109 protein-coding genes, 4 tRNA genes, 1 other RNA gene and 2 pseudogenes (2 of these 116 only partly in view) are annotated in these 115,343 nt (G+C 52.8%); 85 read left to right on the forward strand and 31 right to left on the reverse strand.

Annotated elements, in window-relative coordinates; translation table 11 throughout:
* From wzzE to ACQKDS_RS06820, 24 genes and pseudogenes are all read left to right on the forward strand, one after another.
* A protein-coding gene (gene wzzE, locus ACQKDS_RS06705; protein ID WP_399667654.1) for an ECA polysaccharide chain length modulation protein crosses the window boundary here: on the forward strand, positions 1-874 show its 3' portion. The gene continues 164 nt to the left of window position 1, outside the view; 874 of the gene's 1,038 nt are visible here — the last part of the coding sequence; the start codon falls outside the window, past its left edge; it ends in the stop codon at positions 872-874.
* 84 nt (positions 875-958) lie between these two features.
* Positions 959-2,089: a non-hydrolyzing UDP-N-acetylglucosamine 2-epimerase gene (gene wecB, locus ACQKDS_RS06710; RefSeq protein ID WP_399667657.1), complete on the forward strand. Its 1,131-nt coding sequence runs from the start codon at positions 959-961 to the stop codon at positions 2,087-2,089.
* A complete protein-coding gene (gene wecC, locus ACQKDS_RS06715; protein WP_399667660.1) occupies positions 2,086-3,348 on the forward strand; it encodes a UDP-N-acetyl-D-mannosamine dehydrogenase in 1,263 nt (420 codons plus the stop codon). The genes wecB and wecC overlap by 4 nt, the downstream gene beginning before the upstream one ends.
* Complete coding sequence (gene rffG / locus ACQKDS_RS06720) at positions 3,345-4,412, forward strand: dTDP-glucose 4,6-dehydratase (RefSeq protein ID WP_399667663.1); 1,068 nt, start codon at positions 3,345-3,347, stop codon at positions 4,410-4,412. Before wecC ends, rffG begins: the two co-directional genes overlap by 4 nt.
* 61 nt (positions 4,413-4,473) lie before the next feature.
* The gene (gene rfbA, locus ACQKDS_RS06725; protein ID WP_399667666.1) at positions 4,474-5,355 is read left to right on the forward strand and encodes a glucose-1-phosphate thymidylyltransferase RfbA; all 882 of its coding nucleotides are present in this window, start codon (positions 4,474-4,476) and stop codon (positions 5,353-5,355) included.
* On the forward strand, positions 5,333-6,055 hold the full coding sequence (rffC, locus tag ACQKDS_RS06730; protein ID WP_399667669.1) for a dTDP-4-amino-4,6-dideoxy-D-galactose acyltransferase: 723 nt from the start codon (positions 5,333-5,335) through the stop codon (positions 6,053-6,055). Before rfbA ends, rffC begins: the two co-directional genes overlap by 23 nt.
* Positions 6,042-7,172: a dTDP-4-amino-4,6-dideoxygalactose transaminase gene (gene rffA / locus ACQKDS_RS06735; RefSeq protein WP_399667672.1), complete on the forward strand. Its 1,131-nt coding sequence runs from the start codon at positions 6,042-6,044 to the stop codon at positions 7,170-7,172. The genes rffC and rffA overlap by 14 nt, the downstream gene beginning before the upstream one ends.
* A gap of 1 nt (position 7,173) precedes the next feature.
* Complete coding sequence (gene wzxE, locus ACQKDS_RS06740) at positions 7,174-8,424, forward strand: lipid III flippase WzxE (RefSeq protein WP_399667675.1); 1,251 nt, start codon at positions 7,174-7,176, stop codon at positions 8,422-8,424.
* Positions 8,421-9,503: a TDP-N-acetylfucosamine:lipid II N-acetylfucosaminyltransferase gene (locus ACQKDS_RS06745; RefSeq protein ID WP_399667678.1), complete on the forward strand. Its 1,083-nt coding sequence runs from the start codon at positions 8,421-8,423 to the stop codon at positions 9,501-9,503. The genes wzxE and ACQKDS_RS06745 overlap by 4 nt, the downstream gene beginning before the upstream one ends.
* A complete protein-coding gene (gene wzyE, locus ACQKDS_RS06750; protein ID WP_399667680.1) occupies positions 9,500-10,864 on the forward strand; it encodes an ECA oligosaccharide polymerase in 1,365 nt (454 codons plus the stop codon). Before ACQKDS_RS06745 ends, wzyE begins: the two co-directional genes overlap by 4 nt.
* A gap of 14 nt (positions 10,865-10,878) precedes the next feature.
* A complete protein-coding gene (wecG, locus tag ACQKDS_RS06755; RefSeq protein ID WP_399667682.1) occupies positions 10,879-11,619 on the forward strand; it encodes a lipopolysaccharide N-acetylmannosaminouronosyltransferase in 741 nt (246 codons plus the stop codon).
* 280 nt (positions 11,620-11,899) lie between these two features.
* Positions 11,900-13,303, forward strand: a complete 1,404-nt coding sequence (gene thrP, locus ACQKDS_RS06760; RefSeq protein WP_399667685.1) for a bifunctional threonine/serine APC transporter ThrP — start codon at positions 11,900-11,902, stop codon at positions 13,301-13,303.
* A 135-nt stretch (positions 13,304-13,438) separates the two neighbouring features.
* Positions 13,439-13,515, forward strand: a tRNA-Arg gene (locus tag ACQKDS_RS06765).
* Between the two features lie 61 nt (positions 13,516-13,576).
* Positions 13,577-13,652: transfer RNA gene (locus ACQKDS_RS06770), tRNA-His, on the forward strand.
* Between the two features lie 48 nt (positions 13,653-13,700).
* Positions 13,701-13,787, forward strand: a tRNA-Leu gene (locus ACQKDS_RS06775).
* 74 nt (positions 13,788-13,861) lie between these two features.
* Positions 13,862-13,938, forward strand: a tRNA-Pro gene (locus ACQKDS_RS06780).
* Between the two features lie 34 nt (positions 13,939-13,972).
* Positions 13,973-14,101, forward strand: a non-coding RNA gene (locus ACQKDS_RS06785) — RtT sRNA.
* Between the two features lie 544 nt (positions 14,102-14,645).
* Entirely contained in the window at positions 14,646-14,873 is a 228-nt protein-coding gene (locus tag ACQKDS_RS06790) for a hypothetical protein (protein WP_399667687.1), read from the forward strand.
* A gap of 790 nt (positions 14,874-15,663) precedes the next feature.
* Positions 15,664-15,765, forward strand: a pseudogene (locus ACQKDS_RS06795) (MbeD/MobD family mobilization/exclusion protein); the annotation flags it as partial.
* 103 nt (positions 15,766-15,868) lie between these two features.
* The gene (locus ACQKDS_RS06800; protein ID WP_399667689.1) at positions 15,869-17,161 is read left to right on the forward strand and encodes a PAAR domain-containing protein; all 1,293 of its coding nucleotides are present in this window, start codon (positions 15,869-15,871) and stop codon (positions 17,159-17,161) included.
* A complete protein-coding gene (locus ACQKDS_RS06805) occupies positions 17,154-17,546 on the forward strand; it encodes a DUF943 family protein (RefSeq protein WP_399667692.1) in 393 nt (130 codons plus the stop codon). The genes ACQKDS_RS06800 and ACQKDS_RS06805 overlap by 8 nt, the downstream gene beginning before the upstream one ends.
* Positions 17,547-17,645: 99 nt before the next feature.
* A complete protein-coding gene (locus tag ACQKDS_RS06810; protein ID WP_399667695.1) occupies positions 17,646-17,861 on the forward strand; it encodes a DUF3289 family protein in 216 nt (71 codons plus the stop codon).
* Entirely contained in the window at positions 17,854-18,279 is a 426-nt protein-coding gene (locus ACQKDS_RS06815; protein ID WP_399667698.1) for a DUF943 family protein, read from the forward strand. The genes ACQKDS_RS06810 and ACQKDS_RS06815 overlap by 8 nt, the downstream gene beginning before the upstream one ends.
* 113 nt (positions 18,280-18,392) lie before the next feature.
* Positions 18,393-18,575: pseudogene (locus tag ACQKDS_RS06820) on the forward strand (DUF3289 family protein); the annotation flags it as partial.
* 1,019 nt (positions 18,576-19,594) lie between these two features.
* On the opposite strand, the gene hemY reads toward ACQKDS_RS06820, so the two are convergent.
* The 4 genes from hemY to hemC are packed head-to-tail and all read right to left on the reverse strand — an operon-like array spanning position 19,595 to position 23,624.
* Positions 19,595-20,788 carry a protoheme IX biogenesis protein HemY gene (gene hemY, locus ACQKDS_RS06825; RefSeq protein WP_399667700.1) on the reverse strand — a complete coding sequence of 398 codons (1,194 nt, stop codon included), beginning with the start codon at positions 20,786-20,788 and terminating at the stop codon, positions 19,595-19,597.
* Positions 20,789-20,791: 3 nt separating this feature from the next.
* Positions 20,792-21,922, reverse strand: a complete 1,131-nt coding sequence (gene hemX / locus ACQKDS_RS06830; RefSeq protein ID WP_399667703.1) for a uroporphyrinogen-III C-methyltransferase — start codon at positions 21,920-21,922, stop codon at positions 20,792-20,794.
* Between the two features lie 23 nt (positions 21,923-21,945).
* Positions 21,946-22,686, reverse strand: a complete 741-nt coding sequence (hemD, locus tag ACQKDS_RS06835) for a uroporphyrinogen-III synthase (RefSeq protein ID WP_399667706.1) — start codon at positions 22,684-22,686, stop codon at positions 21,946-21,948.
* On the reverse strand, positions 22,683-23,624 hold the full coding sequence (gene hemC, locus ACQKDS_RS06840; protein ID WP_399667709.1) for a hydroxymethylbilane synthase: 942 nt from the start codon (positions 23,622-23,624) through the stop codon (positions 22,683-22,685). The genes hemD and hemC overlap by 4 nt, the downstream gene beginning before the upstream one ends.
* Positions 23,625-23,939: 315 nt before the next feature.
* Here hemC and ACQKDS_RS06845 point away from each other — a divergent pair, with 315 nt between their 5' ends.
* Complete coding sequence (locus tag ACQKDS_RS06845; protein WP_399667712.1) at positions 23,940-26,495, forward strand: class I adenylate cyclase; 2,556 nt, start codon at positions 23,940-23,942, stop codon at positions 26,493-26,495.
* A 59-nt stretch (positions 26,496-26,554) separates the two neighbouring features.
* Here ACQKDS_RS06845 and cyaY read toward each other — a convergent pair whose 3' ends face one another.
* Entirely contained in the window at positions 26,555-26,878 is a 324-nt protein-coding gene (cyaY, locus tag ACQKDS_RS06850) for an iron donor protein CyaY (protein WP_399667715.1), read from the reverse strand.
* Between the two features lie 79 nt (positions 26,879-26,957).
* Here cyaY and lptM point away from each other — a divergent pair, with 79 nt between their 5' ends.
* The 6 genes from lptM to uvrD all read left to right on the forward strand — a co-directional run bounded on the left by lptM (position 26,958) and on the right by uvrD (position 32,695).
* Positions 26,958-27,164 carry an LPS translocon maturation chaperone LptM gene (lptM, locus tag ACQKDS_RS06855; protein WP_399667718.1) on the forward strand — a complete coding sequence of 69 codons (207 nt, stop codon included), beginning with the start codon at positions 26,958-26,960 and terminating at the stop codon, positions 27,162-27,164.
* A gap of 139 nt (positions 27,165-27,303) precedes the next feature.
* Positions 27,304-28,128, forward strand: a complete 825-nt coding sequence (gene dapF, locus ACQKDS_RS06860) for a diaminopimelate epimerase (protein ID WP_399667721.1) — start codon at positions 27,304-27,306, stop codon at positions 28,126-28,128.
* Positions 28,125-28,829: a DUF484 domain-containing protein gene (locus ACQKDS_RS06865; RefSeq protein ID WP_399667724.1), complete on the forward strand. Its 705-nt coding sequence runs from the start codon at positions 28,125-28,127 to the stop codon at positions 28,827-28,829. The genes dapF and ACQKDS_RS06865 overlap by 4 nt, the downstream gene beginning before the upstream one ends.
* Entirely contained in the window at positions 28,826-29,737 is a 912-nt protein-coding gene (xerC, locus tag ACQKDS_RS06870; RefSeq protein WP_399667727.1) for a tyrosine recombinase XerC, read from the forward strand. The genes ACQKDS_RS06865 and xerC overlap by 4 nt, the downstream gene beginning before the upstream one ends.
* On the forward strand, positions 29,737-30,453 hold the full coding sequence (yigB, locus tag ACQKDS_RS06875; protein WP_399667730.1) for a 5-amino-6-(5-phospho-D-ribitylamino)uracil phosphatase YigB: 717 nt from the start codon (positions 29,737-29,739) through the stop codon (positions 30,451-30,453). The genes xerC and yigB overlap by 1 nt, the downstream gene beginning before the upstream one ends.
* 79 nt (positions 30,454-30,532) lie before the next feature.
* Positions 30,533-32,695 carry a DNA helicase II gene (gene uvrD, locus ACQKDS_RS06880; protein ID WP_399667733.1) on the forward strand — a complete coding sequence of 721 codons (2,163 nt, stop codon included), beginning with the start codon at positions 30,533-30,535 and terminating at the stop codon, positions 32,693-32,695.
* Between the two features lie 85 nt (positions 32,696-32,780).
* Here uvrD and ACQKDS_RS06885 read toward each other — a convergent pair whose 3' ends face one another.
* Positions 32,781-33,254, reverse strand: coding sequence for a WbuC family cupin fold metalloprotein (locus ACQKDS_RS06885; protein ID WP_399667736.1), 474 nt, complete (start codon positions 33,252-33,254; stop codon positions 32,781-32,783).
* Positions 33,255-33,700: 446 nt separating this feature from the next.
* On the opposite strand from ACQKDS_RS06885, the gene corA reads away from it, so the two are divergent.
* Complete coding sequence (gene corA, locus ACQKDS_RS06890; protein ID WP_399667739.1) at positions 33,701-34,651, forward strand: magnesium/cobalt transporter CorA; 951 nt, start codon at positions 33,701-33,703, stop codon at positions 34,649-34,651.
* A gap of 107 nt (positions 34,652-34,758) precedes the next feature.
* On the opposite strand, the gene ACQKDS_RS06895 is transcribed toward corA, so the two are convergent.
* Positions 34,759-35,235 (reverse strand): hypothetical protein, encoded by a 477-nt coding sequence (locus ACQKDS_RS06895; RefSeq protein WP_399667741.1) that lies wholly within the window; start codon positions 35,233-35,235, stop codon positions 34,759-34,761.
* Positions 35,228-36,025, reverse strand: a complete 798-nt coding sequence (locus ACQKDS_RS06900) for a transcriptional regulator (protein ID WP_399667744.1) — start codon at positions 36,023-36,025, stop codon at positions 35,228-35,230. The genes ACQKDS_RS06895 and ACQKDS_RS06900 overlap by 8 nt, the downstream gene beginning before the upstream one ends.
* Before the next feature lie 579 nt (positions 36,026-36,604).
* Here ACQKDS_RS06900 and ACQKDS_RS06905 point away from each other — a divergent pair.
* From ACQKDS_RS06905 to ACQKDS_RS06950, 10 genes are all read left to right on the forward strand, one after another.
* On the forward strand, positions 36,605-37,147 hold the full coding sequence (locus ACQKDS_RS06905; protein WP_399667747.1) for a fimbrial protein: 543 nt from the start codon (positions 36,605-36,607) through the stop codon (positions 37,145-37,147).
* A 212-nt stretch (positions 37,148-37,359) separates the two neighbouring features.
* A complete protein-coding gene (locus tag ACQKDS_RS06910; protein WP_399667750.1) occupies positions 37,360-37,791 on the forward strand; it encodes a fimbrial protein in 432 nt (143 codons plus the stop codon).
* A 51-nt stretch (positions 37,792-37,842) separates the two neighbouring features.
* Positions 37,843-40,359: an outer membrane usher protein gene (locus tag ACQKDS_RS06915; RefSeq protein WP_399667753.1), complete on the forward strand. Its 2,517-nt coding sequence runs from the start codon at positions 37,843-37,845 to the stop codon at positions 40,357-40,359.
* Positions 40,360-40,488: 129 nt separating this feature from the next.
* On the forward strand, positions 40,489-41,226 hold the full coding sequence (locus tag ACQKDS_RS06920) for a fimbria/pilus periplasmic chaperone (protein WP_399667968.1): 738 nt from the start codon (positions 40,489-40,491) through the stop codon (positions 41,224-41,226).
* A 105-nt stretch (positions 41,227-41,331) separates the two neighbouring features.
* Positions 41,332-41,937, forward strand: coding sequence for a fimbrial protein (locus tag ACQKDS_RS06925; protein ID WP_399667971.1), 606 nt, complete (start codon positions 41,332-41,334; stop codon positions 41,935-41,937).
* A gap of 20 nt (positions 41,938-41,957) precedes the next feature.
* Positions 41,958-42,446: a fimbrial protein gene (locus ACQKDS_RS06930; protein ID WP_399667756.1), complete on the forward strand. Its 489-nt coding sequence runs from the start codon at positions 41,958-41,960 to the stop codon at positions 42,444-42,446.
* A gap of 12 nt (positions 42,447-42,458) precedes the next feature.
* Complete coding sequence (locus tag ACQKDS_RS06935; RefSeq protein WP_399667759.1) at positions 42,459-42,959, forward strand: fimbrial protein; 501 nt, start codon at positions 42,459-42,461, stop codon at positions 42,957-42,959.
* Between the two features lie 34 nt (positions 42,960-42,993).
* Entirely contained in the window at positions 42,994-43,533 is a 540-nt protein-coding gene (locus ACQKDS_RS06940) for a fimbrial protein (RefSeq protein ID WP_399667974.1), read from the forward strand.
* Positions 43,534-43,896: 363 nt separating this feature from the next.
* Positions 43,897-44,730: a hypothetical protein gene (locus ACQKDS_RS06945; RefSeq protein ID WP_399667762.1), complete on the forward strand. Its 834-nt coding sequence runs from the start codon at positions 43,897-43,899 to the stop codon at positions 44,728-44,730.
* 249 nt (positions 44,731-44,979) lie between these two features.
* Positions 44,980-45,810: a hypothetical protein gene (locus ACQKDS_RS06950; RefSeq protein WP_399667765.1), complete on the forward strand. Its 831-nt coding sequence runs from the start codon at positions 44,980-44,982 to the stop codon at positions 45,808-45,810.
* A 168-nt stretch (positions 45,811-45,978) separates the two neighbouring features.
* Here ACQKDS_RS06950 and rarD read toward each other — a convergent pair whose 3' ends face one another.
* Positions 45,979-46,866 (reverse strand): EamA family transporter RarD, encoded by an 888-nt coding sequence (rarD, locus tag ACQKDS_RS06955; RefSeq protein WP_399667768.1) that lies wholly within the window; start codon positions 46,864-46,866, stop codon positions 45,979-45,981.
* Positions 46,867-46,930: 64 nt separating this feature from the next.
* Positions 46,931-47,401, reverse strand: coding sequence for a thioesterase family protein (locus ACQKDS_RS06960; RefSeq protein WP_399667770.1), 471 nt, complete (start codon positions 47,399-47,401; stop codon positions 46,931-46,933).
* A 203-nt stretch (positions 47,402-47,604) separates the two neighbouring features.
* Here ACQKDS_RS06960 and pldA point away from each other — a divergent pair, with 203 nt between their 5' ends.
* From pldA to yigL, 4 genes are all read left to right on the forward strand, one after another.
* Positions 47,605-48,483, forward strand: coding sequence for a phospholipase A (gene pldA, locus ACQKDS_RS06965; protein ID WP_399667773.1), 879 nt, complete (start codon positions 47,605-47,607; stop codon positions 48,481-48,483).
* A 57-nt stretch (positions 48,484-48,540) separates the two neighbouring features.
* On the forward strand, positions 48,541-50,373 hold the full coding sequence (recQ, locus tag ACQKDS_RS06970; RefSeq protein ID WP_399667776.1) for an ATP-dependent DNA helicase RecQ: 1,833 nt from the start codon (positions 48,541-48,543) through the stop codon (positions 50,371-50,373).
* Between the two features lie 135 nt (positions 50,374-50,508).
* Positions 50,509-51,546 carry a lysophospholipase L2 gene (gene pldB, locus ACQKDS_RS06975; protein WP_399667779.1) on the forward strand — a complete coding sequence of 346 codons (1,038 nt, stop codon included), beginning with the start codon at positions 50,509-50,511 and terminating at the stop codon, positions 51,544-51,546.
* A gap of 11 nt (positions 51,547-51,557) precedes the next feature.
* On the forward strand, positions 51,558-52,358 hold the full coding sequence (gene yigL / locus ACQKDS_RS06980; protein ID WP_399667781.1) for a sugar/pyridoxal phosphate phosphatase YigL: 801 nt from the start codon (positions 51,558-51,560) through the stop codon (positions 52,356-52,358).
* Between the two features lie 48 nt (positions 52,359-52,406).
* On the opposite strand, the gene glpQ is transcribed toward yigL, so the two are convergent.
* Positions 52,407-53,486 carry a glycerophosphodiester phosphodiesterase gene (gene glpQ, locus ACQKDS_RS06985; protein ID WP_399667784.1) on the reverse strand — a complete coding sequence of 360 codons (1,080 nt, stop codon included), beginning with the start codon at positions 53,484-53,486 and terminating at the stop codon, positions 52,407-52,409.
* A gap of 216 nt (positions 53,487-53,702) precedes the next feature.
* Positions 53,703-55,055: a glycerol-3-phosphate transporter gene (glpT, locus tag ACQKDS_RS06990; protein WP_399667787.1), complete on the reverse strand. Its 1,353-nt coding sequence runs from the start codon at positions 55,053-55,055 to the stop codon at positions 53,703-53,705.
* 357 nt (positions 55,056-55,412) lie between these two features.
* Between glpT and glpA the strand changes: the two genes are divergently transcribed.
* From glpA to glpC, 3 genes are read left to right on the forward strand one after another with little or no spacing between them, the layout of a single operon-like run.
* Complete coding sequence (gene glpA / locus ACQKDS_RS06995) at positions 55,413-57,062, forward strand: anaerobic glycerol-3-phosphate dehydrogenase subunit A (RefSeq protein ID WP_399667790.1); 1,650 nt, start codon at positions 55,413-55,415, stop codon at positions 57,060-57,062.
* Positions 57,052-58,320 carry a glycerol-3-phosphate dehydrogenase subunit GlpB gene (gene glpB / locus ACQKDS_RS07000; RefSeq protein WP_399667793.1) on the forward strand — a complete coding sequence of 423 codons (1,269 nt, stop codon included), beginning with the start codon at positions 57,052-57,054 and terminating at the stop codon, positions 58,318-58,320. Before glpA ends, glpB begins: the two co-directional genes overlap by 11 nt.
* Positions 58,317-59,516, forward strand: a complete 1,200-nt coding sequence (gene glpC, locus ACQKDS_RS07005; protein WP_399667795.1) for an anaerobic glycerol-3-phosphate dehydrogenase subunit GlpC — start codon at positions 58,317-58,319, stop codon at positions 59,514-59,516. Before glpB ends, glpC begins: the two co-directional genes overlap by 4 nt.
* A gap of 103 nt (positions 59,517-59,619) precedes the next feature.
* Here the strand turns inward: glpC and ACQKDS_RS07010 are convergent, their stop codons facing one another.
* From ACQKDS_RS07010 to ACQKDS_RS07020, 3 genes are all read right to left on the reverse strand, one after another.
* A complete protein-coding gene (locus tag ACQKDS_RS07010) occupies positions 59,620-60,183 on the reverse strand; it encodes a DcrB family lipoprotein (RefSeq protein WP_399667797.1) in 564 nt (187 codons plus the stop codon).
* A gap of 79 nt (positions 60,184-60,262) precedes the next feature.
* Positions 60,263-60,697 carry a GNAT family N-acetyltransferase gene (locus tag ACQKDS_RS07015; RefSeq protein WP_399667800.1) on the reverse strand — a complete coding sequence of 145 codons (435 nt, stop codon included), beginning with the start codon at positions 60,695-60,697 and terminating at the stop codon, positions 60,263-60,265.
* A gap of 47 nt (positions 60,698-60,744) precedes the next feature.
* Entirely contained in the window at positions 60,745-61,410 is a 666-nt protein-coding gene (locus ACQKDS_RS07020) for a 7-cyano-7-deazaguanine/7-aminomethyl-7-deazaguanine transporter (protein WP_399667803.1), read from the reverse strand.
* 250 nt (positions 61,411-61,660) lie between these two features.
* Here ACQKDS_RS07020 and tusA point away from each other — a divergent pair, with 250 nt between their 5' ends.
* Positions 61,661-61,915, forward strand: a complete 255-nt coding sequence (tusA, locus tag ACQKDS_RS07025; protein ID WP_399667806.1) for a sulfurtransferase TusA — start codon at positions 61,661-61,663, stop codon at positions 61,913-61,915.
* 19 nt (positions 61,916-61,934) lie between these two features.
* Here tusA and ACQKDS_RS07030 read toward each other — a convergent pair whose 3' ends face one another.
* The 4 genes from ACQKDS_RS07030 to ACQKDS_RS07045 form a co-directional block, all read right to left on the reverse strand.
* Positions 61,935-63,059, reverse strand: a complete 1,125-nt coding sequence (locus ACQKDS_RS07030) for a DUF4056 domain-containing protein (RefSeq protein WP_399667809.1) — start codon at positions 63,057-63,059, stop codon at positions 61,935-61,937.
* Entirely contained in the window at positions 63,059-64,192 is a 1,134-nt protein-coding gene (locus tag ACQKDS_RS07035) for a BamA/TamA family outer membrane protein (protein ID WP_399667811.1), read from the reverse strand. Before ACQKDS_RS07035 ends, ACQKDS_RS07030 begins: the two co-directional genes overlap by 1 nt.
* Complete coding sequence (locus ACQKDS_RS07040; protein WP_399667815.1) at positions 64,192-65,262, reverse strand: hypothetical protein; 1,071 nt, start codon at positions 65,260-65,262, stop codon at positions 64,192-64,194. Before ACQKDS_RS07040 ends, ACQKDS_RS07035 begins: the two co-directional genes overlap by 1 nt.
* Positions 65,263-65,410: 148 nt before the next feature.
* Entirely contained in the window at positions 65,411-67,720 is a 2,310-nt protein-coding gene (locus ACQKDS_RS07045; protein ID WP_399667817.1) for a zinc/cadmium/mercury/lead-transporting ATPase, read from the reverse strand.
* A gap of 683 nt (positions 67,721-68,403) precedes the next feature.
* Here ACQKDS_RS07045 and ACQKDS_RS07050 point away from each other — a divergent pair.
* Both ACQKDS_RS07050 and ACQKDS_RS07055 read left to right on the forward strand, forming a co-directional pair.
* Positions 68,404-69,855, forward strand: a complete 1,452-nt coding sequence (locus ACQKDS_RS07050; RefSeq protein ID WP_399667976.1) for a serralysin family metalloprotease — start codon at positions 68,404-68,406, stop codon at positions 69,853-69,855.
* A 65-nt stretch (positions 69,856-69,920) separates the two neighbouring features.
* Entirely contained in the window at positions 69,921-70,298 is a 378-nt protein-coding gene (locus ACQKDS_RS07055; RefSeq protein WP_399667820.1) for a protease inhibitor Inh/omp19 family protein, read from the forward strand.
* A gap of 35 nt (positions 70,299-70,333) precedes the next feature.
* Here ACQKDS_RS07055 and ACQKDS_RS07060 read toward each other — a convergent pair whose 3' ends face one another.
* Entirely contained in the window at positions 70,334-70,960 is a 627-nt protein-coding gene (locus ACQKDS_RS07060) for a lysoplasmalogenase (protein WP_399667822.1), read from the reverse strand.
* A gap of 168 nt (positions 70,961-71,128) precedes the next feature.
* Between ACQKDS_RS07060 and ACQKDS_RS07065 the strand changes: the two genes are divergently transcribed.
* Positions 71,129-71,488, forward strand: coding sequence for a DUF2500 domain-containing protein (locus tag ACQKDS_RS07065; RefSeq protein WP_399667824.1), 360 nt, complete (start codon positions 71,129-71,131; stop codon positions 71,486-71,488).
* Positions 71,489-71,514: 26 nt separating this feature from the next.
* Here ACQKDS_RS07065 and ACQKDS_RS07070 read toward each other — a convergent pair whose 3' ends face one another.
* Positions 71,515-71,787 carry a DUF1145 family protein gene (locus tag ACQKDS_RS07070; protein ID WP_399667827.1) on the reverse strand — a complete coding sequence of 91 codons (273 nt, stop codon included), beginning with the start codon at positions 71,785-71,787 and terminating at the stop codon, positions 71,515-71,517.
* Positions 71,777-72,400 carry a 16S rRNA (guanine(966)-N(2))-methyltransferase gene (rsmD, locus tag ACQKDS_RS07075; protein WP_399667829.1) on the reverse strand — a complete coding sequence of 208 codons (624 nt, stop codon included), beginning with the start codon at positions 72,398-72,400 and terminating at the stop codon, positions 71,777-71,779. Before rsmD ends, ACQKDS_RS07070 begins: the two co-directional genes overlap by 11 nt.
* Positions 72,401-72,595: 195 nt before the next feature.
* On the opposite strand from rsmD, the gene ftsY reads away from it, so the two are divergent.
* From ftsY to rpoH, 4 genes are all read left to right on the forward strand, one after another.
* Positions 72,596-74,131 carry a signal recognition particle-docking protein FtsY gene (gene ftsY, locus ACQKDS_RS07080; protein WP_399667831.1) on the forward strand — a complete coding sequence of 512 codons (1,536 nt, stop codon included), beginning with the start codon at positions 72,596-72,598 and terminating at the stop codon, positions 74,129-74,131.
* A gap of 5 nt (positions 74,132-74,136) precedes the next feature.
* Positions 74,137-74,808, forward strand: a complete 672-nt coding sequence (gene ftsE / locus ACQKDS_RS07085) for a cell division ATP-binding protein FtsE (protein WP_399667834.1) — start codon at positions 74,137-74,139, stop codon at positions 74,806-74,808.
* On the forward strand, positions 74,798-75,751 hold the full coding sequence (gene ftsX, locus ACQKDS_RS07090; RefSeq protein WP_399667837.1) for a permease-like cell division protein FtsX: 954 nt from the start codon (positions 74,798-74,800) through the stop codon (positions 75,749-75,751). Before ftsE ends, ftsX begins: the two co-directional genes overlap by 11 nt.
* Positions 75,752-76,056: 305 nt before the next feature.
* Positions 76,057-76,914 (forward strand): RNA polymerase sigma factor RpoH, encoded by an 858-nt coding sequence (gene rpoH, locus ACQKDS_RS07095; protein ID WP_399667840.1) that lies wholly within the window; start codon positions 76,057-76,059, stop codon positions 76,912-76,914.
* A gap of 60 nt (positions 76,915-76,974) precedes the next feature.
* Here the strand turns inward: rpoH and ACQKDS_RS07100 are convergent, their stop codons facing one another.
* From ACQKDS_RS07100 to panM, 3 genes are read right to left on the reverse strand one after another with little or no spacing between them, the layout of a single operon-like run.
* On the reverse strand, positions 76,975-79,050 hold the full coding sequence (locus ACQKDS_RS07100; protein WP_399667843.1) for a hypothetical protein: 2,076 nt from the start codon (positions 79,048-79,050) through the stop codon (positions 76,975-76,977).
* Positions 79,037-80,254, reverse strand: a complete 1,218-nt coding sequence (locus tag ACQKDS_RS07105) for a DUF3142 domain-containing protein (protein ID WP_399667846.1) — start codon at positions 80,252-80,254, stop codon at positions 79,037-79,039. Before ACQKDS_RS07105 ends, ACQKDS_RS07100 begins: the two co-directional genes overlap by 14 nt.
* On the reverse strand, positions 80,251-80,643 hold the full coding sequence (panM, locus tag ACQKDS_RS07110; protein WP_399667849.1) for an aspartate 1-decarboxylase autocleavage activator PanM: 393 nt from the start codon (positions 80,641-80,643) through the stop codon (positions 80,251-80,253). Before panM ends, ACQKDS_RS07105 begins: the two co-directional genes overlap by 4 nt.
* A 405-nt stretch (positions 80,644-81,048) precedes the next feature.
* On the opposite strand from panM, the gene ACQKDS_RS07115 reads away from it, so the two are divergent.
* The 12 genes from ACQKDS_RS07115 (at position 81,049) to uraH (ending at position 93,094) form a co-directional block, all read left to right on the forward strand.
* Positions 81,049-82,164: a branched-chain amino acid ABC transporter substrate-binding protein gene (locus tag ACQKDS_RS07115; protein ID WP_399667852.1), complete on the forward strand. Its 1,116-nt coding sequence runs from the start codon at positions 81,049-81,051 to the stop codon at positions 82,162-82,164.
* 182 nt (positions 82,165-82,346) lie between these two features.
* A complete protein-coding gene (gene livH, locus ACQKDS_RS07120) occupies positions 82,347-83,273 on the forward strand; it encodes a high-affinity branched-chain amino acid ABC transporter permease LivH (protein ID WP_399667855.1) in 927 nt (308 codons plus the stop codon).
* Positions 83,270-84,553, forward strand: a complete 1,284-nt coding sequence (locus ACQKDS_RS07125; RefSeq protein ID WP_399667858.1) for a high-affinity branched-chain amino acid ABC transporter permease LivM — start codon at positions 83,270-83,272, stop codon at positions 84,551-84,553. Before livH ends, ACQKDS_RS07125 begins: the two co-directional genes overlap by 4 nt.
* Positions 84,550-85,320: a high-affinity branched-chain amino acid ABC transporter ATP-binding protein LivG gene (gene livG, locus ACQKDS_RS07130; RefSeq protein WP_399667860.1), complete on the forward strand. Its 771-nt coding sequence runs from the start codon at positions 84,550-84,552 to the stop codon at positions 85,318-85,320. The genes ACQKDS_RS07125 and livG overlap by 4 nt, the downstream gene beginning before the upstream one ends.
* Complete coding sequence (gene livF / locus ACQKDS_RS07135; RefSeq protein ID WP_399667863.1) at positions 85,320-86,021, forward strand: high-affinity branched-chain amino acid ABC transporter ATP-binding protein LivF; 702 nt, start codon at positions 85,320-85,322, stop codon at positions 86,019-86,021. Before livG ends, livF begins: the two co-directional genes overlap by 1 nt.
* 141 nt (positions 86,022-86,162) lie before the next feature.
* On the forward strand, positions 86,163-87,350 hold the full coding sequence (locus ACQKDS_RS07140; RefSeq protein ID WP_399667865.1) for a PLP-dependent aminotransferase family protein: 1,188 nt from the start codon (positions 86,163-86,165) through the stop codon (positions 87,348-87,350).
* 242 nt (positions 87,351-87,592) lie between these two features.
* Complete coding sequence (gene ugpB / locus ACQKDS_RS07145) at positions 87,593-88,906, forward strand: sn-glycerol-3-phosphate ABC transporter substrate-binding protein UgpB (RefSeq protein ID WP_399667868.1); 1,314 nt, start codon at positions 87,593-87,595, stop codon at positions 88,904-88,906.
* Between the two features lie 72 nt (positions 88,907-88,978).
* Positions 88,979-89,866, forward strand: a complete 888-nt coding sequence (gene ugpA / locus ACQKDS_RS07150; RefSeq protein WP_399667870.1) for a sn-glycerol-3-phosphate ABC transporter permease UgpA — start codon at positions 88,979-88,981, stop codon at positions 89,864-89,866.
* Complete coding sequence (gene ugpE, locus ACQKDS_RS07155) at positions 89,863-90,708, forward strand: sn-glycerol-3-phosphate ABC transporter permease UgpE (protein WP_399667873.1); 846 nt, start codon at positions 89,863-89,865, stop codon at positions 90,706-90,708. The genes ugpA and ugpE overlap by 4 nt, the downstream gene beginning before the upstream one ends.
* Positions 90,709-91,782, forward strand: a complete 1,074-nt coding sequence (locus ACQKDS_RS07160; RefSeq protein ID WP_399667876.1) for a sn-glycerol-3-phosphate import ATP-binding protein UgpC — start codon at positions 90,709-90,711, stop codon at positions 91,780-91,782.
* On the forward strand, positions 91,782-92,528 hold the full coding sequence (gene ugpQ, locus ACQKDS_RS07165; RefSeq protein WP_399667979.1) for a glycerophosphodiester phosphodiesterase: 747 nt from the start codon (positions 91,782-91,784) through the stop codon (positions 92,526-92,528). The genes ACQKDS_RS07160 and ugpQ overlap by 1 nt, the downstream gene beginning before the upstream one ends.
* A gap of 149 nt (positions 92,529-92,677) precedes the next feature.
* Positions 92,678-93,094: a hydroxyisourate hydrolase gene (uraH, locus tag ACQKDS_RS07170; RefSeq protein ID WP_399667879.1), complete on the forward strand. Its 417-nt coding sequence runs from the start codon at positions 92,678-92,680 to the stop codon at positions 93,092-93,094.
* Positions 93,095-93,126: 32 nt separating this feature from the next.
* On the opposite strand, the gene ACQKDS_RS07175 is transcribed toward uraH, so the two are convergent.
* Positions 93,127-93,429 carry a hypothetical protein gene (locus ACQKDS_RS07175; protein ID WP_399667982.1) on the reverse strand — a complete coding sequence of 101 codons (303 nt, stop codon included), beginning with the start codon at positions 93,427-93,429 and terminating at the stop codon, positions 93,127-93,129.
* A 139-nt stretch (positions 93,430-93,568) separates the two neighbouring features.
* Here ACQKDS_RS07175 and ACQKDS_RS07180 point away from each other — a divergent pair, with 139 nt between their 5' ends.
* Positions 93,569-94,429, forward strand: coding sequence for a carboxylate/amino acid/amine transporter (locus ACQKDS_RS07180; protein ID WP_399667882.1), 861 nt, complete (start codon positions 93,569-93,571; stop codon positions 94,427-94,429).
* Here the strand turns inward: ACQKDS_RS07180 and metR are convergent.
* On the reverse strand, positions 94,407-95,348 hold the full coding sequence (gene metR / locus ACQKDS_RS07185) for an HTH-type transcriptional regulator MetR (RefSeq protein ID WP_399667885.1): 942 nt from the start codon (positions 95,346-95,348) through the stop codon (positions 94,407-94,409). The genes ACQKDS_RS07180 and metR overlap by 23 nt on opposite strands.
* 105 nt (positions 95,349-95,453) lie before the next feature.
* Between metR and metE the strand changes: the two genes are divergently transcribed.
* The gene (gene metE / locus ACQKDS_RS07190) at positions 95,454-97,727 is read left to right on the forward strand and encodes a 5-methyltetrahydropteroyltriglutamate--homocysteine S-methyltransferase (protein WP_399667888.1); all 2,274 of its coding nucleotides are present in this window, start codon (positions 95,454-95,456) and stop codon (positions 97,725-97,727) included.
* A gap of 265 nt (positions 97,728-97,992) precedes the next feature.
* Here the strand turns inward: metE and ACQKDS_RS07195 are convergent, their stop codons facing one another.
* Positions 97,993-98,829: a dienelactone hydrolase family protein gene (locus ACQKDS_RS07195; RefSeq protein WP_399667891.1), complete on the reverse strand. Its 837-nt coding sequence runs from the start codon at positions 98,827-98,829 to the stop codon at positions 97,993-97,995.
* A 272-nt stretch (positions 98,830-99,101) separates the two neighbouring features.
* On the opposite strand from ACQKDS_RS07195, the gene udp reads away from it, so the two are divergent.
* The 11 genes from udp to tatD all read left to right on the forward strand — a co-directional run bounded on the left by udp (position 99,102) and on the right by tatD (position 108,893).
* Complete coding sequence (gene udp / locus ACQKDS_RS07200) at positions 99,102-99,863, forward strand: uridine phosphorylase (RefSeq protein WP_399667894.1); 762 nt, start codon at positions 99,102-99,104, stop codon at positions 99,861-99,863.
* 155 nt (positions 99,864-100,018) lie between these two features.
* Positions 100,019-100,801, forward strand: a complete 783-nt coding sequence (locus ACQKDS_RS07205; RefSeq protein WP_399667896.1) for a tyrosine-protein phosphatase — start codon at positions 100,019-100,021, stop codon at positions 100,799-100,801.
* A 232-nt stretch (positions 100,802-101,033) separates the two neighbouring features.
* Positions 101,034-101,564 carry a DedA family protein gene (locus tag ACQKDS_RS07210; protein ID WP_399667899.1) on the forward strand — a complete coding sequence of 177 codons (531 nt, stop codon included), beginning with the start codon at positions 101,034-101,036 and terminating at the stop codon, positions 101,562-101,564.
* Positions 101,565-101,703: 139 nt separating this feature from the next.
* Positions 101,704-103,254 carry a DNA recombination protein RmuC gene (gene rmuC / locus ACQKDS_RS07215; RefSeq protein WP_399667902.1) on the forward strand — a complete coding sequence of 517 codons (1,551 nt, stop codon included), beginning with the start codon at positions 101,704-101,706 and terminating at the stop codon, positions 103,252-103,254.
* 78 nt (positions 103,255-103,332) lie between these two features.
* Complete coding sequence (gene ubiE, locus ACQKDS_RS07220; protein ID WP_399667905.1) at positions 103,333-104,088, forward strand: bifunctional demethylmenaquinone methyltransferase/2-methoxy-6-polyprenyl-1,4-benzoquinol methylase UbiE; 756 nt, start codon at positions 103,333-103,335, stop codon at positions 104,086-104,088.
* Positions 104,089-104,101: 13 nt separating this feature from the next.
* Positions 104,102-104,710 carry a ubiquinone biosynthesis protein UbiJ gene (gene ubiJ, locus ACQKDS_RS07225; RefSeq protein WP_399667908.1) on the forward strand — a complete coding sequence of 203 codons (609 nt, stop codon included), beginning with the start codon at positions 104,102-104,104 and terminating at the stop codon, positions 104,708-104,710.
* Complete coding sequence (gene ubiB / locus ACQKDS_RS07230) at positions 104,707-106,338, forward strand: ubiquinone biosynthesis regulatory protein kinase UbiB (RefSeq protein WP_399667910.1); 1,632 nt, start codon at positions 104,707-104,709, stop codon at positions 106,336-106,338. Before ubiJ ends, ubiB begins: the two co-directional genes overlap by 4 nt.
* 135 nt (positions 106,339-106,473) lie before the next feature.
* Complete coding sequence (tatA, locus tag ACQKDS_RS07235) at positions 106,474-106,734, forward strand: Sec-independent protein translocase subunit TatA (RefSeq protein WP_399667912.1); 261 nt, start codon at positions 106,474-106,476, stop codon at positions 106,732-106,734.
* A gap of 3 nt (positions 106,735-106,737) precedes the next feature.
* Positions 106,738-107,283: a Sec-independent protein translocase protein TatB gene (gene tatB, locus ACQKDS_RS07240; RefSeq protein ID WP_399667915.1), complete on the forward strand. Its 546-nt coding sequence runs from the start codon at positions 106,738-106,740 to the stop codon at positions 107,281-107,283.
* A gap of 3 nt (positions 107,284-107,286) precedes the next feature.
* Positions 107,287-108,057 (forward strand): Sec-independent protein translocase subunit TatC, encoded by a 771-nt coding sequence (gene tatC, locus ACQKDS_RS07245; protein WP_399667918.1) that lies wholly within the window; start codon positions 107,287-107,289, stop codon positions 108,055-108,057.
* A 53-nt stretch (positions 108,058-108,110) separates the two neighbouring features.
* Positions 108,111-108,893, forward strand: coding sequence for a 3'-5' ssDNA/RNA exonuclease TatD (gene tatD, locus ACQKDS_RS07250; RefSeq protein ID WP_399667920.1), 783 nt, complete (start codon positions 108,111-108,113; stop codon positions 108,891-108,893).
* A gap of 51 nt (positions 108,894-108,944) precedes the next feature.
* On the opposite strand, the gene rfaH is transcribed toward tatD, so the two are convergent.
* Entirely contained in the window at positions 108,945-109,433 is a 489-nt protein-coding gene (gene rfaH / locus ACQKDS_RS07255; RefSeq protein ID WP_399667923.1) for a transcription/translation regulatory transformer protein RfaH, read from the reverse strand.
* 241 nt (positions 109,434-109,674) lie between these two features.
* Here rfaH and pepE point away from each other — a divergent pair, with 241 nt between their 5' ends.
* The 3 genes from pepE to fre all read left to right on the forward strand — a co-directional run bounded on the left by pepE (position 109,675) and on the right by fre (position 112,737).
* Positions 109,675-110,400, forward strand: a complete 726-nt coding sequence (gene pepE, locus ACQKDS_RS07260; protein WP_399667925.1) for a dipeptidase PepE — start codon at positions 109,675-109,677, stop codon at positions 110,398-110,400.
* An 88-nt stretch (positions 110,401-110,488) separates the two neighbouring features.
* Complete coding sequence (gene ubiD, locus ACQKDS_RS07265) at positions 110,489-111,985, forward strand: 4-hydroxy-3-polyprenylbenzoate decarboxylase (RefSeq protein ID WP_399667928.1); 1,497 nt, start codon at positions 110,489-110,491, stop codon at positions 111,983-111,985.
* A 50-nt stretch (positions 111,986-112,035) separates the two neighbouring features.
* Complete coding sequence (gene fre / locus ACQKDS_RS07270; RefSeq protein ID WP_399667931.1) at positions 112,036-112,737, forward strand: NAD(P)H-flavin reductase; 702 nt, start codon at positions 112,036-112,038, stop codon at positions 112,735-112,737.
* A 168-nt stretch (positions 112,738-112,905) separates the two neighbouring features.
* On the opposite strand, the gene fadA is transcribed toward fre, so the two are convergent.
* Both fadA and fadB read right to left on the reverse strand, forming a co-directional pair.
* Positions 112,906-114,069 carry an acetyl-CoA C-acyltransferase FadA gene (fadA, locus tag ACQKDS_RS07275; protein WP_399667934.1) on the reverse strand — a complete coding sequence of 388 codons (1,164 nt, stop codon included), beginning with the start codon at positions 114,067-114,069 and terminating at the stop codon, positions 112,906-112,908.
* A 10-nt stretch (positions 114,070-114,079) separates the two neighbouring features.
* On the reverse strand, positions 114,080-115,343 hold the 3' portion of the coding sequence (gene fadB / locus ACQKDS_RS07280) for a fatty acid oxidation complex subunit alpha FadB (protein ID WP_399667937.1). Its footprint extends 926 nt past the window's final position; 1,264 of the gene's 2,190 nt are visible here — the last part of the coding sequence; its start codon lies beyond the right edge, outside the window; the stop codon is at positions 114,080-114,082.

A 115,343-nucleotide genomic window follows, 5' to 3' on the forward strand; every position in this document is an offset into this window, starting at 1 on the left:
GATCACCGACAGTCCAACGGTTAACGCGCTGGGCGGGTATTACTCCCAGCAGCAGTTCCTGCGCAATCTGGATGTGCGTACGATGCCTGCGGTGTCGTCTGACCAACCGAGCATTGCCGATGCGGCTTATAAAGAGTTTGTCATGCAGCTGGCGGCGTATGATACCCGGCGAGACTTCTGGCTGCAGAGTGAGTATTACGCGCAGCGCCAGGAAGGTGAGGCGCGGGCGGATGCGGCACTGCTCGACGATCTGATTGCCAATATTCAGTTCACGGCGCGGGATGATAAAAAAGCGCCGAACGATGGTGTTAAGTTAACGGCAGAAACGGCGCCGGATGCTAACCGCTTGTTACGCGAGTATATCGCGTTCGCCAGCCATCGCGCTGCGTTACATTTGAATGCGGAGATTCAAGGCGCGTGGGCGGCGCGTACCTCCTCGATGAAGGCGCAGGTCAAGCGCCAGGAAGCGGTGGCGGAAGCGGTATACAAACGCCAATACAATACCGTACAACAGGCGTTGAAAATTGCTGATCGGCAGGGTATCAAGCGGTCGCAGACCGATACACCCGTTGAACAGTTGCCCGATTCCGATCTGTTCTTGCTAGGCAAGCCAATGTTGCAGGCTCGGTTGGAAGGTTTACAGGCTTCTGGCCCAAGCTACGATCTGGATTACTATCAAAACCGTGCCATGTTGGGCACGTTGAACGTTGGGCCAACGCTGGATAATAAATTCCAGACTTATCGTTATTTGCGCACCCCCGAAGAGCCGGTCAAGCGTGATAGCCCAAGGCGGGTTCTCTGGCTGATAGTGTGGGGCGCAATGGGGGCACTGGTAGGTGCCGGTGTTGCCTTGGCGCGTCGGTCACGTAATTAAAACCACGATAATAGATTGTTGATGGGCGCGAATGCGCCCACTTTGCAGGTACGCCTGCGATTAACCGACCAAAAGAGATTCGCTGTGAAAGTGTTGACTGTTTTCGGCACCAGGCCTGAAGCCATCAAAATGGCACCATTGGTTCATGCTTTGGCTAAGGATGACGCCTTTGAATCAAGAGTCTGCGTAACGGCACAGCATCGTGAGATGTTGGATCAAGTATTACGGTTATTTGACATCGTTCCAGATTACGATCTGAACATCATGAAGCCTGGTCAAGGGTTGAGTGAGATCACCTGCCGTATTCTGGAGGGTTTAAAGGGCGTACTTGAAGAGTTCAAACCGGATGTGGTGTTGGTGCATGGTGATACGACCACCACACTGGCGACCAGTCTGGCGGCATTTTATCAACGTATTCCGGTGGGGCATGTTGAGGCGGGTCTGCGCACCGGCGATCTCTACTCGCCGTGGCCGGAAGAAGCTAACCGCAAGTTAACCGGCCATTTGGCGATGTTCCATTTTGCGCCGACCGAAAATTCGCGCCAGAATTTGCTGCGTGAATCAGTGCCGGACAACCATATCTTTGTTACCGGGAATACGGTGATCGACGCTTTGTTCTGGGTACGCGACCGCGTAATGAACGACGTGCCATTGCGTGACAGCCTGGCGCAGCGCTATCCCTTCCTTGATGTCAGTAAAAAGCTGATTTTAGTGACGGGTCATCGGCGTGAAAGTTTTGGCGGCGGTTTTGAGCGTATTTGCAGTGCGTTGGCGGAGATTGCTCGCCGGCATCCTGATGTTCAGGTGGTTTATCCGGTGCATCTTAACCCGAACGTCAGCGAACCCGTGAATCGCATACTGAAAAATGTGAGCAATATTATTCTTATTGACCCACAGGATTACCTGCCCTTTGTTTATCTGATGGCCCATTCTACGATAATCCTGACCGATTCCGGCGGCATTCAAGAAGAAGCACCGTCGTTGGGCAAACCGGTACTGGTCATGCGTGAAACCACCGAGCGACCGGAAGCGGTGGATGCGGGCACGGTGCGCTTGGTGGGCACCGACGTGGAGACCATCGTTGATGCCGTGACTCGCTTGCTAACGGACGAAAATGAATATCACGAGATGAGTCGGGCGCACAACCCATACGGTGACGGGCATGCCTGTCAACGAATCCTCGAAGCTTTAAAGAATCATCAGGTGACACTATGAGTTTTGACACTATTTCAGTTATCGGTCTGGGCTATATCGGCTTGCCAACGGCTGCGGCGTTTGCTTCCCGCAAGAAAAAAGTGGTAGGCGTAGATGTTAACCAACATGCTGTGGATACCATTAACGGTGGGGCGATTCATATCGTAGAACCGGACTTGGACAGCGTGGTTAAAGAAGCGGTGGATGGCGGATATCTGCAAGCGGTGACAAAGCCGTTGGCGGCTGATGCTTTCCTGATCGCGGTACCCACGCCTTTTAAAGGCGACCATGAACCGGATTTGGCCTATGTTGAAGCAGCGGCAAAATCATTGGCGCCAGTGCTGAAAAAGGGTGATTTGGTGATCTTGGAGTCCACCTCGCCGGTGGGGGCTACCGAACAAATGGCGCAGTGGCTGGCTGAAGCACGCAGCGACCTGAGCTTCCCGCAGGATGCCGGTGAAGCTGCCGACGTGAACATCGCTTATTGTCCAGAGCGCGTGCTGCCGGGGCAGGTGATGGTTGAACTGATCCAAAATGACCGCGTGATTGGCGGTATGACGCCAAAATGTTCCGAGCGTGCCAGTGCGCTGTACAAAATTTTCCTTGAAGGCGACTGCGTGATCACCAACTCGCGTACCGCTGAGATGTGCAAACTGACCGAGAACAGCTTCCGTGATGTCAACATTGCTTTTGCCAATGAACTGTCGCTGATTTGCGCTGAGCAAGGGATCAACGTTTGGGAACTGATTCGTCTGGCGAACCGCCATCCACGCGTCAACATCCTGCAGCCGGGGCCGGGCGTGGGTGGGCACTGCATCGCGGTCGATCCGTGGTTTATCGTATCGCAGAATCCACAGCAGGCGCGTTTGATTCACACCGCGCGCTTGGTGAATGACGGCAAACCTTTATGGGTCGTCGATCGGGTGAAAGCCGCGGTAGCAGATTGTCTGGCAGCGACCGACAAGCGCGCGTCTGAAGTGAAGATCGCCTGTTTCGGTCTGGCGTTTAAGCCTAATATCGATGATCTGCGTGAAAGCCCGGCGGTAGAAGTGGCACATCTGATTGCCGAATGGCATCAGGGCGAAACGTTAGTCGTCGAGCCAAACGTAGACCACTTGCCAAAATCACTGGCGGGCCATGTTACGCTCAAAGACATCGCCAGTGCGTTGCAGCAGGCGGATGTGCTGGTGATGCTGGTCGATCACCAAGAGTTCAAGGCCATCCTGCCTGAAAGCATTAAACAACCTTGGGTAGTTGATACCAAAGGAGTCTGGCGTTGAGACGTATTCTGATCACCGGCGGCGCGGGTTTTATTGGCTCGGCGGTTGTAAGACATATCATCGGTGCGACGACGGACAGCGTGGTGGTGGTCGATAAGCTCACCTATGCCGGTAATCTGGAGTCGCTGGCGGCGGTCGCTGACAGCGATCGCTATGCGTTTGAGCAGGTAGATATTTGCGATCGCGCCGCGTTGGATCGGGTCTTTGCCCAATACCAGCCGGACAAGGTGATGCATCTGGCAGCAGAAAGCCATGTTGACCGTTCGATCGACGGCCCGGCTGCGTTCATCGAAACCAACGTGGTTGGCACGTATACTCTGCTCGAAGCGGCACGCCATTATTGGCAGCAACTGGCGGCACCACGGCAGCAGGATTTCCGTTTTCATCACATTTCCACCGATGAAGTGTATGGCGATCTGCACGGCACCGACGATCTGTTCACTGAAACGACGCCCTATGCGCCGAGCAGCCCCTATTCCGCCTCCAAAGCGTCCAGTGACCATCTGGTGCGCGCTTGGCTGCGCACTTACGGCTTGCCAACGTTGATCACCAACTGTTCCAACAATTACGGCCCTTATCACTTTCCTGAAAAATTGATTCCGCTGGTGATACTCAACGCGATTGCCGGTAAACCGCTGCCGGTATACGGCAACGGTGCGCAGGTGCGTGATTGGCTATTTGTTGAGGATCATGCCCGAGCGCTCTATCAGGTCGTCACCGAAGGGAAAGTGGGGGAAACCTACAATATCGGTGGCCACAATGAGCGTAAAAATATTGAGGTGGTGGAAACCCTGTGTGCGTTGCTGGAACAGTTGGCACCGAACAAACCACAGGGCGTTGCGCATTACCGCGATCTGATCGTTTACGTTAAAGACCGTCCGGGCCACGACATGCGCTATGCGATCGATGCGGGCAAAATTGAGCGTGAGCTGGGCTGGCGACCGCAGGAAACCTTTGAGAGCGGCATCCGTAAAACTGTCGCCTGGTATCTTGCCAATGAAACCTGGTGGCGCCGTGTACAGGATGGCTCCTATACCGGCGAACGTCTGGGCCTGAGCCAATAACCTCATACCGATAAGACGCTGCGGGTTGCCGCGCGTCTTATCGCCAGTTCAGGAGGATACAATGAAAGGTATTATTCTCGCCGGTGGCTCAGGAACGCGTCTGCATCCCATCACCCGTGGCGTGTCTAAGCAGTTACTCCCTATTTATGATAAACCGATGATTTACTACCCGTTGTCAGTGCTGATGCTGGCCGGGATTCGTGACATTCTGATCATTTCCACGCCGGAAGATTTACCCTCGTTTCGCCGTTTGTTAGGCAGCGGTGCAGAGTTTGGCATCAATCTCAGTTATGCCGAGCAGCCAAGCCCAGACGGATTAGCACAGGCATTTCTGATCGGCGAAGCGTTTATCGCCGGTGAACCCTGTTGTCTGGTATTGGGCGATAACATCTATTTTGGTCAGGGATTTAGCCCGAAACTGAAAAATGTGGTGGCGCGCAATCAGGGCGCGACGGTATTCGGTTATCAGGTGATGGACCCCGAGCGTTTTGGCGTAGTGGAATTCGACGATGACTTCCGCGCTTTGTCGATTGAAGAAAAGCCAGAGAAGCCGAAGTCTAATTGGGCGGTGACCGGGTTATATTTCTATGATCATCAAGTGGTTGAGTTCGCCAAGCAGGTTAAGCCTTCACCGCGCGGCGAGTTAGAAATTACCACGATTAACCAAATGTACATGGAGCGGGGCGAACTGAACGTCGAACTGTTAGGGCGTGGATTTGCCTGGCTGGATACGGGAACCCATGACAGCCTGATCGAGGCCAGCACCTTTGTGCAAACGGTCGAGAAGCGTCAAGGTTTCAAAATTGCCTGTTTGGAAGAGATCGCTTGGCGCAACGGTTGGTTAGACGACGAGGGGGTCAGACGCGCCGCGCAGGCGTTGGCTAAAACCGGTTATGGTCAATATTTACTGGATTTATTGCATGTCCGTCCACGCCAATATTGAACCGCTGGATTGGGAAAGTGAATACTTCCAGCTGAATAGCGCTAGGCTGCATTTCGATGCCGCTGCGCCTGTGCTCACCACGGACGCGTTAGACGCTTTCGCGTTGGTACAGGCCAAAATACCCGCTGCCCGTGTAGATTTAGCCGATGCATTAGCCCGATATGGCTTTCGTCTGGTGGAAGGGGAAGTTGATCTGTCGCTACAGGTTGGCACGGAACGTGCTTCCCATCAGGAGCCATTATTTCGGGTCGCTGTGCCGGAAGATATTCCTGCACTTCAGGCAGCGGCGGCGCGCGTGTTCTCCGCGAGCCGTTTTCGTGCGCCGTGGTATGCCGAGCAGGACAGTGGGCGCTTTTACGCCACCTGGATTGAGAAAGCCGTATTGGGCACGTTTGATCATCAATGCCTGCTGGCGCTAAACGCTGCCGGACAGCCGAGCGGTTTTGTCAGCCTGCGTGATATCGGCCAGCAACAGGCGCGCATTGGCCTATTAGCCGCGTTCCCAGGGGCCAAGGGGCAAGGTATGGGCGGGCAGCTTATGGCTGCGGCAATCGCTTGGTGCCGCCAGCAACGGTTGCAACGCCTCTGGGTGGCGACACAAATCAGTAATATAGCCGCGCTACGGCTCTATCAACGGCACGGTGCTGCGATTGAAAGCACCGCGTATTGGTTATACCGAGGAAAACATGATTCCATTTAATGCACCACCGGTTGTCGGCACTGAACTTGACTATATGCAGGCCGCGATGAGCAGCGGCAAACTGTGCGGCGACGGCGGTTTTACCCGCCGCTGTCAGCAATGGATGGAACAGCATTTTGCCTGCCCCAAAGTGCTATTAACCCCGTCTTGCACCGCCTCTTTAGAGATGGCCGCCATTTTGCTGGATATCAAGCCGGGTGATGAAGTGATCATGCCGAGCTTTACGTTTGTTTCCACGGCGAATGCTTTTGTACTGCGCGGGGCGACGATTGTGTTTGTTGATGTTCGCCCTGACACCATGAACATCGATGAAAGCAAAATCGAAGCGGCAATCACCGATAAAACGCGTGCCATCGTGCCGGTCCATTACGCGGGTGTGGCCTGCGAAATGGACACCATTATGGCGCTGGCGAAGAAATACGATCTGTTCGTGGTGGAAGATGCGGCGCAGGGCGTGATGTCCACCTATAAGGGCAAAGCGTTAGGCACCATCGGCCATATCGGTGCGTTCAGTTTCCATGAAACCAAAAACTACACGGCGGGTGGTGAGGGTGGCGCAACCTTGATCAACGATCCGTCGCTGATTGACCGGGCGGAGATTGTGCGTGAGAAAGGCACGAATCGCAGCCAGTTTTTCCGTGGTCAGGTGGATAAATATACCTGGCGTGATATCGGTTCCAGCTATTTAATGTCCGATCTGCAGGCGGCTTATCTGTGGGCACAGTTGGAGGCGGCGGAGCGCATCAACCAGCGCCGTTTGGCGCTGTGGCAGGGTTATTACGATGCGTTCAAACCACTTGCTGCCGCCGGGCGTATTGATTTACCGGCCATTCCGCAGGGCTGCGTGCACAACGCGCATATGTTCTACATTAAGCTGCGTGACATGCAAGATCGTACGGCGTTTATCGATTATCTGAAAGAAGCCGAGATTATGTCGGTCTTCCATTACATTCCGCTGCATGCCTGCCCGGCCGGAGAGAAGTTTGGCCGCTTTGCCGGTGACGATCGCTTCACCAGTAAAGAAAGTGAGCGCTTGGTGCGTTTGCCGCTGTTCTACAACCTGTCTGAGGTCAATCAGCGCACGGTGATCAGCACCATCCTGAGCTTCTTCGCTTAACATGTCGCTAGCAAAAGCATCGATTTGGACCGCCGGCTCTACGTTGATAAAAATCGGCGTGGGGCTGTTGGTGGTGAAGTTATTAGCGGTGACCTTTGGCCCCAGCGGTGTCGGGCAAGCGGGGAATTTTCGTCAGTTGATTACCGTGCTTGGCGTACTGTCTGGTGCGGGCATTTTCAACGGTATCACCAAATATGTGGCGGAATATCATCAGGACCCGCAGCGTTTGCGCATGGCGGTGGGCACGGCGTCGAGTATTGTGCTGGGGTTCTCGACTCTGTTGGCGCTGGTATTCCTGTTTGCGGCGCAGCCGATCAGTATTGGGCTGTTTGGCCATACGCAATACGTTAACGTGGTGCGTGCGGTCGCGTTTATCCAAATGGGTATCGCCTATGCCAACCTGTTTTTAGCGATTCTTAAAGGCTATCGCGATGCGATGGGCAATGCGCTGGCGGTGATCGGCGGTAGCCTGATTGGCGTCGTGGCTTTTGTATTAAGCTTTAAATTGGGCGGCTACGAGGGGGCATTGGCCGGCTTGGCTTTGGTGCCCGCCTTGGTGGTGTTGCCTGCCGGTATCTTGCTGTGGCGGCGTAAAACCTTGCCACTGCGCTACCTGGCGTTAGCTTGGGATAAGGCGTTGGCCAGCCATCTGGGCAAGTTCACCGTGATGGCACTGATCACGGCTGTGACGCTGCCGGTGGCGTATGTCATGATGCGTAACCTGTTGGCGACGCATTATAGCTGGGATGAGGTCGGTATTTGGCAGGGGGTGAGCAGTATTTCCGATGCTTACCTGCAGTTTATTACTGCGTCATTTACCGTCTATTTGTTGCCGACGCTGTCGCGCTTAACCGACAAAGGTGCGATTGCTAATGAAATCGTACGCGCATTGAAGTTTGTGCTGCCAGCGGTGGCCGCCGCGAGCTTAACCGTTTGGCTGCTGCGCGATTTCGCCATTTGGTTGCTATTCTCAGACAAGTTTATCGCCATGCGCGATCTGTTCGCCTGGCAACTGGTGGGGGATGTGCTGAAGGTTGGCGCGTATGTGTTTGGTTATCTGGTGATCGCCAAAGCGTCACTACGCTTTTATATCCTGACCGAAGTCAGCCAGTTCCTGTTGTTGACGCTGTTCGCACATTGGTTGATCCCGCTTCACGGGGCGTTGGGCGCGGCTCAAGCCTATATGGCCACTTACATCGTGTATTTCACGCTGTGTAGCCTGGTATTCATTCTTTATCGTAGACGAGTATGACCATACTGATTCACGTACTGGGATCTGATATCCCTCATCATAATCAGACGGTGCTGCGCTTCTTTAACGACGTGTTGGCAGACCGCCTGCCGTCTCAGCAGATCGGCCATTTTATGGTCGCGGCGAAGGATGTCGCTGCGTTAGGGCAGTTCCCTGCGTTGACGATTGACGCCTATCCGGATAAAAAAAGTCTGGCGCAGGCGGTCATTGCCCGTGCCGCCGCCGATCGTGACGTCCGTTTCTTCTGGCATGGTCAATTCAACCCAACCCTGTGGCTGGCGCTGCTGAGCGGTAAAATAAAGCCAAAACAGGTGAGTTGGCATATCTGGGGGGCCGATCTGTACGAGAACGCCACCAGTTGGAAGTTTCGCTTGTTCTACCTGCTGCGGCGTATTGCGCAGGGGCGGGTTGGGCATGTGTTTGCCACCCGTGGCGACCTGATTCATTATCAACAGCGTCATGCGCGCGTTCCTGCATCGTTGCTGTATTTTCCGACGCGTATGGATCCGGCGTTAACCGATCTTGAGGTGGAAAGAAGCGCGGCTGAGCCGATGACGATTCTTGTCGGTAACTCTGGCGACCGCACCAACCGCCATATCGAAGCGCTGACGGCGATTCATCAGCAGTTTGGCGCAGAGGTGCGGGTGATCGTGCCGATGGGTTATCCGGCGAATAACGAGGCGTACATTGAGCAGGTGCGGGCCGCGGGTCTGCCATTGTTCGGTGAGAATCTGCAACTGTTGACGCAGCAGGTGGCGTTTGATGACTACCTGGCCATTCTGCGTCAATGCGATCTGGGGTACTTTATTTTTGACCGCCAGCAGGGGATTGGCACGCTGTGTCTGTTGATTCAATTCGGCGTGCCATTTGTTCTCAGTCGTCAAAATCCGTTTTGGCAGGATCTGGCAGAGCAGCACCTGCCCGTGTTGTTTTACGGTGACTCCCTCGATGAAACGGTGGTGCGTGAAGCACAGCGCCAACTGGTGTTGGTCAATAAACAGGATATTGCTTTCTTCAATCCCAACTATATTGAGGGTTGGCAGCAGGCATTAGCGTTAGCGGCGGGGGAAACACCATGACGCTGGCGCAATTTGGCGGCCTGTTTATCGTATATCTGATCGGCTTGGTGTTTATTCTTACGCTGACCTATCAGGAGTTTCGGCGCGTTCGCTTTAACTTCAACGTGTTCTTTTCGGTATTGTATTTACTGACCTTCTATTTCGGCCTTCCGTTAAGCGGTTTACTGGTTTTCCAGTTTGATGTGGCTATCGTACCCGTTGAATTCCTGCTGTACGCCATGCTGTCCGCCACCGGCTTTTACGCGATTTACTACATCAGTTACAAAACCCGACTGCGTAAACGCAGCAGCCAGCCGCGCAAGCCGGTGTTCACGATGAACCGTGTAGAAACCAATCTGACGTGGATACTGTTGGCTTTGGTGGCGATGGCTACCGTTGGTATCTTTTTCATGCAGAACGGTTTTTTGCTGTTTAAGCTGAATTCCTACAGCCAGATATTTTCCAGTGGTGTTTCTGGCGTCGCGCTCAAACGTTTCTTCTACTTCTTCATTCCCGCCATGTTGGTAGTGTACTTCCTCAAGCAGGATAAGCGCGCGTGGTTCTTTTTCCTTGTGGCTACCGTGTCGTTTGGCATCCTGACCTACGTGATTGTGGGCGGTACGCGCGCTAATATCATCATCGCCTTTGCCCTGTTTTTGTTTATTGGCATCGTCCGCGGTTGGATCACGCTGTGGATGCTGGTGGCGGCCGGGGTTTTCGGCATTGTCGGTATGTTTTGGCTGGCGTTGAAGCGTTATAGCCTGGATGTGAGTGGTGCCGAGGCGTTCTACACCTTCCTTTATCTGACGCGCGATACCTTCTCGCCGTGGGAGAATTTAGCGCTGTTGTTGCAAAACTACGACAAGATTGAGTTCCAGGGGCTGGCACCGATCATTCGCGATTTCTATGTGTTTATTCCCTCTTGGCTGTGGCCGGGGCGGCCTGACATGGTGCTGAATACCGCTAACTACTTCACGTGGGAAGTCTTGGAGAATTATTCCGGGCTGGCCATTTCACCGACCTTGATCGGTTCACTGGTGGTGATGGGGGGCGCGCTGTTTATTCCTCTCGGTGCCGTGATGGTGGGGCTGATCATTAAGTGGTTCGACTGGCTGTATGAGCTGGGGCGCAATGAGGAAAACCGCTATAAAGCCGCTATTTTACAAGGCTTTTGTTTCGGCGCGGTGTTCAACATGATTGTATTGGCGCGTGAAGGTGTGGATTCATTCGTTTCACGCGTGGTGTTCTTCTGCCTGATTTTTGGCGCCTGCTTGGTGTTGGCAAAACTGCTGTATTGGTTGTTTGATACGGCAGGGGTGATTAGAGCACGGATGTCGCGTTCTCGTTCGCTGCCTGCGACGCGCGTTGACGAACTTACGTAAAGGTAACAATAACAATGGAAGCAAAAGTTTCGGTTCCTCAATATGCGCTGCGCGGTTTTCGCTTGTGGGGGTTCCGTAATATGGCGCACTGTCTGGATTTTTTGTTCGACGGCGGCAAGATGAAGCAGGGGCGGCTTGTGGCGATGAATGCAGAGAAGCTGCTGGCCGCTGAGCAGGATCCCGCGTTGCGCGCCTTATTGGACGACGCCGAGTTTAAATATGCCGATGGCATTAGCATGGTACGCGCGATGCGGCGTAAATTCCCTGGGGCGGATGTTTCCCGCGTCGCCGGCGCGGATTTGTGGGAAGCGCTGATGCAGCGCGCCGGGCAGGAAGGGACACCGGTGTTTCTGATCGGAGGGAAACCGGCAATATTGGCGGAAACGGAAGAAAAACTGCGGCGGTTATGGAACGTCAACATAGTTGGCAGCCAAGACGGTTACTTTAGCCCGCAGCAGCGAGAGGCGCTATTTGAGCGCATCCATGCCAGCGGCGCGGCCATTGTGACGGTGGCGATGGGCTCACCAAAGCAGGAAATTCTGATGAGTGACTGCCGCGAGGTGCATCCGCAGGCGCTGTATATGGGCGTTGGCGGCACCTACGACGTGTTTACCGGCCATGTTAAGCGAGCGCCTAAGGTGTGGCAAAACCTCGGCCTGGAGTGGTTGTATCGTCTGCTCAGCCAGCCTAGCCGTATCCGTAGGCAGATTAAGCTGCTGAAATTCGTCGGCTATTACTATGGCGGAAAAATGTGAGGTTCTCGCCGTGGCGGTGTGTGCCGCTTCGGCGTTTTTTATTGTTTGCATAACCAACAAGTCGTATAAATCACCCGCAGATCTATAACTCCCAGTAATCATTCCCTTGTTATTTATTCTATAAAATTTCAAATCGTGGTTTGCTTATGGCCGCGAAATACGGAACGATCCCGGCCCACCGCCCGTTTAGTACGGGCAGTGGATTATTTTTGCAGGGATATCCCCGTTAAAACGATAACGACACAGACAAACGCGGCCAGAGCATAACGACTGAGGATTTATGGCAAGTAAAGAAAAACCGCAAGGACTTCAACGTGGGTTGGAAGCTCGACACATTGAGTTGATTGCGCTTGGCGGAACGATTGGGGTTGGCCTGTTTATGGGATCGGCCAGTACGCTGAAATGGGCGGGGCCGTCGGTGTTGCTGGCGTACATCATTGCCGGGCTTTTCGTGTTCTTTATTATGCGCTCGATGGGGGAGATGCTGTTTCTTGAACCCGTAGCGGGCTCGTTCGCCGTCTATGCCCATAAATATATGAGCCCTTACTTTGGTTATCTCACGGCGTGGGGATACTGGTTTATGTGGATTGCGGTTGGCATCTCGGAAATTACCGCAATCGGCGTCTATGTACAGTTCTGGTTCCCGGCAATACCGCAGTGGTTGCCGGCGTTGATCGCCGTGGCGATGGTGGCGTTGGCTAATTTAGCGGCGGTGCGGCTGTATGGCGAGCTGGAGTTTTGGTTTGCAATGATTAAGGTCACCACCATTATTGTGATGATTTTGGTTGGTCTGGGGGTGATTTTCTTTGGTTTTGGCAACGGTGGCGAGCCGATTGGCTTCGCTAACCTGACGGCACACGGCGGTTTCTTTGCCGGTGGTTGGAAAGGCTTCCTGTTTGCGCTGTGTATTGTGGTCGCCTCCTATCAGGGCGTTGAGTTGGTGGGGATTACCGCCGGTGAAGCGAAGAACCCACAGGTCACGTTGAAGCGGGCGATTAATAATATCCTATGGCGCATCCTGATTTTCTACGTGGGCGCCATTTTTGTGATTGTCACCATCTTCCCTTGGAACGGTATCAGCACGGCGGGTAGCCCATTCGTACTGACTTTTGCCAAGATCGGTATTGTGGCAGCCGCTGGCATTATCAATTTTGTCGTGTTGACCGCCGCGCTCTCTGGCTGCAATAGCGGCATGTACAGCGGTGGCCGCATGTTGTATGCCTTGGCACAGAATCGTCAGTTGCCTGCATCGCTCACCAAACTCTCGGCCAGCGGTGTGCCGGTTAACTGTATTGGCGTGACTATCGCTTGCCTACTGCTAGGGTCTTTGCTGAATTACATTATTCCCAATCCGCAGCAGGTGTTTGTCTACGTCTATAGCGCGAGCGTGTTGCCGGGGATGGTGCCGTGGTTTGTGGTGTTGATAAGTCAGCTCTATTTTCGACGCGCACACGCAGAGGCGATCAAAACCCATGGGTTTAAATCGATTATGTTCCCCTATGTGAACTATCTGACTCTCGCTTTCTTGCTTTGTGTTCTGGTAGGGATGGGAATTAATCCCGATACGCGCATATCGCTATTCGTGGGGACGCTTTTCCTGGCCGTGGTGAGTCTGTGTTACTTTGTGTTTGGTATGCACAAGCAACGCCATTACGCTGACACTCGGCCAGAAAACCAGCAATAATCGCGTAAAAGGGGCTAAGCTAGCCCCTTTCGCATACCAGACTGAGCAAAGCGTAATCAAACGCAACATTTCTGCGAAAAAGCACTAGACAGGATGGGCTGAAAACCGTAGTATCCCCACCCGCAACGGCGCTACGCGCCCGTAGCTCAGCTGGATAGAGCGCTGCCCTCCGGAGGCAGAGGTCTCAGGTTCGAATCCTGTCGGGCGCGCCATTAAGTTTGTGCGCAAGAGCTGCGGTGGTATGATTACCGCGTGAAGTAGTAAAGAGTAATGGTGGCTATAGCTCAGTTGGTAGAGCCCTGGATTGTGATTCCAGTTGTCGTGGGTTCGAGTCCCATTAGCCACCCCATCTTTACCTAAGGGGTAAAGAAAAGAGTAAAAGCGGTTTTGTGATTGTGCGAAGGTGGCGGAATTGGTAGACGCGCTAGCTTCAGGTGTTAGTGTTCTTACGGACGTGAGGGTTCAAGTCCCTCTCTTCGCACCACACAAAATGTCTGAGAAACTTAAGAGTTACATAGACATAAGCTTTGAAATTAGGTAGTATCAGCAACACAAAATCGGCGAGTAGCGCAGCTTGGTAGCGCAACTGGTTTGGGACCAGTGGGTCGGAGGTTCGAATCCTCTCTCGCCGACCACTTTCAAGAAAACCTGCTTTTTAGCAGGTTTTTTTACGTCTGGAGTTTACGAGGATGAGAGCCTCCGAAGGAGGTTTGAGCCGAGCGAAGCGAGACCACGTTGCTTTAGCAACGGCCCGTAGGGCAAGCATCGCAGATGCGAGTCATCCTCTCTCGCCGACCACTTTCAAGAAAACCTGCTTTTTAGCAGGTTTTTTTACGTCTGGAGTTTACGTAGGGGCGTGGTATGCCGCGCCCGTCATCAGCATCGGCGGTTAAATACAGGCCGGGCATGCCCGGCCACTACGAACAGTGCGGCCTCCGGTGTTAGCTGGCATCGTCTGTCACTGAACATGAATTGCACCTGCCCATATTGCCCCCGGCTTCCATCGTAGGGGCGCGGTATGCCGCGCCCGTCATCAGCATCGGCGGTTAAATATAGGCCGGGCATGCCCGGCCACTACGAACGTTGTGATTGCTGGCATCGTGCCCATATTGTCCCCGGATTCCATCGTAGGGGCGTGGCACGCCGCGCCCGTCATCAGCATCGGCGGTTAAATACAGGCCGGGCATGCCCGGCCACTACGAACAGTGCGGCCTCCGGTGTTAGCTGGCATAGTCTGTCACTGAACATGAATTGCACCTGCCCATATTGTCCCCGGACTCCATCGTAGGGGCGTGGCACGCCGCGCCCGTCAGCAGCATCGGCGGTCCAATATAGGCCGGGCATGCCCGGCCACTACGAACGTTGTGATTGCTGGCATCGTGCCCATCTTGCCACCGAGATCCATCGTAGGGGCGTGGCACGCCGCGCCCGCAGCAGCCTCGGCGGTGAAATACAGGCCGGGCGTGCCCGGCCACTACGATTGACGTTCTACCGTGTGCACGCCGCGCCCGTCAGCAGTCTCGGCGGTGAAATACAGGCCGGGCATGCCCGGCCACTACGAACGTTGTGATTGCTGGCATCGTGCCCATCTTGCCACCGAGCTCCATCGTAGGGGCGTGGCACGCCGCGCCCGCAGCAGCCTCGGCGGTCAAATATAGGCCGGGCGTGCCCGGCCACTACGGTGTATGTGATATCGCGTTGGATTTTTAGTCTCCGCTTTCCGTTCACATCAAAATTACCCAAAACTAAATGTGCCCGAATCTGTCTGCGCCCTTCTGATTGGTGCTATTTCCCGTGGTATCGATGGTTGATGCGATCGCCAGCGGTTTGTGCGTAGGGGCGTGGCATGCCGCGCCCGTCAGCAGTCTCGGCGGTCAAATATAGGCCGGGCATGCCCGGCCACTACGGTGTATGTGATATCGCGTTGGATTCTTAGTCTCCGCTTTCCGTTCACATCAAAATTACCCAAAACTAAATGTGCCCGAATCTGTCTGCGCCCTTCTGATTGGTGCTATTTCCCGTGGTATCGATGGTTGATGCGATCGCCAGTGGTTTGTGCGTAGGGGCGTGGCACGCCGCGCCCGTCAGCAGTCTCGGCGGTGAAATACAGGCCGGGCATGCCCGGCCACTACGAACGTTGTGATTGCTGGCATCGTGCCCATCTTGCCACCGAGATCCATCGTAGGGGCGTGGTATGCCGCGCCCGTGATTAACCGATGTTGAATACCGCAAACAGGCCTGGCATGCCCAGCCACGACGGGATATGTGGCATTGATGGCTGTGCGATCGCCAGTGCCGTTCGCGTAGGGGGGCGGTATAGCGAGGATTCGGACTGGATGATACTGGCGGGGAAATAGGGAATGACGGAGCTGGAAAAACAGTTGCTGAGTGTGTTAGAGCAGCTACAGCAGGACTATTCGAAAAGGCTGGACGATTGGGAGAGCGCCTTCGCGGAATGGCGGATTATACAATGGGTGTTATTTTCAATGCTCATTGGCTGAACTTGAAGCCCTGCTTTGGAGGTGTATCATTGGGGGGATTTTAACCACATGAAAAGAGGGAGTTATGTCAAAAGGATTTTGGATCGTTAAAGGGGATAGAACCACCTGCGGCGGTAGTGTTTTGAACGGACGACCTGAAAAAAAGATAGGACCAAATAACAGCTATGTAGCCGTTAATGGCAGTCCGGTATCCTGCGGTAAGCATCCCGGAACTTACAGCGTGGACGGGGGCTATCTAGGTGATATCATTCATGGTAGCTATGCCGCGAGTTCGCTGTACAGCCGCTCAACCTGTCCGTGCAGAGCGTTCTTTATTCCCTCCCAGACCTTTATGTCACATGGCCCTTATCAATCACCGCAGAATAAGAGAGCGGCGGTGGCCTCTGCGTCCGGGCAGGATGCGCAGGTGGCGAAAAAACTTAATACTGAGCCGGAACAGCACGCACAGTCGGCGAAAAAGCTAACTTCTGAGTCCCGGCCAGCCCCCCTTCCACTACCGGCACTGATTTACCAGACAAAGAACCGGATGGATGACTATCAGGCCAAGGACATGCATCACGGCGATCTGGATATCCTGACGCTCAGGAACCGTTTCCGTATCGATGTTGATAATGTTTCAACAAAGGTTAATCCTTACACTCTGACAGCAAAGGCGCCGCTTAACCCTTATCCATTTTTGTCCCCTTATGAGCGGGCCATGCTGCCAGATGAACCTGTCAGGAGGGTGAGTAAGGAGGAAAGCGCAGGGCTGATGTTTGATGAGTTCCGGGAGCTGGCAAAGGTGTATTCCTTCCACGGACCGTACAAAAACATCATCACCGAGATGATTACCCATATGCAGGAGAACAGCGGCACTCCGTACAGCAGCCCGCTACTCGACAGGGCGCTGAAAGAGCAGATCCTTGGCGACCAATCTGAACAAAGCTCTTTGCTGAAAATTAAAAGAGTGCTGAAAACTGCAATCAACTACGAATATGGATTTATTCCACTCGATAAAAAGGACAAGTTATTCGATGAAAGGGGTAACTTTAAGGACTTAAGTGGTGCTGTTCTTCCTAAATTTGACCGTCTGATTGACAAGACTAACGGACTGGTGATTACCGTCCACGACACATGGTCGACGCATATCACGCTGGAGTCGCTGGAAGTTGAGGGAGAGAGTTTTAGGGCAAAGGTGCATTATCGCATTCAGGATCACTTTGGCCTCGATGATTATGATGTGCTGAACCCGCTATACCGGGAGTTTCGTATCTTCCGGCTGTGGTTCACGCTTCAGCGCTGGGATGAATACGGCTACAGACCGTTTATCTCCGAGATGAATGCCACTGTAGAAATCAGCGGGGGACTGGGTGAATAAGCGACTGATTGCGGTAGTAGCTGCGGTTGTTACCTGTGGTTATCTGCTCTGGCAGTTTTTCACGCCGGTTGAGATCGTGGCAGTACATAAAGGCGATATTATTCTGGTCAGGCATTTTCCGTATCTGAAAAGTCGACAAATAGCCTGGTGGGAAGCCAACAAAGACATGATTCAGGCTAAATATGGCATCCCTCACAAGGCTAAAGATGGTTACTACAGTGTGAATATAATGGATTTTGGGAACGGGTATCGTATCGACCGAAGGACAGATGAAGATTCGGATTTGTTGTGCTTCTATGATATGCCTGTAGAAGCCCGCTGCATCGAAAAAAAGCCGCTGCGTTGGATTGGTTGGAGTCAAAACACAGGGCAGTTTTATTGGTAGTCATATTCATTTCAAAAATGATCTTCTTGAGATCCTTTTTTTCGCGCGTAATCTCTCGCCGGGGTCTGAAGCCCACTGGTCGGAATACAGGGCTGATATTTGATAGTTATTAGAGAGAGTTTCAGGGCGAAGGTGCACTACCGTATTCAGGATCACTTTGGCCTCGATGATGATGATGTGCTGAACCCGCTATACTGGGAATTTCGTATCTTCCGGCTGTGGTTCACGCTTCAGCGCTGGGATGAATACGGCTACAGACCGTTTATCACCGAGATGAATGCGACCGTGGAAATTAGCGGGAGGCGGGGTGAATAAGCGACTGATAGCGGGTGTTATTGCGGTGGCTACCTGTGGTTATGTGCTGTGGCAGTTTCTTACGCCAGTTGAAATATCTGCCGTTCAAGGAAAGAACGAATGCAGCAAAATGTACGACTGTCACGGTGATATACTGCTAGTTAAACATTTCCCTTACTTGAAAAATCGTCAGATAGCCTGGTGGGAAGCTAATAAGGCAATGATTCAGGAAAAGTATGGTATTCCACATAAAGATGATGATGGTTATTACAGCGTGACCATTATGGATTTTGGCAGTGGATATCGTATCGACGGTGAAACGGATCAAGACTCAAACCTATTGTGCTTTGATGAAATGCCTGTAGATGCTCGATGTGTCGAAAAGAAGCCCCTTTTGTGGATTGATTGGAGCCAAAATACAGGGCTGTTTTATCGATAATTACGCATATTTCAAAAATGATCTTCTTGAGGTCTTTTTTTCGCGCGTAATCTCTCGCCGGGGTCTGAAGCATACTGGTCGGAATACAGGGCTGATATTTGATAGTTATTAGAGAGAGTTTCAGGGCGAAGGTGCACTACCGTATTCAGGATCACTTTGGCCTCGATGATGATGATGTGCTGAACCCGCTATACCGGGAGTTTCGTATCTTCCGGCTGTGGTTCACGCTCCAGCGCTGGGATGAATACGGCTATAAGCCATTTATCTCCGAGATGAATGCGACCGTCTCACGCTGAATGTGTCTCTAACCTGCCCATATTGCTACCGAGTTCCATCGTAGGGGCGTGGCATGCCGCGCCCGTGGTTATCCGATGGTGAATGTTGCAAACAAGGCCGGGCATGCCCGGCCACTACGGGATATGTGGTATTGATGGTTGACGCGATCGCCAGCGGTTTGTGCATAGGGGCGTGGCATGCCGCGCCTGCTGTTAACCGATGCTGAATGCTGTTAACCGATGCTGAATGCTGTTAACCGATGCTGAATGCTGTGAACAAGGCCGGGCATGCCCGGCCACTACGGTGTATGTGGTAACGGTGGCTGACACGATCGCCAGCGGTTTGTGCGTAGGGGCGTGGCATGCCGCGCCCGTGGTTAACCGATGGTGAATACCGCAAATAGGCCGGCCACGACGGTGATGTACTGTTGGTTTTTAGCGACGAAGCGGTCATGGGTTGTCGCTAACGAGAGACACGTAATGCATTGAATTTTAATCAATAAAATGACTTCACTCTAAGGCGTCGTTATTAAGCGACACTTCTGCCGGCTGCGCGATGAGCGAGATTGAGGCGGTTAACCGATGGGAAATGGTTTAAAAAACAAAATCGTTAATAATCAATTAATTGTTTTTAATTTTATACAAATCGGTCTATATCTATAAAGTTGGCATGGTAAGTGCATTATTGAGTGCGTAGATGCTCATTCCATTTCTTATGTTCGCCGAAGGCCTCATAAACCCTGGGAATGACGCAGAGCCGATTTAAGGTGCCTATCGCCCACCAGAACGATGAAAGTGTTGCTTTGCGATGCGGACATCACACTCCGGGCATAACGTTGAGTGAGGCACCACCCCTGTTGTTCTAGACCTGATTGCTTCTTTATACACTTGCCTAACGGCAAGTGTTTTTTTTGTCTATTAATTTACGCACGCAGTAGTGCTGATGGTAGCGACAAGCAGTGAAGGCAAGCTGTGGGGCAATGGATTCCGAAAAAAAAGCGCGACCGGTTGGTCACGCTTTTGCTGAAGGGCTAATTGTGTTACTCGCCGTTTTGTTTCAGGGTCAGCATTAACCCTTCGCGCCGCATTTCTGCGGCTTCTTGCGAGCGATGCAGTTTTTCCAGTACGTCTGCCAGCCAAGCATAATCATAGGCATCTGGGCGTTGCGCCAGCGCTGTACGGAATGCCTCGCTTGCCTGCTGCCATTCACCTTGTTTCATCAGCAACTGGCCGAGGGTGCTATTCACGAGCGGCGTCTCGCCATGTTGTTTGATTTGCTGGCGTAGTGTTTTTTCCAACTGTTCCGGTTTACCAGACTTAATACGTGGGATCAGCAGCACCAAGCGCTCGTCATATTGGCGTTTCAGGCCATCGATCACGATCTCTTGTGCCATCTCGTGATCGTTGCACTCGATCAAATGTTCCACCATCGCGATCTGTAACAGCACGTCATGGCGAACTTTACGGCTTTGATCTTTCCACCAGCGTTTTAGGCCTTCGCTGCCTTCATCCGCCATCGCTTGATTCATCAGGCCGATATAGGCCTGTTGCTGTAAGGTCTGCAATTCATCTTCGCTGTGCAGGTTGATTTTGCTCATCGATGGCAAGATTTCGAGCAGCGAAGCGTATGCGCCGGTACGCAGATAGGCCTGCTCCGCCAGACGTAGTACTTCTGGATGACGCGGTGCCTGATTAAGCAGAGCATCGACGCCGTGTCGCGCCGCATGTGTTTCACCCTGCGCCAACTGGATGCGCACGCGGGTGATATCAACCGGCAGTTGATCGGTATCCGCGGCTTCTGCGGCACGTTCCAAATATTGGTTAGTACGGAAATCATCGCCGCGCTGCTGTGCGGCTTCGGCGGCTAACAGATAGTTCACCACCGGCTGTTCGGCGTGATCGGCGTTGCGCGTCAGCAACTTCTCGACCTGTTTGTAATCCCCTTCGGCCAGTTTGACCAGCGCCGCTTTGGTTTGCTTGCTTGCGCGGGTACGTTTACGGCTAAGGAACCAGCCTCGGGTACGGGCACCCGTACGGAAGATGCGCCGTAGGATCCATTCGATGATAAACAGGATCACGAATAACAGAATGCCGATGATGACCAGACCGGTGACGCTGGTTTCAATATTGTAGCTGTCGGTTTGGATCAGCACATAACCTTGGTGACCCGCTAACATCGGACCTACCACCACACTGGCGATCAGCACCAGGAACAGGAATAACACGCGTAACATGGCTTATCCCTCCTGATGGGTGGCAGTGCCTTGCGCCATTAGATTGCGCACGCGGGTCTGCATCAGTTTTTCTAGCAGAGGCTGGCTTTTCAGCTGTTCCGGCACGTCCATTGAAATAGGCTGCTGGCTCAGACTGTCTACGTCCTCGAGGAAGGCTTTGGTTGCCGGATCGTTGTTATCAAAATAAGCCCGCACCCATGTGGAGATGGTTTCCAACGACTGCTTGTAGGTTTCGTTTTGATGGCGTGGTACCGCTTGAGCTGCAACCAGCAGGCGTGAACGGATGTTTTCACGCAGGTAGATGTCTTGATTCGGTGCCAACAACGGCTCGGCACTGCTATCACGCCGACGGATAGTAATAAAGTCGGCCATAAAGTTATGCCAGCTTTTAGTCAGGTTCTGCCGCCATTCGCTCAGCGAACTGGAAAGTTCGGAGCTGTCTTGATCCATCGGCGCTTCGTCGCTGTCGTTATCAGCCAGACGCAGGTTATCTACCTGATTGGAAAGCTGATTTACCTTAAGGATAATGCCGTCAAAATCGACTTGCGCGACGGTAGACAGTGCACTGATGTCTTCGGTAATGGCGCGACGTACATCCATCAGGCTCGGATCATTCATATCTGCCAGGCTGGCGTCGGCGCTTTTCAGCAGCGTCGCTGCGGTGGTGATGTCCTGATCGCTCCACAGTTTACGCCCGGCCATTTTCACTAGGAAATCGGCCTGAGCGAGCAGCCAGGTTTTCGCATCGTTGCCAGATATCGTGGCGATTTTTTCCTGTAACTCGGTCAATTGGCGCGATAGCGAATTTTGCTCGCGATCGGCGGCTTCTAACGTTTTGCCCTGCTGTTGCAACAACGCTTCCAGCGCGTTTTTTTCCTGCTGCTGGCTTTGTTTGAGATCGGACATTTGTTGTTGCAGGCTTTGATTTGCGGCGATCAACGTCTGTGCCTGTTGGTGCGTATGGTAATAACCCCCTGCGCCGAGTGCGATAACCAATACGATGGCAATGGCACCGAGCACCGGGCCGGTATGACTACCTTTACTTTTACGGCTCTCTGCCGCTGGCTGTTGTGGGCTCTCAGCCGCGTGGTTTGATTCTTCAACCGAGGCGGATGGGGTATTTTGTTCCGTCATAGTGGTACATCCCATGGTCAGATTTATTGTAGCGCGCGGATAAGCGCGTCATTATCGGCGTTGTCGGCTACCCGAATACTGCTCCAGCCCAATTCCCGGGCGAGGGTAGCGAGGCGTTCGCTGACGACTATCAGGCGGCAATGCAATAGCCAAGAAACACGATAGTAATCAGGAACTAAATTATAAAGCTGTTGTAACATTTCTCCGCTGGTGACCACCAGTGTATCAATACCAGCACGTTGCCAGTGAGCGCTTTGCTCCGCGCCGTCGTAATGTACTGGGCTGCGCTGATAACATTCATAATAGCTGATGTTGGCACCACGTTCGCGCAATGTATCGCCGAGCAGCTCTCTCCCGCCGTTACCGCGTAAAATCATCGCCTGCTTGCCTTCAAGTTTTTGCAAGGCAGGTAATAATAGCAGTGTTTCACTAATTTGCCGTTCGTGAGGGTATTCCACCGGTAGGCTGGTGATGCGATGCAACGCCAATGCGGTGCTGCGGCCGATGGCGTAATAGCTCGGTTTCACCGGCCATGACAGACCCGCGCGGCCGATGACCGAATGGGCATAATTGACGGAGTGTTGCGACAGTACGAATACCAAATCGCCATAGTGGAGCTGCTGTAGCGCTTGTGGCAGTTGAGGCAGATCGGCTCCGGGGGCGAAGTCAATCAACGGAGCATGATAGGCAATTCGCCCCAGCAAGCGCAGGCGGCTTATCAGTTGTTCACCGAAAGGTGAGGGGCGAGTGACCAAAATTGTCATGCCGGAGGATTTCCCTGATAAACCTCATGTAGAATTTCACGCGCACCCTTAGCCAGCAGTTCTTCCGCCAGTTCGATGCCCATTTGTTCCGCCTGTGCTCGCGGGCCACGGCGTTCGCCGCGTACCATCTGGCTGCCATCGGGTGCACCGACCAGCGCGCGTAGCCACAGTTGATCGCCGTCTAGCTCGGCGTAACTGCCGATCGGCACCTGACAACCGCCTTCTAACCGCGTATTCATCGCGCGCTCTGCACAGACGCGAGTCGCGGTGTCGTCGTGATTCAACGGTGCCAGTAAAGCGCGCGTGACGTCATCATCAAGGCGGCATTCAATACCTACTGCGCCTTGGCCAACGGCCGGTAACGACTCTTCGGGACGCATCGCGTCGCGGATGCGTTGTTCTAATCCCAGACGTTTTAACCCGGCAACGGCCAGAATAATCGCGTCGTAATCGCCATTATCAAGCTTGGCCAAACGCGTGCCGACGTTACCGCGCAGATCGCGCACAATCAGGTCAGGGCGACGTTGGCGCAATTGGCACTGGCGGCGCAGGCTAGAGGTGCCCACCACGCTGCCTTGCGGCAGTTGGTCGAGTGACGGATAACGATTGGATACAAATGCGTCGCGTGGATCGTCGCGCTCGCAAATGGTCACCAAGCCTAGGCCGGCAGGAAATTCTACCGGCACGTCCTTCATCGAATGCACGGCGATATCCGCCCGCCCTTCCAGTAACGCGAGCTCCAGTTCTTTAACAAACAGGCCTTTGCCGCCGACTTTTGCCAGCGGCGTATCCAAGATAATGTCGCCGCGCGTTACCATCGGCACCAGCTCAACCTGTAAACCCGGATGGCTTGCCATCAGGCGCTGCTGCACATAATGAGCCTGCCAGAGCGCCAGCGGACTTTGTCGGGTGGCAATTCGAATAATTTTGTCTAACATGCTTGTTACCGTTTTTATAATTCGCCGTTCATCCTACCACTGAGGATATAAACTGTCAGTGTAAGAAGCCATAAGCGAAGAAAGGATAACGGAATCAAAGGGAGGTGGATAAATTTAGGGGGCAGTTAACACTGCAGGTAAATCGTTTAGAGAAACGCCAGGCTCAGTGTGTCGCGTTACCTTCTTTACGGTCAATCAGCAAGGTGTTAAATTGATCACGTTTCCAGCAATAAGTCGTCAACTATTCTTCTAAACTAACGGCGCTTATGGAATACGGGTTTTTTTCTAGGCACCGGGATAATCAGGCGAGACGTCTTGTACCTCTACATCGAGACACTGAAACAAAGACTGGATGCGATCAATCAATTACGTATCGATCGCGCCTTGGCTGCAATGAAACCTGCTTTTCAACGGGTTTACAGTTTGTTGCCAACCTTATTACATCATCATCATCCACTGATGCCGGGTTACCTAAATGGTAACGTTCCCCATGGTATCTGCCTCTACACGCCCGATGAAAGCCAACAATCTTATCTAAATGATTTAGAAGATAAATGGGGCAGCCCATTTGAAAAACTCGCCAGTGGGGAATTGCCCATTACCGGTGTTTATTCGATGGGCAGCACCTCGTCAATTGGCCAAAGTTGCAGCTCGGATTTGGATATCTGGGTCTGTCATCAATCTTGGCTCGATAATGAAGAACGCCATCGCTTACAGCAAAAATGCAGCCTGTTAGAAAAATGGGCGGCCTCAATGGGCGTGGAAGTCAGCTTCTTCCTGATCGATGAAAACCGTTTTCGCCATAATGAAAGCGGCAGCTTGGGCGGTGAGGATTGTGGTTCCACCCAACATATTTTGCTGTTGGATGAGTTTTACCGCACCGCAGTGCGTTTGGCCGGCAAACGTATTCTATGGAATATGGTGCCTGGTGATGAAGAAGCGCATTACGATGAGTATGTGTTATCGCTCTATTCCCAAGGCGCGTTGACGCCAAATGAATGGTTGGATCTCGGTGGCCTGAGCACGCTGTCGGCAGAAGAATACTTCGGTGCCAGCCTGTGGCAACTGTATAAAAGCATCGATTCGCCGTACAAAGCGGTGCTGAAAACCTTGTTGTTGGAAGCCTACTCTTGGGAATACCCCAATACGCAACTGTTGGCGATGGGCATCAAACAACGTCTGCATCAAGGCGAAATTGTCTGCTTTGGCCTCGATGCCTACTGCATGATGTTGGAACGGGTTACCCACTATTTAACCCAGATTAATGATCTGCCTCGTCTCGATCTGGCTCGCCGTTGTTTCTATCTTAAAGTGTGTGAAAAACTGTCACTCACCCATGCCAGTGTTGGGTGGCGACGTGAGATCCTGAGCCAATTAGTCAGTGAATGGGGCTGGGATGACACGCGGTTGGCAATTTTGGATAACCGCGCCAATTGGAAGATAGGGCGGGTGCGCGAAGCGCATAATGAATTGCTTGATGCGATGATGCAGAGCTATCGTAATTTGATCCGCTTCGCACGGCGTAACAACTTGAGTGTCAGTGCCAGCCCGCAGGATATTGGCGTGCTGACCCGCAAGCTGTACGCGGCGTTTGAAGCGTTGCCGGGTAAGGTTACGCTGGTTAACCCGCAAATTTCGCCCGATCTGTCGGAAAACGATTTAACCTTTATTCATGTGCCGATTGGCCGTGCTAACCGCACCGGTTGGTATCTGTATAATCAGGCACCCGCGATGGATTCTATCGTTAGTCATCAACCGTTGGAATATAACCGCTATCTCAACAAGCTGGTGGCTTGGGCCTATTTCAACGGCTTACTGACATCGCGTACGCGTCTGCACATTAAAAGCGGCAACCTATGTGATACCGCGAAGTTGCAGGAGTTGGTGGCGGATGTCTCGCATAGCTTCCCACTGCGTTTGCCTGCGCCAACGCCCAAAGCGCTATACAGCCCTTGTGAGATTCGTCATTTGGCGATCATCGTCAATTTGGAAAACGATCCGACAGCGGCCTTCCGCAATCAGGTGGTGCACTTTGATTTCCGCAAGCTGGATGTATTCAGTTTTGGTCAACAACAGCAATGCCTGGTGGGCAGCATCGATTTGCTGTATCGCAATTCGTGGAATGAAGTGCGCACATTGCATTTCAGCGGTGAGCAATCGGTACTGGAAGCGTTAAAAACCATTCTCGGGAAGATGCATCAGGATGCTGCGCCACCGGAGACGGTCGAGGTGTTCTGCTACAGCCAGCACCTACGTGGCCTGATTCGCACTCGAATTCAGCAATTAATCACTGAATGTATTGAACTGCGACTTTCCAGTACGCGTCTTGAACCGGGCCGCTTTAAAGCGGTACGCGTTGCCGGGCAGACTTGGGGGTTGTTCTTCGAACGATTAAGTGTGTCAGTACAGAAATTGGAAAACGCCGTCGAGTTTTACGGTGCGATCTCCAACAATAAACTGCATGGCTTGTCGATTAAGGTCGAAACCGATCAGGTTCATTTGCCACCGGTGGTGGACGGTTTCGCCAGTGAAGGCATCATCCAGTTCTTCTTCGAAGATACGACTGATGAGAAAGGCTTCAACATTTATATTTTGGATGAGTCCAACCGCGTTGAAGTGTATCACCATTGTGAAGGCAGCAAAGAAGAGCTGGTGCGCGACGTAAGCCGTTTTTATTCATCGTCGCATGATCGCTTTACTTACGGCTCCAGTTTCATCAACTTCAACTTGCCCCAGTTTTATCAGATCGTACAAATTGACGATCGCACGCAGGTAATTCCATTTCGCAGTAATGCATTGTCGAGCTTATGTGTTCCCTTAGCGGACGGCAGTGTACCGCAGCCGTTGAAACAACAATTTCAATTGCATTGATGTCTTGGGGGCACAACCTCTGGTGTCTTGAGGTCGATTCTGCCCCCGGATGGCGCAGGCTATGCGCTAAAATGCACGTCCTCGCCCGCTTGTGCGCTGGCCGCCTCAGTTAATACCTCATAGAATGCGCGGCCACTGCGATCGCAGATCCACACGCCATCTTGGTCGTTAAAGTGATAACCGCCCGCTTTCGTTGCCAGCCACACTTGATGCAAGGGCTCTTGGCGATTGATGATAATTTTGGTGCCGTTTTCGAAGCTTAGCGTCATTACACCGCCGTTAGTTTCGTAATCGATGTCCGCATCGCCGTCAAAATCGTCCAGCGTCTCTTCGATATTCAGCATCAGTTGGTCTGCCAACTGGTGAAACTCACTGTCGTTCATATTCAATTCCTATTGCTTTTCATGATCCATCTACCGATTATAGAGAGCTTGGATGCATGAATTACAGGCATTAATGCAAATGAAAAAACAATTACGCTACGCGTTACTGGCCGTGACGCTCGCTGGGCTTTCTGGCTGCGGTCTGAAAGGCCCGCTGTATTTCCCACCGGCCGATCCGGCAACGCAAAAACCAGCCACGCCGCCGGTACAGACGGGCGATCAGGTACAGAAGAATCAGCAGGATCTTCCTGGTTCACAGCAAAAGCCGTCAATGAGCGCGGAATAACGCGATGTGCGATGCTGGGCGTCACACCACACAGTGTATACCCAAAATAATTCGAGTTGCATCGTGGCGATGTGCTGCGCCAATAACGGTGCGACTTAACGTATGATGGATATAGCACGTCCAGCTAGCGGAGTATGATATGCAGTTCTCCAAAATGCACGGTCTGGGCAACGACTTTATGGTGGTCGATGCCGTTACACAGAATGTCTATTTTTCACCAGAGCTGATCCGCCGGCTGGCCGATCGGCATTTGGGCATTGGTTTCGATCAGATGCTGGTGGTAGAACCGCCTTACGATCCTGAGCTTGATTTCCACTATCGCATTTTCAACGCTGATGGCAGTGAAGTCGCACAGTGCGGTAATGGTGCCCGCTGTTTTGCCCGCTTTGTCCGGCTGAAAGGGTTGACCAACAAGCGTGATATTCGCGTCAGTACCCAAACCGGTCGTATGGTATTGAGTGTCACCGACGATGATCGGGTGTGCGTTAATATGGGCGAGCCGAATTTTGAGCCGCAGGCGGTGCCATTCCGTGCCACCAAGGCGGAAAAAACCTACATCATGCGTGCAGCCGAACACACGGTGTTGGCCGGTGTGGTGTCGATGGGCAACCCGCATTGCGTGTTGCAGGTTGATGATGTCAAAACTGCTAAAGTAGACTTACTGGGGCCGGTGTTGGAAAGTCATGATCGCTTTCCTGAACGTGCCAATATTGGTTTCATGCAGGTCGTCAGCCGCGATCATATCAAGCTGCGCGTTTACGAGCGCGGCGCTGGCGAAACGCAGGCCTGTGGCAGTGGCGCTTGCGCGGCCGTGGCGGTTGGGATTCAACAAGAATTGCTGTCAGAAGAGGTACATGTTGAGCTGCCGGGTGGCAGTCTGCATATACGATGGAAAGGGGCGGGCACCCCGTTGTTTATGACCGGCCCGGCAACCCATGTTTATGACGGATTTATTCATCTATGAAAAGCGTTGACGATCAGGCCATCGCAGCCATTGAGCTCGATGACGACGTGGTAATGCAGTATCTGCTGCAAAACCCAGACTTCTTTATCCGTAATGCGCGGTGGGTAGAACAGATGCGGGTGCCGCACCCCGTGCGGGGCACCGTGTCGTTGGTGGAATGGCACTTGGCGCGTCAACGCAATCATATTACTCGTTTGGAAGAAGAAATTACGCTGTTGATGGAACAAGCCAGTGCCAATGAAACGTTGTTTGCCAGCCTGTTACATCTGCAAGCCAATCTGGCAACGGCGGAAAGCCTACAGGACATGCTCAATCGGTTGCAGCGTTGGGCGCGTGGTTTCGGTTTGGTAGGTGCCAATATCCGCTTGTTCAGCGATCGTTGGAACATCGGTGCTCCGTCTGATTTTACGCATCTCGGTTTGTCGCGCTCAGCATTTGAGCCGCTGCGCATTCAACGGCTGGGTGATGAGCAGCACTTCCTTGGCAGCCTGAACGGCCCTGAGCTGTTGTTGCTGTTGCCACAGGCAAAACAGGTGGGTTCGGTTGCCTTATCACTGCTGGGCGATCGTGGCGATCTGGGGATGGTGATCTTTAGCAGCCGTGATACGCAACATTATCAGCAAGGTATGGGCACCGTGATGCTCAACCAACTGGCTAGAATGTTGCCGGAATTGCTGGAACGTTGGGTCGAACGCTCATGACAGCGTTAGCGGCCAGCCTGCAGCAGCCGGTGGACGCTTTCCTGCGCTATCTCAAAGTAGAGCGGCAGCTCAGCCCACTGACCCAAACCAATTACTGCCGCCAGTTGCAGGCGCTAATGGCGCAGGCAGCCGAGCTGGGCATTACTGAGTGGCCGCAGTTGAACGCCGCCAAAGTGCGTCAATTGGCCGCGCGCAGCAAACGCGCCGGGTTACAATCGTCTAGCCTGGCACTGCGTTTTTCCGCGCTGCGCAGTTTTCTCGACTGGTTGGTGAGTCAGGGCACAATTGCCGCTAACCCGGCGAAGGGGATTCGCACGCCGCGTAGCGGCCGTCATCTGCCTAAAAACATCGATGTTGACGAAATGAGCCAACTGTTGGCGATCGATCTTAACGATCCGCTCGCGGTGCGCGATCGCGCGATGCTGGAGGTGATGTACGGTGCCGGGCTGCGATTATCGGAATTGGTTGGGCTGGATTGCCGTCATGTCGATCTGGCTGCCGGTGAAATCTGGGTGATGGGTAAGGGCAGCAAAGAGCGAAAATTACCGATCGGCCGTACTGCCGTTACGTGGCTAGAACACTGGCTGGCGATGCGTGAGCTGTTTGCGCCTGATGACGATGCCATATTCCTGTCTAACCAAGGTAAGCGGATTTCGCCGCGCAACGTGCAAAAACGGTTTGCGCAATGGGGCGTTAAACAGGGCGTTAACAGCCATATTCATCCGCACAAGCTACGTCACTCGTTTGCTACTCATATGCTGGAATCGAGCGGTGATCTGCGCGCGGTGCAGGAGTTGCTGGGCCATGCTAACCTCACCACCACGCAGATTTATACCCATCTCGATTTTCAACATTTGGCGAACGTGTATGATGCCGCGCATCCGCGTGCCAAACGGGGGAAATCCTGATGCGTTTTTATCGTTCGCTGCGGCCATTAGCGGCGTTGACTTTCGATCTGGACGATACGTTATACGATAATCGTCCGGTGATCACACAGACTGAGCAACAGTCGGTTGCCTTTTTACAAGGGTATCACCCAGGGTTGCGCCATTTTCAGTCGGCCGATTTCCATCGGTTGCGGTTAGAGCTGCGCGAGCAGGATCCAGAGATTTATCACGACGTTACCGAATGGCGTTGGCGTGCCATTCATCTGGCGCTCAGTCGTCAGGGGCTGCGTGATGCCGAAGCCGCGATGGGAGCCGACGCTGCGATGCAACATTTTGCCCAGTGGCGCAGCCGTATTGATGTGCCCACCGCAACCCATGCCACACTGCGCGCACTCGGTGAACGTTATCCACTGGTGGCGATCACCAATGGGAACGCCGATCCGGCGCTGTGCGGGCTGGACGGTTATTTTCAGTTTGTGCTGCGTTCAGGACCGGATGGCCGCGCCAAGCCGTACCAAGATATGTACCATGTGGCCGCCGAGCGGCTGAATATCGCGGTGGAAAACCTATTGCACGTGGGGGATGATCTGACCACTGACGTGGCGGGAGCGCTACGTGCCGGTATGCAAGCCTGCTGGATCAACGACCGGCAGCGTAGCCTGATGCAGGTTACTGACAGCCGTCTGCTGCCGCATATTGAGATAACGCAGTTGGCATCGCTGACAGCGCTGATATAATCCCTGCCAGAAATCTGTATAAATTCACAGTGGAAAACCGGCCTGGCGCGGGTTTTCCCTTACCCAATTAATGGTGCCTATGGACGTTTCCGACCTGCTCAACAGCATGAATGATAAACAACGCGAAGCCGTGGCCGCGCCACGCAGCAACCTGTTGGTGCTGGCGGGGGCGGGCAGCGGCAAAACCCGGGTGTTGGTGCATCGTATTGCCTGGCTGCTGTCGGTCGAGAATTGCTCGCCGTATTCGATTATGGCGGTCACCTTTACCAACAAAGCGGCGGCGGAAATGCGCCACCGGATTGAACAACTGATTGGTACCAGTCAGGGCGGCATGTGGATTGGTACGTTCCACGGGTTGGCGCACCGTTTATTACGTGCCCACCATATGGATGCCAATCTGCCGCAAGACTTCCAGATCCTCGATAGCGAAGACCAGCTGCGGTTGCTCAAACGCATCATACGCGCGCTGAACATTGACGAAAAGCAATGGCCGCCACGGCAGGCGATGTGGTACATCAATGGCAAAAAAGACGATGGTTTACGCCCTCAGCACATCGAAAGCTATGGTAATCCGGTTGAAGCGACCTGGTTGCGTATTTATCAGGCTTATCAGGAAGCGTGCGATCGGGCTGGGTTAGTGGATTTTGCCGAACTGCTGTTACGCGCCCATGAGCTGTGGCTGAATAAACCGCACATCCTCAACCATTATCGCGAGCGTTTCACCAATATCTTGGTGGATGAATTCCAAGATACCAACCGCATCCAGTACGCTTGGATCCGCCTGCTGGCAGGCGATCGCGCCAATGTGATGATCGTGGGCGATGACGATCAATCAATTTACGGCTGGCGCGGTGCGCAAGTAGAGAACATTCAGCGTTTCTTGAAGGATTTCCCCGGCGCGGAAACCATCCGACTGGAGCAAAATTACCGTTCTACCAGTAATATCCTCAAGGCTGCTAATACGCTGATCGCCAATAACGATGGGCGTATGGGCAAAAACTTGTGGACCGACGGTGCCGAGGGCGAGCCGATTTCACTCTACTGCGCGTTCAACGAATTGGATGAAGCGCGTTTTGTGGTGAATCGAATCAAGAGCTGGCAGGAAAACGGCGGTGCACTGAATGATTGTGCGATACTTTACCGCAGTAACGCCCAATCGCGCGTACTGGAAGAGGCACTCTTGCAGACGGCGATGCCCTACCGTATTTACGGTGGGATGCGCTTCTTCGAACGTCAGGAAATTAAAGATGCGTTGGCCTATCTGCGGTTGATCGCCAATCGTAACGATGATGCGGCTTTCGAGCGGGTAGTGAACACCCCGACGCGCGGCATCGGTGACCGCACGCTTGACGTGGTGCGCCAAACGGCGCGCGATAGGCAAATGACGTTGTGGCAGGCGACGCGTGCGTTGTTGCAGGACAAAGTCCTCGCGGGCCGTGCTGCCTCTGCCTTACAGCGCTTCACCGAGCTGGTGGACTCGCTAGCACATGAAACCGCAGAGATGCCGCTGCATGTGCAGACCGACCGAGTGATCCGCGACTCCGGGCTGTTCATCATGTATGAGCAAGAAAAGGGCGAGAAAGGCCAGGCGCGCATTGAAAACCTTGAGGAGTTGGTAACGGCGACGCGGCAGTATAGCTATCAGGAGGAAGATCAGGATCTGATGCCGTTGCAGGCGTTCCTGTCGCACGCCGCGCTGGAAGCAGGCGAAGGGCAGGCCGATGCGTATCAAGACGCGGTACAACTGATGACGCTACACTCGGCGAAAGGATTAGAGTTCAAACAAGTCTTTATCGTTGGCGTAGAAGAGGGCATGTTCCCTAGCCAGATGTCGCTGGATGAAGGGGGCCGATTGGAAGAAGAACGCCGTCTGGCTTACGTTGGTTTGACGCGGGCGATGGAAAAATTGACGCTGACCTACGCGGAAACCCGCCGTTTGTATGGCAAGGAAGTTTATCATCGGCCCTCGCGGTTTATCGGCGAGATCCCGGAAGAATGCGTTGAAGAAGTACGCCTGCGTGCCAGCGTATCGCGCCCTGTTAACCATCGCCGTATGGGAACACCGCTCAGTGAAAATGACACCGGTTTCAAGCTGGGCCAGCGGGTGCGTCATCCTAAATTCGGTGAAGGTACGATCGTCAATCTGGAAGGCAGTGGTGAACATAGCCGGTTGCAAATTGCCTTCCAAGGGGAAGGCATTAAGTGGCTGGTGGCGGCCTACGCCAAGTTGGAAACGGATTGAGGTAGGGCTTCTCTTGCGACGTAAACACGGCGCTAAGGGACGTTAGCGTCACACATTATTGGATTGCGGCCATTCGCCATCAACGTCAATGGGGAAAATGGTCGCCTACTTGTGCTGTGGCGTACCAACGCATCACTGCTTCTGTCGCTTCAGCGCCCTCAGGCGGTGCCCACGGCATACAATCTTGCTCTGCAAGCGGCTGGTAAGGCCCTTTTTTTACTTCAAAAATCACCCCACCGCTATCGATAGACAGTACCGCGTGCCAGGTACCCGCCGTCATTTCCAGTACCTTGTTCTTTTCCCCTAGCAGTGTGCGCTGGCTAACGGCGCCGTTATCATCGAATTGCAGTACTACGAAGCGGCCACACAGCGGTGTGAGCAGTTCCCACGTATGCCTATGGCGATGCGGACGAATGTAGGTTCCCGGCTCCATCGCGATAGCCAGTCGCTGCACCGGTTCGTTTAAATCGTCATGCAACGTCAGGTGGCTACGCAGACGTGGTAGTTCAGCCGCCTGGGCACTCATGGCGCTCATGTCCGCAACAGTAATCAGTTTCATCAGTAAAATCCGTCAGTATTCTGTGCGGTTGAGTTTAGCAATTTTCCCTGCCAATATCTGAGAACAGTACGACTTTCCTCGCGGTGTCTATCTCAGGTTGAAAGGCTTTTTTATCGCTGTGTCATCGCGGTGAATTGTTGCACGATTATCCTGTTTAACGTGTTGACAGGCTTTTTCTTCTCGGCGTAACATGCGCGCACGATTAATCATGAGGACATTTGCCTTGGACACACCCAGTAGATACTGGCTCACTGACCTGGAAATCAACAGGTACAACTTCTAAGGCTATCCCATTCTGCTGATAGCCTTCGTGGTTGTCGGCGACTCCCTTTGCGTGTCGCTCTGAGTTAGATCTCATTATGGTCTGAAACGAGCGGGGTCACTTCCCATTCAGTTTCTTGTGTTTCAACGCGTTGTTTGCCTCCATTTTAAGGATGTTTTGGCACATGCTAAGCGCTTTCAAATTAGATAATAGCCGCTTATCCCGTCTGGAACTGGATGACGCCGATGACCTCACCACATCACTGTGGGTTGATTTGGTCGAACCGGAAGAAGGCGAGCGCGATCGCGTGCAAAATGAACTGGGCCAGAGCCTGGCGACCCGTCCTGAGTTGGATGACATCGAAGCGTCTGCGCGTTTCTTTGAAGACGAAGACGGTTTGCACATTCACTCTTTCTTCTATTTTGAAGATGCGGAAGACCATGCGGGTAACTCCACCGTGGCGTTTACCATTCGGGATGGCCGCTTATATACGCTGCGTGAACGCGAACTGCCTGCGTTTCGTTTATACCGTATGCGCGCGCGCAACCAGATGATGGTTGATGGTAATGCCTATGAACTGCTGCTAGATCTGTTTGAAACCAAAATCGAGCAGTTGGCGGATGAAATCGAAAATATTTACAGCGACCTGGAAAAGCTCAGCCGGGTCATTATGGAAGGGCATCAGGGCGACGAATACGATGAGGCATTGTCGACGTTGGCTGAACTGGAAGATATCGGTTGGAAAGTTCGTCTGTGTCTGATGGATACCCAGCGAGCTTTGAACTTCTTGGTGCGTAAAGCACGCTTGCCCACCGGCCAGTTAGAGCAGGCGCGAGAAGTGCTACGCGATATTGAATCCCTGCTGCCGCACAATGAATCGTTGTTCCAGAAAGTTAACTTTTTGATGCAGGCTGCGATGGGCTTTATCAATATCGAGCAGAACCGCATCATTAAGATTTTCTCGGTGGTGTCGGTGGTGTTTCTGCCGCCCACACTGGTGGCATCCAGTTATGGCATGAACTTCGAATTTATGCCGGAGCTGAAGTGGTCATTTGGCTACCCGGGTGCTATTTCACTGATGATTTTGGCTGGGCTAGCGCCGTACTTGTACTTTAAGCGTAAAAACTGGCTCTAATTCCCCGCGTTTTGCCACGTTAGGGTGGCATTCCCCCACTTTATGAGTGGGGGAATAATACGATCCCGCAAGACTATTTATCCCATCAGTATCAGTCATCACAGCATTTAGTTACGGGTGCAATAAAACGAAGGTACATACCCCGTTGAGAATATATAGCCCTCTTTAGCTACCGGCTTGATGATAAAGTCGAACTTCAACCCTTTTTGCAGATAAAACCGCGGGAGATAGCGCATTAATTCCTGCGTATCGCTATTGTCTGCAGGTGACACAACGGTAGACAACGATGTTAGATGATAAAAGTTCTTCTCTTGACTAAAGGCGAAGTAATTCTTCCTGCTAATGTTAGTGATTTGGCTACCTTTTTTGAGCGTTCCTTTTAAGGTTGCGATGCCGCTATCACCGCGTAAAGTATAATTGAGCGCAAGTGATAACTCTGCATCGTCTTTGCTAACGACCAACATAGCATCACAGTTTAAGTGTGTGCGCTGGTAGCGATCATAGCTATGGATCGTCACGATAATGCCCAATAATAGAATAACGGTCAGCAGTGTTGCGATACTAATGCGTTGAGTTTTATTCATAGTGTTGCCAGTTGAGATGATATTCAGAAACACAGCTATTTTTTAACCCCGTAGAGAATGCTTGCTTACAACGGATTACGGAGACACGAGGAACCAACGGATAGGTTGAAAAATAGACAAAGCTATTTTCCGCACATGACCCTTGGTGTTTTTTGAGGTACTGTTTGTAGCGTTCTAGTGTTGTATTTTTATTATAAAGATAGACTGAACAATTATCTATTTTACCTGCATAGCTATATTGAGAAAAATAATCTCTTTTATCTGATATTTTAGATGCTAAAAATAAAATAATAGTTAGTACCAAAGGAATAACCACGATGATTGCCCAGAGATATGTTGGGAAAATTTTCTTTATTATTATGTTTGTCGTTTCAGGTTGGTTATTGTCCTTAATGTTTTCTTTTCCGCTTGATGTGGTAATGTTACTTTTTATCACCTTCTGCACAGGAACCGTTGAGGGGATAGTAAGACCTTGACGTGGTATTGTTTTGATCACTGTCTGGTCATACCCTGCGATTTTTAACCCTTTGCGTAAGGTTAGAATATTTTGGTAAAAGGTATTTTTAGAAACACCCATGCCATTTTTCTCCCAGCCAATATCAAATAGCTGTTGCTGAGCAACTACACTTCCCTGTTCCCTCAATAACATCTGCAAGCAACGTGATGCGGCAACATAGAGTGTGATTTTTTCACCGGTTATACGCGAGTAAAGCAGATTCTCTTCAGGTCTGAATTCTATTTTGTCGGCGATGACATAATAACAATTCTCATCCATTTGTTTCATATCCATACTGTAATTGTTTTTAGACTCTCAACCCTTAACTTGTGGCGAGATTAATCTCATTCAATGATAAGCCATCATCACGTAATGATCTATGATCTTATCGGTCATTACTTGGTTAATTATATTAATCAGAAAGGATAATTCTTATTAATAAGGCGGTTAATATTTTTTAATGTGCTTATAAATTAAATAAATTTCGTTCTTAAGTTGCTGTGAATAGTGCTCTATCGTGATTAAGTATTTGATTTTTATCGTATTTGATTGCGGAGAAATGATTGAATAAAAGTTGATATAAATTGATTATGAATTTTCTTTGCTACTCACTAAGATTGAACCAACTTTTAGCGGGGCATAAAGCAGATAGCATTTAGACAGCGTAAAGTTAATGACATGCGTTACTAAGTGAGTGGTTAAGTGTTATCTGAAACATATCATTCTTATAGTCTGGATAATGATAGTCAGACACGCTAATAAGATAATCCCAAATGAATATCTGGGGTGTGACGTTGATTTTTAGTACGCCATTCTATGTCAAGCAAGGATGGGTTTTAGTTATATATTTTAATTAATAAAGGAATGTAAAGAATGAAACTGAACAAGTTTATGATTGCCGCAGTAGCTTTGGGTTTTGCTTCTATCGCCAATGCAGCACCAGCAGTAGATCAAGGTCATGGTAAAATCACTTTCACTGGCTCTATCATTGATGCGCCATGTTCAATTGCCCCTGAGTCTATCGACCAGACCGTTGAATTGGGACAGATTTCTAAAGCTGCACTGCAAAATGGTGGTCAATCTACGCCAAAGAACTTCTCGATCAAACTGGAAGGTTGTTCATTTGGTGACCCGGCTACCAAGAATAAGGTACAGATAGCCTTTACCGGTATGGAATCTATGGCAGCGAATGGTTTACTGGGTATTTATGGTAATGCTATGGGTGCCAGTGTAGCGATTACTGATGCAAGCGGCTCGCTGATCACATTTGATGGCGTACCAGGCAATATTCAGCCGTTGCAGGGTCAGAATAATAGCCTGAACTTTGCAGCTTACCTGCAAGGTGATGGTGATACGGTAGAGGTTGTTGAAGGTGACTTCCAGGCGGTAGCTGACTTCACGCTGTCGTATAGCTAAGCCATTATTTCCACCTTTATTTTAAATATTAGTATGTTTGTGCATGCGGGATCCCCGCATGCCTTTTCAAACTATCTTCAAAGGAATAAAGGAAAATGCGAGTCAATAATAGAATATTGAGCGTAGTTCCCTGCTTATTTTCTTGCCTATTCTCCTCAATTGTTTTTTCTGCTAATGCTACTGGTGGGTTAGAGGGATGGGGTCGAGTAAACATGGAGGGAAGTATTATTGATACAGCCTGCGCTATTGCAGTTGACAGTCGTGAGCAAAGTATTGATATGGGGAGTATACCTGTGGCTGATATTGTTCGCGATGGTCAAGGGAAAAACAGATTTTTTTCTATTGATCTTATTGACTGTGTACTCACCCGCCCAGGGAAAGAGGGGGGGAAACAGTTTCAAGTGACCTTTGACGGTGATAGCGATGGGGGATTGTTTGGTATTCACGGAGATGCTTCAGGTATTGGGCTACAAATTTCTGATGATTTAGGGAATATCGTATCTCCTGGAAAGTCTTTACCGTCTGTCGATATTACTCCCGGCGATATGCGATTGAATTACTCGCTGAAATTGGTGGCTAATGATCACACTGTAAAATCTGGCAGTTATTTTTCTTCGATACGTTTCAAGTTGGATTATTTCTGAATATCCCGCTCATTGGACTGGTAGCGGTTATTAAAATAAAAAGGTAAGGATATGGGATTGTCACCAACAGGAAAACTGGTTCGACGCCAAGCGATAGGATTGTGCATATCACTGGCATTGGGCACATCGATGGTGGTCTACGCGGCAGATGACATTCAGTTCAATATGGATGTGCTGGATGTTAACGACCGGAAGAATATCGATCTGAGCCAGTTTTCCCGTGGTGGTTATATCATGCCTGGCACCTACGATATGGTTGTGCACGTCAACAAAAATGAATTGCCGGAGCAACCGATCCCGTTTTATGCACCAGAGGATGATCCTAAAGGTAGCCGTGCCTGTATCAGCAAGGTTTTGGTGAATGAGTTGGGATTCAAAGCTGGAGTGCTAAAGGATCTGACCTGGTGGCATGGTGGTGAGTGTTTGGATGAGAAGAGTGTGCAGGGTGTGACGTTGCGGGGCGACTTAGCGACCAACGCCCTGTACGTGAATATTCCACAAGCCTTTTTGGAATACATTGACGAAAACTGGGATCCGCCATCGCGCTGGGACGAAGGTATACCTGGTCTGTTGTTTGACTACAACATTAATGCTCGTAGCCAGAAAGAGTTAGAGCACGGGACACATGGTTATAACCTGAGTGGCAATGGTTCCACCGGTGTCAACCTCGGGGCTTGGCGATTACGTGCAGATTGGCAGGCTACCTTTGATCATCAGTCCGGTAGCGGGCAGTCAGACCGCAAAGAGCTCAAATGGAACCGGTATTACCTCTATCGGGCCGTGCCATTGCTGCGTTCTAAGCTGACGATGGGAGAGAGTTATCTCGACTCAGGGATGTTCGATGGCTTTCGCTTCACCGGAGCGAGTTTGATTTCGGACGACAATATGTTGCCCCCTAACCTGCGTGGGTATGCGCCGGAGGTGGTGGGGCTGGCGAAGACCAATGCCAAAGTGGTCATCAGCCAGCAGGGGCGAGTACTGTACGAGACAACCGTTGCGTCGGGCCCCTTTCGGATTCAGGACATTAATGACGCAATCAGTGGTGAGTTGAACGTACGGGTTGAAGAGCAAGATGGCAGCGTGCAGGAGTTTGTGGTGAATACGGCGAGTATCCCATACCTGACTCGGCCGGGCTCGGTACGCTTCAAGCTGGCGGCGGGGAAACCGTCGGACTGGCAGCACCACTCGCAGGGGCCGTTATTTGGTACCGGTGAGTTCTCTTGGGGGGTGAGTAACGGTTGGTCACTGTACGGTGGTGCGCTTGCGGGGGGAGATTATAACGCTCTGTCGCTCGGCATTGGACGTGACCTGATGATGTTTGGTGCATTGTCATTTGACGCTACGCAGTCGCGGGCGCGGTTGCCACACCAAGACGGCACGCTCAGTGGTGGCTCCTATCGTCTGAGTTATTCGAAGGATTTCGACGAGTATGACAGTCAGGTGACGTTTGCCGGCTACCGCTTCTCGGAGCAGGACTTCATGAGTATGACGGAGTACTTGGATGCGCGTAATGATGGTGTCAGATCGGGGAGTGGCAAGGAGATGTATACCATCACCGTCAATAAACACTTCCGTGACTGGGGGCTGAGCAGTTACCTCAACTACAGCCACGAAACTTATTGGGATCGGCCGGCCAACGACCGTTACAACCTGACAATGTCGCGCTATTTCAGTGTGGGCCGATTTCGTAATGTGAGTCTGTCATTGTCGGCGTACCGCAATAAATATAACGGTACTACAGACGATGGGGCTTACCTGTCGCTGTCGATGCCGTGGGGGAACAACTCGACGGTGAGTTACAACACTACGGTAAACCGCAACGACACTAACCACCGGGTGGGATATTACGATCGGATTGATGCTCACAACAATTACCAATTGAATGCCGGTAGCTCACGTAAGGGCGTTAACGTGAGTGGGTATTACAACCACGAAGGTGACACGGCGCGAGTGAGCGCGAATGCCAGTTATCAACAAGGGCGCTATAGCGCTTTCGGGATGTCAATGCAGGGCGGAATGACGATGACCGCAGAAGGCGGGGCTTTGCACCGCTCTGGGGTAATGGGAGGAACCCGCATGCTGATTGATACTCAAGGTGTGCCAGACGTACCGGTACGCGGTTATGGGCGCAGTAGCCGCACTAATGCGTGGGGTAAGGCGGTAATAGGCGATGTCAACAGCTACTACCGTAATAAGGCAAATATCGATCTGAACCAACTGGGCGATAACGCGGAAGCGGTCAAATCGGTGGTACAGGCGACGCTGACTGAAGGCGCGATTGGTTATCGTAAGTTTGAAGTGATTGCGGGCGCTAAGGCGATGGCGGTTATCAAACTGGCCGATGGCAGCGAGCCTCCGTTTGGCGCGATGGTGGTGAATATGCGCAAACAGGATACGGGTCTTGTCAACGATGGCGGCAGTGTTTACCTAAGCGGTATCAAAGCTGGCGAGACCATGACGGTACATTGGGGGGGGACTGCGCAGTGCGAGATCAGGATGCCGGCGCAGCTGCCTGAGAATATGTTGATGAATACGTTGTTGCTACCTTGTCATCCGATCAAGGCGTGATGGTAAAAACTTTGCTATTGAGTGCTGGGAAAGCATTTGGTTTTAATTAACAACATTTGAAGGCCAGAGGCCAGGAAATAAACGATGCACAAAGAGATATCGCAAACGAAGACCCTTTCACTCTGTGGCATGCGAACACCGGCGCTGGTGGCGGTTGCTTTATTGGGGGCATTGTTGGTTCAGCAGGCTCAGGCTGCTATTGCGCTCGATCGGACGCGTGTAGTCTTTGACGGTAGCCAGAAGTCAGTAAGTCTGAATATCAGCAACCAAAATAAGCAGTTACCGTATCTGGCACAGGGTTGGATGGAAGACGAAAGGGGTAATAAAATTCAGAGCCCGTTTGCCGTGCTACCGCCAGTGCAACGCATCGAACCGGGCAAGCCAAGTCAGGTGAAAATTCAAGCGTTACCGGTCGTCAAACAACTTAAGCAGGATCGCGAAACCGTTTATTACTTCAACCTGCGTGAAATTCTGCCGAAGAGCAGTAAGCCGAATGCGTTGCAGATAGCACTACAGACGCGCATTAAGCTGTTCTATCGTCCTGCGGGAATCGCAATGGACAAGAATGCTCCGCCACCGCAGGAACAGATCACACTGACGAAGCAGGGGGATAAATATATTGTTAATAACCCGACGCCGTATTACGTCACCTTTGTGGATGCGAGCAACAAGCAGGATGGTCCAGGCGTTAAGGGCTTTGAGCCGATGATGGTTCCGCCGAAGGACAGTCTGTCGCTATCGGTGAGCGCGTCCAGCGTGGGGAATAGCCCGGTACTGACCTATGTAAACGACTACGGCGGCCGGCCGACACTGAGCTTCAGTTGCAACGGTAGTAGCTGCACGGTAGTGCCGAAGAAGAAGGCGTAACCGGATAAGCACAGTCGGACTTTCGCAAGGCGAAGGGAAAAGGGGAGAGGCATGACACGCGAAACGGATGGCCGTGGACAGGGTCAAGGTAGTACGAGTGAGTTGATGCACGTTGGCTCATGTGGAAGACGCTCGTTGATAGCATCGTTGACGCTCTTGACTATGTTGTGGCTGTTGCCAAATGCACAGGCAGCGGTAGATGGCTGGGAAGTCGAGGGGGCTAATGGCACTTTATATGTATATGGTGCATTAACGGAGAGTGCCTGCAGATTGGAAATGAGCAGTGCCCGTCAAGAGATCGCATTAGGTGAGATAGGGACAGGCCGTTTGCTATCCGTCGGTGCTCGTGGTGAACCCGTGCAATTCGAGCTGCGTTTGGTAGATTGCCTGCGTAGGTCGGCCGGTAGCCGTGATGAACGGACTGGCAGTCTGACTTGGGCTAATAATCAACCTGCGATGACAATGCGTTTCAACTCCGCTCGTGACGCGAACAATCCTCAATTGGTGCAGGTAGCGGGCGCTTCTGGCGTGGGGTTACGGATGCTTACCGTACAGGGTGACGACGTGCAATTGGGCAGCAGAGGAAAACCCGTGTTGCTGACTCCGGGGCAAAACTCGCTCACTTATACTGTCGTACCGGAGCGTACTTCGGCCAATCTGGTGGCGGGTCGTTACCGGGCCGTGGTGGATTTTCATCTGAGCTATGACTGAGACGGATCATGAAGGGAATAATGCGAGACCGGAAGGCAGCGGGTCTGTTGTGTGGGCTGTTAGCCGTATTGCCGCAAATAGCGGTGGGGGCTAACGTCGCGACGGTCGAGGTGAAGGTAAATGTATTGGCCGCGCCTCCCTGTACGATCAACGATAACAAAGTCATTGCGGTGGAGTTCGGCGAGGTGATGACGACACGTGTGGACGGTAAAAACTACCGTATACCCGTGGACTACACCATGTCTTGCACTGCGGGTTCCCCTAATGCACTGAAATTGCAGATACAGGGTACGGCGGCTCCGTTCGACAGCACAGTGTTGCAAACAAATAAGGCTGGACTGGGTATTGAACTGCAACAGGGCAGTACTAAGCTGGCGATTAATCACTGGCTGAATTTTACCTATCCAGACAGACCTGAGCTGTGGGCTATTCCAGTGAAGCAGGACGGGATCGCTTTGACCGGTGGCGAGTTTACGGCAGGCGCAATACTGAAAGTAGATTACCAGTAACGGAAGCTCACTATGACCATGACGATGAAAGCCTTGTTACTGTTCTGCGGCCTGATTGGCTTTACCTCTTTGGCATCAGCAATAGATGGCGAGGGGGATATGACATTTCGCGGAACATTGATAGAGCCGTTACCGTGCACCATCAATGACAATAATCAACTAGATGTAGACTTTGGTGAACGAGTAGGTATCAACAAGGTAAACGGAGTGAACTACCGCCAGATGTTAAACTACCAAATCATCTGTGGAGATGATGGTAGGAGCAGTTGGGTACTGACTTTGAGTCTGGATGGCAGCAGTGCCGCTTTTGATAAAGATGCATTGATGACTGACAAGGCTAACTTGGGGATCAGGATCTACCAGAATGACATACCGTTTACGCCAAACAGCACTTTGAAGATCGATGGTTCTAATCCGCCACGCTTGGAGGCAGTACCGGTAAAAAATGCGGGGACGACGCTAACCGAGGGAAGTTTCGAGGCTTGGGCGACGCTGCGAGCAGACTACCAATAAGGAACCCAAGATGAAACGTAGGATAGAGCAGTATATGGGTCGGGTAGTGAGAAAAGGGGTGTGTTTTCTCTGGTTTGCCCTGTTACCCGTCAGCGCGGTGTTGGCCGCAGGTGAAAACAACCTCCATCTATACGGAGCATTGGTGGCGGAGCCGTGTGTTATACCGCCAGGTGAAGAGAGCATCGAACTGGATTTTGGCACGGTTATCGATAAATACCTGTATCTGAATACCCGCACGCTGGGCCAACCTTTTAGTCTCCATCTGACAGAATGTGATTTGAGCCTGGGGAAAACAGTGAAAATCACCTTTATTGGTACGGAAAGTTTGGCGTTACCGGGACTGTTGGCTGTTGACGTCGGTGCCGGTGCCAGCGGGATAGCGATAGGTTTAGAAACGCAGCAAGCCAAACCGATACGAATCAATCAGGCGAGCGATAATTATATGCTGCAGGATGGGGATAATCGTATTGCATTGAAGGCCTATGTACAGGGGGAACCGGACGCTATCACCAAACAGAATATTGAGCGGGGATCGTTTAATGCAACCGCGACGTTCCTACTTGAGTACGAATAGCGCCATTATTGCCTATTTAGATATTTTTATTATCTCAACCAAATGCGGTTGTATTTTAACAAGGTGATAAGCAACTTCCCAAATTTTGAATTGAGAGCACAGCGTGAGGAAAATCTTATTGGCCGAAGTGATTATGTTTTTTGCCGGCCAAGGGATGAGCGTGGGTGAACTGGATAGCGTCCGAAAATAAATCATCGGTGCGTACGCATGTTTTTTAAGCAGAGCAGGCACTGTTGAAAACGGCAGCAGATGCGATGAACCGATGGTAGCGATGGAAAATAACCATTTAACCACGACGAGATAGAAAGCATTTGTCATGAAATATTGGCCTATACGAATTGAAATTTAATAACAGGTACCACCATGCAATTTAAAACAGCAATTGCAGTTTTCCTATTTTTCGTATCCAGTTTCTGTTGGGGGGGGCGTTGGCCCGCCCTCTCAGACTTAATGATCTTGTCATGCAAAAATACGACATGTGACAGGGGGGTAGAGTATCTTCCTGGCCCCGTCGTATTCACTGATATCGCTAGTAGCTATGTCAGTCAGGCTTTAACCACGGAAATTATCCCGTACGGTATTCACTGTCTTTATGGTTCGTTAGATTCCTTCTTTGCGCAGTGTAAATGGTACAATGACACTGCGCACAAGCCACAATTACTTGGCAAATGCCAGACGACGACAGCCGAAGGATGGGAGCTTACACCGGATTCGGGATGTGAGGTATCCGCCAACTCGTATGGTGTGCATAACGGGGCTAAACCGGGGGGCGAATGCGTCGTATTTGGTAAAAGACAGGCTGCGAGCGAGAGCTTTATATTGTCAATCGATACGCCTTGGGGTTTCTTATCGGCAGATACCGTTGCTAATAGCGGTCGTACCTATTGTATCAAAGCGGAGTCTCCCCCTTCCTTACAATGTAATATCGATACAACGTCAGCCATTATTGACCACGGAACGATAACGAATAACAGTGTTGACGAACGTCAGATCACCGCTAATCTTCGCTGCGGGGTTAATCCCACGGTGAGAGTGTTCGGCCCATCGACCATTAAGTTAGGGGAAGGAGTAACATCAGAGATTACCGTAACCCGCGTTAATGATACCCAAGCTAACATTGTGTCTACGTTACGAACTGTTAATGCTGAAGCTGGAGACTATCAGGGATCCTTTGTCGTTGTCATCTCACCTAATTAAGGGGCGATTGCTAGGGTTGCTGAATATGTTACCGGAACGTGTCGAGAGTTTGTATTTGTCGTTATTGCCTTTTTGAATTTCTGCATAACATATTGTGTGCAAGCCAGACATTGGGAAAAGTTGAAGGTAGAAGCTAATTTACGGCTTGGTGAAAAGAGGGGGAAATTATCATTTGGTAGGAATCAACTCAGTGAGGGCGTGTGGTTATATGTTCACTCATGTATTCAAAATTAAACAACAGGCTCATCTATGCAATTTAAAACCGTAATTGCGGTATCGTTACTTTTTATATCCAATCTCTGCTGGGGTGTGCGGTGGCCGGCTCTTTCTGATCTGATGGTTTTGTCTTGTGAAGGTGTCAACTGCACCACAAGAGTTAAGTATCTTCCTGGACCTGTTGTGTTCACCGAAATTGATGCCCCCATGAGCTCTAATGTTCCAAGTACAAAAATTGTACCGTATGGGATGCATTGTAATGAGGGCACGATGGCTACCGGGTTCCGCCGCTGTAATTGGATAGACGATGACGTCCACCGGCCAGTATTGGTAGGGAAATGTGAAGTGACGGACGGTTACGGTTGGGAGCTTACCCCGGACTCAGGGTGTGAGGTGTCCACTAACTCGTATGGACTCCATAATGGGGCAGGACCCGGAGGCGAGTGTGTCGTATTTGGAAAAAAAACGATAGTTAATACAACAGGGAGCTATCTTGAAACGCCTTGGGGAGCATTGAATGCTGAGGTTGTCGCAAATAGTGGGCGCACTTACTGTGTTAAAGCAGATAGCCCTCCTCCTTTAGGTTGTCATATTACTCTCTCCTCACCCACGATTGACCACGGAGCGATAACGAATAACAGTGAAGATATACGTCAAATCACGGCCTCTCTGCGCTGCGGGGTGAATCCCAAGGTTAAAGTGTTCGGCCCTTCGCTCATTAAACTGGGTAACGGGGTAACGACAGAAATTACAGTAACTCGTGTGAGCGATAGCGAAGCTAGCATTGTGTCTACGTTGCGGACGATTAATGCTGACCCCGGGGCCTATCAAAGCTCGTTTGTTGTTGTCGTATCACCCAATTGAGCAATGCCGATCAAGGCGCGCCTTAGGGATGGGGCGCGGGCACGAGCTATACCGCCTATCCGAGCCACTTTCCTTTTACTTTGACCGACAGTGGTTAAAGCCAAGCGGTTCGCGAAGTAGTGGCGACATTATTCATTTAGAAACACCACTACTTCCGACTAAGAATCGCTAACGGAGTTTACGTTGGGTATATAAGGCATCAAGGGTAAACAATATTAATGCCGCCCAGATAAAGCCGAAGGTGACCAGCTTGTCCTGACCGATAGTTTCGTCGTAGAACGTCACCGCCAGCAGGAACATCAGCGTTGGGCCAAGATACTGGAAGAAGCCTAATGTTGACAGGCGTAGTCGGGTGGCCGCTGCGGTGAAGAACAACAGTGGCACGGTGGTTACGATACCCGCCGCGACCAGCAGCAAATTGAGCGACCAAGGGTTGGCGCTAAGATGGCTGGTGGCGCTGTCGGCGATAAAGAACAGATAAATAGCCGCAACCGGTAACAGCCACAGCGTCTCGATCAGCATGCCGGTTTGGGCATCGATAGCCATCTTCTTGCGCAATAGACCATAGAACGCGAAGCTGAACGCCAGCCCTAACGCGATAATCGGCAATGAACCGAACTGCCACAACTGCACTAACACCCCGGTAAATGCCAGTACCACCGCGATCCATTGCATGCGGCGGAAACGTTCACCGAGAAACAGCATCCCCAACAGCACATTCACTAATGGGTTGATGAAATAGCCCAGGCTGGCTTCCAGCATGTGATGATTGTTCACTGCCCAGATAAATAACAGCCAATTACCGCCAATCGTCAGTGCCGTCACCGCTAACAGCAGCAGACGTTTGCGATCCTTACAGGCAGCGCGCACCTTGCGCCAGTTATGCCCGAGCGAGATGAGCGCCAACATAAAGAAGAACGACCAAATTACCCGATGGGTAAGAATTTCGTCGGCCGGAACTTGCTGAACCAATTTGAAATACGCGGGTGCGATACCCCAAATGAAATAAGCGGCTAAAGCAAAAAAAATGCCTTGCCGCGTCTGCTGTGCGTCCATGACGATACTCTGATGGAAAAGTGGAAGATGCGATGAGTGTACTGAACTCACTCATCGCGCACAATCACCCCACCAGATAGGTTGCGGTGGCGCTGGCGATGTGTAGGCCGTCGTGGTTATGCAGTTCAACACGCGCCACGGCCACTTTATTACCGCTCCGCAGGACACTGGCCGAAGCAATAAAATGTTCACCCCTGCCAGGGCGTAAATAGTCCACTCGCAGATCGATGGTTCCCATGCGTGACAGGCGTGTCGTCAGCGCTTCCTCAATCAAGGTTTCTTGGCGCATGAGCACGCTACCGACACAGGCCAAGCCGGCGGCAACGTCCAATACTGAGGCAATCACACCACCATGCAGAATTTTCTGAGCGGCATTGCCCACCAACTTGGCTTGATTCGTGAAGGTGAGTTCCACGTAGTCATCTTCAAAACGCCGCAACTCCAATCCCAGTTCACGATTGAATGGCATATGATAAACAAAAATTTCGCCAATCTTTTGGCGTGCAGCTTCTATTGTGAGAGGTGTAGTCGACATAGCGTTGATTCTTCTCGTTGGTTTTATGGCGTAAGGTACTGGTCAGTCCAGGTTAATTATTTGTTGATTTTATGCTTAATTTTTGTTTCTTTCCAGGCTAATCCGATAAAAGCATTCTGGGCTGCTGCAAAAGGGGCTTTGTGTGTAAAATGGCCTGTTTTTGATTTAAGGTCTGTTTTTATTTTGTTGGGGTGATGAGAGCTATGCGCATTCTGTCAGGGGTTATTGGGGCGATGCTGTTGGTGCCGGCGTTGGCACAGGCTGAAGAAGCCAAAGAACAAGAAATACATGATAAACCGGCAGTGCGCGGCAGCATTATTGCTAACATGCTGCAATCCCACGATAATCCGTTCACGCTGTATCCGTATGATACCAATTATCTGTTGTACACCTACACCAGCGATCTGAATAAAGAAGCGATCAATAGCTATAACTGGTCGGATAATGCGCGCAAAGACGAAGTAAAGTATCAGCTCAGTCTGGCGTTTCCGCTGTGGCGTGGCATTGCCGGTGAAAACTCGGTGTTGGGGGCGTCTTATACACAGCGTTCATGGTGGCAATTTTCCAACAGCGGCGAGTCCTCCCCCTTCCGTGAAACCAATTATGAACCGCAAATCTTTTTGGGGTGGGCTACCGATTATCGCTTCGGCGGTTGGACGCTGCGTGATGTTGAGGTGGGCTTGAATCACCAATCAAACGGCCGGGCGGAACCGACCTCACGCAGTTGGAACCGTGCGTATGCACGGCTGATGGCGCAAAATGGTAACTGGCAGGTGGATATCAAGCCGTGGCTGCGTTTCTCAGAGAGTGCCAACAGCGATGATAACCCGGATATCACCAAATACATGGGCTATTACCGCTTGAAGGTGGGCTTCGCTTGGGGCGACAGTATCTTTAGCGTTAATGGCCACTATAACTGGAACAGTGGTTTCGGCGGTGCCGAACTGGGCTGGAGTTATCCGATCACCAAACACGTCCGCTTCTATACCCAAGTGTTTAGCGGCTACGGCGAATCACTGATCGATTACAACTTCCGGCAGACACGGGTTGGCGTTGGTGTCATGCTTAACGATATTATGTAGTCAGGCAGTCTTATTCGCGGCGTATTGATGCGCCGTTGCATCAAAATGGGGAAGTGTGTGTCGACCGCAGCAGTGATAAATAGAGCGTTGCTAGCAGAACAGGTGTTGCGCGACACCTTTGGCTATCAGCAATTCCGACCGGGGCAACAAACGATCATCAATGCCGCTATCGGCGGGCAAGATTGCCTGGTGGTGATGCCGACCGGTGGCGGTAAATCGTTGTGCTACCAAATCCCTGCGCTAGTCATGGATGGCCTGACGCTGGTGGTTTCCCCATTAATCTCACTGATGAAAGATCAGGTCGATCAGTTGCTGGCTTACGGCGTTTCCGCCGCGTGTTACAACTCCAGCCAAACGCGTGAGCAACAGCTTGAGGTGATGGCTGGTTGTCGCAGCGGTAAGGTAAAGCTGCTGTATATCGCGCCGGAACGGCTGATGATGGACAGCTTTCTCGATCTACTCGATCACTGCCAGCCTGCGTTGCTGGCGGTTGATGAAGCGCACTGTATTTCACAATGGGGGCATGATTTCCGCCCGGAATACCGTGCACTTGGCCAACTGAAGCAACGCTTCCCCGCGATGCCGGTGATAGCGTTAACCGCGACCGCCGATGAAGCCACCCGTGGCGACATTACTCGTCTGCTGGCGCTGCACGATCCGCTGATTCAGGTCAGCAGTTTTGACCGGCCGAACATTCGCTACACGCTGGTGGAGAAGTTCAAACCGCTCGATCAGCTGTGGCGTTTTGTGCAGGATCAGCGCGGTAAGAGCGGCATTATCTACTGCAATAGCCGCGCCAAGGTGGAAGATACCTGTGCGCGTTTGCAAAGCCGAGGGTTGAGCGTGGCGGCTTATCACGCCGGGCTGGATAACGAGCGGCGTGCGCAGGTGCAGGAAGCCTTTCAACGCGACGACCTGCAAGTGGTGGTAGCCACGGTGGCGTTCGGGATGGGGATCAACAAGCCTAACGTACGCTTTGTGGTGCATTTTGATATTCCGCGCAACATCGAATCTTATTATCAGGAAACCGGCCGAGCGGGGCGAGATGGCCTGCCTGCCGAAGCCATCTTGTTATACGACCCCGCAGATATGGCCTGGTTACGTCGTTGCCTGGAAGAAAAACCGGCCGGCCAACAACTCGACATTGAACGCCATAAGCTGAACGCCATGAGTGCGTTTGCCGAGGCCCAGACCTGCCGCCGTTTAGTCTTACTCAACTATTTTGGCGAAGGAAAGCAGCAGGCCTGTGGTAACTGTGATATTTGCCTCGACCCACCCAAACGTTACGACGGTCTGGAAGATGCGCGTAAAGCGCTGTCGGCGATAGGTCGCGTTGGTCAGCGTTTCGGTATTGGTTACGTGGTTGAAGTGTTGCGCGGTGCGAATAACCAACGTATCCGCGAGTTTGGTCACGATAAGTTGCCGGTATACGGTATTGGCCGCGATCACACCACGGAACATTGGACCAGCGTGCTGCGGCAGCTGATTCATTTGGGTTTTATCACCCAGAACATTGCTATGCATTCCGCGTTGCAATTGACCGAAGCGGCGCGGCCGGTGTTACGCGGTGAGGTGCCTCTGCAGTTGGCGGTGCCGCGTATTCAGAGCCTGAAAGCGCGTGGCGGCAGTAACCAGAAAACCTACGGCGGTAATTACGACCGCAAACTGTTCGCCAAATTGCGCAAGTTACGTAAGTCTATCGCGGATGAAGAAAATATCCCGCCCTATGTGGTATTTAACGACACAACACTGTTGGAAATGGCTGAGCAGATGCCGATCAAGGCCAGTGAACTACTCAGTGTCAACGGCGTCGGGCAGCGTAAATTGGAGCGTTTTGGCGCGCCGTTTATGGCGATGATCCGCGACCATATTGATAATGATGACGAATAGACATCGCAAATGATGTGGTGACAGCGGAAGTACACGGCGATTGCGCCACTTTTGTAAGAAATTTATCGCAATACGCGCGTATGATTTTGGTGATAAAGGGCACTTTTTTCCGTGATGGACTAAGGAAAACAATCAATGACGTCGTTTACACTCAACCTTAATGAATGGTTAACGCGCGAAACGCGGTTTGCGGCATTTGCGACCGGACCATTGTTGGATTTTTGGCGACAACGTCAGGAAGGTGAGTTCAGCGGCGTTGATGGTGTGCCGATTCGTTTTGTATGCTTTCGTTCCCCACAGCATCAGCGGGTGGTGGTGATAAGCCCGGGCCGCATAGAAAGTTACGTGAAATATCCAGAAGTTGCCTACGATCTGTTTCGTTGTGGCTACGATGTGCTGATCCTAGATCATCGTGGACAAGGGCGTTCTGGGCGTCTGCTCGCCGATACGCACCGTGGTCATGTGATAAACTTTGCAGATTACGTCGACGATTTTAGCCAGTTTTACCAGCAGGAAGTCGAGCCGCGGGGTTATCGACAGCGTTTTGCTTTGGCACATTCGATGGGCGGCGCCATTCTGGCGCATTTTTTGGCGCGTCAGCCGCAGGCGTTTGATGCGGTTGCGCTGTGTGCGCCGATGTTCGGGATATTTCTACCGATGCCAGGTTGGTTGGCGAACGCCATCCTGAATTGGGCGGAGAAACGACCGAAGGTGCGTGATTACTATGCAGTGGGAACCGGCCAGTGGCGGCCGTTGCCGTTCATGGTCAACCGGTTAACCCACAGCCGCGAGCGTTATCGTCGCACGATACGCAGTTACGCCGACTACCCTGAGCTGAGGGTTGGTGGGCCAACTTATCACTGGGTGCGGGAAAGTCTTCACGCGGGGCAACAAGTCATTGCCGACGCGGCGACGATCGCCACGCCTATTTTATTATTGCAGGCCAGTGAGGATCGGGTTATCGACAACCGGGCTCATCAGGCTTTTTGTCAGGCACTGTCCGCTGCGGGGAACCCGTGTGAAGGGGGAGAACCGCAGATAATCAAAGGCGCCCGCCATGAGATCCTGTTTGAGCGGGACGCGATGCGCGCCGAAGCATTGAACGCAATCCTGCGCTTCTTTGCTCAACATTTAGGTGGTGACGCTACCGCCGACCACACCATTAGAGGTTAGAACATATCGCTATGTATCACGTCGTTGCTTCCGATTTAGATGGCACGCTGCTATCTCCCGACCATACGCTGTCGCCTTACGCGAAAGAAACACTCCAATTGTTGACTCAGCGTGGTATTCACTTTGTTTTTGCCACCGGCCGCCACCATATTGATGTTTCGCAGATCCGCGACAACCTCGACATCAGCGCGTTTATGATCACCTCCAACGGTGCGCGGGTGCATAACACCGATGGCGAATTAATTTTTAGTCATAATCTGGACAGCGATATCGCGCGTGATTTATACGGCATAAAATTTAACGATCCGCACATCACCACCAACGTTTATCGTAACGACGACTGGTTTATCGATCGTGAAAGCCCGGAGCAGAAAGAATTTTTCCGCGAGTCCGTATTTAAATATCAGCTGTTTGAGCCGGGTATGTTGGACACCGATGGCGTGTGTAAGGTGTACTTTACCTGCGACGACCATGAAAAACTGTTGTCGCTGGAAGAGGCTATCAACGCGCATTGGGGTGACCGCGTCAACGTCAGCTTCTCATTCCCAACCTGCCTGGAAGTCATGGCGGGTGGCGTGTCCAAGGGCCATGCGTTGGAAGAGGTGGCGAAAATAATGGGCTATTCGCTGAAAGAATGCATCGCATTCGGCGACGGGATGAACGATCTGGAAATGCTGTCGATGGCCGGTAAGGGCTGCATCATGCGTGATGCGCACCAACGCCTGAAAGATAAACTTCCACAACGTGAAGTGATTGGTTCCAATATCGACGACGCTGTGCCGCACTATTTGCGCCAGATGTTTTTATCCTGAAATCGATGACAAAGTAATAGGGGCGAACGGGTTCGCCCCTGACGTTTTTTATTGATGCTGCCCCTGTTTTTGCAGGAATTGCACGCCCTTATCCGGGAAGTCGGTGAACACGCCGTCTACGCCAGCCTGGTTGTAAATCACGTCATAGAGTTGATTGACATCGGTCACGTAGGTTGGCAATGCATCTGCGCGGATGGTATAGGGATGTACCGCCATTTTATTGGCATGCGCGTCTTTTACCATCTCGGTCAATACAATGTGGTTTGGCTTAGATTTATCGGCATCGACCAGCATGTGATAGTCAGGGCCGATACCGTCAGCATATTGGGCGATTTGCTTCATGGCGCCCGGTTTGAACATCCAATCATAGTCATAGTTCACCCACTTGCCGTCGGCTTTTTGCTCGTAGGTTTCGTTCCAGTCGGTGTAGGCAATCAACTGAACCAATTTCAGGTTCATACCCAGCTTAGGTTGTAACTCGTTTTTGATGCGCTTGAGTTCATTGGCATCAAAGCACTGCAAATAAACGTTGTCGTTCTTGCCGGTGTAACCGTATTGCTTCAGCACCGCCAGCACTTTGCTGGAGATGTCTTTGCCTTCCTGCTGATGGAACCACGGTGCTTTAATTTCTGGATAAATGCCGATGTTCTTGCCTGTGGAGTGATTCAGGCCTTGCACAAACTCAATTTCTTCCTGAAAGGTGTGTACGCGGAAGTCAGATTTCCCCATTGGGAAACGCCCCGGATAGCTCTGTACTTGCTTGCCGTCTTTAATATCAAACCCTTCGCTGAACTTTAACGATTTGATTTCCGCCAAGGTAAAGTCGATCGCGTAGTAACGGCCATCTTTACGCGCCCGGTTAGGGAAACGTTCGGCAACGTCGGTCACGCGATCGAGATAGTGATCGTGCAATACCACTAACTCGTCATCTTTGGTCATCACCAGATCTTGCTCTAGAAAATCAGCACCCTGAGCATAAGCCATGGCCTTGGTGGGCAATGAGTGTTCCGGCAGATAGCCGCTGGCACCACGGTGAGCAATGACCACTTTATTGGCGGCCTGCGCGATGCTGGTGAGTGAGGAGGCTAAAATAATGCCGGCCAGCAGGGCTTTGACATGAGTTCGCATAGTTTTCTCCATGAGGGAGCGGGGAATAAAAAGGCCGCAAAGCGGCCTTTCAGACCGCTGACAAAGTCTGTTATTAGGGAAAGCGTACCGAAGGGGTCGTAGCGGCTTGCCGCCGGAGCACCCCTTGGTGCGCTAAGCCCGGGTATCTCGGGTTCAAAGGCAACGTTGTCATCAACTTCAAAGGCCGCATAGCGGCCTGCGTCAGTTTTGCGCGGATTAACCGCGTTTGGCGGCGATTTCCGCGTGGTGTTTCTTCTCGCTGATCATGGTCAGCAGCAGCAGGATAACGGCGCCGATGCTGCCGCCAATCATCACCATGAAGCCACCGTCCCAACCGAAGAAGTCCACGGTGTAACCCACAACGGCGCTGGCCGCGACTGAACCGCCCAGGTAACCGAACAGGCCGGTAAAGCCAGCGGCGGTGCCAGCAGCTTTCTTCGGTGCCAGTTCCAGCGCGTGCAAGCCGATCAGCATCACCGGGCCGTAGATCAAGAAACCGATGGTGATCATACAGGCCATATCAATACCGGGGTTGCCGACCGGGTTTAGCCAATAAACGATGGTAGCGATGGTAACCAGCGTCATGAAGAATACGCCGGTGGCGCCACGGTTGCCTTTGAACACTTTATCCGACATCCAACCGCACAGCAGCGTACCCGGGATACCCGCGTATTCGTACAGGAAGTAAGCCCAAGAGGATTTATCCAGTGCGAAGTGTTTCACTTCTTTCAGGTAGGTCGGTGACCAGTCGAGAATGCCGTAACGCAGCAGGTAAACAAACACGTTAGCGACGGCGATGTACCACAGCAGTTTATTCGGCAGAATATATTGCATGAAGATCTGTTTAGCGGTCAGTTCTTCTTCTGCTTTTTCTGAATAGTCATCCGGATAGTCGTTTTTATACTCTTCGATCGGCGGTAAACCACAGGATTGTGGGGTATCGCGCATCAGAGCGAAGGCTATCAGCGCCACCAGAATGGCACCGAAAGCGGGCATGTACAGCGCCGCATGCCAGTCGTTGAACCAAGCCATACCCAGCAAGAACAGTAACGGAGGCAAACCGCCGCCGACGTTATGAGCACAGTTCCATATCGAAACGATACCGCCACGCTCTTTTTGCGACCACCAGTGCACCATGGTGCGCCCGCACGGTGGCCAACCCATCCCCTGGAACCAGCCGCATAGGAATAACAGTACGAACATCACGGCGATGCTAGAGGTTGCCCACGGCACGAAACCCATGAACAGCATGACGGCGGCGGCCAGAATCAGGCCCGCAGGCAAAAATACCCGGGGGTTGGAACGGTCAGAAACCGAACCCATGATAAATTTCGAAAATCCATAGGCGATGGATATGCCCGACAGCGCGAAACCCAGATCGCCACGGCTAAAACCTTGGTCGATCAGATAAGGCATCGCCAGCGTGAAGTTTTTACGGACCAGATAGTAAGCGGCGTAGCCGAAGAAAATCCCCATAAAAATTTGCCAGCGCAATTTCCGGTAGAGCGGATCTACCTTATCGAGCGGCACACGGGAAGTGTGTGCAGCTGGCTTAAAAATACTCAACATGAGCGCCTCCGATGGCTTTATCAGTATTACATCCTCAGAGGATCAGTCTCTGGTGATGATTGTGCGGATATCGATGTGTCGTTTTTTGTTCCATAACGAGCGCCATGCTAGTCAAAACCCCTGGTTGGCTGTGTGATGCATCGCGCATTTGTTACACTTTTATGAAACTGCGGCGAATTTTGAGCGATTCGTTAACGTTATGAAATAGAGAAAGGCAAAAAAGTCGTGATATTGATCACAATCATGGTTTTTTATGGACATTTTTCTTTCGTTTTAGGTTCGTTATTGTTCCTTATCAAACAAAAACCGCACTAACTGTGGCTCAATTCCTCCATAATCAGCGATTTTGGGGGTGTGATGAGCAACAATTCACCGGCTAACGAAACGGATGTGATCATTATTGGCGGTGGGGCGACCGGCGCGGGCATTGCCCGTGACTGCGCGCGTCGTGGTCTACGTTGCATTTTGCTGGAGCGACACGATATTGCTACCGGTGCGACGGGGCGCAACCACGGTTTACTGCACAGCGGCGCGCGTTATGCGGTGACGGATAGCGAATCGGCACGGGAATGTATTGAGGAGAACCGCATTCTCAAGCGCATCGCTCACCACTGTATTGAGCGCAGTGACGGCCTGTTCATCACGTTGCCACAGGATTCGTTCGACTATCAGCAACAGTTTATTGCCGCATGCCAGCGGGCGGGGATTGACGCCGAGGCTATCGATCCGCAGCAGGCTTTACGGCTAGAACCCGCCGCTAACCCGGCGTTGATTGGCGCGGTGAGAGTCCCGGATGGCACCGTCGATCCCTTCCGCCTGACGGCGGCCAATATGTTGGATGCGCGCGAACATGGTGCGCAGATTCTGACCTACCACCAGGTCATCGGTTTGCTGAGGAATGGCGATCGCGTCAGGGGCGTGCGCGTTTACGACCATCAGAGCGGCCAGCAGTACGAGATTCACGCTGAGGTGGTGGTCAATGCGGCCGGTATTTGGGGCCAGCAAATCGCGGAATATGCCGACTTACGTATCCGTATGTTCCCGGCGAAGGGGGCATTGTTGATCTTGGGGCATCGCATCAACAACATGGTGATCAATCGCTGCCGCAAGCCCGCGGATGCCGACATTTTAGTGCCGGGCGATACCATTTCGCTGATTGGCACCACCTCAACGCACATCGATTATGACCAGATTGACGACATGCGGGTGACGCCGCAGGAAGTGGATATTCTGATCCGCGAGGGGTCACTGTTGGCACCGTCACTGGCACAAACCCGTATCTTGCGAGCCTATGCCGGGGTGCGGCCGTTGGTCGCCAGCGATGACGATCCATCAGGCCGTAACGTGAGCCGCGGCATTGTATTGCTCGATCACGCCGCGCGTGACGGACTGGAAGGGTTTATTACCATAACCGGTGGCAAACTGATGACCTACCGGCTGATGGCGCAATGGGCGACGGACAACGTATGCGAAAAGTTAGGTATCGACAGCCCTTGTACCACCGCGCAGGAAGCGCTGCCCGGCTCACGTCAGTCGGCCGAGGAAACCGCGCGCAGCGTGGTGTCATTGCCCGCCAGCATTCGTGGCTCGGCGATTTACCGGCATGGCGACCGCGCGAGCCAGGTGCCTGCTGGCGATCGGTTGGATAACAGTCTGGTCTGCGAGTGTGAAGCGGTCACGGCCGGTGAAGTGCGTTACGCGGTCAATTCATTGACGGTGAATAATTTGGTCGACCTGCGGCGTCGCACTCGGGTTGGGATGGGCACCTGTCAGGGCGAGCTGTGCGCCTGCCGCGCGGCCGGGTTGCTGAGCCGCTTTAACGTCACCACGCCGCAGCAATCCATCAGCCAGCTTTCCCATTTTCTTAATGAACGCTGGAAAGGCGTGCGCCCCATAGCCTGGGGAGATGCACTGCGCGAAAGCGAATTTACCAGTTGGGTTTATCAAGGGCTATGCGGTTTAGACGATCGTGGCGATCGCGCACAGGAGGCAGACGATGCAATTTGATGTAGTGATCATCGGCGCAGGATTAGCCGGTTTAAGCTGCGCCGTTCGGTTGGCCGAATTGGGCAAGCGTTGCGCCGTGGTCAGTTCAGGCCAAAGTGCGCTGTATTTTTCGTCGGGATCGTTAGATTTGCTGTCGCATTTACCGGACGGTTCGCCGGTTGCCGCGCCGTTAGACGCCTTGACGACGCTGGCACAACAGGCACCGCAGCATCCGTACAGTTTGATGGGGGCAACGCAGGTTGCCATGTTGGCGGGGGAAGCTGAACAACTGTTGCAACGTTGCGGTCTGCCGTTACAAGGCGACCGCCGCAACAATCATCTGCGTATCACCCCGCTGGGCACACGCCGTGCCACCTGGCTTAGCCCGCAGGCGATTCCTACCACGCCGCTTGGCGGCGCGTTACCGTGGCATAAGATTGCGGTAATCGGTATCGAAGGTTTTCTCGACTTTCAGCCGCAGATGGCAGCCAGTTCGCTGGAACAGCAGGGCGTTAGCGCGACGGTGGGGTATTTACACCTGCCAGCCTTGGATCGGTTGCGTAATAATCCTAGCGAATTCCGTGCGGTGAATATCGCCCGAGTGTTGGATTTACCGGCACAGGCGGCGGCATTGGCTGATGAGCTACAGCGGCTGGCTGGGGACGCGCAGGCTATTTTCCTGCCGGCCTGTTTAGGGTTGGAAGACGATCGGCCGTTGGCTATGTTGCAGCAGGCACTGGGCAAACCGGTTTGTCTACTGCCGACTTTGCCGCCCTCGGTGCTGGGCATGCGTTTGCATCAGGCTCTGCGCCAACGCTTACAGCAGCTTGGCGGCGTATTGATGCCGGGTGACCGTGTGCTGCGCGCCGAGATTACCGAGCGGCGCGTTACCGCCCTGTTTACGCGTAACCATACCGATATTCCGCTGCGAGCGCCGCAGGTGGTGTTAGCCAGCGGCAGTTTCTTCAGTAACGGGTTGGTGGCTGAGTTCGACTGCATACGCGAACCGGTATTTGGTCTGGACGTCTTTAGCCAGGCCGACCGTGCCGATTGGAGCCACCGCGATCTGTTTGCGCCGCAGCCTTATTTGCAATTTGGCGTGCGTACCACGGCGCAGTTGCGTGCGATGCGTCAGGGGGAGGCGTTGGAAAACCTTTATGCGATTGGCGCGGTGGCGGGGGGTTATGATCCGTTGCAGCAAGGCTGTGGCGCAGGCGTGTCATTGTTAAGTGCGCTGTATGTCGCGCAGCACATCGCCGAGCAGGGAGAATCTGCATGAGCCTGTTAAAAGACAACAGTTTTGAGAATTGCATCAAATGCACCGTCTGTACCACGTATTGCCCGGTGGCGAAGGTAAACCCATTGTACCCGGGGCCGAAGCAGGCGGGGCCTGACGGTGAGCGGTTGCGGTTGAAAGATCCGGCGTTGTATGACGAGGCGTTGAAATACTGTACTAACTGTAAACGGTGTGAAGTTGCGTGCCCGTCCGAGGTAAAAATCGGCGATATTATCCAGCGCGCCCGTGCCAGCTTCAGCCAAAGTAAGCCGACGCTGCGTGATGCTATTCTCAGCCATACCGACATCATGGGATCGCTGTCGTCGCCCTTTGCCCCGATCGTCAACGTCACCACCGGTTTAAAGCCGGTACGTAAATTGTTAGATAAAGCGTTAAAAATCGACCATCGTCGGGCATTACCTAAATATTCGTTCGGTACATTCCGCCGCTGGTATCGCCAACAGGCACAGCAGCAGGCACGCTTTACGCAACAGGTGGCGTTTTTCCACGGGTGTTTTGTTAATTACAACCATCCGCAGTTAGGAAAGGATTTAATCAAGGTTTTCAACGCGATGAATATCGGCGTACAACTGCTGAAACGCGAAAAATGCTGTGGCGTACCGCTGATTGCCAATGGTTTTATCGAACAGGCGAAAAAGCAGGCGAAGGTGAATGCAGCATCATTACACCATACCGTACTGGAGCAGGGCATTCCGGTGGTCGCCACCTCTTCAAGCTGCACGTTTACCTTACGCGATGAGTATCCACATCTGCTGGAGATCGACACCTCAGCGGTACGCGAGCGGGTTGAACTGGCGACGCGTTATCTTTACCGCTTGCTGAGCGAGGGGCGTAAGCTACCGTTGAAACACACGCCGTTGCGCGTGGCTTACCATACGCCGTGCCACATGGAGAAAATGGGGTGGACGGCCTACACCCTGGAATTATTACGACAGATTCCCGGTGTCGAGCTGGTGGTGTTGGAGTCGCAATGCTGCGGTATTGCCGGTACTTATGGATTTAAGTCAGAGAACTATGAAACGTCGCAAGGGATTGGCGAGTCGTTGTTTCGCCAGATTGAGCAAAGTGGAGTGGATGTCGTGGTAACCGACTGTGAAACCTGTAAATGGCAAATTGAGATGTCGACCAGCAAGCGTTGTGAGCATCCGATCACATTGCTGGCACAGGCGCTGCAATAAACCGACTCTTGGCGCCGTGGTTGTCGTTGGGGCCGAACGGTTCGGCCCCTATGTTGATCGAAGTGTCATGCCGCAGGGCGTTACCGCGGCCGCCACTTGATAATTATGGCTTTAGCTTCAGAGTGTTAATGATACTTTCTGATTCACTTTGTGCTTGTTGTTGGTTATCGGCAGGCAGTGTCACTTGAAGGGTGAGCAGATGATTATCTAGCGTCCCGATCAGCACCGAAGAATAGGCTTTTTGGCCACCGCTGGTGATAATGCTGTCTAGCTGACGCAGCGGGATACCGTCCACCTCGATAGCTTTGTTGGTTACCACTTGCAGGTTGGCATCGCGTGAGCGTTGTTTTTCTTCCAGGCGCGCCGTCAGCGTTTCCGGGCTGTCCGCCGTTTTATCACCCAGAATCACGATCACCGCCCGCTGGCCGGTGGTATCGGCATAAACATGCATGTTATTGGCTTGATTGCCCAATTTACCGCTCTGATCGACCATGCCGCTCGGCAGAGTAAATGCCAGTTTACCGTCCAGTAAATTGACCTGTTGTCCAGCGGCGGTGTGAGTGGCCGCGTCGTCGGTTGGGGCATGAGTATCTTGAGCATCGCCGTCACAAGCGGCCAGGCCGAGGACTAACAGGCTGATACCCATCAATTTTGCTACTTTACGCATTGGGCTTCCTTATTCCTTCAGGTAGATGTGTTCTGCCCGATCGCAACGTATTATGCGTTGAAATGCAAGGCAGATATTGTCACACGTTTTTTTCAAGTAATAGTCGATAATCAGCGACTTCGCCGCTCTTTTCTAGTCCAACAATCTGATAACCGTTACCGATCAGTAGCATCAGCATACTACGAAATTGATTACGGGTTTTTACGCTTAGCCGTCGATAGCCCCGTTGCTGTACCCAACGCTCTTGTTCCACTAGTAATGCTAGTGCTACGCCGTGGCGACGAAAATCCGGCAGCACGCCGCCTAGCCAGCTATAGAAGCTATCTGGTTGCGTTTGATAACCGAGTTTAAAACCGATGGGTTGGCCGTTAAATTCGGCGATAAGTGAGCAGGCCGGCGCTTCGCCGAGGCGTCGTTGCATATCGCTCAGTGAATACCGGCCAGCGAATTCGGGGATGTGCTGATAGAGCCGCTGAATTTCTGCCAGTGTGGCATGGCGAATGGTTACCGTCATGGTGGCCTCCGTATTGCGCAGACCACCATGATAACGGACTGGGCAGATTAACTCAGTTGCAGCGAAGCGTTCTGATGACGATTAGCCAGACGCTTGAGTAACATGTTCAGCAACACGCCATACATCGGTAGGAAGAATATCAGGCAGATCAGCACCTTGAAGGTATAATCCACGAGCGCTATTTCTACCCAGTTGGCGGCCATGAAGGGGTCGCTGCTTTTGTAGAATGCGATAAAGAAGAATGACAACGTATCGCTGATATTGCCGAGGAACATGGCGGCGGCGGGCGCGACCCACCAGGCACTGCGTTGGCGCAAACGGTTAAAGACGTGAACATCCAGAATTTGGCCGAGGACATAGGCCATAAAGCTGGCCACGGCGATACGTGCTACAAACAAATTAAACTGGCTCAGTGCGGCAAACCCTTGCCATTCACCTTGATAGGTTACGGTCGATATCACGTAAGAGATAAACAGCGCGGGCACCATCACCGAGAGAATAATTCGTCGGGCAAGCGGTGCGCCAAAAATACGCACGGTGAGATCGGTCGCCAGGAAGATAAACGGGAAAGTGAATGCGCCCCAGGTGGTGTGGAAGCCAAAAATGGTAATCGGCAACTGCACCAGATAGTTACTGGAGGTAATAATAAGAATATGAAATAGCGAAAGCCATACCAGCGCGGTCAGGCGCTGCTGAGAAGTAAAAGCGTACATAACTGACCTTTTTGAAAAATGGGGTGAGGGAACCCATACTTTTCATAGCGACGATCGCTAAAGAAGAGTATATGACGAAAAATTTCTGCGCGGCCGCATGATACGCGTTTGCGCAACCAATGCAACGAAATAAATGGTTAAAAGACACGCAAACGTTAACGTGCCTTGCGCAGAAAAACTACCGGCGTAAACTACGCGGTTATCAGATCTGGCGAGCGTTCGCCGATCGTTATTGATCGAGATAAATTGCATGACTGACATTTTTTCCCAGGCTGACCAAACGTTGGATGCGTTGGGCCTACGTTGCCCTGAACCGGTGATGATGGTGCGCAAAACCGTACGCCATATGGATAACGGCGCAACGCTGTTGATTATTGCTGACGATCCAGCCACCACCCGTGACATTCCCGGTTTTTGTCGTTTTATGGAGCATACGCTGGTGGCGCAGGAAACCGAGCGTGCGCCATACCGTTATTTGTTACGCAAAGGTGTCGAGAACCCATAACCACGACGCGAGTGCCCGATCAGTGCGGTTTTTTCTGCCGTTGCCGGGCGTCTTCGGTTTGCGCGTGCTGGGCCAACGCGTGGAAATCCCTTAGCGTGTAGTAATGCACCGGCATGGGCAGGTGGCGCATGGATTTCCCCGGCCACAGTTGCAGTTCGCCTAAGGTCTGTAACCTCAGGCCATTGACCTGCTGCGGCAGCATTAATCGCTGCGGCGCGGTACGTTCAAAAGGCGGCTGCATAGGCAGGCGATTGTCGCCGGTCTCGTAATCACGCTTTAGCACCAGAAACTTCTCTGGCACCCGACGATGGCTGTTCCACCAGTCACCGTCGATACCGGCAAATTGCTGTTGTGTTTCGTCGATTGACACGGCACCGAGCTGCGCCAGCGCGTCGGGCAGCAGGCTTTCCATCGCCGTATTGTAAGCGCCGATCGACACCGCCTGGCCTTGCAAGATGGCATCAATCGCCAGTCGCGCGCCCAACAGATTGGAATAGAGATCTTCCGGTGAGAATGCCGACACTTCTTCAGAGAACCCCGGTACGGATTGATAACCGTACCACTGCGCAATTTCATGCCAGGCTGCCATTTGGAAGGCCAACTCTCCGGCCAAATAGGCGGCCAGCGTGTAGCGTTGTGCGGCATCATGCGGTGGCGTGAAGGCGTTGAGTTGGATGCGCCGCTGCGCCAGTTCTGCGCTTAAGTCCAGGTACCAGTCTTGGCCGAGCCTCGGTAAGATTTGGCTGAATAAAAACAGTGTGTTGTCAGCGGTATCGCGAACATGGGCGACATCGATAAATCCACCGCGCCGGGTGTACAGCAACCCGACCTGCTCTCTGCTCAGGCCTAGCAAATTGTTAATGGCACCCAATGCGCTGTCGTTATATTGATGGATGCCCAGTTTATCCGCGTCGACGACGTTGCCTAATTGATAGAACGGTATCGGTATGCCCAGCGCTTGTACCTTAAGATTAAAACCAAATGCGCAACAGGGACGCAGCCCATCCGGTGGCGACAGCCCACTGACCACCGGCCAGTTGATGCGCGTTTCACGCGTGGGTTGCGCGGTGAGGAGCGTTTCGGGCGTTTGGACGGCCTGCACCGCCGCTGTGAAAAAGGTAAATAGCAGCGCGATAAAACGCATCAAAAAGCTTCCCCTACCTGAAAATAAAACCCGGTGCTCTTTTGGCCAAAGCCCAAGTCGAGGCGAACATTGACACGCGGTTTAAACTCAAAACGATAACCGATACCGGCGGTGGGCAACCAGTGCCCCTGACCCAGCTCGCTGGCCGTATGGCTGAGGGTCCCCGCACCCGCCCATAACACATAACCATGCCGCCAGTTGAGCTGATGACGGTATTCAAGCTGGCCGCTGAGTACGTTATGGTCGCGATAGCGGCCTTCATAATAGCCACGCATACGGTTGTCGTTGCCCAATTCTGACAGGCGATCCCACGGCACGTTACCGTGCGCCAAGCGGCTATACAGATCCAGTGCCAGTACGCTTTTGGCACTGAGGCTGTGGTAGGTGTCAAATTGGGCTTCTAGGGTATCAAAACGGCTGTCGCTGCCCAATGCCGGTGCAAAATGCGTGTAGCCCAGATTAAGATAGCGCCCGTGGCGGGCGTTAGAGACAAAATCCCGCGTATCGTAGCTAAAGTTCACGCTGGCACCTGAGCTGATTGATGACGGGCCCGCGGATTCGGCGTTAAACAGGCTGTGGTCGTGGCCGTCCGGATCGTCTGCATGCGTTGAGGTAATATCCCAACCGAAGCCGAGATAGGACGCGGGGGCGACGCGATACATCAATACCGGGGCGAGATGCAGTGACTGCTGCGTGTATTTTTCTTTATTACCATCGTGCCAGCCAGCCTGATAACCGCTGCCCCAATAATAGGTCGGCATGTTATTGAGCGAGCCGGTAGCAAAAAAGCGCCATTGGTCATTGGCAAAAAAACTGTAGTTTTCCACGCTGACGCCAAACGCGCCGGTTGAACTGAAAAAACCTTTCAATGCCAAGGTGGAGTTTTGGCTGACGGTATCGCTGTCATCCGGGCGATACATACCCACCACCGCCGTACCGATGCCTAAGCCAAGCTCTGGGGTATAAAAGGGGCCAGGCAATACGCCCCAGTCGATGGTTTTACTGCTGTCGAATTGGTTGTCTGCGCCCAGAGAGCTGAGCATTTCATCTACCTGCTGGCGGGTAAGCAGCCCCGCATGCGCTGACGGCACTATCAACATGGCCACCGTCAGCCAACCGAGTGTTCGTGTCATTAGAAGCGGTATTCACCGGAAACGAAAAAGCTATTGCGTTCACTGAAGCCAAATTCGGTCAGAATATTGAAGTTCTTGGTCAGTTCGTATTGCGTGCCCAAGAGCACGTTCCACGGCGATTGCAGATGTTGTTTCACGTCGAAGCGGCCTTCACCTTTTTGATTGGCGATGGCGATCAGCGGTTGCAGTGCGGCTGGCATGCGTAGGTCAGACAAGCTGCCCCTGAACTCTTGCTGTACGTCTTGATACATACTGCCTACCCACACATTCAGGTTGGTGCGACCGGTGATGCCCGGCACCTGAAAACGGTAGCCCACGCGCGGGGAGACGGTTAAGGCCGCGATCTGGCCGTCGAGAATATCGAAACTGGTGCGGGTGTAATTGGTATCAACTAAGGCAAACCAGTTGTCGTAGCCACCGGCGAGCGTGAAGCCAGCGCCATAAGTGGTGCCTTTGAAGTCCAGTTGGAAATCCAGATCTTTAAGTTGGCCACTTTGGTTCATGCCGTGCACGGCAGAGGCGATGATGCGATCCAAAATATGCGTCATGCCTTTGTATTGAGACGGATCGGCATCGACGGAAACCTGTGATAGCGAGCTACCCTTGGTATAGCCGACCACACCGTAGACATTAAGAAAGGGGAATAACCAGCCATCCAGACGCAGGGTTTCGGTTTCGCTTTTCTCGCGGGTTTTACCCACGTCGATCTTGAACAGATCGGAAGGAATAGCATGGCTGCCGACGGCTAATCCGCTAAAGCCAATGCTGTCGACATTAATATTTTGCCGCATATTCATATAGCCGACATTGATGCCAAACGGCTCGGGTAGCGTGTAGCCCAATGCGCGTGCTTCATCACCCCAAATCGGCAAAACGCGGTGTTCGGTTTTTGGCTGGATTGAGGGCGTGCTGTGGCTGACAACCGGTTGCACGCCTTGAGTAAACAATGGGCGTTCAGCCCGATCGATTAATTGTGCGGTGCTGTCGGCGTCTGATTGTTGTGATAAAGCCAAAGAGGAGTAGAGCAGCGTAGGGACGATTGATAGCGTTTTATAATTAAAAAGTTTCATTTTCAATCTCTTGGCATATAAGTGCGGGCAAGCGAACGAACCCGTAATGCAAGTGCGCGAGAATATAATAAAACCTTACTTTCAATGTCACATTAAATGCGCCATACCGGCACTTTTCCTGATGGTGCCGGTATGGCGGTAGATTGTGCTAGAACCGATTCTTTAACAACCGCAAGGCGTTGAGCGTGACCAGAGCGGTAGCGCCGGAATCTGCCAGCACCGCTAACCATAGCCCGGTCAGCCCCAGCAGCGTGGTGATCAGGAAAATCCCTTTTAACCCCAGCGCAATGGTAATGTTCTGGCGGATATTGGCGTGGGTTGCGCGTGAAATACGGATCATCTCTGCGATGCCCCGTAGCCGGTTATGGGTGAGTGCCGCGTCTGCGGTTTCCAGTGCGACGTCGGTGCCGCTGCCCATGGCAATACCGATGCTGGAGGCTTTCATCGCTGGGGCGTCGTTGATGCCGTCACCGATCATCGCCGTCGTGTGCGATTGGCTCAACGCCGTTATCGCACTGACTTTGTCTTCCGGCAGTAACCCGGCACGATAATCCAGCCCCAGTTCAGCGGCGATAGCCGCCGCGGCGCGCGGATTATCACCGGTTAACATCACGCCGTTGATACCCAATTGCTGTAGTGCGGCGATAGCCTGTTTGGCGTCGCTGCGCAGGGTGTCGCGCAGTGCCAATAAGCCCTGCGGAATGCCGTCGATCAGCACCACCACGGCGGTTTTACCGGCGTTTTCCAGTTGATCTACCTGCTGTTGCCACGGGGCAGTCAGGGGGCCGCCGATCAATTTAGCCGGGGCGCTAATCAACACCGTTTTTCCGTCGATCACGCCTTCAACACCGATCCCGGCTAATGCGCGGCGGCCGGTCGCGGGTGGCAGGCGGTTTCCGTTTTCCTCGGCGCGGGTAACAATCGCTTGTGCAAGCGGATGATGCGAACCGGTTTCAACCGCTGCCGCTAAGGTAAGTAACTGCTGTTTGCTGAGATCGCCAATCGGCAGCACGTCGGTGACTCTGGGTTTTCCTTCGGTCAGCGTACCTGTTTTGTCGAAGGCGATGGTTTTCACTTGCCCCAACAGTTCCAATGCTGCGCCGCCCTTAATCAGCGCGCCGCGCCGGGTGGCGGCTGCCAGACCGGAGGTGATCGCCGCTGGGGTGGAAATCACCAGTGCGCAGGGACAACCGATCAGCAGCAGCGTTAAGCCGCGATAAATCCACGTTTCCCACGGTTGTGCGAACAACAGCGGGGGCGTCAGAATCACGGCGATCGCCAATAGCATGATGGCGGGCGTGTAATAGCGGCTAAAACGATCGAGAAAACGTTCGATCGGGGCACGTCGTTCCTCTGCCTCTTCAATCAGTTGTAAGATACGATCGATGGCATTCTGACCCGGTTCAGACATCACTTTCATCTGAACTGCCTGATCAACCGACAGACTCCCCGCCGCCACTTTTTCCCCTTGTCGCCGCTCGACCGGCACTGATTCACCGGTTAATGCACTTTCATCGAAACTGGCGAAGGCATCGATCAGTTCGGCATCGGTGGGTAGACGCGCACCGGGGGCGATTTCTATGATATCCCCAGGACGCAGGCTGGCGACCGGAACACGCTGGCGCTGTTTGCCGCTGATCCGTAACGCATCTTCCGGTACCAGTTCCATCAGGGCCGTAATGCCACGCCGCGCGCGGCTAGCGGCGTAAGACTCAAGCAGTTCGCCGACCATAAACAGCAGCAGTACCATCGCCGCTTCAGCGGTGGCGTCGATAAACAGTGCGCCGATCGCCGCGACGCTCATTAGGGTTTCGATGGCGAATGGCGTCCCTGAACGAATCAACCGAACGGCTTTGCTGGCAATCGGCACCAGCCCGACCAGCGTGGTGGCGATAAACGCGATGTGACCCAGCGGTTGATTCACCGTGTTCAATGCCCAACTGATTATCATCAGCGTGGTCATGAGCAACAATGGGCCGTATTCACTAAAACGGGAAGTGCGCGTCTGTTGTGGCTTGGCCTGACTGCCGATACCGAGCAGGGTAAAACCGGCCTGAGAAACGGCGTCCTGTACGCGTTGGCTAATATCGCTTTGCGCATCTACCACCAGTTTCTCGGTGGCGAACAGTACGCGGGCGTTATCTACGCCAGGAATGGCGATGACGGCATTTTCTATTTTACGTGCGCAGCTAGGGCAATCCATGCCGTGCACTTTCCAACTAAAACGCTGGCCACCGGAAGGGGGAGCGGTGACTACACTATCGCTTTCCTCATCGGGTTCGGTTTCGCCACTACAACAGCGGGTGCTTTGGCAGGATTGATGACTCGGTGTGGTCTCCGGTGCGTCTGCCGCTGCGGATTGCCCACTACAGCCGTGCTGGCTCTTGGCGTGGCTGTGGCCACAGCAGCCTTTATTCTCGGCGTGGTTATGTTCTTGGTGCGGTTGATGAGTCTGCATAACGCCCCCTTCGGCAGTTAATCATGGTTACTTTGCAGACTTTACACCTTGGAGTTAACTCCAGAGTCAAGCAAGAGGACGAGAAACGTACCCTCAACAAGGGATGCTTAATCACGACATCGTTATGAGGTTTACGCGAGATAGCGCGTTCGACCGCGCGCGCCCTCATGAACCGAAAGCCGCGCCGAAAGTGCGGAATACACAATACCCACTTCGTGATCATGCTCACATTGGCAGAAAATTTACTTTAGTCAGTTAATAATAAAGCGTTATTAACTTATTACGCTTTAGCAAAACTCATCATTTTACAGAAAAGTGCCAGCATGATTATCTTGATTCGTCAGTCGGCATGGTTATTGGGTTTTGTTGCCAACTTATTGGCAATGGTGTGGGTTATATTTGTAAATAGTGAAAATGACCAGCATAAAAAACCTTCGATAACGATATAAAAAGTTATTTATTTTATGTGGTGTTTTATTGTACTGCCTATACTTGAAAACGATTACCATTTGGGATGGTGATCTTATTTACTGATTATTATGCATTAATTTCGTCTTTATCACTGCCATTACTGGCACAGAAGCGCCTTCCTCATCTGCCATAGCCAAAATACTGTGACTGAAAGGGAGGTTATGTCTATCTATTTGATCGTTAACGATCAAATAATGAGTGGAATCGAACCAATGCAATCGACTAAAAAGGCAATAGAAATTACTGAATCTAACCTTGCAGCGGCTACTACTGGCTACGATGCAGTTGAAGATTTACTGAGTTATCATCAGCGTGGTAATGGTATTCAGGTTAATGGCAAAGATTCATTTACCACCGAAGAAGCCGGCCTTTATATCACTCGCTCGAACCAAACTTGGAATGGTAAAGGCGTTTTCGATACGCCGGTGGAATTGACCTTTTCTTTCCCGGACTACAACTTCTATTCTTCTAACGCCGCTGGCGATCGTGGACTGAGCAAGTTCAGTGCGGAACAGCAGCAGCAGGCGAAGCTTTCGCTACAGTCGTGGGCTGACGTTGCCAACATTACCTTCACCGAAGTTTCTGGCAACCAAAACGCCGATCTGACCTTTGGTAACTACAGCCAAGATCAGTACGGCCGTACGGATTATTACACTCAAGCTTATGCTTGGTTGCCGGGGTCGGGTAATGTGTCTGGGCAATCTTGGTACAACATTAATCAATCCAACATTCAGCATCCCGCTTCCGAAGACTACGGCCGGCAAACATTTACGCACGAAATTGGCCATGCGCTGGGGTTAAGTCACCCAGGTGATTACAACGCGGGTCAAGGCAATCCGACTTACCGAGATGCCAGTTATGCGGAAGACACCCGTATGTTCAGCCTGATGAGCTACTGGAGTGAAACCAATACCGGTGGGGATAACGCGGGCCATTATTCGGCAGGGCCACTGTTGGATGATATTTCTGCAATTCAACACCTGTACGGTGCTAATACGTCGACGCGTAGCGGTGACACGGTATATGGCTTCAATTCTAATACGGGCCGTGATTTTCTCAGCACCAGCAGCAACGCTGAAAAGGTCATTTTTGCCGCTTGGGATGGGGGCGGTAACGATACCTTTGATTTCTCCGGCTATACTGCCAATCAGCGTATTAACCTGAACGAAAAATCGTTCTCCGATGTGGGTGGGTTGAAAGGGAACGTTTCGATCGCCGCAGGCGTGACGATTGAAAATGCGATTGGTGGTTCTGGCAATGACGTATTGGTCGGCAACGATGCCAATAACATACTGCAAGGAGGAGCGGGTAACGACGTGCTGTTCGGCGGCGGCGGAGCGGATAATCTCTGGGGAGGCGCGGGTCGCGATATTTTTGTCTTCGCGGCGGCCAGCGATTCCAAACCGGGTACGCCTGACTGGATCCGTGATTTCCAAAAGGGCATCGACAAGATTGATCTGTCATTCTTTAATCAGGGTGAGCAAGGCGGTGATTTCATTCAATTCGTCGATCACTTCAGTGGCGCGGCAGGTGAAGCATTGTTAACGTACGATGCGGCCAATAATGTCAGCGACTTAGCGTTGAACCTGAGTGGTCAGCAGACGCCGGACTTCTTGGTGAAAATTGTCGGCCAGGCGGATGTTACCACCGATTTTATTGTCTGATTGTTGATGATGTATCCAAGGGCGTAGCGTGCTGCGCCCTCCATCTTAGTGTAGTGAGTTGTGACATGATAAAACACCTTCTCCGCCCCACCGCGGTGGCGGGCGGTATCTTAATGACAGGAGTGGCTATGGCCAGCAGTTTGGTTCTTCCTTCCGCACAGTCTTTGGCGGGGCAATGGCAGCTTGCCAAGGGTGAACAGCAATGCCAAGTGGCATTGCTCGACAGCGAACAACCTGATACCAACGGATATCAATTACAAGACCAACAGCAGTGTTTACATGAGGTATTCAGTGCGCCTGTCGTGGGCTGGCGGCCGGCACCGGACGGTATCGCACTGCTGCAGGCGGATGGCACTACGCTGGCGTTTTTCTCTCGCGAGGGGGCGGTATATCGCCATCAAACTGGCGCGGCAGCGAGCCTGACGCTGAAGTTTTTAGGCTAAGCCGACGGGTTCGGCTGTGCGAACCCGCCGCAGAATTAAAGATACAGCGAGCGTACGACCAAGAAGTGGCCGACAAAATAGCAGAAAGCCACAATGGCGTCGGCGGCGCGGAAGGTAAAGCGATAGCGGTTGACTAACCACACGGCATTGGCGAGCAGCAGTAATGCCGTTCCCGCCAGCAATGAGAAGCCGTAATCTGTGCTACGCAGGAAATATTGTTCACCGGCCAGCCATACCATCAGCAGCGTCATCGCGACGTAGGAAACCACGGCCCAGCGTAGTGCTTCCAACCGCGTCCAGACGGTTGCCAGTAAGAGTACGCCGATGACCAGCAGTACCAAGGGCAAAGGCCAAAACAGGCTGAACGTCATCTGGCTGGCGAAGCTCAGGGTGTACAACAAATGTGAGAGGAAAAACGCCCCGATGGCATACAAAACGCGTTGGCGCGGTAGTAACAGTAAGGCATCACCGATCAATGTCGCGCACAATCCCAGGACGATCAGATAACCGGCTGCGCCCAGCACCGGTGCTTGCCAGGCCAGCAACAGTAACAGTAGCAGTGTGACCGGTTTGAAAACCCAGCGTTGCCAACGCGGACCTCGATAAGCGGCATCCACGAACAGCCAACCGGAAAAGAATACGGCAAGAAACGGCCAACTCATATAGCTTCCTTTTTATCACGGGCGCTGCAGCCAGCGTCCAACGTTGTCACCAGTGTCACGTTTTAAGTGTAGTCGTACGTCGGTGATGTAGCCCGTCGGCGTTCGACAATGTTGTCTTCTGAATGTTATGTTTACGCGGTTTTTGCTGCGAAGGGAATGAGAAAAGAGATGAGTAAACCCCCGTTGTGGTTCATCGCTGTGGTTGCTTTGATCGTGGTACTGGCGACGCAACGCTACTTTAGTCAGCGCAAACAGGAAGCGGAAAACGATCGTGCATCGGTGCGCAGCACACCGGTGATCGTCAGCGAAAAACGCGCCTTCCCCGCCAGCAATAACCGTTCACGCCAGCGCGAGCATATCGTCAATGAAGCCATGCGTTATGAGATTGTATTTCGTCCGCAGCGCGGCGGTGATGAGATCGTGGTGCGTTTAAAACAGCCACAATATCAACAGATAGAACCGGGCGCGCAGGGTACGCTAGAGATGCAGGGTACACGTTTTATTTCATTTACTGATACGCCCCCTTAAGGCGCAATGCGCGTACCCTATCGGGGTTATTTCTTGTTAAGCGGCGGTTGTTTTTTCTGCCAGTCGAGCAGTTCAAATACGCCAAAGATAAAGATCTTAGTTTCCTGCCATTTGCCGATCGGCCGATCTTTGGGCTGCGTCGATTTCAGCAACACCAGTTGCAGCCCGTGCATCACCACCATAAAGAATAGCGCCACGTCGATGAAATACTTCAGTGGTTTCGGGAAAGGGTGAAACAGGTTAGTGAGCAGGAAGCCCCATACGCACAGCATCAACAGGCGACCCAAATTAATCAGCATTTTCAGTTTTCTCTTTACCAGTACGAATATAGAGACGATAAGCCACTTGGCCGGCGACTTTTTCGCGGTGCAGCGCCCAATTGGTGGGCACATCGGTGGCGGCGCTTTCGGCCTCTGCCTCAACGTATACCCACGCCTCATCGGCCAACCAGCCTTGTTGCTCTAGCCGTTCGATGGTTTGCGCCAGCAACCCTTTGCGGAAGGGCGGATCAAGGAATACCACTTGGTAAGGATCCGCTTTGCCTGCCAACCAGGTTAGTGCGTTGGTGTTCACCACCTGACCGTTGCCTTTCAGCAGTGTCAGGTTTTTTTCCAATTGTTGCGCTACCGGGCGTTCGAATTCCAACAGCGTTACGCTGCCGGCATAGCGTGACAATGCTTCGAGCCCTAACGCCCCGCTGCCAGCGAAGCAGTCCAAACAGCGTGCGCCTTGAATCACCGGAGCCAGCCAATTAAACAAGGTTTCACGAACGCGATCGGTTGTCGGACGCAGCCCAGGGCTGTTCGGCACTGGCAGCTTTCGCCCGCGCCATTGGCCGCCGATAATGCGAATTTGTCCGGCGGAGGCGTTTTGCGGTTTTTTAACCGGCGCACGCGGCGATAATTTGGCCATAAAGAGTCTTAACAGTGTTGCGCAGTTTGCGGAAAATTGCCGCCATTGTAACGGGCAGAGGCGCTAGTGGAAAAGCGAAAACGTTGTTACTTGATTTCCCAAGCCGGATGCGTGTTGCTGTGCGAGGGAAAGTGGTAGACTCAGGGGTTAAATTATTTTCGTTTTTCAGCCATCGGTACGGAGCAAAGTCGCAACATGGCAAAAGATAAGAAACGTGGGTTTTTCTCCTGGCTAGGTTTTGGTCAGAAGGAAGAAGAGCAGCAGCAACCTGAGCCGTCGGTCGAGCAAACTGAACAGCAGGCCGATACGCCGGCCGAACCGGCGGCCCCCTCGCTGGATGATAAGCTCCCTGCGCAGGAATCTGAGCCGGCCGCTTCGGTTGATACGCCGGGAGAGTGGGACGGCGGCCTCGAACAGGTGGCTGAAAACGTGCCGGAAATTTTTGAACACCCAGCACCGATCGAGCCGTTAGTTGAAGATAACGCTTCCGCGTGTGAGCCGGGGGTAGCCGAGCCGCAGGTGGAAACCGTCGTTGACGCTGAACCTACGGTGGAAACACGCCCTGTTGTGGAACCAAAACCAGAACCTGAGCCGCCGGCAAAGGCGTTAGTTCAGGAACCCGTAGAAGACGTTGCGGAGCCTGCTGAGGTAACGCCACCAAGCGAGGAAGCACCGCTTGCGGCAGCAGAGCCAGAAGCGCAACCGCTACCCGAAAGCGCCTCTATCGCGCCGATTGTCACGCCGCCATTGGCGAGCGCCGATGACGAGCGACAGGCTCCCGCGGTTAGCCAGGAACAAGAGCGGCCAAGCAAAGAAGGCTTCTTCGCACGCTTAAAGCGCAGCCTAGTTAAAACCAAGCAAAATCTTGGTTCCGGTTTTATTGGCCTGTTCCGTGGCAAGAAAATTGATGACGATCTGTTCGAAGAGTTGGAAGAACAGTTATTGATCGCCGACGTTGGCGTCGAAACCACCCGAAAAATCATCGAATCCTTGACTCAGCATGCCAGCCGCAAACAGCTGAAGGATGCAGAAGCGCTGTATGGCAAACTGAAGGAGGAAATGTCTGAAATTCTGGCAAAAGTCGACCAACCGCTGGATGTCAGTGGTAAAACCCCGTATGTCATTCTGATGGTAGGTGTTAACGGCGTTGGCAAAACCACCACCATCGGCAAACTGGCGCGTCAGTTCCAGGCTGAAGGCAAATCTGTCATGCTGGCTGCGGGGGATACGTTCCGTGCGGCGGCGGTTGAGCAGTTGCAAGTGTGGGGTGAGCGCAACCGTATTCCGGTGGTGGCACAGCATACCGGCGCCGATTCCGCTTCGGTGATTTTCGATGCGGTGCAGGCCGCGAAAGCGCGTGGTGTGGATGTATTGATCGCAGATACCGCCGGGCGCTTGCAAAATAAAGCGCATCTGATGGAAGAGTTGAAGAAGATAGTCCGCGTGATGAAAAAACTGGACGAGCATGCCCCGCATGAGGTTATGCTGACTTTGGATGCCAGCACCGGTCAAAATGCGGTCAGTCAGGCGAAATTATTTAATGAAGCCGTGGGCTTAACCGGCATCACCTTGACTAAACTAGACGGTACCGCCAAGGGGGGGGTGATCTTCGCCATTGCCGATCAATTTGGCATTCCGATTCGCTATATCGGTGTCGGTGAGGGTATCGAAGATTTACGGCCTTTTAAGGCCGACGATTTTATTGAGGCACTTTTTGCCCGAGAGGATTAATACGGATGATTCGCTTTGAACAGGTCAGTAAAGCTTATCTAGGGGGGCGTCAGGCACTGCAGGGGGTCGATTTCCATCTTCGTCCGGCAGAGATGGCGTTTCTGACCGGCCATTCCGGCGCGGGTAAAAGTACCCTGCTGAAACTGATTTGTGGTATCGAACGACCCAGCGCCGGCCATATTTGGTTTGGCGGCCATGAAATCAGCCGGTTGAAAAACAGTGAAGTGCCATTCCTGCGTCGTCAGATCGGTATGATTTTCCAGGATCACCATTTGCTGTTGGATCGCACGGTGTATGACAACGTGGCAATGCCGCTGATTATCTCCGGCGCCAGCACCGAAGATATCCGCCGTCGCGTGTCGGCCGCGCTGGATAAGGTGGGGCTATTGGACAAAGCGAAAAACTTCCCGATCCAGCTTTCGGGCGGTGAACAGCAGCGCGTCGGTATTGCACGGGCGGTAGTCAACAAACCCGCGGTGCTGCTGGCGGATGAGCCTACCGGTAACCTGGATGATGTCTTGTCGGAAGGTATTCTGCGGCTGTTTGAGGAATTTAACCGCGTTGGCGTAACGGTGTTGATGGCCACCCACGACACAGGGCTGATCGCGCGTCGCAATTACCGCATCCTGACGTTGAGTCAGGGGCGCATGGCCGGGGGGGCGCATCATGGCGAATAACACCAAAACCGCCAAGAGCAAGGCACTGCGCGGCGGCTGGCGTGAGCAGTGGCGCTATGCTTGGATGAACGCCGTCAAGGATATGCTGCGTCAACCGCTGGCAACATTGCTGACGGTGATGGTGATCGCCATTTCTCTGACGCTGCCAAGCGTGTGCTACATCGTGTGGAAGAACGTAAGCACGGCTGCAACGCAATGGTATCCGACGCCGCAACTGACGGTGTATCTCGATAAATCACTCGACGATGATGCGGCGGTGAACGTTTTAGAAGTGATTAAAACCGAAGCGGGCGTCGAGAAAGTGAATTATCTGTCGCGCGAAGAGGCCCGTGGCGAGTTCCGGAACTGGTCCGGTTTCGGTGGCGCATTGGATATGCTGGAAGAGAACCCGCTGCCGGCGGTGGCGATCATCACGCCAAAAATGAGCTTCCAAAGTTCTGAAACGCTCAATACCTTGCGCGATCGGGTTGCGGCGGTGCAGGGCGTGGATGAAGTCAGGATGGACGACAGCTGGTTTGCCCGTTTGGCGGCGTTGACTGGGTTGGTCGGCCAGGTTGCGGCGATTATCGGTATTTTGATGGTGGTTGCGGTGTTCCTGGTGATTGGCAACAGCGTACGGCTGAGTATTTTCAGCCGCCGCGACACCATTAACGTAATGAAGTTGATTGGTGCCACCGATGGTTTCATCCTGCGCCCCTTCCTCAACGGCGGCGCCATGCTCGGTTTCTTTGGCGCGCTGTTTTCGCTTTTCTTGTCTGGGGCACTGGTGTGGAAATTGGAGTCGGTGGTGACCAGCGTAGCAACGGTCTTTGGAACCCAGTTCACGTTGCACGGCCTTGGCTGGGATGAGGCATTGCTGCTGTTAATTGTGGCCGCGATGATCGGCTGGGTTGCCGCGTGGTTAGCCACCGTGCAACATTTACGCCGATTTACACCACAATAAAATTTTTTTGGTATACTCTTCCCCTGCTGCATTTATCGTGTTGCCGGGGAAGAGCCTTCTGGATCGACAAGATCATTCCTTTTCCTATGAGCACAAATTCCCTATCATCTTGCGCTTTCGTCACGTATTGTTTTGAGCATTGCGATCGAAAACGGTGAACTTTTAGGGTAAAACACGGTCAAAAGTTGCAGCAAATGTTAAGGTGCCGGCGAGCGGAACCGCTTTTGCAACAGCAACTGCCGTAAAATCACTTTTCCCCGCCGTAAAGACTCACCTGCATGATCCGTTTTATAGAGAGGGTTTGAATGACCAAAGAAATGCAAACTTTAGCCTTAGTACCCCAAGGTAGCTTGGAAGCCTATATTCGGGCCGCCAACACCTATCCGATGCTGACGGCAGAGGAAGAGCGGGAGTTGGCTGAACGGCTGCATTATCAGGGCGATCTGGAAGCAGCTAAGCAGCTAATCCTGTCTCACCTGCGCTTTGTCGCTCATATTGCCCGTAATTATTCCGGTTATGGCCTGCCGCAGGCAGATCTTATCCAGGAAGGGAATATCGGCCTGATGAAAGCTGTTCGCCGTTTCAACCCAGAGGTTGGCGTGCGTCTGGTTTCCTTTGCAGTGCATTGGATCAAGGCGGAAATTCATGAATATGTGCTGCGTAACTGGCGCATCGTTAAAGTTGCTACCACCAAAGCACAACGTAAGCTGTTCTTTAACCTGCGTAAAACCAAGCAGCGTCTGGGCTGGTTCAATCAGGATGAAGTGGAACTGGTGGCGCGTGAGCTGGGTGTAACAAGCAAAGACGTGCGTGAGATGGAATCGCGCATGGCAGCGCAAGACATGACCTTTGATCCAACGCCTGATGATGAAGCGCGTGAGGGGCACTCGATGGCTCCGGTGCTGTATTTACAGGATAAAACCTCTGATTTTGCCGAAGGCATCGAGGAGGACAACTGGGAAAGCAACGCCGCAGACAAACTGGCCTATGCGATGGAAGGGCTGGACGAACGCAGCCAGCATATCATTCGCGCTCGCTGGTTGGATGATGACAATAAATCCACCTTGCAGGAACTGGCCGATCAATACGGCGTTTCCGCAGAGCGTGTGCGCCAGCTTGAAAAGAACGCCATGAAAAAATTGAAGATGGCGATCGAAGCGTAATTCGCGAAATCCATGAAAACCCGGCTTAGCCGGGTTTTTTTATGGCTGCAATGTCGTGAATCATGCTTCGGGGCGGGTCAGCGCCGCAAAGTCGGGTGTCGGGCAGTCATAGCCAAACTTTTTCATTGAATCATCGAGTTTGCCGTTGGTGACATAACGTTGATACAACGCGCGACCGGTTTTTGCATCGCGCTTGATCACCCAACTGGCGGCGTTACACAGCACTGCCGCGTAAGCCTGACTTTTGGGCGGTAACAAATCGGCCGCTTTCCGGGCTAAATCGACGGCTTGCCAGCGATAATGCAAGAAGCGATTATCTTGCGGCGGTAACGCTTTGGCCGCGCGTGCGGCTTCCGCAACGCTGAGCCAACGCGGGTGCTTCAGTTCGCGGGTATCAAAGGCATCGCCGAGATAGGAATATCCCGCGCCATAAATAGCGTAATCCGGCGTCATTTCATAACCGGTTAATTCCAGACCTTGATTGCGCAGCAGAGTGGCTGCCTGATAGTAAGCTTGGGCGCGTGTCAGGCTATTCTTGCTGTTATTGGTCGCGTTTTCGAGTGCATGACTGAGTTGCTGAGCCGCTTCACGGTAGTTAGGGATAGCGAAGTAGTTCTGTGCCTCTTGATAACGTCCGACACGCATTAAGCGACGTGCCAGCAGTTCACGCAGTTGAACCTCCGGTGTTATGCGTTGGCCGTTATACTCATCGGGATTCACCGGTTTTAAGGGCGTTGTCGGCGGTGGGACCTGCTCATCGACGAACTGCTTCAGCTCATCGACCGTTAGCACCCGTTCTGCCACATCGGCAACGTCTGCCCAATACTCCGCTTTACCGCGATATAACAGCGCCATCGCTTGTAAATAGTCACCGCGATTCAACGCCAAAATCGCCTGCTCACCGGCGATTCGACAATCAGGCACCACGGTTTCTGCGGCAAAGTTAGCGCTGCGTTGCTCGCCCCAGCTTTCGTCTGACGGGAAAAGCGCCGCAGCTTTGGCATAGGCAGCGGTCGCGGTGTCGACATCGCCGTTACGCAGCGCCATTTTGGCACGCAGCCACCAGCTTAGGCCTGAATCCTCAGCATTTTTGAGCAGAGTAGCGGCCATGGCGTAATCACCGGAGCGGTAAGCCAAGGCTGCCAGTCGATCGCTGCCGCTAAAACCGCTTTTGACCGCAGAGTTCAATAACGCCAAGATTTGCCGAGTGATGTGCTTGGAACGGCTGCGGTTGTCATCGGTATCTTGCATTTGCAAATTACTGCCGCGCGCAAACAGTTCGATGGTGACCAATTGCTGTATGAGCGGATCGTTGACGATCGTTTTTAATTGGTCGAAGTGCGCGGGATCGACCAACATGCTGGAGACATATTGCAATGACAATCCGCCTTGGGGATCACCCTGCGCCGCCTGTTGAGCATAGAGATGGGCAGCTGTGCGGATATCGCCGAGCCACAGATGGACACGCGCTTGTTGCCCTAGACTGCTGAGCGTGAGTTGATCCGGGTCGTCAGTTCCCGCTTTTACGTGATTGATAATCTGCTGAAACTCCGCCAGCGCCTGTTTGAGCTGTGCGGGTGCCGGGTGGCTGAGTGGGGCTGCGGTATCTGCATCCGGCTCATTCGGCGTTCCGCGGTCGTTCATCAGTAGGCGGCCAAGGGAATAGTGCGCGCGCAGCCCCCAATCCCCTTGTTCGGCGACAGGTAATGCTAATACCTGACGAAAGTATTCTGCCGCCCGCGGGTCGTTATTAGCAAATGCCACGGCACCTAGCGTGTATTGGCGCGCAGCATTGGACAGACTCCGGCTATCCACCGCGTCGGCTGCTTCCACCGTTTTGGCTGCACGCATACTGTTGATCGCCACGGTTTCGGGTGACAACGGCATGGGTTTGGGCGGCATGGCGGGCGCGGGCGGCTGCCAACGTGGCAGGCGTTGATCGGCAGGAACTAATCGGCTGGATTCAAAAGCGAAGTTGCCTTCCGGCATAAATAATAGCGTGCCGTTCCGATCCAGCAACAACCGGTTGGGGAAGTCAGGCCCACAGGCGTGACTGAACGGTGCCGTTACGGTGATCGCGACCAGTATGGCCAGGGACAAAGGCGGCCGAGCGGAACGAAAATTAAGGTGTGACAAGGGTGCCTCCTGGCATCAGATGTTGGCAACGCAGCCAGCCCAGCGGGCGCGATTGTCCGGCACGCACCAAATCGTTATCAGTGCGGATAAAGCGCTGCTGCGAAGGTGTGGACTCCAGCCGATAATCGCCTACCGCGTCGGCAGCCAAACAGCCACTGGCGTCGATAACGATCGTCGCGGGCAGCGGGGCATCCACCGGACCGTTATTGTGAACGCTCAGATCGTAAAGCGTTTTGTGCTGAGCGTGTGGCTGAATATTTAGCTGCCAATCGCTCGTTAAGGGCTGTTGCTCGATCACCGCGCGCAGCGTCGCCAGCGACCAGGCACGTCGATCGTTAGGCAGCGGTAGTCGAAACCAGATAATCCCACGCAGATAAGCGACAGGTCGTGCCGCGAGCTGGTGTAAAAAATCGGCAATCTGTTGTGGTGCGACCGTGAGTTCTCGCGTCGTCCCGGCCACGCGCAGCGCGGTTTCGCTTTCTACCTGAGCACCTTGTTCATCGAATCCGACTAAACCCATACCATAAGCCGGCAAGGCGACACGAAACGGTTTTGGCGTGATCCGCGCATAGTGCTGTATCCAGCGTAGCGCCAATGCGTTGTTAAATAAACCTTGTTGCGGTGACAGTACCGCGTGTACCTGCAACACTGAGCTGTCAACCTGTTGCAATACTTCAGGCAATATCGGTGAGATTAGCCAGGCAGGCAATGCGGTAATGCTGAGCTGGACGGTGGCGGGGAGTTGCGCGCGCAGGTGTTGCAGAAAATCGCGATACTGCGGTAAACGGGCGGTGGCGGCATCGTGGTCGATCTCAATACCGATGACGTTCAGCCCGGCCATTTGCCAGCGCTGCAACTGCAGCAGCAGCCGTTGGCGCAGTGATGATTCATCCAATGAGGGCAATTGCCCATCAAGTCGCGCTACCAGCCACACCGGACGACCGTCTTGACGTAACAACGTGGTATCGACAGCGACGCTACGCAAACCTTCGTGCGCATGGGCTTGCAGGCCAAGGATCCGCAAGGCGGAGAATAAATCGTGGCTGTTTGCTAATGCCACAGCATGCTCTGGCGTCCAGACGCGTTGCCACAGATAGACCTGTTGATCCCACGGCTGGCGCAGCTGTAAGCCTTGATAACGGCCGCCCAATCCGGCCGCCAGCGCTAACACCAGCACCACCAGCAACGCTAGCCAACGTTTCATTTTTGCCAAAGTTCGCCGTGTGCGGTAAAGCCGCAGGCTCGCATGAAGTTGTCCACTTCGCCACGTTCACGCGGAGTCAGCCCGGCAGTGGACAATTGCCAGCGTGCCACCTGGGGCAACTGTTGCTGTACCTCTTCTATCAGATACAGCCCTACGCCACGGCGACGGGTGATCTCGCGGACCAAGAGATCGTGGAGTTGCGCGCACTCGTCACCCAGCGCGATCTTGACCGCCCCCAAGAGCCGATCGTTGAAGCGAGCGCCGAACAGCGCCTTATCGGCCTCTAGCCAGGTTTGCCAGTGCGCCGGTTGTTGATGCGGCCAGATTTTGCCCAAGTCGATCAGATCTTGGTTGGACAGTGCGGTTAACCGCTCGATGGTCAGTTTCATGAAAATTCCCGAACGAATTATCGATGGTGCCAGTGTAATAGATCTTACCCGATGCGTTGTGTAACTTTTTCTGTACGAAAGCAACGCAGAATGTTTTTTACTCACTTTATTTTTCGAGTAAAAAATTGGTAAACAAATTGTTAACCAGTGCAATGCGCTGTGATTGGCGAAAAATGGCGCAGATTACATCCGGGTTTTATACTGTTTACATCGCTTATTTCTGATGGTTGAAGTTGATTTGCAGAATAAAATTCCTGTTTAATGGTATGAAAAATAAAGCCTTATTATGAGTTTATGCTTAGTGATCACCTAACTCATTATTACTTATGAATAAAAAGCAATAACTCATCACAGAATAAGGAAAGCACAACGGTACGTTCACAATAACAGACGGGGAAGATACGAATGAATTTAACAAAAGGTAAGGCGCTGTTGGTCGGTTGTATTGCCATGGCGATCGGCCATGCCGCAATGGCTAAAGAGATTAAAGTTGCGATTGTCGGGGCGATGTCTGGCCCGGTTGCGCAGTATGGTGATATGGAGTTCACCGGGGCGCGTCAGGCAGTTGCGGATATTAACGCCAACGGTGGTATTAAGGGCGATAAATTGGTCGCAGTAGAATATGACGATGCTTGCGATCCAAAACAGGCGGTGGCCGTCGCCAACAAGGTGATCAACGACGGTATCCGTTACGTGATCGGGCACTTGTGCTCTTCTTCCACTCAGCCTGCTTCCGATATATATGAAGATGAAGGCGTGATCATGATTACCCCCGCGGCGACCAACGCCGATCTGACCACCCGTGGTTACAGCATGGTGATGCGAACCACCGGTTTGGATTCCGATCAGGGGCCGACCGCTGTGAAATACATCACAGAAACCCTCAAGCCGCAGCGTATCGCCGTGGTACACGATAAGCAGCAATACGGCGAAGGCTTGGCGCGCTCGGTGCGCGACAGCTTGCAAAAAGCCGGGGTGAAACCGGTGATGTTTGAAGGTATCACCGCTGGTGACAAAGATTTCTCTACGCTGGTGGCGCGCTTGAAAAAAGAGAATGTCGATTTTGTCTACTTTGGCGGTTATTACCCGGAAATGGGGCAGATTCTACGCCAGGCTAAACAGGCGGGTTTGAATGCTCGCTTTATGGGGCCTGAAGGGGTGGGTAACTCGTCGCTGTCTAACATTGCCGGGGCGGCGTCTGAAGGTATGTTGGTGACGTTGCCTAAGCGCTACGATCAGGTGCCCGCTAACCAAGCTATCGTTGATGCGCTGAAAGCCAAGAAACAGGATCCGACCGGGCCGTTCGTTTGGACGACCTACGCCGCCTTACAATCGCTGACGACCGGTATGATGCGCAGTGGCAGCCAAGAACCGGAAGCGATCGTCAACAATCTGAAAACGGGTGAGCCGGTCGAGACGGTAATGGGCCCGCTAAGCTGGGATGAAAAAGGCGATCTGAAAGGGTTCGAGTTTGGCGTGTTCGCGTGGCATGCGGATGGCACCTCAACGCCGATTAACTAGTCGCCCCGTTGCCATTCTTGTTTTAGCTTGGCGGGCTTCATGGGGTTTCTGTTGGCGCTGAGTTTACTCAGCGTTGGGGGCGCCCGCTAACCGCCAGGCTGCAACGCGAATTCAATGAGGTATACGCGTCTTTACTGATTTTCATTCCAGGTTGCGATACAAGCGCGGCTAAGGGTTAGAGTATGTCAGAGCCGTTTCTCTATTTTCTGCAGCAAATGTTCAACGGCGTTACGTTGGGCAGTACTTACGCCTTAATCGCCATTGGCTACACCATGGTTTACGGCATCATCGGCATGATCAACTTCGCCCACGGCGAGGTGTACATGATTGGCAGTTACGTTTCATTCATTGTGATTGCTGCGTTAATGATGCTCGGTATCGATGTCGGTTGGTTGCTGATAGGCGCTGGGTTTTTGGTGTCGATTGTCATTGCCAGTGCTTACGGTTGGAGCATTGAGCGTGTGGCCTACAAGCCGGTGCGCCACTCTAAGCGTTTGATTGCGTTAATTTCCGCTATCGGTATGTCGATATTTTTACAAAACTCCGTGAGCTTGACGCAGGGATCGCGTGATGTCGCTTTGCCGAGTCTGGTCACCGGGCGTTGGGTTTTTGGTGAAAGTAACGGTTTCGCCGCGTCGATCAGCACCATGCAAATGATTATTTGGGGGGTTACGTTCTTGGCGATGCTCGCGCTGACGCTGTTCATCCGTTATTCACGGATGGGGCGAGCCTGCCGAGCCTGCTCGCAAGATTTGAAGATGGCGAGTCTGTTGGGTATCAATACCGATCGGGTTATTTCAGTGACTTTCGTGATTGGAGCGGTGATGGCCGCGGTGGCAGGGGTACTGCTAGGGCAACTGTATGGCGTCATCAACCCGTATATTGGTTTTATGGCCGGGATGAAAGCCTTTACTGCGGCGGTACTGGGGGGCATTGGCAGCATTCCAGGCGCCATGATTGGTGGGTTAGTGCTGGGCGTTGCCGAAGCGTTAACCTCCGCTTATCTCAGTGCTGAATACAAAGATGCTGTGTCATTTGCATTATTGATTGTGGTGCTGCTGGTGATGCCGACTGGGATCTTGGGCCGACCGGAGGTTGAGAAAGTATGAAGCTCAACGTTGTTAATGCGCTGATCGCCACGCTGGTGCTGTTGGTGATGGCCTCGTTCCTGATGGGGATGCAGCTAAGCCTCGATGGCACCAAACTGGTGGTACACGGCGCGGCGGAAGTACGCTGGATGTGGATTGGCATTGGTTGTGCGATGGTGTTTTTCTTTCAACTGCTGCGCCCGTTGATGCAACAGGGGTTGAGTCACCTGTCTGGCCCATCCTGGGTGCTACCGAGTTTTGATGGCTCGACCAAGCGGCAAAAACTGTTGGCGCTGCTGTTTATTCTGGCGGCTATCCTCTGGCCGTTTCTGGTTACGCGCGGCACGGTAGATATTGCCACCTTGACGTTGATCTACGTGATGTTGGGTCTTGGGCTAAACGTGGTGGTGGGGCTGTCTGGGATGTTGGTCTTGGGCTATGCCGGTTTCTATGCCATCGGTGCCTATACTTACGCGTTACTGAATCATTACTACGGGCTGGGTTTTTGGCAAAGTTTGCCATTGGCGGGGATGGTTACGGCGGCGTTTGGTTTTTTGTTGGGCTTCCCGGTGTTGCGTCTGCGCGGGGATTATCTGGCCATCGTCACCCTAGGTTTTGGCGAGATTGTGCGTATTTTACTGCTGAATAATACGGCCATCACCGGCGGACCAAATGGGATCAGCCAGATCCCAAAACCGACGCTGTTTGGGCTGGAGTTTAGCCGTAACCTGCGTGATGGCGGCTGGGACACCTTCCATAATTTCTTTGGCATGAAATACGATCCAAGCGATCGCATCATCTTCCTCTATCTGGTGGCGTTGCTGCTGGTGGTATTGACGCTGTTCGTCATCAACCGCCTGTTGCGCATGCCGTTGGGCCGTGCCTGGGAGGCGCTACGTGAAGATGAAATCGCCTGTCGTTCATTGGGTTTGAGCCCGACGAAAATCAAGCTAACGGCCTTTACGATCAGTGCGGCCTTTGCGGGTTTTGCCGGAACGCTGTTTGCTGCACGCCAAGGGTTTGTCAGCCCGGAGTCCTTTACGTTTGTCGAATCGGCTTTCGTACTGGCGATTGTGGTGCTGGGCGGGATGGGGTCGCAGTTTGCGGTGATTTTGGCGGCGATTTTATTGGTCGTTTCGCGTGAAATGATGCGTGACTTGAACGAATACAGCATGTTGCTGCTCGGGGCGTTAATGGTGTTGATGATGATTTGGCGTCCACAGGGGTTGTTGCCCATGAAACGGCCTCAATTGAAATTGAAAGCGGCAAATATTCGCGCGGAGAAGGAGGGGCGATCATGAGTGCTCAACCTTTACTGGCGGTAGAGGGGCTGTCGATGCGCTTCGGCGGTTTGCTGGCGGTCAATAATGTGGCGTTAGAGTTGTATGAAGGCGAAATCGTCTCGCTAATTGGCCCTAACGGCGCGGGGAAAACGACGGTGTTCAATTGCCTGACCGGCTTTTATCGTCCAACCCGTGGCAGCATACGGTTGCGCGATCGGCATTTGGCAGGTTTGAGCGGCCAAGCCATCGCCCGTCTGGGCGTGGTGCGCACCTTTCAACATGTGCGATTGTTTCGCGAAATGACGGTGGTGGAAAACTTATTGGTGGCCCAGCATCAGCATCTGAAAAGCGGCGTGTTTGCCGGGCTACTGAAAACCCCGGCCTTCCGTCGTGCCGAAGCCGAGGCGCTAGATCGTGCGGCGCTGTGGCTAGAGCGCGTCGGCCTGTTGGCGATGGCGAACCGAGCGGCGGGTAATTTGGCGTATGGCCAGCAACGTCGGTTGGAAATCGCGCGTTGTATGGTCACGCGGCCCGCGTTGCTGATGCTGGATGAACCGGCGGCGGGGCTCAATCCGAAAGAAACCGACGAGTTGGATCATCTGATTGTCGAATTGCGCAACCACCATAAGGTGTCGGTGCTGTTGATTGAGCACGACATGAAATTGGTGATGGGCATTTCCGATCGTATTTATGTGGTGAATCAGGGCACACCGTTGGCTCAGGGCACACCGGAAGCCATTCGCAATAACCCGGATGTGATCCGGGCATATTTGGGGGAAGCGTAATGTTGTCGTTTAATCAGGTTTCCGCCCATTATGGAAAAATTCAGGCATTACATCAGGTGAGTCTGCATATCCAACAAGGTGAGATAGTCACCCTAATCGGTGCTAACGGTGCCGGTAAGACCACCTTGCTCGGGGCGCTGTGCGGCGAGCCGCGCGCCACGGAAGGTCGCGTCACGCTACTGAATCAGGATATTACCCAATGGCAGACCTCACGTATTATGCGTGAAGCGGTGGCGATTGTGCCGGAGGGCCGTCGGGTCTTTTCGCGCATGACGGTGGAGGAAAACCTGGCGATGGGCGGTTTTTTTGCCAATCGTCAACAATACCAACAGCGTATTGAGCGGGTATTTACGCTGTTTCCACGCCTGCAAGAGCGTCGTAGCCAGCGTTCTGGCACCATGTCCGGCGGTGAACAGCAAATGCTGGCGATCGGACGCGCACTGATGAGCCAGCCGAAACTACTGCTGTTGGATGAGCCCTCGCTTGGGTTGGCACCGATTATCATCCAGCAGATATTTGACATTATCCAGCAGTTACGTGAAGAGGGGATGACTATCTTTCTGGTGGAGCAAAACGCGAATCAGGCATTGAAATTAGCGGATCGGGGTTATGTACTGGAAAATGGTCGCGTGGTGTTGGAAGATACCGGCGCCGCATTGTTAGCTAACGAAGCCGTAAGGTCGGCGTATCTGGGCGGCTAACATACCCGCTCTCTTTCACGCTACCGCGTTATTCGCGCGTTCGTGCGTCTGGCAGTGAGTTGAAAGTTATCGGGTATTTATTGGAATTTATCGATAGGGATACCGTGGCCGTACCCTATTTAATGATGACGAGAAGAAGAAATGAACACAGAAGGACTGCTCGCCCAGCGCATTGTTAATGTCAAAAGCTCCGCCATCCGCGAATTACTCAAGCACAGTAAGATGCCGAATGTGATTTCGTTGGCCGGTGGCATCCCCTCTGATGCGCTGTTTGATTTCGAAGGATTGAGCATTGCGACGCATCAGGCGATAACCGAACAGCCGAAAAGCGCGTTCCAGTATGGTTTGACCGAAGGCAGCCCGGTGCTGCGCGAACGTATTTGTACGCTGTGTGCCGAACGTGGCATTCGCACTCAACCGGACGAGGTGATGGTTACCGCTGGTTCACAGCAGGCGCTGGATTTGGTGATGCGGGCTATCGTTAACCCGGGCGATGTATTCGTCGTAGAGCGTCCGACCTATCTGGCGGCATTACAAACGCTGGAACTTGCCGAAGCCAATGTGATGTCGGTCTCTTCCGACAGCGACGGCATGGTGGTGGAAGAACTGGCAGAACTGCTGAAAACCCAGCGTATTAAAGGGGTTTATGTGGTGCCGAACTTTGGTAACCCCAGTGGGTTGACCTTGAGCGCGGCGCGGCGTGAATTGCTGGTGAAGCTGGCGGTCGAACATAACTTCCTGATTATTGAAGACGATCCCTATGGCGAGTTGCGTTTTACCGATGAGCGTCACGCGACCTTGCATCAGGTTTCGCAACGGTTGTTAGGCCATACGGACAACATTATCTACACCTCAACATTTTCTAAAATCTTAGCGCCGGGTTTGCGTTTGGGGTGGGCTATTTTGCCGCCGGTGTTGCTGCACAAAGTGGCGATCATCAAACAGGCGGCCGATCTGCACGCCAGTGCGCTGTCGCAAAGCATCGTCGAATGCTACCTCGGCCTCGATCGTCTGCCCGCGCAAATCGATAAGATCCGCGCCGCATACAAACACAAGGGCGAGATCTTGGCAGGGCTGGTGGAGCAAGAGCTGGGTGAATCGATTGATTTCGATATGCCCAAGGGCGGTATGTTCCTGTGGGCGCGTTTTCGTCAGCCGTTTAACGCGACCGAATGGTTGAATGCCACGCTGGCGAATGGCGTGGTGTTTGTGCCGGGCGAGTATTTCTTCTCCGATAACCCGGACTGTTCTACCTTCCGTCTGTCGTTCGCCACGGCCAGTGAAGAGCAAATGCAGGAAGCGGTCGCCCGCCTGCGTCGTTCGCTGTAATCTCCTTGGCGGTGCGGAACTCTCCGTGCCGCCGACATCAAAACACCATCTGCATTTCACTTCGCCGTCATACGGTTGTCACCTGACGGTTATTTTTCTGTCATCCGCGCATGGCATGTTAGCTTCCGAACAAAAAACTGGTTCTTTTCGCTCACGCGTTTATTGCCCCAACCGATTTCGAACCGTCGTTCACCAGGTTTTGAAAGACACCGGGGATACATCCGTTTTTTCAGGAGTTAGGCATGCTCACTATTCGAAAAACTACATGGTGCGTTGCGTTGACCTTGGCAGTCAGCAGTCAGGTGATGGCGGCGACCGAGATCCCATTTTGGCATTCAATGGAAGGCGAACTGGGCAAGGAAGTCGCGTCGCTGGCGGATCGTTTCAATCAGTCGCACAGCGACGTCAAAATCGTGCCGGTTTATAAAGGCAACTATGAACAAAGTCTGGCGGCGGGGATTGCCGCTTATCGCTCCGGCAACGCGCCTGCGATTTTGCAGGTTTACGAAGTGGGCACGGCCACGATGATGGCCAGTAAGGCGATCAAGCCGGTGTATCAGGTGTTTGCCGATGCGGGTATCAAGTTTGATGAATCGGTATTTGTGCCAACGGTGGCCGGTTATTATACCGACGATAAAAGTGGCAAATTGTTGTCGCAGCCCTTCAACAGCTCCACGCCGGTGCTGTATTACAACAAAGATGCCTTTAAAAAAGCCGGTTTGAACCCGGAACAACCGCCGAAAACCTGGCAGGAACTGGCGGAGGACAGCGCCAAGCTGCGTGCCGCTGGCATGAAGTGCGGTTACGCCAGTGGCTGGCAGGGCTGGATCCAACTGGAGAACTTCAGCGCTTGGCATGGCGTGCCGTTTGCCAGCGAGAACAACGGATTTGGGGGCACCCGCGCCAGACTGGAATTTAATAAGCCATTGCAGGTTCAGCACATTCAGCTGTTGGCGGAGATGAACAAGCAGGGGAACTTTACCTATTTCGGCCGTAAAGACGAATCCACCGAGAAGTTCTACAGCGGTGACTGTGCGATCACCACCGCCTCTTCCGGCTCGCTGGCAGACATCAAACAGTACGCCAAGTTTGATTTTGGCGTTGGCATGATGCCGTATGATGCCAATGTCAAAACGGCACCGCAAAATGCCATTATCGGCGGTGCCAGCCTGTGGGTGATGGGGGGCAAAGATCGGGCGACCTACCAAGGCGTCGCGGAATTCCTGCACTATCTGGCGCAACCCGAGATTGCCGCTGAATGGCATCAAAAAACCGGCTATCTGCCGATTACCACCGCGGCGTATGATCTGACGCAACAGCAAGGCTTCTACGATAACAATCCGGGCGCCGATGTGGCGACCCGTCAAATGCTGAATAAACCGCCGTTACCGTTCACCAAAGGCTTACGCTTGGGCAATATGCCGCAGATTCGTACGGTGGTGGATGAAGAATTGGAAAGCGTGTGGACCGGTAAGAAGACGCCACAGCAAGCGCTGGATGCTGCCGTTCAGCGCGGTGATGTGTTACTGCGCCGTTTCGAATCCTCTACCCAGTAACCCTCGGAGCAGGAGCGCATTGGTGCGCTCCTACTTGCTCATATACCGCCTCTGATAATGGTTTAACCTTTTATGTCCTCTTCCCGTACCGGTTTTGCGTGCAGTTGGCTGCCGTATGCTTTGGTGTTGCCACAACTGCTGATCACCGCGATATTCTTTCTGTGGCCCGCCGGTGAGGCACTGTGGTATTCGGTGCAAAGCCTCGATCCGTTTGGCTTGTCTAGCCATTTTGTTGGTATGGATAATTTCAGCCAACTGTTCCACGATCCCTATTATCTCGATTCGTTCTACACCACATTGGTATTCAGCTTTTTGGTGGCGGGCATTGGCCTGTTGGTGTCGCTGTTTCTGGCGGCATTGGTGGATTATGTCCTGCGCGGTAGCCGCATTTACCAAACGCTGCTGCTGTTGCCTTATGCGGTGGCACCGGCGGTGGCCGCGGTGCTGTGGATTTTCTTGTTCAATCCGGGGCTGGGGTTGATAACTCACGCGTTGGCAGCGCTCGGTTATGACTGGAACCATGCGCAAAACAGCGGCCAGGCGATGTTTTTGGTGGTGTTGGCCTCGGTGTGGAAGCAAATCAGCTACAACTTCCTGTTTTTTCTGGCGGCGTTGCAGTCGATTCCACGTTCGTTGGTGGAGGCGGCAGCGATTGACGGTGCAGGCCCGGTTCGGCGCTTCTTTAATCTGGTCTTGCCGCTGATCTCCCCGGTGAGTTTCTTTCTGCTGGTGGTCAATTTGGTGTATGCCTTCTTCGATACCTTCCCGGTGATCGATGCGGCAACCGGCGGTGGCCCGGTTCAATCCACCACCACCCTGATTTATAAGATCTATCGCGAAGGGTTCGCGGGCTTGGATTTATCCAGTTCGGCAGCGCAATCGGTCGTGCTGATGCTGCTAGTGATGGGGCTAACGGTCATTCAGTTCCGTTTTGTTGAACGTAAGGTACGCTACCAATGATTGAGAATCGACGTGGTCTGGATATTTTCTGTCATCTGATGTTGCTGATCGGCGTGTTGCTGATTCTGTTCCCGCTTTATGTGGCGTTCGTGGCCGCCACGTTAGATGACCAACAGGTGTTTCAGGTGCCGATGAGTTTGGTTCCCGGTGACCATTTGTGGCAAAACATCAGCCATATCTGGCAGGGCGGGGTCGGCAACGTGAAAGCGCCGTTCTCTCTGCTGTTGCTCAATAGCCTGGTGATGGCCTTGGCGATTACGGTGGGCAAGATTACCGTCTCCATGCTTTCCGCTTACGCGATTGTCTACTTCCGTTTTCCGCTGCGTAGCCTGTTCTTTTGGCTGATCTTCCTCACGCTGATGCTTCCGGTGGAAGTGCGCATTTTCCCCACGGTGGATGTGATTGCCAGCCTCAATATGCTGGACAGTTATACGGGGTTAACCTTGCCGTTGATGGCCTCAGCGACCGCGACCTTCCTGTTTCGTCAGTTCTTTATGACGCTGCCGGATGAGTTGCTGGAAGCGGCGCGTATTGATGGTGCCGGGCCGATGCGCTTTTTTTGGGATGTGGTATTGCCGTTGTCGAAAACCAATCTGGCGGCGTTATTTGTCATCACCTTTATTTACGGTTGGAACCAATATCTGTGGCCGATTTTGATCACCAGCGATGCGGGTATGGGGACGGCGGTGGCGGGGATCAAAAGTATGATTTCCACATCCGGTGCACCAACCCAATGGAATCAGGTGATGGCGGCGATGATGTTGACGTTAATTCCGCCGGTGGCGGTGGTTCTTTTGATGCAGCGCTGGTTTGTGCGCGGTCTGGTAGACAGTGAGAAATAAATGGCAGGCTTAAAATTACAGGCAGTCACCAAATCCTACGACGGTAAAAACACTGTCATTCACCCCTTTGATCTGGACGTGGCTGATGGCGAGTTCATCGTGATGGTTGGGCCATCGGGTTGTGGAAAATCGACGTTGTTGCGTATGGTCGCCGGTTTGGAGCGAACCTCTAGCGGCGATATTTATATCGATAGCCAGCGTGTGACCGAGCTGGAACCCAAGGATCGCGGCATTGCGATGGTGTTTCAGAATTATGCGCTCTACCCGCACATGAGCGTGTACGACAATATGGCTTACGGCTTGAAGATTCGTGGTTTTAGCAAGCAGCATATTCGCCAGCGGGTTGAGGAAGCGGCGCGTATTCTTGAGCTTGGGCCATTGTTACAGCGTAAGCCACGCGAGTTATCAGGCGGGCAGCGGCAACGGGTGGCGATGGGGCGTGCTATCGTGCGGGAACCGGCGGTGTTCTTATTTGATGAGCCGCTGTCGAACCTAGATGCCAAACTCAGGGTGCAAATGCGCCTTGAACTGCAACAGCTACATCGTCGTTTGAAAACCACCAGCCTGTACGTAACTCACGATCAGGTTGAGGCCATGACGCTGGCACAGCGGGTGATCGTGATGAACAAAGGCGTCGCGGAGCAAATAGGCACGCCAAGCGAGGTCTATCAGCGGCCGGCGTCGCTATTTGTTGCCAGTTTTATCGGTTCTCCGGCGATGAACCTGCTGCCAGGCACGCTCAGTGCCGACGGCCAACAATTGATTTTCGAGGATGGCAGTGCGTTGCCACTGCCGCAGCCGCGGCCTGAATGGAGTGGCCGTCGGTTGACGTTAGGCATCCGTCCCGAGCATATTCAACTGACTAATGATGCCAGCCGGGGTATTGCGCTGACGTTGCAAACGCTGGAATTATTGGGTGCGGATAATTTGGCGCACGGTCAGTGGGGAGGTGTGGGGATTATCGTGCGTCTGTCGCATGAAAATTTACCGACGCCCGGTAGCCGGTTATATTTGCAGTTGCCTGCGCAAGCATTGCACTTTTTTGATACTCAAAGCGGATTACGAATGGAATGATGACTTCAGCCTGGCCTTACCCTCATATCGTCGCCCATCGCGGTGGCGGTTCACTGGCGCCGGAGAATACCCTGGCGGCAATCGACGTCGGTGCCCGTCACGGCCATAAAATGATCGAGTTTGACGTCAAGTTGGCGCAGGATGGGCAGATCTTCTTGCTACATGACGACACGCTGGATCGCACCAGTAACGGCTGGGGCGTGGCGGGGGCGCTGCCGTGGGACAAGCTGGCGCAGTTGGACGCGGGTAATTGGCACAGTGTGGCGTTCAAAGGGGAGCGGTTGCCGCTATTGGTTGAGGTTGCGGAACGCTGTAAGCAGCACGGGCTGATGGCCAATATTGAAATCAAACCGACGACCGGTACGGATGAAGATACTGGCCGGGTGGTGGCGCTGGCGGCACGTTTGCTGTGGCAAGGGCAAACCGATCCGTTACTCTCGTCATTTTCGACCGTGGCGTTGGCAGCCGCGCAAGCGGCGGTGCCAGAGTTGCCCCGTGGATTACTGTTAGATCGCTGGCAAGATAATTGGCGTGAGCTGACCGCGCAGTTGGGTTGCGTGTCGCTGCATATCAACCATAAGGAATTGACGGAAGAACGGGTGCAACATGTTAAACAGGCGGGTTTACGCATCTTGGCCTATACCGTTAACCAACCTCAGCGCGCGCGTATGCTGTTGGCGTGGGGCGTCGATTGTATCTGTACCGACCGTATTGATCTGATCGGTGCTGATTTCGCCGCATCGTAACGGAGAAAAACGTAAGGTTATTCCGCGTCTTGTGCGCCGGATAACCTGCGTTCTGGCTTCTTCTGCGAAATTTCGTATTTCCTTGGCGTGTATTGCCCTAAGGGTTTGCCGCCGCCTATGCTTCATGGCAAATCAAAACATGACGAGGAATGACAATGAAAGCAATCACTCTGGGTTTACTGGCCGCCACGTTTGCCTGCTCTGCCGTACAGGCTGAAGAAATGAAGAACCCGCTCAGTGTGCACGTATTGAACTTGCAGAACGGCCAGCCTTCGCAAGGTGTGACGGTGACGCTGGATAAAAAAGAAGGCGATCAATGGGTAAGTCTGAACTCTGCGGTGACTAACCAGCAAGGGCGCATCAGCGCGTTATACCCGCAGGGGCAAAAACTGAGCAAAGGAGATTATCGTGTGACCTTTAAAACCGGTGATTACTATGCCCAACAGAAGATGGATACGCTGTTCCCAGAAATTCCGGTGTTAATTCGCGTCGAAAAAGTGAACGAGCATTACCATGTACCGCTGCTGCTGAGCCAATACGGCTTTTCCACCTATCGCGGTAGCTGATTTAACCGCAGGGCCAGAAGGCTACACGAGGGTTAGGGCTTTATCGGCTCAACCGCCGGCGTGGTGCGATCAAACGGATTCTGTGGTTGATTGCCGTTTGGCAGTATCTGGCGATTTTTAGGCGCTGTTTGCCGCAGTTTTTGCCGGTTATTTTCAAACTGGCGCTGTTGCTGCATACGGCGCTGATCCCTGTGCTGATTATTCAACATGCGTTGTTGTTGATAATCTTGGCCTGGCAACGGTTGTGGCTCACTTAGCGTGTTGATGCCGTTTGCCGCTGTCGCCAGCCAAGGCAACAGCAATAAGGCGATCAAGCCGCATTGACCTTTCACTATATGTCTCTCCACCGCGTGAACCCGCCTGCAAAAAGGCTAGGCAGGTTACTTTTAAATCATGAGTAAACCTGTTTTACGCGACCTCGTCCACCTCTATCCGGTACAATCGCGCTTTCACTCCTTTTAGGACCCATTTAACGTGTTACTCTTGGTGATCACTACCATTTTATGGGCGTTTTCGTTTAGCTTCATTGGCGAATATTTGGCAGGCCAGGTAGACAGTTGGTTCTCTGTGCTGATGCGCGTTGGGCTGGCGACGCTGGTTTTCCTGCCGTTCCTGCGTTGGCGCAACATTCAGAGCCGCGTGATCTTGTTGTATATGCTGGTTGGTGCTTTCCAACTGGGCATCATGTACCTGTTTATTTTCCGCGCTTACCTGTATCTGACGGTAGCGGAATTCCTGCTGTTTACCGTGCTGACGCCGCTGTACATCACGTTAATTTATGACCTGGTCAGCCGCCGCCGTTTGCGTTGGGGCTATATGTTTAGTGCGCTGTTGGCGGTGCTGGGCGCGGGGATTATTCGTTATCATCAGCTTAGTGAACATTTCTGGTGGGGATTGCTGCTGGTACAGGCGGCAAACATCAGTTTTGCTATTGGCATGGTGGGGTATAAGCGCCTGATGGAAGTGCACCCGCTGCCACAGCATACGGCTTTTTCCTGGTTCTACCTTGGTGCCTTGGTGGTGGCCGTCATCGCCTGGCTATTGTGGGGCAACCCGCACCAGTTGCCTACCACCCGTTTGCAATGGGGCATTTTGGTTTGGCTGGGCGTGGTGGCTTCCGGGCTAGGTTACTTTATGTGGAATTACGGCGCCACCCAGGTCGATGCCGGTACGCTAGGTATCATGAATAACGTGCATGTTCCCGCCGGGCTGTTGGTTAACCTGGCGATTTGGCATCAACAGCCCCACTGGCCGAGTTTTATCGTCGGCGGCAGCGTGATTTTAGCCTCGCTTTGGGTACATCGACGCTGGGTTACGCCACGGGTTTCGCCGTAGCGACTGCACTGTTGGGGCGGGCGGCGTCGCGTACAAACGGCAGATTATCGCAGGCGTGTTGACGCGCTGAGCGAATGAACGCGTCTGTCACTGCCTGACGCTGCTCGCCGTCGCGTACGGCGGCATTCAGTCGGCTCCACAGGCCATCGCCCAGCGTTTTGGTGATCACTAACCCCTGCCGTTCGACGCTTTCCACCACCCAATGTGGCAGTGCGGCGATGCCCATGTTTGCCGATACCATCTGAATTAACAGCAGCGTATTATCGACGCTTTTCAGCGCCGGGCTGATGCCTGCCGGTTGCAGGAAATGCCGCCAAATATCTAACCGTTGACGTTGCACCGGATAAATCATGAGCGTTTCATCGGCCAAATCTTCCGGATCGATATGCGGTTTATTGGCCAGTGGATGATCCGGCGCCAGTACCAACCGCACCTCAAAATCGAACATCGGTGAATAATGCAGGCCACTACGCGGCAGAATATCGGAAGTCAGCACTAGGTCCAGTTCGCCCTGTTGCAACGCCGGTTGCGGATCGAACGTGACGCCCGATTTGAAGTCCATCACCACTTGTGGGAAACGCTGGCGAAAATTGTTCAATGCGGGCGTTAGCCATTGAATGCAGCTATGGCACTCAATGGCGATGCGCAGCGTGGCCTGATGTGGTTCGTGACACGCCTGCAATGCCTGTTGTATTTGTGGCAACACCTGCTCTGCCAACTGCAACAGGATCTCACCTTGCGCGGTAAAGCGCAGCGGCTGGCTCTTGCGAACAAACAGCTTGAAGCCCAGACGCTGTTCTAAATCGCTGAACTGATGCGAAAGTGCAGACTGAGTCTGATGAAGTTGAGCAGCCGCGGCGGCCAGGGAGCCGGTATTGCGCAGAGCCTGCATCGTCCGTAAGTGTTTCAGTTCGATCATGAGAGTCCTTCACAGTGACAGTGAATAAATTGCGCTTGTGGTTCATACAGTACCTGCTGATTATAGATGTGTAAACATCTGGACGGCTAAATGGGGATTATGACGATGACAATTTTAAATCACACTCTGGGTTTTCCACGCGTTGGTCTGCGTCGTGAACTGAAAAAAGCACAAGAAAGCTACTGGGCAGGCAATTCAACGCAGGAAGAACTGTTGGCCGTTGGCCGTGAACTGCGCGCTCGCCATTGGCAACAACAGCAACAAGCCGGGGTGGACCTGCTGCCGGTCGGCGATTTCGCCTGGTACGATCACGTTCTGACAACCAGCCTGTTGCTGGGCAACGTACCGGCACGCCACCAGAACCAAGATGGTTCTATCGATCTGGATACGTTGTTCCGTATCGGTCGTGGCCGAGCGCCGACCGGTGAACCGGCGGCGGCGGCAGAAATGACCAAATGGTTTAATACCAACTATCACTATATGGTGCCTGAGTTTCACCAAGGGCAGCAGTTCAAACTGGGCTGGACTCAACTGCTGGACGAAGTTGACGAGGCGCTGGCGCTGGGGCACAAAATTAAACCGGTGCTGTTGGGCCCAGTGACTTATCTCTGGTTAGGTAAAGTGAAAGGCGAGCAGTTTGATCGTCTGTCACTGCTGAATGATATTTTGCCGGTGTACCAACAAGTGCTGGCAGAGTTGGCGAAGCGCGGCATCGAATGGGTGCAGATCGACGAACCTGCGCTGGTGCTGGAGTTGCCTGATGCGTGGTTGAAGGCGTTCAAACCGGCCTATGACGCGCTACAAGGGCAGGTTAAGCTGTTGTTGACCACCTATTTCGACAGCGTGGGCCACAATTTGGAAACGATTCGCGCGTTGCCGGTGCAAGGCTTGCATGTGGATCTGGTGGCGGGCGACGATGACATTGCAGCGTTGAATAATGCGGTGCCTGAGGCGTGGGTGCTGTCACTGGGGGTGATTAACGGCCGTAATGTGTGGCGTGCCGACCTGAGCAGTTGGTTTGATCGTCTGCAGCCGCTGGCCGGTAAACGTCCTCTGTGGGTGGGGACGTCCTGCTCGCTGTTGCACAGCCCGATTGACCTGAGCGTGGAAACCCGCCTTGATGACGAAGTGAAAAGCTGGTTTGCTTTCGCCTTGCAAAAATGTGCCGAGTTGGCGCAGCTAAGCGCGGCGCTAAATGCCCCGGATGCGGATAAACAGGCACAACTCGATACTTACAGTGCGCCAATCCGCGCGCGTCGTCAGTCGAGCCGTGTGCATAACGCACAGGTGGAGAAGCGTCTGGCGGCGATTACGGCGCAGGATAGTGAGCGTAATCGCCCGTATCCCGAGCGTGCCAAGGCGCAGCGCGATCGCTTTAATCTGCCCGCTTGGCCAACCACGACGATTGGATCATTCCCACAAACTACGGAAATCCGCGGTCTGCGTCTTGATTTCAAACAGGGGCGTTTGGATGGCGGCAACTATCGCACCAGCATTGGCGAACATATCAAGCAGGCCATCGTTGAGCAGGAGCGTCTGGGTTTGGATGTCTTGGTCCACGGTGAGGCCGAGCGTAATGACATGGTGGAGTATTTTGGTGAAAACCTGGACGGTTTCGTCTTTACGCAAAACGGTTGGGTGCAGAGTTACGGTTCACGCTGCGTTAAACCTCCGGTGATCATCGGCGATGTTAGCCGTCCTGAGGCGATCACCGTCGAGTGGGCGAAGTTTGCCCAATCACTGACTGACAAGCCGGTAAAAGGCATGTTGACCGGGCCGGTGACCATCTTATGTTGGTCCTTCCCACGGGAAGACGTAACGCGTGAAGTGATTGCCAAACAGATCGCGCTGGCGCTGCGTGATGAGGTCGAAGATTTGGAAAAAGCCGGTATCGGCATCATTCAGATTGACGAACCTGCGCTGCGCGAAGGCTTGCCGCTGCGTCAATCCGATTGGGCTGCCTATCTGGACTGGGCCGTGGATGCATTCAAACTCAATGCTGCCGTTGCCAGTGATAACACGCAGATTCATACCCACATGTGTTACTGCGAGTTTAATGACATCATGGATTCGATTGCGGCGCTGGATGCCGATGTGATCACCATCGAAACCTCACGCTCCGATATGGATCTGTTGGAAGCCTTTAAAGAGTTTGAATATCCAAATGAAATTGGCCCTGGCGTGTATGACATTCACTCGCCAAACGTGCCTAGCGTGGAATGGATCGAAGCGTTGCTGCGTAAAGCCGCGCAGAACATCCCGGCGGAGCGTCTGTGGGTAAACCCAGACTGTGGGCTGAAAACACGCGGCTGGCCTGAAACGCGTCAGTCATTGGCTAACATGGTGCTGGCGGCTCAGCGTTTGCGCGAACAAGCTTAATGTCCGCGTACTGCGTGATACGGTAAAGATGTGATGAGAGGGGGCTTCGGCCCCCTGAGCTTGATGACGACGTCGCCCGATGGCCCGAGATACCCGGGACTAGCGTAGCGAGGGGCGCTCCGGTGGCTTACGCCACGACGACCCCACCGCCACGCTTTCCCTAATAACGAGCTTTGTCAGCCGTCTGAGGGGGGCGGCCCTTTTTTATGCCCCCACGATCGTGGCGGAAGATGCATGAGGATAACGGCACGAGCCCATAGGCCGATTAGCTGTTGCGCGTTACTCCGTGCTGAACAAACCAATCTAACATGCGTTGCCAGCCGTCTTGTGCCGCTTCAGCATTGAAACTGGGGCGATAGTCGGCGTTAAACGCGTGCCCAGCCTCTGGATACACCACGATATCGGCATCCGCATTGGCTGCGCGAATCGCCTGACGCATACTTTCCACGCTATCCAGCGGAATACTGCCGTCTTGCCCACCGTACAGTCCTAGCACCGGCGTGGACAGTTGCGTAGCGATATCCACGGGATGTTTTGGTGAGCCCAGTGTTTTTTCACCGACGAGTTTACCGTACCAAGCGACCGCAGCTTTTAACTGCGGATTATGTGCAGCATACAGCCAGGTAATGCGGCCACCCCAGCAGAACCCGGTGATCGCCAACTTGCTGGCGTCGCCACCGTGGCGGATTGCCCAATGAGCCGTGTGATCCAAGTCGATCAGCACTTGTTTATCTGGCACTTTACTGACCAGCTTTTGCAGCAATTCGTTAATGTCGGTGTAATCTTGGGCATCGCCTTGGCGAAAATACAGCTCTGGCGCAATCGCCAGATACCCCGCTTTAGCCAACCGGCGGCACAGATCTTGAATATGCTGATGGACGCCGAAAATCTCCTGAACCACCAGCACCACTGGAAAAGGTCCGTCATGATCTGCCGGTTTGGCGATATAGGCAGGCAGGCTGTCTCCTTGCGATGGAAGGGTGGTGACACCGGCATGAATGCCCCGATCGTCGGTATAGATTGTGCTGTCAGCGAGCGGCGTTGCGGCTGGGGTAAACCCCTCTTTTGCCTGTTTTAGTGTCATCACGTAGTCGGTTTTCATTGCGGTCTCCATGCAAAAAGAAAAGCAGATCAGGCATTAACTATAGATAAGGTTCTGAATCATTGTTATCGCGGTGTTTTCACCTTAAGTCAGCTAACATTGAACGAAATAGGCCTATCGCATAACTTAAATTGTGATATTTATCACAAAAAATATGTAGATTATGTTTCGTTTCTTTATTCATGGTGACAGTCGTCACGAAAAAAAGTCTCAATTTTCAGTAGAGTGCTTTTTTGTTCCTCCCAATAATCCTGATCTATGAGGAGTCTCTTATGTCTCAGTCTGATGTTTTCCATCTTGGTCTCACCAAAAATGATTTACAAGGGGCTCAACTGGCGATTGTTCCTGGCGATCCGCAGCGCGTAGAGAAAATTGCTAAATTGATGGAAAACCCGGTACACCTGGCGTCGCATCGTGAATTCACGACTTGGCGCGCAGAGCTGGAGGGCAAAGCAGTGATCGTTTGCTCGACCGGCATTGGCGGCCCCTCAACGTCGATCGCCGTGGAGGAATTGGCCCAACTGGGTATTCGTACTTTCCTGCGTATTGGCACCACCGGTGCAATCCAACCCAATATCAACGTCGGTGACGTATTGGTCACGACGGCGGCGGTGCGTCTTGATGGCGCAAGCCTGCACTTCGCGCCGATGGAGTTCCCAGCAGTGGCAGATTTTGCCTGTACCACAGCGCTGGTCGACGCGGCTAAAGCGAGCGGTGCGACGACACACATTGGTGTGACGGCTTCCTCTGACACCTTCTATCCGGGCCAAGAGCGTTACGATACCTACTCTGGTCGCGTGGTAAACCGCTTCAAAGGTTCTATGGAAGAGTGGCAATCGATGGGGGTGATGAACTATGAAATGGAGTCGGCAACGTTGTTGACCATGTGTGCCAGCCAAGGGCTACGCGCTGGCATGGTTGCAGGCGTTATCGTCAACCGTACTCAACAGGAAATCCCTAACGCAGAAACCATGAAGAAAACCGAAAGCAATGCGGTACAGATTGTGGTGGAGGCGGCGCGTCGTCTGCTGTAACCCTTGCGGTAACGGGCTGTTACGCAGCCCGTTTCTCCATTCAGCCGTAATCTGTTACGGTTATAGCCATCCCATCGGTGCCCGCCTGTTGTTCTGATTACCATACTCTGTGGCTCCCGCTGGTGCTTTCACCGACAATAATCAAGAGGATGTCTATGTCTGCGCAGATCTTACTTCACCCTTCACTTGCGCCATTGGATGGCGGTATCAATTTTCGCGATCTTGGTGGTAACAGCGTCGCCGGTGGCCAACGCATCAAACGTGGCCTGCTGTTCCGTTCCGGTTCGCTTGAACGTCTGACAGAAAACGATTGTGCTTTTCTTGCCGAGGTGCCCGTTCGTTCGGTACTCGATTACCGAGATACCGATGAAGTGCAAGCCAAGCCTGACGTGTTGTGGCAGGGGGCTAATTATCATCATTTCCCGGCCAATCCGTTGAGCAACGAGGTTAATGCAAACCTGGAAAAGTTGACCAGCGAGACGTTGGCAGGCTTTGACGCACGAGCATTTATGTTGGAATTGTATCGGCGTTTGCCGTTTGGCAACGCGGCCTATCAGCAATTGGTGAGTCTGCTGACTCAGCCAGCGGAGGGTGCGATCGTGCAGCACTGCGCGGTAGGTAAAGACCGTACCGGCATCGGTTCTGCGTTGGTGCTGTTTGCGTTGGGTGCGGACGAAGCTACGGTGGTGGAGGATTATCTGCTAACGGAAACCACGTTGGCGCCATTCCGCGAACGCATGCTTGATCAACTGTCGGTACGTTTGAATACCGCCGCGTTGACGCAATTTGCCTATGTACTGAGCGCACGCGAAGAATTCTTAATGACTGCGTTCGGCTGTATTCGTGAACAATATGGCTCATTCGAGCGTTGGCTGCACGCAGAGTATGGGCTGGATGCGCGCCAGCGCGAGGCCCTACGCGCGTATTATGTCGAGTAGGGACAATTAGGCCTCTTTCCTCTTATAATTTTATGCTGCGGCGTTGTTAGCTGTGGGCAAGAGCCCCCGAGGTTTACTTGAATTAGCGACTGGGGGCTTTTTGATCGGCGATGCGCAGCGCCATCCACGTTAGGTCTTCCAACAAGAAACGACGACGTTTAGCTGGCGTTTAACCAACGTCAGTGGGCATTGCGTATCCTTGAGAAAGGACACCAGCAGTAAGGAGCTATATTTGAGCCTGAATGACGTTATCCATTGGATCAGCGATATGGTGCGACAGCACGAAGGCTGGGCCATCCCCATTATTTTCTTTTTAGCTTTTGGTGAATCACTGGCATTTCTTTCACTGTTGCTACCGGCAACGGTGATCCTGTTGGCGCTTGGCGCGCTTATTGGCGAGAGTGGCATCGCCTTCTGGCCTATTTGGGCCGCCGCCGCTGCCGGTGCGTTTTTCGGTGATTGGCTCTCTTACTGGATTGGTTATCACTATCAAGACCGCGTTGCGCACATGTGGCCGTTATCGCGTAACCCTCAGGTACTGATACGCGGCCATGCGTTTTTTGAACGCTGGGGAGTACTGGGCATTTTTTTCGGCCGGTTCTTTGGCCCACTGCGCGCCGTGGTGCCGTTGGTTGGGGGGATTTGTGCCATGCCACAGCGTTATTTCCAGTTGGCCAATTTTACCTCGGCAATGATTTGGGCGTTCGGTATTCTCGCGCCCGGCGCATTTGGTATCAAGTGGTTAACTCAGTGGTTTGGCTAGCGTGAGTCTACTTTGCGTAGCATTTCGCACTATTGCCTACCACGCTAAAATCACGCTGGACATCCATACAGTCTCACCTTAACGTGACCTACAGCGAGCGTATTACACGCTGGGAAACGATTGAGTAACGGGAGGCAGGGTGGATACCAGTTTAGTTTACGGCCTAGGTGGCGTGGTTGCGGGGATGCTGCTGGGGTGGTTGATCGCTAACCTGCGCGTTCAACAGCGCCATGCCGAGCATGAGACTGAGCTGCGGTTACTCGAGCAGTCACTGCAACAGGCGCAGCAGGACGTTGCGGCTCGTCAGGACGTGTTGCAGCGGCAGGAACAACAACTGCGGCAAAACGATATTGAGCTGCGCAATCTCCATGCCCAGTTGGCGGCAGCACAAGAAAAACTCCAGCAACTTGATCACTGGCGCCACGAATGTGGTTTGTTGAATCAGGAATTGCGCGCTCAGCGTGAAGTGAACGGTGTGCAAGAAGCAGAGCTGCGGGAAGTCACTATCCGTTTGGAAGAAACGCGGATGGCGGCGGAAGAAAAGCAGCGTCTGTTAATCAACAGCGAACAACGATTAACCACTCAGTTTGAAAATTTGGCGAACCGGATTTTTGAACACAGCGGTAGGAAGGTCGAAGAGCAAAATAAACAGAGCCTCGACCGGTTGTTATTACCGCTGCGTGAACAACTCGATGGCTTTCGTCGACAGGTGCAAGATAGTTTTGGTCAAGAGGCACGAGAACGCCATACATTGACGCACGAAATCCGTAATCTACAACAATTGAATGCCCAAATGGCGCGCGAGGCGATTAACCTTACCAAAGCGTTAAAAGGCGATAATAAAACCCAAGGAAACTGGGGTGAAGTGGTACTGAGCCGGGTGCTTGAAGCATCTGGCCTGCGGGAAGGCTACGAGTATGAAACGCAGGTCAGTGTGCGCTTGGAAAACCAGAGCCGCATGCAGCCGGATGTGATTGTACGGTTGCCGCAGGGCAAAGACGTGGTGATCGATGCCAAAATGTCGCTGGTGGCCTACGAGCGCTACTTCAATAGTGAGGATGATGTTGAACGTGAGGCTGCGCTGAATGAGCATATCGCCTCACTGCGTGGCCACATTCGCTTGTTAGGCCGTAAAGATTATCAACAGTTGCCGGGGTTACGTTCGCTCGATTACGTGCTGATGTTTATTCCGGTTGAACCGGCCTTCTTACTGGCTATCGATCGTGAACCTGAATTGATCGGCGAAGCGCTAAAGCACAATATCATGCTGGTCAGCCCGACCACGCTACTGGTGGCGCTGCGTACCATCACCAATTTATGGCGTTATGAACACCAAAGTCAGAATGCTCAACGTATTGCCGAGCGAGCGGCGCGGCTGTATGACAAAATGCGATTGTTTGTGGATGATATGTCGGCATTAGGACAAAGCTTGGATAAAGCGCAGGGCAGTTATCGACAGGCAATGAATAAACTGAGCGAAGGGCGTGGTAATCTGATTGGCCAAACCGAAGGTTTTCGGGCGTTGGGGGTCGAGGTGAAACGGCCGATTAACCCGCTACTGGCTCAGCAGGCCAGTGCGCAAGATCAAGAGGATTCACCCGCGGCTGAGGATGAAGACGTTAACGAGCAATCCGAGGGAAATAATAACGGCGACCATGCTCAAGAACCACACCACGCTTCCCAGGGGTAACCGCGCTGTGATGTGGGGTATTTCGTGGGGTTCTGGTACACTCCACAACTCAAAATTGACTGAATAGCAGGCAGGACAATGGCAGATCAATCGCAGGAAACCACCGATTTCGGTTTTCGCACCGTAGCACGTGAAGAAAAACAGGCTATGGTGGCTGACGTTTTTCATTCGGTAGCGGCGAAGTATGACGTGATGAACGACTTGATGTCGTTCGGTATTCATCGTGTCTGGAAGCGTTTTACCATTGACTGTAGCGGTGTGCGCCGTGGTCAGCGGGTACTGGATCTGGCGGGTGGTACCGGCGATCTGGCGGCCAAGTTCTCCCGAATGGTGGGTGAGCAAGGACAGGTGGTGCTGGCAGACATCAATGAGTCGATGTTGAAAATGGGTCGTGAAAAGCTGCGCGACCGCGGCATTGTCGGCAACATCAACTACGTGCAAGCCAACGCCGAAGCGCTGCCATTCCCAGATAACTACTTCGACTGCATTACCATTTCGTTCGGGTTGCGCAACGTGACCGACAAAGATAAGGCGCTGCGTTCGATGTTCCGCGTGTTGAAGCCGGGCGGTCGTTTATTGGTGCTGGAGTTCTCCAAACCGTTGTTAGCACCACTGAGCAAAGCTTATGACGCTTATTCTTTCCACGTCTTGCCAAAAATCGGTGAGTTAGTGGTGAAAGATCCAGACAGCTATCGTTATCTGGCCGAGTCGATTCGTATGCATCCCGATCAGGAAACGTTGAAAGGCATGATGCAAGACGCAGGTTTTGACAATGTCAGCTATTTCAATCTGACCGGCGGTATTGTTGCTTTGCACCGTGGTTTCAAGTTCTGATATGGACATGCCAATGCTGTTTACCCCGTTGCTAACCGGTGTGCTGGAAACCTCACTTAATAGCTTGTTGTTTCGCGATCGCAGTATGAAGGCGGCGCGCCAGCGTTTAGCAGGCAAAGTGTTACGCATCGAACTGCAAGAGTTTGCCTCTCCGCTGGTGCTGATTTTCAGTGAGCAACGGGTGGATGTGCTTGGACAATCGGAAGATAGCGCTGACTGTACGGTTCAGACGCGTATTCCCGTGCTGTTAAAATTACGCGATCGCCAGCAATTATCACCATTGATGCGCAACGGCGAGTTGATTGTCGATGGCGATATTCAGGTGGTTCAGCAATTGGTGGGGTTACTCGACCTTGCTGAATGGGATCCTGCCGAATGGTTGGCGCCGTATGTCGGTGATATTGCTGCGCAGGGCATTACCCAGGTGCTGGCTAAAGGTGGCGGCCTGTTGAAAGCGGGGCTACAACGTCAGCAGCAGTATGTGGCAGAAACCCTGACCGAAGAGTGGCGCGTGGCACCAGGGCCACTGGAAGTCGTGTGGTTCAATGAAGAAGTGGATGCCGTGGCTCGTAGCGTCGACTCCCTGTTAGCCCGTCTGGAAAAGTTGGAGGGTAATCGATGACCCCTAGCGAACTACGCCGCCTGTATTTGATCGTTCGCGTTTTTCTCAGCTACGGCTTGGATGAACTGATCCCTAAAATGCGGCTGACGCTACCGTTACGTTTTGGTCGTCGTTTGCTGTTTTGGATACCGAACCGCCATAAAGATAAACTGCTGGGCGAGCGTCTGCGGCTGGCGTTGCAAGAACTGGGGCCGGTGTGGATCAAATTTGGTCAGATGATGTCGACGCGCCGCGATCTGTTCCCGCCGAATATCGCCGATCAGCTGACGCTACTGCAAGACCGTGTCGCGCCGTTTGATGGCGCGTTGGCGCGTAAGCATATAGAACTGGCGATGGGCGGCCCGCTGGAGCAATGGTTTGATGATTTTGATCAGCAGGCATTGGCCTCTGCCTCTATTGCTCAGGTGCATACCGCGCGTCTGAAAAGCAATGGTCAGGAAGTGGTGTTAAAAGTTATCCGCCCGGATATTGGGCCGATTATCAAAGCCGACGTGCGTCTGATATACCGTTTAGCGGGCTGGGTTCCGAAATTACTGCCAGACGGGCGGCGTTTGCGTCCGCGCGAAGTGGTGCGAGAGTATGAGAAAACGCTGCTGGATGAACTGAACCTGTTGCGTGAAGCGGCGAATGCCATTCAGTTGCGCCGCAACTTTGAAGGCAGCCCAATGCTGTACGTGCCGGAAGTCTATTCTGACTACTGTCGCGAAAGCGTGCTGGTGATGGAACGCATCTACGGTATTCCGGTTTCCGATATACCGACGCTGGAAAAGCAGGGAACCAACATGAAATTGTTGGCGGAGCGTGGCGTACAGGTGTTCTTTACCCAGGTATTTCGTGACAGCTTCTTCCATGCCGATATGCATCCCGGCAATATTTTTGTCAGCTACGATCACCCGGAAGATCCCTGCTATATCGGCATCGATTGCGGCATTGTCGGGTCTTTGAACAAAGACGATAAGCGCTATCTGGCGGAAAACTTTATCGCTTTTTTCAACCGCGACTACCGAAAAGTTGCCGAGCTGCATGTCGATTCAGGTTGGGTACCGCGTGATACCAACGTAGAAGATTTCGAGTTTGCTATTCGCACCGTATGTGAGCCTATTTTTGAGAAGCCACTGGCAGAAATATCCTTTGGCAACGTGCTGCTGAACCTGTTTAACACGGCGCGCCGATTCAATATGGAAGTTCAGCCGCAACTGGTGTTATTACAAAAGACCTTGTTGTATGTTGAAGGCTTGGGCAGGCAGCTCTATCCGCAATTGGATTTGTGGACGACGGCGAAACCGTTCCTTGAAAGCTGGCTGCACGATCAGGTCGGCATACCCGCAGTGATTCGCGCGCTGAAAGAAAAAGCGCCGTTTTGGGCGGAGAAACTGCCTGAATTACCTGAACTATTTTATGATAGTTTGCAGCAACACAAATTACTGCAACAAAGTGTTGATAAGCTGACCCATCAAATGCAAGCACAGCGTGTCCGTCAGGGCCAATCACGGTATTTATTCGGCGTTGGCGCTACACTGTTAGTAAGTGGTGCGGTGTTGCTGCTGGGCGGAATCGACGTCCTGCCTGCCAGGCTGATGGCTGGCGGTGTCGTCGCTTGGATCGTCGGCTGGAAGCACGCGAGCTGAATGAAATCCTTCTGACTTTGCGTTGTCAGCGTGGCTGTGCAATGAGAAAGACTGATAGGGACTCGTAACCGGGTTAAATATTGCCGTATAATGCGGCAGATTTGAAATAACCCCTGTAATGTAGAGGTAATTGGAATGGGCGGTATTAGTATTTGGCAATTGTTGATCATCGCAGTGATCGTGGTGCTGTTGTTTGGTACCAATAAACTCCGTACCTTGGGGTCCGATCTCGGTGCATCAATCAAAGGCTTCAAAAAAGCGATTGGCGATGAAAACACACCGCCAGCAAACACCACAGAAAAAAACAGCCATGATGCTGACTTTGCGGCAAAGCCTATCACCGATAAGCAGCCGGAAACGAAAACTGAAGAGTCGAAGAACAAAGAGCAGGTATAAACCGTGTTTGACATTGGGTTTAGTGAACTGCTGCTGGTACTGGTCATTGGTCTGGTCGTGTTAGGGCCAGAACGCTTACCGGTCGCGGTAAGAACCGTTACGGGCTGGATTCGTGCTCTGCGCTCTCTGGCCGCGTCAGTACAAAACGAGCTTTCTCAAGAGTTGAAACTGCAGGAATTGCAGGAAAGCTTGAAAAAAGCGGAACAAGCCGGGTTGCAAAATTTGACACCTGAGCTGAAAGCCTCCATGGACGAATTGAAAGATGCGGCAGAGTCACTTAAGCGTTCGTATACCAGCGATGACGATGACTCAGCCCGTACGATCCATAACCCGACCGTCACCGATCCCGAAGCGGAACATGATGGTGTCACGCCAGCAGCGGCCTTGACGCACGCCAGTGCGCCAGAAGCCACGCCGAAGGTTGCAGAATCATTGGCGGCTGAGCCAACGCCAACGGTTTCTGAGCGAACGTTATCGGAGATTAAGGCGAACCGCGAATCTGTTGTGGATAACATCCCAGCGTCTCACCAACCTAATGGCGATCGTTAAAACATGGCTGTTGAAGATACCCAACCGCTTATCAGTCATCTGATAGAACTGCGTAAGCGTCTGCTGAACTCGATTATCAGCGTCCTTGTGATTTTTATTGCATTGGTTTTTTTTGCCAATGATATTTACCAACTGGTTTCTGCTCCGTTAATCAAACAACTGCCGGCTGGGGCCAGCATGATCGCTACTGACGTGGCGTCACCGTTCTTTACCCCTATCAAGCTGACAATGATTGTTTCGGTGTTTGTTTCCGCGCCGGTGATTCTGTATCAGGTGTGGGCGTTTATTGCCCCAGCATTGTATAAACACGAACGACGTTTGATGATGCCGTTGCTTTTTTCCAGCAGCCTACTGTTTTATTTAGGTATGGCGTTTGCTTATTTCATCGTCTTCCCGTTGGCGTTTGGCTTCTTTGCTAAAACTGCGCCGGTTGGGGTATTAATCGCTACCGATATCAACAACTACCTTGATTTTGTCATGGCGTTGTTTATGGCGTTTGGCGTGGCGTTTGAAGTCCCGGTTGCTATCATCCTGCTGTGTTGGAGCGGAGTGACCTCACCGGAAGACCTAAAGAAAAAGCGGCCTTACGTGCTGGTTGGGGCATTTGTTGTCGGTATGATGCTGACGCCGCCGGATGTGTTCTCGCAAACGCTGTTGGCGATCCCAATGTATCTGCTGTTCGAGGTCGGGGTGTTTTGTGCCCGATTCTATGTAGGCAAACGCCGACCACAGCCGGAAGAAGAGGACGAGGGTGACGAACACCCGGTACCTTAACATTATTGCTTTTTGAGCCGCCCTGATTGGGCGGTTTTTGCTTTGGAAAAACCATGTTCGATATCGGTGTTAACTTAACTAGTTCCCAATTCGCTAAAGATTGTCCGTTGGTCGTGGAGCGTGCTCGAGAGGCAGGCGTGACCGGTATGCTGATTACCGGCACTGACGTGCAAGAAAGTCAGGTTGCCAGTGAGTTGGCGCAAAACTATCGCCAGTTTTGTTGGTCCACCGCGGGTGTGCACCCACATCACGCCAATGAGTGGAATGATCGGGCTGCCGCGCAGATCCGTTCTCTTGCTGCCAGGCCTGAAGTTGTCGCAATTGGCGAGTGCGGCTTGGATTTCAACCGCAACTTTTCTACCCCGGCGGAGCAAGAAACGGCGTTTACCGCGCAACTGGCATTGGCAGCAGAATTGCAAATGCCGGTGTTTTTGCACTGTCGTGATGCACATGAACGCTTTGTAACCCTGCTGGCGCCCTGGTTGGGTAAGCTGCCAGCCGCCGTTGTGCACTGTTTTACCGGTAGTGCGGAAGAGTTAGCGGCGTGTTTATCACTTGGTCTATCTGTGGGGATTACCGGGTGGGTGTGCGACGAGCGGCGCGGTTTAGAACTGCGTGCGCTGTTACCTCAGATCCCTGCTGCGCGCCTGCTGCTGGAAACCGACGCGCCTTATCTATTACCTCGAGATTTACACCCCAAGCCTTCATCGCGTCGTAACGAACCCTGTTTTTTACCGCACATTGTCCGGCAGGTTGCAGGCTGGCGACAAGAAGATCCACAATGGCTGGCACAGACCATCGATCACAATGCCCGCCAGTTGTTCCGGCTATTCTGAGTTCGTCCATGCCATTTCCAGCGCTGACGAACTCGCAACTCATTAATCTGTTTATAACTTTTCGAACTGACGATTATCCAGGCTTTGGGTCACCTGCTTGTTGATCAGGTTCAACAGCAGCATCGAACGCGCTTCGCCGTCTGGCTCAGTATAAATCGCTTGAAGGCCTTCAAACACACCGTCGGTAATTAAAACGGTATCACCAGGCTGCGGTGTTTCCGGGTCGATATAGGTTTCGCTGATATGCGTGCGCAGCTCTTCAATCACGTTGACAGGAATGATCGTAGGCAGCGAACCAAAACGCACAAAGTGGCTGACGCCACGCGTGGCGCTGATAGTGGTCGTGTGAACGCGCTCTGGATCAAACTCAACAAACAGATAATTGGGGAACAGGGGTTCACTTATCGCGACTCGCTTGCCGCGCACGATTTTCTCCAGCGTGATGATAGGGCTGAAGTAATTCACCGCCTGCCGTTCTAAATGTTCTTGTGCTCGTAAGAGCTGACCGCGTTTGCAATACAGTAAGTACCAAGATTCCATAATTTCACATACCTTTCTGCCAGCCGGTAAGCATAACAAAAGCTAATACGGATACCTAGTGAAGCGCATTATCGGTAAGCTTACCGAACGGTGTGAATCCATGGCATTTGGCGCGTTGTCACATACTTATCCGATCCGCTCGGGTATAAAAGAGGGCGAAAAATTTGTTACCGTGACAGCATGATGCGCTAACACAGCGACCACGGGGTGTTATTCCTAAGTTTAAGATTGAGGGAGAGAGATGGAGCTATTTCTACTGAGTAACGGCAAACTTTCAGGCGAATCTGAACTGTTGGGGTATGCAAAAAGCCAACTACAGGCGATGATTCAACGTTGCAACATCGCGTCTGCGGTATTAATCCCCTATGCGTTGATTCGCGGTGATTATGATCAGCGGGCTCAGGAACTGGCTCAAACATTGGGTATTCAGGTGAGCAGTATTCATCATGCTCAATCACCGGCTGCCGCCATCGAACAGGCTGAGTGTATTTTGATTAGTGGCGGCAACACGTGGATGTTGAATCAACAACTGCATGAGCAAGGTTTAATTGTGCCGATTCAACGTGCCGTTCGCGAGCGTAATGTCCCCTATATCGGCTGGAGTGCCGGCTGTAATGTGGCAACACCCAGTATTCGTACCACTAATGATATGCCGGTACGTAACAGCGCCGTATTGCCCGCATTAGGGTTGTTCCCATTACAAATCAATCCACATTATATTGATGCGCATATCAGCGGTCATATGGGGGAAACCCGTGATGAACGTTTGGCTGAGTTCTGTGCGGTTAATCCAAGTGAATCGGTGGTTGCCTTGCGTGAAGGGAGCCTTTTGCATATCAGTGGTAACGTGTTGAGTTACTTCAGCGCACGTGATCAAGGTTTTAAAGTTTTCCGTCATGGTCAAGATACGCAGGAATACCATGATACGTTGGCATTGAGTACGCTGGTTCCGTTCGATTGTCACTGACAGTGTGTCCGCCGTTGACCTCTGTTTAACAAAATTGCAGCAACAACTGTGAAGAGCGCTTATAATGCCCTCCTCACTGGCCGTTATAATGATCAGCATGAAATACCGTGACTTACGCGACTTCCTCTCGTTGCTGGAAAAGAGAGGGGAACTAAAACGCATCAGCCAGCCGATTGATCCCTATCTGGAAATGACAGAAATTGCCGATCGTACCTTGCGTGCGGGCGGCCCGGCGTTATTGTTCGAAAATCCGAAAGGTTACGACATGCCGGTGCTGTGTAATCTGTTTGGCACCGCCAATCGCGTGGCAATGGGTATGGGACAGGAGGATGTCAGCGCATTGCGTGATGTCGGTAAGCTATTGGCCTTCCTGAAAGAGCCTGAGCCGCCGAAAGGCTTCCGCGATCTGTTTGATAAGATGCCCAAGTTCAAACAAGTATTGAACATGCCGACTAAAGTGTTGGGTTCTGCGCCTTGCCAAGAGCAAGTATGGCAAGGCGATGATGTCGATCTGGGGCGTATCCCGGTGATGCACTGCTGGCCGGAAGATGCGGCACCGCTGATCACGTGGGGGCTCACTGTCACTCGAGGGCCGCACAAAGAGCGTCAGAATCTGGGGATTTATCGCCAACAGGTGCTGGGCAAGAACAAAGTTATCATGCGCTGGTTGTCACATCGCGGCGGCGCATTAGATTATCTGGAATGGTGTCAGGCGCATCCTGGCGAGCGTTTCCCCGTTGCGGTCGCGTTAGGCGCCGATCCGGCAACGATTCTGGGAGCCGTAACGCCAGTACCGGATAATCTGTCTGAATATGCGTTTGCCGGGCTATTGCGTGGCAATAAAACCGAAGTGGTTAAATGCATTTCCAACGATCTTGAAGTGCCCGCCAGTGCGGAAATTGTACTGGAAGGCTATATTGAACCCGGTGAGATGGCGACAGAAGGTCCCTACGGTGATCATACCGGTTACTATAATGAAATCGATCACTTCCCGGTACTCACGGTTACCCATATTACCCAACGTCGTGATGCCATCTACCATTCAACCTATACCGGGCGTCCACCGGATGAACCGGCGGTGATGGGCGTCGCGTTGAATGAAGTGTTCGTGCCGATTTTGCAAAAACAGTTCCCGGAGATTGTCGATTTCTATTTGCCGCCGGAGGGGTGTTCGTATCGGCTGGCGGTCGTTACGATAAAGAAACAGTATCCAGGCCATGCCAAGCGCGTCATGATGGGGGTTTGGTCGTTCCTGCGCCAGTTTATGTACACCAAGTTTGTGATCATCTGTGATGACGACGTGAACGCGCGGGACTGGAATGATGTGATTTGGGCGATTACTACACGAATGGATCCGGCAAGGGATACCGTAATGGTGGAGAATACGCCGATTGACTATCTGGACTTCGCCTCGCCAGTTTCAGGGCTGGGTTCGAAGATGGGGCTGGACGCCACCAACAAATGGCCGGGTGAAACCCAGCGCGAGTGGGGCCGTCCGATTCAGATGGATGAAAAGGTGCGCGCACGCGTTGACGAAATCTGGGATGAGCTCGCAATCTTTAGTGACAGAGAACCGACGTTGTAGCGTCGGGCTCTGTTCTCAGTTTTGCATTGATGACCCGACAGAGGGAACGCATGACAATATTGAGCTGTAAAGTGACCTCCGTAGAGGCCATTACCGATACCGTTTATCGGGTACGTTTGGTGCCGGAAGCGCCGTTTTCATTTAAGGCAGGACAATACCTGATGGTCGTGATGGACGAGCGTGATAAGCGCCCATTTTCACTGGCCTCAACCCCAATGCAGCAAGATTACATCGAGCTGCACATTGGTGCTTCGGAGCTGAACCTGTATGCGATGGCGGTGATGGATCGCATTTTGAAAGAGCAGGCGATCACCGTGGATATTCCGCACGGTGATGCTTGGCTCCGGGAAGAGGGGAGCCGGCCACTGGTGTTGATCGCCGGGGGGACCGGTTTTTCCTACGCTCGTTCTATTTTGTTAACCGCGTTGGAACAGCAACCGGATCGCGATATCTCGATTTATTGGGGCGGTCGCGAATTGCAGCATTTGTACGATCTCGGGGAACTGGAGTCTCTCTCGCTGCAACATCCTAATCTGAAAGTGATCCCGGTGGTTGAACAACCCGAAGAGTCATGGCGGGGCCGCAGTGGTACGGTACTGAGTGCGGTATTACAGGATTTTGGCTCATTGGCAGAGCATGATATTTACATTGCTGGTCGTTTTGAAATGGCTAAAATTGCGCGTGAACGCTTTTGTGCCGAACGCGGTGCACAGGAAACGCACATGTTTGGTGATGCCTTCTCATTCATTTAATTGAATGCGTGGAAAGACAAACGGGAGTGGCTAAGTGCCGCTCTTTTTTGTTGATAGTAAGCCTTTGGGCATAAAAAACCCGCCCCTGACAGGCGGGAAGTACGGCAACAAAACTTTCACGGCGGTCCCGGCGTGCTGCGTACCGAGCGTAGCCGAAGATAGATACAGTTAGACGCGTTCGAACACGGTGGCAATCCCCTGACCCAGACCGATACACATGGTCGCTAGGCCAAACTGCGCGTCACGGCGTTCCATCAGGTTCAGTAATGTGGTGGAGATACGTGAGCCTGAACAGCCGAGCGGATGGCCAAGAGCAATAGCGCCGCCATTCAGATTCACTTTATCGTCGAGACTTTCCAACAGCCCCAGGTCTTTAATACAAGGCAGTGACTGGGCAGCAAACGCCTCATTCAGCTCGAACAGATCGATATCCTGCACGCTCAGACCGGCGCGCTTTAATGCTAGTTTACTGGCGGGAACCGGGCCGTACCCCATAATGGATGGATCGCAGCCGACCACCGCCATCGAACGAATGCGTGCGCGCGCTTTCAACCCCAGTGCTTTGGCACGTGACTCGCTCATCAATAGCATAGCGGACGCACCGTCGGACAAGGCGGAAGAGCTGCCCGCAGTTACCGTTCCATTAACGGGATCGAATGCCGGGCGCAGTGCTGCCAAACTTTCGACGGTGGTTTCTGGGCGGATCACTTCATCATAATCGTAGCGCGTCAATACGCCGTCGGCGTCGTGGCCGGTGGTGGCAATAATTTCTTGCTTAAAATGACCTGCTTGCGTAGCCGCATAGGCGCGTTGGTGTGAACGTGCGGCAAATTCGTCTTGCATCTGGCGGCTGATGTTGTGCATTTTTGCCAACATTTCGGCCGTCAACCCCATCATACCGGCGGCTTTTGCCACCGAGCGGCTCAGGCCAGGATGAAAATCCACACCGTGGTTCATGGGCACATGCCCCATATGTTCGACACCGCCGATCAGGCTAACGTGGGCATCGCCGACCATAATGGCGCGAGCGCCGTCGTGCAGCGCCTGCATTGACGAACCACACAGACGGTTGACGGTGACAGCCGGTACGCCTTGCGGAACCTCAGCCAATAACGCAGCGTTGCGAGCGATGTTAAAACCCTGCTCCAGCGTTTGTTGTACGCAGCCCCAATAAATATCATCGATAGTGGCGGCTTCCAGCGCTGGGTTGCGGCTTAGCACGGCACGCATCAGATGAGCAGAAAGATCTTCAGCACGGACTTGGCGAAACGCACCGCCTTTGGAGCGGCCCATTGGCGTGCGAACGGCATCAACAATAACTACATTTTCCATCTTTATGACCTCATGCCGGTTGGCCAGTGGAGACGTCCGCGTGCGGCGCTGTCACCGGATAATAGCTTTCATTACGTTCGGCCTTGGCGCGTAAGCCGGCCGGGACCTGATACAGTGCGCCCAGATGTTGGTAGCGCTGCGCCATTTCGACGTAATTTGCGCTGCCCATGGTGTCCAGATAACGGAATACGCCGCCGTGGAATGGTGGGAAACCAATACCGTATACCAGTGCCATATCCGCCTCTGCCGGGCTGGCAACGATACCTTCTTCAAGACAGCGCACCACTTCGTTGATCATCGGAATCATCATACGGGCGATGATTTCTTCACTGCTGAAGTTCTGAGATGGCTGACTGACTTCTGCCAACAGGGTATCGGTTTGCTCGTCGTGATCTTTGCGGGGTTTACCCTTGCTATCTTGGCTATAGCGATAGAAGCCTAACTGATTCTTCTGGCCGAAGCGCTGATTATCGAACATCACATCGACGGCATCGCGGTAATCTTTGCCCATGCGTTCCGGGAAGCCTGCGGCCATCACGGCTTGAGCATGATGAGCTGTATCAATACCCACCACATCAAGCAGATAGGCCGGGCCCATCGGCCAGCCAAATTGTTTCTCCATCACTTTATCGATGGCGCGGAAATCAGCACCATCGCGCAGCAATAGGCTGAATCCGGCAAAATACGGGAACAACACGCGGTTAACGAAGAACCCAGGGCAATCGTTGACCACGATCGGTGTTTTCCCCATGCGTGACGCGTAGGCCACGACCGCAGCAATCGTACTGTCGCTGGTTTGTTCGCCACGGATAATTTCTACCAATGGCATGCGATGTACCGGGTTGAAGAAGTGCATGCCGCAGAAGTTTTGCGGGCGCTTCAGTGATTTGGCTAATTCACCGATCGGAATGGTCGACGTGTTAGAGGCCAAAACGGTATTTTCCCCCACCAACCCTTCAACTTCGGACAATACGGCGGCTTTCACTTTCGGGTTTTCCACCACCGCTTCGACGATCAGTTGTGCACGTTCGATGCCCGCGTAGTCCAGCGTTGGCTGAATGGTTGCCAATACGCCCGCCATTTTCATGCCGTCTAATTTGCCACGCTCAAGTTGCTTATTCAGTAGCTTGGCGGCTTCGGTCATGCCGAGCGTTAAGGATTTATCGTTAATGTCCTTCATGATCACCGGCACGCCTTTCAGCGCAGATTGGTAGGCGATGCCACCGCCCATGATACCCGCGCCCAGAACCGCGGCTTGCTTCGGTGCATCAAGA

The organism is Serratia sp. NPDC078593 (assembly GCF_050268245.1).
GTDB lineage: Bacteria > Pseudomonadota > Gammaproteobacteria > Enterobacterales > Enterobacteriaceae > JBNNGK01.

Coding starts and splice junctions, on each gene's coding strand:
- uvrD (WP_399667733.1), top strand. CDS start 30,533: ATGGACGTTTCCGACCTGCTCAACAGCATGAATGATAAACAACGCGAA.
- ubiJ (WP_399667908.1), top strand. CDS start 104,102: ATGCTGTTTACCCCGTTGCTAACCGGTGTGCTGGAAACCTCACTTAAT.
- thrP (WP_399667685.1), top strand. CDS start 11,900: ATGGCAAGTAAAGAAAAACCGCAAGGACTTCAACGTGGGTTGGAAGCT.
- ACQKDS_RS06885 (WP_399667736.1), bottom strand. CDS start 33,254: ATGAAACTGATTACTGTTGCGGACATGAGCGCCATGAGTGCCCAGGCG.
- tatD (WP_399667920.1), top strand. CDS start 108,111: ATGTTCGATATCGGTGTTAACTTAACTAGTTCCCAATTCGCTAAAGAT.
- ACQKDS_RS07140 (WP_399667865.1), top strand. CDS start 86,163: ATGAACACAGAAGGACTGCTCGCCCAGCGCATTGTTAATGTCAAAAGC.
- corA (WP_399667739.1), top strand. CDS start 33,701: ATGCTAAGCGCTTTCAAATTAGATAATAGCCGCTTATCCCGTCTGGAA.
- wecG (WP_399667682.1), top strand. CDS start 10,879: ATGGAAGCAAAAGTTTCGGTTCCTCAATATGCGCTGCGCGGTTTTCGC.
- ACQKDS_RS07010 (WP_399667797.1), bottom strand. CDS start 60,183: ATGCGTAAAGTAGCAAAATTGATGGGTATCAGCCTGTTAGTCCTCGGC.
- ACQKDS_RS07065 (WP_399667824.1), top strand. CDS start 71,129: ATGAGTAAACCCCCGTTGTGGTTCATCGCTGTGGTTGCTTTGATCGTG.
- ACQKDS_RS06800 (WP_399667689.1), top strand. CDS start 15,869: ATGTCAAAAGGATTTTGGATCGTTAAAGGGGATAGAACCACCTGCGGC.
- rpoH (WP_399667840.1), top strand. CDS start 76,057: ATGACCAAAGAAATGCAAACTTTAGCCTTAGTACCCCAAGGTAGCTTG.
- tatC (WP_399667918.1), top strand. CDS start 107,287: ATGGCTGTTGAAGATACCCAACCGCTTATCAGTCATCTGATAGAACTG.
- ACQKDS_RS06915 (WP_399667753.1), top strand. CDS start 37,843: ATGGGATTGTCACCAACAGGAAAACTGGTTCGACGCCAAGCGATAGGA.
- xerC (WP_399667727.1), top strand. CDS start 28,826: ATGACAGCGTTAGCGGCCAGCCTGCAGCAGCCGGTGGACGCTTTCCTG.
- udp (WP_399667894.1), top strand. CDS start 99,102: ATGTCTCAGTCTGATGTTTTCCATCTTGGTCTCACCAAAAATGATTTA.
- pldB (WP_399667779.1), top strand. CDS start 50,509: ATGACGTCGTTTACACTCAACCTTAATGAATGGTTAACGCGCGAAACG.
- ACQKDS_RS06945 (WP_399667762.1), top strand. CDS start 43,897: ATGCAATTTAAAACAGCAATTGCAGTTTTCCTATTTTTCGTATCCAGT.
- rsmD (WP_399667829.1), bottom strand. CDS start 72,400: ATGGCCAAATTATCGCCGCGTGCGCCGGTTAAAAAACCGCAAAACGCC.
- ACQKDS_RS07195 (WP_399667891.1), bottom strand. CDS start 98,829: ATGAAAACCGACTACGTGATGACACTAAAACAGGCAAAAGAGGGGTTT.
- ACQKDS_RS07035 (WP_399667811.1), bottom strand. CDS start 64,192: ATGACACGAACACTCGGTTGGCTGACGGTGGCCATGTTGATAGTGCCG.
- ACQKDS_RS07115 (WP_399667852.1), top strand. CDS start 81,049: ATGAATTTAACAAAAGGTAAGGCGCTGTTGGTCGGTTGTATTGCCATG.
- yigB (WP_399667730.1), top strand. CDS start 29,737: ATGCGTTTTTATCGTTCGCTGCGGCCATTAGCGGCGTTGACTTTCGAT.
- ACQKDS_RS07020 (WP_399667803.1), bottom strand. CDS start 61,410: ATGTACGCTTTTACTTCTCAGCAGCGCCTGACCGCGCTGGTATGGCTT.
- livG (WP_399667860.1), top strand. CDS start 84,550: ATGAGTGCTCAACCTTTACTGGCGGTAGAGGGGCTGTCGATGCGCTTC.
- livH (WP_399667855.1), top strand. CDS start 82,347: ATGTCAGAGCCGTTTCTCTATTTTCTGCAGCAAATGTTCAACGGCGTT.
- ACQKDS_RS06940 (WP_399667974.1), top strand. CDS start 42,994: ATGGGTCGGGTAGTGAGAAAAGGGGTGTGTTTTCTCTGGTTTGCCCTG.
- ACQKDS_RS07040 (WP_399667815.1), bottom strand. CDS start 65,262: ATGAAACTTTTTAATTATAAAACGCTATCAATCGTCCCTACGCTGCTC.
- ubiD (WP_399667928.1), top strand. CDS start 110,489: ATGATCAGCATGAAATACCGTGACTTACGCGACTTCCTCTCGTTGCTG.
- ACQKDS_RS06950 (WP_399667765.1), top strand. CDS start 44,980: ATGCAATTTAAAACCGTAATTGCGGTATCGTTACTTTTTATATCCAAT.
- ACQKDS_RS07070 (WP_399667827.1), bottom strand. CDS start 71,787: ATGCTGATTAATTTGGGTCGCCTGTTGATGCTGTGCGTATGGGGCTTC.
- ubiB (WP_399667910.1), top strand. CDS start 104,707: ATGACCCCTAGCGAACTACGCCGCCTGTATTTGATCGTTCGCGTTTTT.
- glpT (WP_399667787.1), bottom strand. CDS start 55,055: ATGTTGAGTATTTTTAAGCCAGCTGCACACACTTCCCGTGTGCCGCTC.
- ugpB (WP_399667868.1), top strand. CDS start 87,593: ATGCTCACTATTCGAAAAACTACATGGTGCGTTGCGTTGACCTTGGCA.
- ACQKDS_RS07015 (WP_399667800.1), bottom strand. CDS start 60,697: ATGACGGTAACCATTCGCCATGCCACACTGGCAGAAATTCAGCGGCTC.
- ACQKDS_RS07030 (WP_399667809.1), bottom strand. CDS start 63,059: ATGCGTTTTATCGCGCTGCTATTTACCTTTTTCACAGCGGCGGTGCAG.
- tusA (WP_399667806.1), top strand. CDS start 61,661: ATGACTGACATTTTTTCCCAGGCTGACCAAACGTTGGATGCGTTGGGC.
- dapF (WP_399667721.1), top strand. CDS start 27,304: ATGCAGTTCTCCAAAATGCACGGTCTGGGCAACGACTTTATGGTGGTC.
- panM (WP_399667849.1), bottom strand. CDS start 80,643: ATGAAACTGACCATCGAGCGGTTAACCGCACTGTCCAACCAAGATCTG.
- wzxE (WP_399667675.1), top strand. CDS start 7,174: ATGTCGCTAGCAAAAGCATCGATTTGGACCGCCGGCTCTACGTTGATA.
- hemX (WP_399667703.1), bottom strand. CDS start 21,922: ATGACGGAACAAAATACCCCATCCGCCTCGGTTGAAGAATCAAACCAC.
- ugpE (WP_399667873.1), top strand. CDS start 89,863: ATGATTGAGAATCGACGTGGTCTGGATATTTTCTGTCATCTGATGTTG.
- ACQKDS_RS07160 (WP_399667876.1), top strand. CDS start 90,709: ATGGCAGGCTTAAAATTACAGGCAGTCACCAAATCCTACGACGGTAAA.
- ACQKDS_RS07045 (WP_399667817.1), bottom strand. CDS start 67,720: ATGCAGACTCATCAACCGCACCAAGAACATAACCACGCCGAGAATAAA.
- rfaH (WP_399667923.1), bottom strand. CDS start 109,433: ATGGAATCTTGGTACTTACTGTATTGCAAACGCGGTCAGCTCTTACGA.
- ACQKDS_RS07205 (WP_399667896.1), top strand. CDS start 100,019: ATGTCTGCGCAGATCTTACTTCACCCTTCACTTGCGCCATTGGATGGC.
- hemD (WP_399667706.1), bottom strand. CDS start 22,686: ATGACAATTTTGGTCACTCGCCCCTCACCTTTCGGTGAACAACTGATA.
- fadA (WP_399667934.1), bottom strand. CDS start 114,069: ATGGAAAATGTAGTTATTGTTGATGCCGTTCGCACGCCAATGGGCCGC.
- ACQKDS_RS06900 (WP_399667744.1), bottom strand. CDS start 36,025: ATGGATATGAAACAAATGGATGAGAATTGTTATTATGTCATCGCCGAC.
- rffA (WP_399667672.1), top strand. CDS start 6,042: ATGATTCCATTTAATGCACCACCGGTTGTCGGCACTGAACTTGACTAT.
- glpB (WP_399667793.1), top strand. CDS start 57,052: ATGCAATTTGATGTAGTGATCATCGGCGCAGGATTAGCCGGTTTAAGC.
- ACQKDS_RS06925 (WP_399667971.1), top strand. CDS start 41,332: ATGCACGTTGGCTCATGTGGAAGACGCTCGTTGATAGCATCGTTGACG.
- metE (WP_399667888.1), top strand. CDS start 95,454: ATGACAATTTTAAATCACACTCTGGGTTTTCCACGCGTTGGTCTGCGT.
- wzyE (WP_399667680.1), top strand. CDS start 9,500: ATGACGCTGGCGCAATTTGGCGGCCTGTTTATCGTATATCTGATCGGC.
- ftsX (WP_399667837.1), top strand. CDS start 74,798: ATGGCGAATAACACCAAAACCGCCAAGAGCAAGGCACTGCGCGGCGGC.
- tatA (WP_399667912.1), top strand. CDS start 106,474: ATGGGCGGTATTAGTATTTGGCAATTGTTGATCATCGCAGTGATCGTG.
- rfbA (WP_399667666.1), top strand. CDS start 4,474: ATGAAAGGTATTATTCTCGCCGGTGGCTCAGGAACGCGTCTGCATCCC.
- ACQKDS_RS06935 (WP_399667759.1), top strand. CDS start 42,459: ATGACCATGACGATGAAAGCCTTGTTACTGTTCTGCGGCCTGATTGGC.
- ACQKDS_RS06960 (WP_399667770.1), bottom strand. CDS start 47,401: ATGTCGACTACACCTCTCACAATAGAAGCTGCACGCCAAAAGATTGGC.
- ACQKDS_RS06790 (WP_399667687.1), top strand. CDS start 14,646: ATGCCCGGCCACTACGAACGTTGTGATTGCTGGCATCGTGCCCATCTT.
- cyaY (WP_399667715.1), bottom strand. CDS start 26,878: ATGAACGACAGTGAGTTTCACCAGTTGGCAGACCAACTGATGCTGAAT.
- ugpQ (WP_399667979.1), top strand. CDS start 91,782: ATGACTTCAGCCTGGCCTTACCCTCATATCGTCGCCCATCGCGGTGGC.
- glpC (WP_399667795.1), top strand. CDS start 58,317: ATGAGCCTGTTAAAAGACAACAGTTTTGAGAATTGCATCAAATGCACC.
- wecC (WP_399667660.1), top strand. CDS start 2,086: ATGAGTTTTGACACTATTTCAGTTATCGGTCTGGGCTATATCGGCTTG.
- rffC (WP_399667669.1), top strand. CDS start 5,333: ATGTCCGTCCACGCCAATATTGAACCGCTGGATTGGGAAAGTGAATAC.
- glpA (WP_399667790.1), top strand. CDS start 55,413: ATGAGCAACAATTCACCGGCTAACGAAACGGATGTGATCATTATTGGC.
- metR (WP_399667885.1), bottom strand. CDS start 95,348: ATGATCGAACTGAAACACTTACGGACGATGCAGGCTCTGCGCAATACC.
- ubiE (WP_399667905.1), top strand. CDS start 103,333: ATGGCAGATCAATCGCAGGAAACCACCGATTTCGGTTTTCGCACCGTA.
- ACQKDS_RS06910 (WP_399667750.1), top strand. CDS start 37,360: ATGGAGGGAAGTATTATTGATACAGCCTGCGCTATTGCAGTTGACAGT.
- ftsY (WP_399667831.1), top strand. CDS start 72,596: ATGGCAAAAGATAAGAAACGTGGGTTTTTCTCCTGGCTAGGTTTTGGT.
- ACQKDS_RS06920 (WP_399667968.1), top strand. CDS start 40,489: ATGCGAACACCGGCGCTGGTGGCGGTTGCTTTATTGGGGGCATTGTTG.
- ACQKDS_RS06895 (WP_399667741.1), bottom strand. CDS start 35,235: ATGAATAAAACTCAACGCATTAGTATCGCAACACTGCTGACCGTTATT.
- hemY (WP_399667700.1), bottom strand. CDS start 20,788: ATGTTACGCGTGTTATTCCTGTTCCTGGTGCTGATCGCCAGTGTGGTG.
- ACQKDS_RS07060 (WP_399667822.1), bottom strand. CDS start 70,960: ATGAGTTGGCCGTTTCTTGCCGTATTCTTTTCCGGTTGGCTGTTCGTG.
- fre (WP_399667931.1), top strand. CDS start 112,036: ATGACAATATTGAGCTGTAAAGTGACCTCCGTAGAGGCCATTACCGAT.
- ACQKDS_RS06905 (WP_399667747.1), top strand. CDS start 36,605: ATGAAACTGAACAAGTTTATGATTGCCGCAGTAGCTTTGGGTTTTGCT.
- ACQKDS_RS07050 (WP_399667976.1), top strand. CDS start 68,404: ATGCAATCGACTAAAAAGGCAATAGAAATTACTGAATCTAACCTTGCA.
- yigL (WP_399667781.1), top strand. CDS start 51,558: ATGTATCACGTCGTTGCTTCCGATTTAGATGGCACGCTGCTATCTCCC.
- glpQ (WP_399667784.1), bottom strand. CDS start 53,486: ATGCGAACTCATGTCAAAGCCCTGCTGGCCGGCATTATTTTAGCCTCC.
- ACQKDS_RS06745 (WP_399667678.1), top strand. CDS start 8,421: ATGACCATACTGATTCACGTACTGGGATCTGATATCCCTCATCATAAT.
- lptM (WP_399667718.1), top strand. CDS start 26,958: ATGAAAAAACAATTACGCTACGCGTTACTGGCCGTGACGCTCGCTGGG.
- ftsE (WP_399667834.1), top strand. CDS start 74,137: ATGATTCGCTTTGAACAGGTCAGTAAAGCTTATCTAGGGGGGCGTCAG.
- pldA (WP_399667773.1), top strand. CDS start 47,605: ATGCGCATTCTGTCAGGGGTTATTGGGGCGATGCTGTTGGTGCCGGCG.
- uraH (WP_399667879.1), top strand. CDS start 92,678: ATGACAATGAAAGCAATCACTCTGGGTTTACTGGCCGCCACGTTTGCC.
- pepE (WP_399667925.1), top strand. CDS start 109,675: ATGGAGCTATTTCTACTGAGTAACGGCAAACTTTCAGGCGAATCTGAA.
- hemC (WP_399667709.1), bottom strand. CDS start 23,624: ATGTTAGACAAAATTATTCGAATTGCCACCCGACAAAGTCCGCTGGCG.
- livF (WP_399667863.1), top strand. CDS start 85,320: ATGTTGTCGTTTAATCAGGTTTCCGCCCATTATGGAAAAATTCAGGCA.
- ACQKDS_RS07105 (WP_399667846.1), bottom strand. CDS start 80,254: ATGAAACGTTGGCTAGCGTTGCTGGTGGTGCTGGTGTTAGCGCTGGCG.
- ACQKDS_RS07055 (WP_399667820.1), top strand. CDS start 69,921: ATGATAAAACACCTTCTCCGCCCCACCGCGGTGGCGGGCGGTATCTTA.
- ugpA (WP_399667870.1), top strand. CDS start 88,979: ATGTCCTCTTCCCGTACCGGTTTTGCGTGCAGTTGGCTGCCGTATGCT.
- ACQKDS_RS07125 (WP_399667858.1), top strand. CDS start 83,270: ATGAAGCTCAACGTTGTTAATGCGCTGATCGCCACGCTGGTGCTGTTG.
- rarD (WP_399667768.1), bottom strand. CDS start 46,866: ATGGACGCACAGCAGACGCGGCAAGGCATTTTTTTTGCTTTAGCCGCT.
- ACQKDS_RS06865 (WP_399667724.1), top strand. CDS start 28,125: ATGAAAAGCGTTGACGATCAGGCCATCGCAGCCATTGAGCTCGATGAC.
- ACQKDS_RS06930 (WP_399667756.1), top strand. CDS start 41,958: ATGCGAGACCGGAAGGCAGCGGGTCTGTTGTGTGGGCTGTTAGCCGTA.